Origin of the sequence: Pseudoalteromonas sp. AOP31-A2-14 (assembly GCF_052378035.1) — a bacterium.
Taxonomy (GTDB): Bacteria; Pseudomonadota; Gammaproteobacteria; order Enterobacterales; family Alteromonadaceae; genus Pseudoalteromonas.
The window spans coordinates 576,716-692,058 of record NZ_JBQSXI010000002.1 but is presented as its reverse complement, the minus strand read 5'-3'; the positions used below and the strand labels follow the sequence as shown (position 1 = coordinate 692,058).

General features: G+C 39.2%; 106 protein-coding genes, 9 pseudogenes and 1 other annotated feature (2 of these 116 running past the window's edge). Of the genes and pseudogenes, 67 read left to right on the top strand and 48 right to left on the bottom strand.

Going from position 1 to position 115,343, the window contains the following annotated elements:
* On the bottom strand, nt 1–530 hold the 5' portion of the coding sequence (locus ACT3S9_RS19030) for an anti-sigma factor (RefSeq protein WP_441834865.1). The gene continues 157 nt to the left of window position 1, outside the view; the window shows 530 of its 687 coding nt (coding positions 1–530); it begins with the start codon at nt 528–530; its stop codon lies beyond the left edge, outside the window.
* A complete protein-coding gene (locus ACT3S9_RS19025) occupies nt 527–1,066 on the bottom strand; it encodes a sigma-70 family RNA polymerase sigma factor (RefSeq protein ID WP_441834866.1) in 540 nt (179 codons plus the stop codon). Before ACT3S9_RS19025 ends, ACT3S9_RS19030 begins: the two co-directional genes overlap by 4 nt.
* Nucleotides 1,067–1,460: 394 nt before the next feature.
* Here ACT3S9_RS19025 and ACT3S9_RS19020 point away from each other — a divergent pair, with 394 nt between their 5' ends.
* The gene (locus ACT3S9_RS19020) at nt 1,461–3,083 is read left to right on the top strand and encodes a diacylglycerol kinase family protein (protein ID WP_441834867.1); all 1,623 of its coding nucleotides are present in this window, start codon (nt 1,461–1,463) and stop codon (nt 3,081–3,083) included.
* A 25-nt stretch (nt 3,084–3,108) separates the two neighbouring features.
* Here the strand turns inward: ACT3S9_RS19020 and ACT3S9_RS19015 are convergent, their stop codons facing one another.
* Both ACT3S9_RS19015 and ACT3S9_RS19010 read right to left on the bottom strand, forming a co-directional pair.
* Entirely contained in the window at nt 3,109–3,369 is a 261-nt protein-coding gene (locus tag ACT3S9_RS19015) for a VF530 family DNA-binding protein (protein ID WP_441834868.1), read from the bottom strand.
* Between the two features lie 60 nt (nt 3,370–3,429).
* Nucleotides 3,430–3,597 (bottom strand): annotated as a pseudogene (locus ACT3S9_RS19010) (DUF1496 domain-containing protein); the annotation flags it as partial.
* A gap of 312 nt (nt 3,598–3,909) precedes the next feature.
* Here ACT3S9_RS19010 and ACT3S9_RS19005 point away from each other — a divergent pair.
* Nucleotides 3,910–4,143 carry a TIGR02647 family protein gene (locus ACT3S9_RS19005; RefSeq protein ID WP_441834869.1) on the top strand — a complete coding sequence of 78 codons (234 nt, stop codon included), beginning with the start codon at nt 3,910–3,912 and terminating at the stop codon, nt 4,141–4,143.
* A gap of 4 nt (nt 4,144–4,147) precedes the next feature.
* On the opposite strand, the gene maiA is transcribed toward ACT3S9_RS19005, so the two are convergent.
* Both maiA and hmgA read right to left on the bottom strand, forming a co-directional pair.
* Entirely contained in the window at nt 4,148–4,777 is a 630-nt protein-coding gene (gene maiA, locus ACT3S9_RS19000; RefSeq protein WP_441834870.1) for a maleylacetoacetate isomerase, read from the bottom strand.
* Nucleotides 4,774–6,075 carry a homogentisate 1,2-dioxygenase gene (hmgA, locus tag ACT3S9_RS18995; RefSeq protein WP_441834871.1) on the bottom strand — a complete coding sequence of 434 codons (1,302 nt, stop codon included), beginning with the start codon at nt 6,073–6,075 and terminating at the stop codon, nt 4,774–4,776. Before hmgA ends, maiA begins: the two co-directional genes overlap by 4 nt.
* A 131-nt stretch (nt 6,076–6,206) precedes the next feature.
* On the opposite strand from hmgA, the gene ACT3S9_RS18990 reads away from it, so the two are divergent.
* Nucleotides 6,207–6,638: a MarR family winged helix-turn-helix transcriptional regulator gene (locus ACT3S9_RS18990; RefSeq protein WP_441834872.1), complete on the top strand. Its 432-nt coding sequence runs from the start codon at nt 6,207–6,209 to the stop codon at nt 6,636–6,638.
* A 65-nt stretch (nt 6,639–6,703) separates the two neighbouring features.
* Here the strand turns inward: ACT3S9_RS18990 and ACT3S9_RS18985 are convergent, their stop codons facing one another.
* Nucleotides 6,704–9,778, bottom strand: coding sequence for a TonB-dependent receptor (locus ACT3S9_RS18985; RefSeq protein ID WP_441834873.1), 3,075 nt, complete (start codon nt 9,776–9,778; stop codon nt 6,704–6,706).
* A gap of 274 nt (nt 9,779–10,052) precedes the next feature.
* Nucleotides 10,053–11,087 (bottom strand): annotated as a pseudogene (locus ACT3S9_RS18980) (TonB-dependent receptor); the annotation flags it as partial.
* 43 nt (nt 11,088–11,130) lie between these two features.
* On the opposite strand from ACT3S9_RS18980, the gene ACT3S9_RS18975 reads away from it, so the two are divergent.
* Nucleotides 11,131–12,350, top strand: a protein-coding gene (locus ACT3S9_RS18975; protein WP_223230517.1) for an IS3 family transposase whose coding sequence is annotated in 2 segments (ribosomal slippage) — nt 11,131–11,419 and nt 11,419–12,350 — 1,221 coding nt in all. Because the reading frame shifts where the segments join, the coding sequence is not laid out codon by codon here.
* Nucleotides 11,409–11,525, top strand: a sequence feature (AL1L pseudoknot). Its footprint overlaps the gene before it by 117 nt.
* 39 nt (nt 12,351–12,389) lie before the next feature.
* Here the strand turns inward: ACT3S9_RS18975 and ACT3S9_RS18970 are convergent.
* Nucleotides 12,390–13,775: pseudogene (locus ACT3S9_RS18970) on the bottom strand (carboxypeptidase regulatory-like domain-containing protein); the annotation flags it as partial.
* Between the two features lie 27 nt (nt 13,776–13,802).
* Nucleotides 13,803–14,684 carry a S1/P1 nuclease gene (locus ACT3S9_RS18965; RefSeq protein ID WP_441835938.1) on the bottom strand — a complete coding sequence of 294 codons (882 nt, stop codon included), beginning with the start codon at nt 14,682–14,684 and terminating at the stop codon, nt 13,803–13,805.
* Between the two features lie 274 nt (nt 14,685–14,958).
* Between ACT3S9_RS18965 and ACT3S9_RS18960 the strand changes: the two genes are divergently transcribed.
* Both ACT3S9_RS18960 and ACT3S9_RS18955 read left to right on the top strand, forming a co-directional pair.
* Nucleotides 14,959–15,831: a hypothetical protein gene (locus ACT3S9_RS18960; protein ID WP_444751151.1), complete on the top strand. Its 873-nt coding sequence runs from the start codon at nt 14,959–14,961 to the stop codon at nt 15,829–15,831.
* Entirely contained in the window at nt 15,824–16,771 is a 948-nt protein-coding gene (locus tag ACT3S9_RS18955; protein ID WP_441835940.1) for a hypothetical protein, read from the top strand. Before ACT3S9_RS18960 ends, ACT3S9_RS18955 begins: the two co-directional genes overlap by 8 nt.
* A 57-nt stretch (nt 16,772–16,828) precedes the next feature.
* Here ACT3S9_RS18955 and ushA read toward each other — a convergent pair whose 3' ends face one another.
* Both ushA and ACT3S9_RS18945 read right to left on the bottom strand, forming a co-directional pair.
* On the bottom strand, nt 16,829–18,463 hold the full coding sequence (gene ushA / locus ACT3S9_RS18950; protein ID WP_441835941.1) for a bifunctional UDP-sugar hydrolase/5'-nucleotidase UshA: 1,635 nt from the start codon (nt 18,461–18,463) through the stop codon (nt 16,829–16,831).
* A gap of 84 nt (nt 18,464–18,547) precedes the next feature.
* Nucleotides 18,548–18,745 (bottom strand): hypothetical protein, encoded by a 198-nt coding sequence (locus ACT3S9_RS18945; protein WP_441835942.1) that lies wholly within the window; start codon nt 18,743–18,745, stop codon nt 18,548–18,550.
* Nucleotides 18,746–19,023: 278 nt separating this feature from the next.
* Between ACT3S9_RS18945 and ACT3S9_RS18940 the strand changes: the two genes are divergently transcribed.
* A complete protein-coding gene (locus ACT3S9_RS18940; protein WP_441835943.1) occupies nt 19,024–19,776 on the top strand; it encodes a peptidylprolyl isomerase in 753 nt (250 codons plus the stop codon).
* A 33-nt stretch (nt 19,777–19,809) separates the two neighbouring features.
* Here the strand turns inward: ACT3S9_RS18940 and ACT3S9_RS18935 are convergent, their stop codons facing one another.
* A complete protein-coding gene (locus ACT3S9_RS18935; protein ID WP_441835944.1) occupies nt 19,810–20,229 on the bottom strand; it encodes an MAPEG family protein in 420 nt (139 codons plus the stop codon).
* 164 nt (nt 20,230–20,393) lie between these two features.
* Here ACT3S9_RS18935 and ACT3S9_RS18930 point away from each other — a divergent pair, with 164 nt between their 5' ends.
* The 7 genes from ACT3S9_RS18930 (at nt 20,394) to ACT3S9_RS18900 (ending at nt 26,075) form a co-directional block, all read left to right on the top strand.
* Nucleotides 20,394–23,270 carry an insulinase family protein gene (locus ACT3S9_RS18930; protein WP_441835945.1) on the top strand — a complete coding sequence of 959 codons (2,877 nt, stop codon included), beginning with the start codon at nt 20,394–20,396 and terminating at the stop codon, nt 23,268–23,270.
* Between the two features lie 88 nt (nt 23,271–23,358).
* Nucleotides 23,359–24,021, top strand: a complete 663-nt coding sequence (locus ACT3S9_RS18925; RefSeq protein ID WP_441835946.1) for an alpha/beta fold hydrolase — start codon at nt 23,359–23,361, stop codon at nt 24,019–24,021.
* Between the two features lie 53 nt (nt 24,022–24,074).
* Nucleotides 24,075–24,209: a hypothetical protein gene (locus ACT3S9_RS18920; protein ID WP_444751150.1), complete on the top strand. Its 135-nt coding sequence runs from the start codon at nt 24,075–24,077 to the stop codon at nt 24,207–24,209.
* Between the two features lie 12 nt (nt 24,210–24,221).
* Nucleotides 24,222–24,722, top strand: coding sequence for a hypothetical protein (locus tag ACT3S9_RS18915; RefSeq protein WP_192518622.1), 501 nt, complete (start codon nt 24,222–24,224; stop codon nt 24,720–24,722).
* Nucleotides 24,723–24,811: 89 nt separating this feature from the next.
* Complete coding sequence (locus tag ACT3S9_RS18910) at nt 24,812–25,012, top strand: hypothetical protein (protein WP_441835798.1); 201 nt, start codon at nt 24,812–24,814, stop codon at nt 25,010–25,012.
* A 50-nt stretch (nt 25,013–25,062) separates the two neighbouring features.
* Nucleotides 25,063–25,653: a DUF1287 domain-containing protein gene (locus tag ACT3S9_RS18905; protein ID WP_441835797.1), complete on the top strand. Its 591-nt coding sequence runs from the start codon at nt 25,063–25,065 to the stop codon at nt 25,651–25,653.
* Nucleotides 25,654–25,670: 17 nt separating this feature from the next.
* Nucleotides 25,671–26,075, top strand: a complete 405-nt coding sequence (locus ACT3S9_RS18900; RefSeq protein ID WP_441835796.1) for a DUF1801 domain-containing protein — start codon at nt 25,671–25,673, stop codon at nt 26,073–26,075.
* A gap of 34 nt (nt 26,076–26,109) precedes the next feature.
* On the opposite strand, the gene ACT3S9_RS18895 is transcribed toward ACT3S9_RS18900, so the two are convergent.
* Nucleotides 26,110–28,290, bottom strand: a complete 2,181-nt coding sequence (locus tag ACT3S9_RS18895) for an OsmC domain/YcaO domain-containing protein (RefSeq protein WP_441835795.1) — start codon at nt 28,288–28,290, stop codon at nt 26,110–26,112.
* Nucleotides 28,291–28,672: 382 nt separating this feature from the next.
* Here ACT3S9_RS18895 and ACT3S9_RS18890 point away from each other — a divergent pair, with 382 nt between their 5' ends.
* The 3 genes from ACT3S9_RS18890 to ACT3S9_RS18880 all read left to right on the top strand — a co-directional run bounded on the left by ACT3S9_RS18890 (nt 28,673) and on the right by ACT3S9_RS18880 (nt 31,531).
* The gene (locus tag ACT3S9_RS18890) at nt 28,673–29,107 is read left to right on the top strand and encodes an antitoxin Xre/MbcA/ParS toxin-binding domain-containing protein (RefSeq protein ID WP_182717572.1); all 435 of its coding nucleotides are present in this window, start codon (nt 28,673–28,675) and stop codon (nt 29,105–29,107) included.
* A complete protein-coding gene (locus tag ACT3S9_RS18885; RefSeq protein ID WP_441835794.1) occupies nt 29,107–29,580 on the top strand; it encodes an RES family NAD+ phosphorylase in 474 nt (157 codons plus the stop codon). The genes ACT3S9_RS18890 and ACT3S9_RS18885 overlap by 1 nt, the downstream gene beginning before the upstream one ends.
* A gap of 439 nt (nt 29,581–30,019) precedes the next feature.
* A complete protein-coding gene (locus ACT3S9_RS18880; protein ID WP_441835793.1) occupies nt 30,020–31,531 on the top strand; it encodes a Fic family protein in 1,512 nt (503 codons plus the stop codon).
* Nucleotides 31,532–31,660: 129 nt separating this feature from the next.
* Here the strand turns inward: ACT3S9_RS18880 and ACT3S9_RS18875 are convergent, their stop codons facing one another.
* On the bottom strand, nt 31,661–33,043 hold the full coding sequence (locus ACT3S9_RS18875) for a Na+/H+ antiporter NhaC family protein (protein ID WP_441835792.1): 1,383 nt from the start codon (nt 33,041–33,043) through the stop codon (nt 31,661–31,663).
* A gap of 309 nt (nt 33,044–33,352) precedes the next feature.
* Nucleotides 33,353–34,258 carry a helix-turn-helix domain-containing protein gene (locus tag ACT3S9_RS18870; protein WP_441835791.1) on the bottom strand — a complete coding sequence of 302 codons (906 nt, stop codon included), beginning with the start codon at nt 34,256–34,258 and terminating at the stop codon, nt 33,353–33,355.
* Nucleotides 34,259–34,435: 177 nt separating this feature from the next.
* Between ACT3S9_RS18870 and exaC the strand changes: the two genes are divergently transcribed.
* The 3 genes from exaC to ACT3S9_RS18855 all read left to right on the top strand — a co-directional run bounded on the left by exaC (nt 34,436) and on the right by ACT3S9_RS18855 (nt 36,995).
* Complete coding sequence (gene exaC, locus ACT3S9_RS18865) at nt 34,436–35,956, top strand: acetaldehyde dehydrogenase ExaC (RefSeq protein WP_441835790.1); 1,521 nt, start codon at nt 34,436–34,438, stop codon at nt 35,954–35,956.
* Nucleotides 35,957–36,263: 307 nt separating this feature from the next.
* The gene (locus ACT3S9_RS18860) at nt 36,264–36,587 is read left to right on the top strand and encodes a hypothetical protein (RefSeq protein WP_441835789.1); all 324 of its coding nucleotides are present in this window, start codon (nt 36,264–36,266) and stop codon (nt 36,585–36,587) included.
* A gap of 60 nt (nt 36,588–36,647) precedes the next feature.
* Nucleotides 36,648–36,995 (top strand): hypothetical protein, encoded by a 348-nt coding sequence (locus tag ACT3S9_RS18855; RefSeq protein WP_444751149.1) that lies wholly within the window; start codon nt 36,648–36,650, stop codon nt 36,993–36,995.
* 11 nt (nt 36,996–37,006) lie between these two features.
* Here the strand turns inward: ACT3S9_RS18855 and ACT3S9_RS18850 are convergent.
* The 4 genes from ACT3S9_RS18850 to ACT3S9_RS18835 all read right to left on the bottom strand — a co-directional run bounded on the left by ACT3S9_RS18850 (nt 37,007) and on the right by ACT3S9_RS18835 (nt 42,397).
* Nucleotides 37,007–38,157, bottom strand: a protein-coding gene (locus tag ACT3S9_RS18850) for an IS3 family transposase (protein ID WP_086957897.1) whose coding sequence is annotated in 2 segments (ribosomal slippage) — nt 37,007–37,902 and nt 37,902–38,157 — 1,152 coding nt in all. Because the reading frame shifts where the segments join, the coding sequence is not laid out codon by codon here.
* Between the two features lie 660 nt (nt 38,158–38,817).
* Entirely contained in the window at nt 38,818–40,044 is a 1,227-nt protein-coding gene (locus tag ACT3S9_RS18845) for a threonine/serine ThrE exporter family protein (protein ID WP_441835937.1), read from the bottom strand.
* A gap of 128 nt (nt 40,045–40,172) precedes the next feature.
* Nucleotides 40,173–41,393, bottom strand: coding sequence for a glycosyltransferase (locus ACT3S9_RS18840; RefSeq protein ID WP_441835936.1), 1,221 nt, complete (start codon nt 41,391–41,393; stop codon nt 40,173–40,175).
* Entirely contained in the window at nt 41,390–42,397 is a 1,008-nt protein-coding gene (locus ACT3S9_RS18835; RefSeq protein ID WP_441835935.1) for a LacI family DNA-binding transcriptional regulator, read from the bottom strand. The genes ACT3S9_RS18840 and ACT3S9_RS18835 overlap by 4 nt, the downstream gene beginning before the upstream one ends.
* Before the next feature lie 357 nt (nt 42,398–42,754).
* Between ACT3S9_RS18835 and ACT3S9_RS18830 the strand changes: the two genes are divergently transcribed.
* The 5 genes and pseudogenes from ACT3S9_RS18830 to ACT3S9_RS18810 all read left to right on the top strand — a co-directional run bounded on the left by ACT3S9_RS18830 (nt 42,755) and on the right by ACT3S9_RS18810 (nt 45,489).
* Nucleotides 42,755–43,777 (top strand): YHYH protein, encoded by a 1,023-nt coding sequence (locus ACT3S9_RS18830; RefSeq protein ID WP_441835934.1) that lies wholly within the window; start codon nt 42,755–42,757, stop codon nt 43,775–43,777.
* 9 nt (nt 43,778–43,786) lie between these two features.
* On the top strand, nt 43,787–44,098 hold the full coding sequence (locus tag ACT3S9_RS18825) for a hypothetical protein (RefSeq protein ID WP_441835933.1): 312 nt from the start codon (nt 43,787–43,789) through the stop codon (nt 44,096–44,098).
* Between the two features lie 42 nt (nt 44,099–44,140).
* Nucleotides 44,141–44,413: pseudogene (locus ACT3S9_RS18820) on the top strand (DDE-type integrase/transposase/recombinase); the annotation flags it as partial.
* A 60-nt stretch (nt 44,414–44,473) separates the two neighbouring features.
* Nucleotides 44,474–44,701: a hypothetical protein gene (locus tag ACT3S9_RS18815; RefSeq protein WP_441835932.1), complete on the top strand. Its 228-nt coding sequence runs from the start codon at nt 44,474–44,476 to the stop codon at nt 44,699–44,701.
* 170 nt (nt 44,702–44,871) lie between these two features.
* On the top strand, nt 44,872–45,489 hold the full coding sequence (locus ACT3S9_RS18810; protein WP_441835931.1) for a LysE family translocator: 618 nt from the start codon (nt 44,872–44,874) through the stop codon (nt 45,487–45,489).
* A 119-nt stretch (nt 45,490–45,608) separates the two neighbouring features.
* Here the strand turns inward: ACT3S9_RS18810 and ACT3S9_RS18805 are convergent, their stop codons facing one another.
* The 4 genes from ACT3S9_RS18805 to ACT3S9_RS18790 all read right to left on the bottom strand — a co-directional run bounded on the left by ACT3S9_RS18805 (nt 45,609) and on the right by ACT3S9_RS18790 (nt 49,603).
* Complete coding sequence (locus ACT3S9_RS18805; protein ID WP_441835930.1) at nt 45,609–46,475, bottom strand: EamA family transporter; 867 nt, start codon at nt 46,473–46,475, stop codon at nt 45,609–45,611.
* A 173-nt stretch (nt 46,476–46,648) separates the two neighbouring features.
* The gene (locus ACT3S9_RS18800) at nt 46,649–48,223 is read right to left on the bottom strand and encodes a PepSY-associated TM helix domain-containing protein (protein WP_441993065.1); all 1,575 of its coding nucleotides are present in this window, start codon (nt 48,221–48,223) and stop codon (nt 46,649–46,651) included.
* A gap of 68 nt (nt 48,224–48,291) precedes the next feature.
* Nucleotides 48,292–49,260, bottom strand: coding sequence for an IS30 family transposase (locus tag ACT3S9_RS18795; RefSeq protein ID WP_086959932.1), 969 nt, complete (start codon nt 49,258–49,260; stop codon nt 48,292–48,294).
* 73 nt (nt 49,261–49,333) lie between these two features.
* Complete coding sequence (locus ACT3S9_RS18790) at nt 49,334–49,603, bottom strand: hypothetical protein (RefSeq protein ID WP_444751148.1); 270 nt, start codon at nt 49,601–49,603, stop codon at nt 49,334–49,336.
* A gap of 381 nt (nt 49,604–49,984) precedes the next feature.
* On the opposite strand from ACT3S9_RS18790, the gene ACT3S9_RS18785 reads away from it, so the two are divergent.
* The 6 genes from ACT3S9_RS18785 to ACT3S9_RS18760 all read left to right on the top strand — a co-directional run bounded on the left by ACT3S9_RS18785 (nt 49,985) and on the right by ACT3S9_RS18760 (nt 55,912).
* Nucleotides 49,985–51,127, top strand: a complete 1,143-nt coding sequence (locus tag ACT3S9_RS18785; protein ID WP_441993066.1) for a TonB-dependent receptor plug domain-containing protein — start codon at nt 49,985–49,987, stop codon at nt 51,125–51,127.
* A gap of 76 nt (nt 51,128–51,203) precedes the next feature.
* The gene (gene tnpA, locus ACT3S9_RS18780) at nt 51,204–51,509 is read left to right on the top strand and encodes an IS66 family insertion sequence element accessory protein TnpA (RefSeq protein ID WP_013465796.1); all 306 of its coding nucleotides are present in this window, start codon (nt 51,204–51,206) and stop codon (nt 51,507–51,509) included.
* Nucleotides 51,506–51,859, top strand: a complete 354-nt coding sequence (gene tnpB, locus ACT3S9_RS18775) for an IS66 family insertion sequence element accessory protein TnpB (protein WP_024605589.1) — start codon at nt 51,506–51,508, stop codon at nt 51,857–51,859. The genes tnpA (ACT3S9_RS18780) and tnpB (ACT3S9_RS18775) overlap by 4 nt, the downstream gene beginning before the upstream one ends.
* Before the next feature lie 39 nt (nt 51,860–51,898).
* Nucleotides 51,899–53,443 carry an IS66 family transposase gene (gene tnpC, locus ACT3S9_RS18770; protein WP_443490041.1) on the top strand — a complete coding sequence of 515 codons (1,545 nt, stop codon included), beginning with the start codon at nt 51,899–51,901 and terminating at the stop codon, nt 53,441–53,443.
* 13 nt (nt 53,444–53,456) lie between these two features.
* Nucleotides 53,457–54,392 carry a TonB-dependent receptor gene (locus ACT3S9_RS18765; RefSeq protein WP_441993659.1) on the top strand — a complete coding sequence of 312 codons (936 nt, stop codon included), beginning with the start codon at nt 53,457–53,459 and terminating at the stop codon, nt 54,390–54,392.
* 332 nt (nt 54,393–54,724) lie between these two features.
* Nucleotides 54,725–55,912: an iron-containing alcohol dehydrogenase gene (locus ACT3S9_RS18760; RefSeq protein ID WP_441835754.1), complete on the top strand. Its 1,188-nt coding sequence runs from the start codon at nt 54,725–54,727 to the stop codon at nt 55,910–55,912.
* Nucleotides 55,913–56,101: 189 nt separating this feature from the next.
* Here the strand turns inward: ACT3S9_RS18760 and ACT3S9_RS18755 are convergent, their stop codons facing one another.
* The gene (locus tag ACT3S9_RS18755) at nt 56,102–56,842 is read right to left on the bottom strand and encodes a FadR/GntR family transcriptional regulator (RefSeq protein WP_441835753.1); all 741 of its coding nucleotides are present in this window, start codon (nt 56,840–56,842) and stop codon (nt 56,102–56,104) included.
* A gap of 447 nt (nt 56,843–57,289) precedes the next feature.
* On the opposite strand from ACT3S9_RS18755, the gene ACT3S9_RS18750 reads away from it, so the two are divergent.
* From ACT3S9_RS18750 to eda, 3 genes are all read left to right on the top strand, one after another.
* Complete coding sequence (locus tag ACT3S9_RS18750) at nt 57,290–59,545, top strand: polysaccharide lyase 6 family protein (RefSeq protein WP_441835757.1); 2,256 nt, start codon at nt 57,290–57,292, stop codon at nt 59,543–59,545.
* A gap of 74 nt (nt 59,546–59,619) precedes the next feature.
* The gene (locus ACT3S9_RS18745) at nt 59,620–61,779 is read left to right on the top strand and encodes a heparinase II/III domain-containing protein (RefSeq protein ID WP_441835756.1); all 2,160 of its coding nucleotides are present in this window, start codon (nt 59,620–59,622) and stop codon (nt 61,777–61,779) included.
* A gap of 73 nt (nt 61,780–61,852) precedes the next feature.
* A complete protein-coding gene (gene eda, locus ACT3S9_RS18740; protein WP_441835752.1) occupies nt 61,853–62,464 on the top strand; it encodes a bifunctional 4-hydroxy-2-oxoglutarate aldolase/2-dehydro-3-deoxy-phosphogluconate aldolase in 612 nt (203 codons plus the stop codon).
* 180 nt (nt 62,465–62,644) lie between these two features.
* Here eda and ACT3S9_RS18735 read toward each other — a convergent pair whose 3' ends face one another.
* Together ACT3S9_RS18735 and ACT3S9_RS18730 are read right to left on the bottom strand one after the other, a co-directional pair.
* Nucleotides 62,645–63,631 carry a Gfo/Idh/MocA family protein gene (locus tag ACT3S9_RS18735; protein WP_441835751.1) on the bottom strand — a complete coding sequence of 329 codons (987 nt, stop codon included), beginning with the start codon at nt 63,629–63,631 and terminating at the stop codon, nt 62,645–62,647.
* An 8-nt stretch (nt 63,632–63,639) separates the two neighbouring features.
* Nucleotides 63,640–64,008 (bottom strand): annotated as a pseudogene (locus tag ACT3S9_RS18730) (DUF2431 domain-containing protein); the annotation flags it as partial.
* 79 nt (nt 64,009–64,087) lie between these two features.
* Between ACT3S9_RS18730 and ACT3S9_RS18725 the strand changes: the two are divergent.
* The gene (locus ACT3S9_RS18725; RefSeq protein WP_086959932.1) at nt 64,088–65,056 is read left to right on the top strand and encodes an IS30 family transposase; all 969 of its coding nucleotides are present in this window, start codon (nt 64,088–64,090) and stop codon (nt 65,054–65,056) included.
* A 27-nt stretch (nt 65,057–65,083) separates the two neighbouring features.
* Here the strand turns inward: ACT3S9_RS18725 and ACT3S9_RS18720 are convergent.
* From ACT3S9_RS18720 to ACT3S9_RS18710, 3 genes and pseudogenes are all read right to left on the bottom strand, one after another.
* Nucleotides 65,084–65,524: pseudogene (locus ACT3S9_RS18720) on the bottom strand (Rossmann-like fold-containing protein); the annotation flags it as partial.
* A 5-nt stretch (nt 65,525–65,529) separates the two neighbouring features.
* A complete protein-coding gene (locus ACT3S9_RS18715; protein ID WP_441835749.1) occupies nt 65,530–65,901 on the bottom strand; it encodes a hypothetical protein in 372 nt (123 codons plus the stop codon).
* 57 nt (nt 65,902–65,958) lie between these two features.
* Nucleotides 65,959–66,378: a DUF3429 domain-containing protein gene (locus tag ACT3S9_RS18710; RefSeq protein ID WP_441835748.1), complete on the bottom strand. Its 420-nt coding sequence runs from the start codon at nt 66,376–66,378 to the stop codon at nt 65,959–65,961.
* 246 nt (nt 66,379–66,624) lie between these two features.
* Here ACT3S9_RS18710 and ahpC point away from each other — a divergent pair, with 246 nt between their 5' ends.
* The 3 genes from ahpC to ltrA (ACT3S9_RS18695) all read left to right on the top strand — a co-directional run bounded on the left by ahpC (nt 66,625) and on the right by ltrA (ACT3S9_RS18695) (nt 70,977).
* The gene (ahpC, locus tag ACT3S9_RS18705; RefSeq protein ID WP_441835747.1) at nt 66,625–67,194 is read left to right on the top strand and encodes an alkyl hydroperoxide reductase subunit C; all 570 of its coding nucleotides are present in this window, start codon (nt 66,625–66,627) and stop codon (nt 67,192–67,194) included.
* 122 nt (nt 67,195–67,316) lie between these two features.
* A complete protein-coding gene (gene ahpF / locus ACT3S9_RS18700) occupies nt 67,317–68,894 on the top strand; it encodes an alkyl hydroperoxide reductase subunit F (protein ID WP_441835746.1) in 1,578 nt (525 codons plus the stop codon).
* 808 nt (nt 68,895–69,702) lie between these two features.
* On the top strand, nt 69,703–70,977 hold the full coding sequence (gene ltrA / locus ACT3S9_RS18695; protein ID WP_086960535.1) for a group II intron reverse transcriptase/maturase: 1,275 nt from the start codon (nt 69,703–69,705) through the stop codon (nt 70,975–70,977).
* Between the two features lie 278 nt (nt 70,978–71,255).
* Here the strand turns inward: ltrA (ACT3S9_RS18695) and ACT3S9_RS18690 are convergent, their stop codons facing one another.
* Nucleotides 71,256–71,708 (bottom strand): NfeD family protein, encoded by a 453-nt coding sequence (locus ACT3S9_RS18690; RefSeq protein WP_441995372.1) that lies wholly within the window; start codon nt 71,706–71,708, stop codon nt 71,256–71,258.
* A gap of 15 nt (nt 71,709–71,723) precedes the next feature.
* Entirely contained in the window at nt 71,724–72,677 is a 954-nt protein-coding gene (locus tag ACT3S9_RS18685) for an SPFH domain-containing protein (protein WP_441995370.1), read from the bottom strand.
* A gap of 569 nt (nt 72,678–73,246) precedes the next feature.
* Here ACT3S9_RS18685 and ACT3S9_RS18680 point away from each other — a divergent pair.
* The 5 genes and pseudogenes from ACT3S9_RS18680 to ACT3S9_RS18660 form a co-directional block, all read left to right on the top strand.
* Nucleotides 73,247–73,861: pseudogene (locus ACT3S9_RS18680) on the top strand (IS5 family transposase); the annotation flags it as partial.
* 80 nt (nt 73,862–73,941) lie between these two features.
* A complete protein-coding gene (tnpA, locus tag ACT3S9_RS18675; protein WP_443489032.1) occupies nt 73,942–74,247 on the top strand; it encodes an IS66 family insertion sequence element accessory protein TnpA in 306 nt (101 codons plus the stop codon).
* Nucleotides 74,244–74,597, top strand: coding sequence for an IS66 family insertion sequence element accessory protein TnpB (gene tnpB / locus ACT3S9_RS18670; protein WP_024605589.1), 354 nt, complete (start codon nt 74,244–74,246; stop codon nt 74,595–74,597). Before tnpA (ACT3S9_RS18675) ends, tnpB (ACT3S9_RS18670) begins: the two co-directional genes overlap by 4 nt.
* Nucleotides 74,598–74,636: 39 nt before the next feature.
* Nucleotides 74,637–76,181 (top strand): IS66 family transposase, encoded by a 1,545-nt coding sequence (gene tnpC, locus ACT3S9_RS18665; RefSeq protein ID WP_443490041.1) that lies wholly within the window; start codon nt 74,637–74,639, stop codon nt 76,179–76,181.
* A gap of 27 nt (nt 76,182–76,208) precedes the next feature.
* Nucleotides 76,209–76,361 (top strand): annotated as a pseudogene (locus ACT3S9_RS18660) (transposase); the annotation flags it as partial.
* A gap of 94 nt (nt 76,362–76,455) precedes the next feature.
* Here ACT3S9_RS18660 and ACT3S9_RS18655 read toward each other — a convergent pair.
* Nucleotides 76,456–77,898: a diguanylate cyclase domain-containing protein gene (locus tag ACT3S9_RS18655; RefSeq protein WP_441993378.1), complete on the bottom strand. Its 1,443-nt coding sequence runs from the start codon at nt 77,896–77,898 to the stop codon at nt 76,456–76,458.
* Between the two features lie 257 nt (nt 77,899–78,155).
* Between ACT3S9_RS18655 and ACT3S9_RS18650 the strand changes: the two genes are divergently transcribed.
* The 5 genes from ACT3S9_RS18650 to ACT3S9_RS18630 all read left to right on the top strand — a co-directional run bounded on the left by ACT3S9_RS18650 (nt 78,156) and on the right by ACT3S9_RS18630 (nt 81,538).
* The gene (locus ACT3S9_RS18650; protein ID WP_441993377.1) at nt 78,156–79,040 is read left to right on the top strand and encodes a cation diffusion facilitator family transporter; all 885 of its coding nucleotides are present in this window, start codon (nt 78,156–78,158) and stop codon (nt 79,038–79,040) included.
* Between the two features lie 7 nt (nt 79,041–79,047).
* Entirely contained in the window at nt 79,048–79,098 is a 51-nt protein-coding gene (locus ACT3S9_RS18645; protein ID WP_441993379.1) for a histidine kinase dimerization/phospho-acceptor domain-containing protein, read from the top strand.
* A gap of 51 nt (nt 79,099–79,149) precedes the next feature.
* Nucleotides 79,150–79,341, top strand: a complete 192-nt coding sequence (locus ACT3S9_RS18640; protein WP_441993376.1) for a hypothetical protein — start codon at nt 79,150–79,152, stop codon at nt 79,339–79,341.
* Nucleotides 79,342–79,755: 414 nt separating this feature from the next.
* Nucleotides 79,756–80,313, top strand: coding sequence for a hydrolase (locus ACT3S9_RS18635; protein WP_441993375.1), 558 nt, complete (start codon nt 79,756–79,758; stop codon nt 80,311–80,313).
* Nucleotides 80,314–80,569: 256 nt separating this feature from the next.
* On the top strand, nt 80,570–81,538 hold the full coding sequence (locus tag ACT3S9_RS18630) for an IS30 family transposase (RefSeq protein ID WP_086959932.1): 969 nt from the start codon (nt 80,570–80,572) through the stop codon (nt 81,536–81,538).
* Here ACT3S9_RS18630 and ACT3S9_RS18625 read toward each other — a convergent pair.
* From ACT3S9_RS18625 to ACT3S9_RS18595, 7 genes are all read right to left on the bottom strand, one after another.
* Nucleotides 81,493–82,044, bottom strand: a complete 552-nt coding sequence (locus ACT3S9_RS18625; RefSeq protein ID WP_444751147.1) for a TMEM165/GDT1 family protein — start codon at nt 82,042–82,044, stop codon at nt 81,493–81,495. The genes ACT3S9_RS18630 and ACT3S9_RS18625 overlap by 46 nt on opposite strands.
* Nucleotides 82,045–82,307: 263 nt before the next feature.
* The gene (locus ACT3S9_RS18620; protein WP_441835773.1) at nt 82,308–82,637 is read right to left on the bottom strand and encodes a DUF6488 family protein; all 330 of its coding nucleotides are present in this window, start codon (nt 82,635–82,637) and stop codon (nt 82,308–82,310) included.
* Nucleotides 82,638–82,646: 9 nt separating this feature from the next.
* The gene (locus ACT3S9_RS18615) at nt 82,647–83,177 is read right to left on the bottom strand and encodes a hypothetical protein (protein WP_441835772.1); all 531 of its coding nucleotides are present in this window, start codon (nt 83,175–83,177) and stop codon (nt 82,647–82,649) included.
* Nucleotides 83,178–83,190: 13 nt separating this feature from the next.
* A complete protein-coding gene (locus ACT3S9_RS18610) occupies nt 83,191–83,850 on the bottom strand; it encodes a HupE/UreJ family protein (RefSeq protein WP_441835776.1) in 660 nt (219 codons plus the stop codon).
* Nucleotides 83,851–84,486: 636 nt separating this feature from the next.
* Nucleotides 84,487–84,948, bottom strand: coding sequence for a MerC family mercury resistance protein (locus tag ACT3S9_RS18605; protein WP_441835771.1), 462 nt, complete (start codon nt 84,946–84,948; stop codon nt 84,487–84,489).
* A gap of 102 nt (nt 84,949–85,050) precedes the next feature.
* Nucleotides 85,051–85,428, bottom strand: coding sequence for a MerR family transcriptional regulator (locus ACT3S9_RS18600; RefSeq protein WP_004588890.1), 378 nt, complete (start codon nt 85,426–85,428; stop codon nt 85,051–85,053).
* Nucleotides 85,429–85,470: 42 nt separating this feature from the next.
* Entirely contained in the window at nt 85,471–85,860 is a 390-nt protein-coding gene (locus ACT3S9_RS18595; protein WP_004588889.1) for a Cd(II)/Pb(II)-responsive transcriptional regulator, read from the bottom strand.
* 77 nt (nt 85,861–85,937) lie between these two features.
* Between ACT3S9_RS18595 and ACT3S9_RS18590 the strand changes: the two genes are divergently transcribed.
* The 8 genes from ACT3S9_RS18590 to ACT3S9_RS18555 all read left to right on the top strand — a co-directional run bounded on the left by ACT3S9_RS18590 (nt 85,938) and on the right by ACT3S9_RS18555 (nt 96,256).
* Nucleotides 85,938–86,552: a cation transporter gene (locus tag ACT3S9_RS18590; RefSeq protein WP_004588888.1), complete on the top strand. Its 615-nt coding sequence runs from the start codon at nt 85,938–85,940 to the stop codon at nt 86,550–86,552.
* A gap of 55 nt (nt 86,553–86,607) precedes the next feature.
* A complete protein-coding gene (locus ACT3S9_RS18585; RefSeq protein WP_004588887.1) occupies nt 86,608–87,339 on the top strand; it encodes a transglutaminase-like domain-containing protein in 732 nt (243 codons plus the stop codon).
* A complete protein-coding gene (locus ACT3S9_RS18580) occupies nt 87,326–88,228 on the top strand; it encodes a cation diffusion facilitator family transporter (protein WP_004588886.1) in 903 nt (300 codons plus the stop codon). The genes ACT3S9_RS18585 and ACT3S9_RS18580 overlap by 14 nt, the downstream gene beginning before the upstream one ends.
* 55 nt (nt 88,229–88,283) lie before the next feature.
* Complete coding sequence (locus tag ACT3S9_RS18575) at nt 88,284–88,634, top strand: hypothetical protein (RefSeq protein ID WP_004588885.1); 351 nt, start codon at nt 88,284–88,286, stop codon at nt 88,632–88,634.
* A gap of 83 nt (nt 88,635–88,717) precedes the next feature.
* Entirely contained in the window at nt 88,718–89,935 is a 1,218-nt protein-coding gene (locus tag ACT3S9_RS18570; RefSeq protein WP_008468875.1) for a TolC family protein, read from the top strand.
* Nucleotides 89,936–89,999: 64 nt separating this feature from the next.
* The gene (locus ACT3S9_RS18565) at nt 90,000–91,256 is read left to right on the top strand and encodes an efflux RND transporter periplasmic adaptor subunit (RefSeq protein WP_002962258.1); all 1,257 of its coding nucleotides are present in this window, start codon (nt 90,000–90,002) and stop codon (nt 91,254–91,256) included.
* 11 nt (nt 91,257–91,267) lie between these two features.
* Complete coding sequence (locus ACT3S9_RS18560) at nt 91,268–94,468, top strand: efflux RND transporter permease subunit (protein ID WP_004588883.1); 3,201 nt, start codon at nt 91,268–91,270, stop codon at nt 94,466–94,468.
* 345 nt (nt 94,469–94,813) lie between these two features.
* Entirely contained in the window at nt 94,814–96,256 is a 1,443-nt protein-coding gene (locus ACT3S9_RS18555; RefSeq protein WP_004589456.1) for an IS1182 family transposase, read from the top strand.
* 167 nt (nt 96,257–96,423) lie between these two features.
* Here ACT3S9_RS18555 and ACT3S9_RS18550 read toward each other — a convergent pair whose 3' ends face one another.
* The 4 genes from ACT3S9_RS18550 to ACT3S9_RS18535 form a co-directional block, all read right to left on the bottom strand.
* Complete coding sequence (locus ACT3S9_RS18550; RefSeq protein ID WP_004589486.1) at nt 96,424–97,047, bottom strand: tyrosine-type recombinase/integrase; 624 nt, start codon at nt 97,045–97,047, stop codon at nt 96,424–96,426.
* A 183-nt stretch (nt 97,048–97,230) separates the two neighbouring features.
* Complete coding sequence (locus tag ACT3S9_RS18545; RefSeq protein WP_441840876.1) at nt 97,231–97,509, bottom strand: hypothetical protein; 279 nt, start codon at nt 97,507–97,509, stop codon at nt 97,231–97,233.
* Between the two features lie 26 nt (nt 97,510–97,535).
* Nucleotides 97,536–98,186, bottom strand: a complete 651-nt coding sequence (locus tag ACT3S9_RS18540) for a hypothetical protein (protein ID WP_441840877.1) — start codon at nt 98,184–98,186, stop codon at nt 97,536–97,538.
* A 134-nt stretch (nt 98,187–98,320) separates the two neighbouring features.
* Nucleotides 98,321–98,560: a hypothetical protein gene (locus ACT3S9_RS18535; protein WP_441840878.1), complete on the bottom strand. Its 240-nt coding sequence runs from the start codon at nt 98,558–98,560 to the stop codon at nt 98,321–98,323.
* A gap of 388 nt (nt 98,561–98,948) precedes the next feature.
* Between ACT3S9_RS18535 and ACT3S9_RS18530 the strand changes: the two genes are divergently transcribed.
* Nucleotides 98,949–100,391, top strand: coding sequence for an IS1182 family transposase (locus tag ACT3S9_RS18530; RefSeq protein ID WP_444751146.1), 1,443 nt, complete (start codon nt 98,949–98,951; stop codon nt 100,389–100,391).
* A gap of 860 nt (nt 100,392–101,251) precedes the next feature.
* A complete protein-coding gene (gene ltrA, locus ACT3S9_RS18525) occupies nt 101,252–102,550 on the top strand; it encodes a group II intron reverse transcriptase/maturase (RefSeq protein WP_444751145.1) in 1,299 nt (432 codons plus the stop codon).
* A gap of 84 nt (nt 102,551–102,634) precedes the next feature.
* Here the strand turns inward: ltrA (ACT3S9_RS18525) and ACT3S9_RS18520 are convergent, their stop codons facing one another.
* On the bottom strand, nt 102,635–102,967 hold the full coding sequence (locus ACT3S9_RS18520; protein ID WP_441836339.1) for a hypothetical protein: 333 nt from the start codon (nt 102,965–102,967) through the stop codon (nt 102,635–102,637).
* A gap of 437 nt (nt 102,968–103,404) precedes the next feature.
* On the opposite strand from ACT3S9_RS18520, the gene ACT3S9_RS18515 reads away from it, so the two are divergent.
* From ACT3S9_RS18515 to ACT3S9_RS18505, 3 genes are all read left to right on the top strand, one after another.
* Nucleotides 103,405–104,325, top strand: a complete 921-nt coding sequence (locus ACT3S9_RS18515) for a trypsin-like peptidase domain-containing protein (protein ID WP_441993503.1) — start codon at nt 103,405–103,407, stop codon at nt 104,323–104,325.
* Between the two features lie 491 nt (nt 104,326–104,816).
* A complete protein-coding gene (locus ACT3S9_RS18510) occupies nt 104,817–105,011 on the top strand; it encodes a (2Fe-2S)-binding protein (RefSeq protein WP_441836338.1) in 195 nt (64 codons plus the stop codon).
* Between the two features lie 246 nt (nt 105,012–105,257).
* The gene (locus ACT3S9_RS18505; protein ID WP_441836337.1) at nt 105,258–106,661 is read left to right on the top strand and encodes a phospholipase D family protein; all 1,404 of its coding nucleotides are present in this window, start codon (nt 105,258–105,260) and stop codon (nt 106,659–106,661) included.
* 58 nt (nt 106,662–106,719) lie between these two features.
* Here the strand turns inward: ACT3S9_RS18505 and bfr (ACT3S9_RS18500) are convergent, their stop codons facing one another.
* Complete coding sequence (gene bfr, locus ACT3S9_RS18500; protein WP_441836336.1) at nt 106,720–107,184, bottom strand: bacterioferritin; 465 nt, start codon at nt 107,182–107,184, stop codon at nt 106,720–106,722.
* Nucleotides 107,185–107,193: 9 nt separating this feature from the next.
* On the bottom strand, nt 107,194–107,667 hold the full coding sequence (gene bfr, locus ACT3S9_RS18495; RefSeq protein ID WP_441836335.1) for a bacterioferritin: 474 nt from the start codon (nt 107,665–107,667) through the stop codon (nt 107,194–107,196).
* A 983-nt stretch (nt 107,668–108,650) separates the two neighbouring features.
* Between bfr (ACT3S9_RS18495) and ACT3S9_RS18490 the strand changes: the two genes are divergently transcribed.
* A complete protein-coding gene (locus ACT3S9_RS18490; RefSeq protein ID WP_441836334.1) occupies nt 108,651–109,178 on the top strand; it encodes a hypothetical protein in 528 nt (175 codons plus the stop codon).
* Nucleotides 109,179–109,204: 26 nt separating this feature from the next.
* Here the strand turns inward: ACT3S9_RS18490 and ACT3S9_RS18485 are convergent, their stop codons facing one another.
* Nucleotides 109,205–110,272, bottom strand: a complete 1,068-nt coding sequence (locus ACT3S9_RS18485) for a PepSY-associated TM helix domain-containing protein (protein ID WP_441836333.1) — start codon at nt 110,270–110,272, stop codon at nt 109,205–109,207.
* Between the two features lie 253 nt (nt 110,273–110,525).
* Between ACT3S9_RS18485 and ACT3S9_RS18480 the strand changes: the two genes are divergently transcribed.
* The 5 genes and pseudogenes from ACT3S9_RS18480 to ACT3S9_RS18460 form a co-directional block, all read left to right on the top strand.
* The gene (locus tag ACT3S9_RS18480) at nt 110,526–110,921 is read left to right on the top strand and encodes a hypothetical protein (RefSeq protein WP_441836332.1); all 396 of its coding nucleotides are present in this window, start codon (nt 110,526–110,528) and stop codon (nt 110,919–110,921) included.
* 57 nt (nt 110,922–110,978) lie between these two features.
* On the top strand, nt 110,979–112,115 hold the full coding sequence (locus ACT3S9_RS18475; protein ID WP_008466968.1) for an ISAs1 family transposase: 1,137 nt from the start codon (nt 110,979–110,981) through the stop codon (nt 112,113–112,115).
* 2 nt (nt 112,116–112,117) lie between these two features.
* Entirely contained in the window at nt 112,118–113,479 is a 1,362-nt protein-coding gene (locus ACT3S9_RS18470) for a PAS domain S-box protein (protein WP_444751144.1), read from the top strand.
* A 75-nt stretch (nt 113,480–113,554) separates the two neighbouring features.
* On the top strand, nt 113,555–114,772 hold the full coding sequence (locus tag ACT3S9_RS18465; protein ID WP_301562640.1) for an IS4 family transposase: 1,218 nt from the start codon (nt 113,555–113,557) through the stop codon (nt 114,770–114,772).
* Nucleotides 114,773–114,796: 24 nt separating this feature from the next.
* A pseudogene (locus ACT3S9_RS18460) lies at nt 114,797–115,343 on the top strand (response regulator) (its annotated part continues 2,522 nt past the right edge of the window); the annotation flags it as partial.

Genomic DNA, 115,343 nt, shown 5'->3' with positions numbered 1-115,343 from the left:
CCTAATGATATAGGCGTCTCTTGGCCCTTTAAAATCATCCAGAGCTGATAATCCTTATCGTTACGAGCAACTAGCTGTTGAGTAGCACGCACCGTTAGTTGCTTTTCATCAACATTAATAAACCATAAGGATTGTTCAGTTTCGTCTTTAAATAGGGCTATAGGACCACTGGCCTCTTGTATAGGGGCTTGTGGTTGCCAAATAATTAAGGCCAATATAATGCTGGCTGCTGTTGCAATTAATGACCACACTCGCCAAATACTTGCTTTAGGTGTAATAACATTCGGTTCATGTATTGCTTGATGGCTTATACGACGAGAAATAGTATCCCAAACGTGGTTGTCAGGTGGTACCGATTTAATCGAACGGGCAAGATTATTTAAATGCTGTTCCCATACCCAAGTTGCTTCGCGAACACGGGTAGATGAAAGCATTAAGCGCTGAAAACGTTTTCTAGCTGAGCCTTTAAGAGTCCCCAATACATACTCTGCGGCCAGCATATCGATAAGTTGTTGATTATCATAATTCATAATGCTAAGCACCTCTGCAACTGTTGAAGGCCTCGTCTGATCCAGCTTTTTACTGTGCCAAGCGGGGTTTCAATATGATCAACTAACTCATTATGGGTAAGTCCTTTATAATAAGCTAAGTGGATCGCTTGTTTTTGCTGTTCATCTAGTTGCTCTATGCAATCTACGAGTTTGCTTTTATCTTCGTAATCAATATCTAAAGGTGATTCGTGAGTATCTGAATACGCATGATCGTCGTCATCTAAAGACTGCTCTTTGCGTACTTTATGATAACGTAAGGAGTCTAAACTACGATAGCGAACAATACTGATCATCCATGAAATAACGGTGCCTTTATTAACTTGATACTCCGATGCGTTATGCCATATTTTAACAAATGCGTCCTGCAAAGCTTCTTCAGCGTGAGCTCTGTTGGTAAGCATTTTCAAACTAATGGCAAATAACTTACCGCTGGTTGTCTCATATAGCTTCGCAAAAGCGCGTTTGTCGCCTTGTGCTGTCGCGCTTAGCAAAGGCAATAATTCATCAGTGTCCATAGAGTTCCTTTTTTCTTCTTAGTTAATAAACGTGCGAGGGCTTAATTTGGATGCAAATAAAGTAAGTAAATTATGGAAAACCTTTGCATAAATAATTCTTTTCCGTGAAAAGATTAGCAGTTTTATACTACTTAGCAAGTGACTAATTTAGTTATTATAAAAAGTAATTAGTTGTAACTTTGATAAACTAGGTAAAATTGCTATATATAAGTGTAAATAACTCCCAACGACTTAAAATTTATTTCATAGAGGGTATTTTTATTTTAATTTTTATTAAAAAACAGTTTTTTAGTTGTTTTCTACGCTTATAATGATTGGTGTATTTATTGCAATAGCTATACTTAAAGCTAATAAAACTGTGTTTGAATCGAATAAATTATAACAAGGAGTGGCTATGTGGGCTGCGGTAAGCTATTTAAGCTTTGCTTTTTTACTTTTGATTGCGGGTTTACAGGTGCAATCAATTCATTTTTCCTTATTTTTTTATTGGACTGCTTTATCGTTAACTCTTGTGGGCGGTGCATACATTTTTGATATCGCGAAAATTTTTCGCAAACGTGAAAATGGAGTTATTCCTTTTTATATACGCTGGGCATTTGTGCCTTTTTTATTAGGGGCGCAACTTTATAATGCTTGGTCGCGTAAGCATGACAAAGTGCCGCCATTGCAACAAATTAACGAACATTTATTTTTAGCCTGTCGATTATTCCCATCAGATATAGAAACAATTAAAGAAGAAGGGATCACCGCTATTCTAGATGTAACCTGTGAGTTTGATGGACTTGAATGGACATCTACTCAAGAGAATATTAATTACTTGAATATTCCGGTATTAGATCACAGCGTACCTACTCGATCTCAGTTAAATCAAGCAATTAACTGGATTGATCATCATGTAAAAAAAGATCGCCGGGTTATTGTGCATTGTGCGCTTGGGCGAGGTCGCTCGGTGTTTGTAATGGCTGCTTATTTGTTAAGCAAAAATAAAGATGCAGATGCACACCAAGTATTAGCACAAATAAAAGAAACCCGTGAAACTGCAAACTTAAATAAGCGTCAATTAGGGCACTTATTAAGACGCCATAAAAAGGGCGAGTTATTGATTAAAAATAAGGCTTACTTAATTGTCAACCCAGTGTCTGGGACTAGAATGTGGGAACAAAAAGAACATTTAATTATCGCGCGCTTATCGGCTTATTATAATCTAAAAGTGATGCTCACAACGCCTGAGCGCAGTGGGATTGCGCTTGCTAAAGAAGCGATGAAAGAAAACCCTGATATGATCATTGCTTGTGGTGGTGACGGCACGGTTGCTGAGGTGGCAAGTGTAGTGGTAAACACCAACTGCAAATTGGGTATCATCCCATTTGGTACCGCCAATGCATTGGCACATGTTTTAATGGGTCTTAGCTCTAAAATTATTCCAGTTGAGCAAGCTTGTGAATTAATTATTGATGGACAATCTAATCGCATTGATACTGCGTATTGTAATGACGATTTGATGTTATTATTAGCGGGCATAGGCTTTGAGCAACAAATGATTGAAAAAGCTGATCGAGAGGCTAAAAATACTTCTGGTCAATTTGCTTATTTGCAAGGGTTTTGGCAGGCATTAGGTGAGAGAAAAGCGCGAAGTTTTATGGTCAAACTTGATGATGCTGAGCCTCAAGAAATTCATACAAATAGCCTGATCGTTGCTAATGCAGCCCCGTTTACCACCTTATTAGCGCAAGGCGGCGGACAGCCAGATCATAATGATGGTTTACTTGATGTAAATTGGTTAACGCCAGGGAAAGACGCCTCAACTAATCCATTAAGTATTGCTGAGCTTGTCTTTAGCAGCATGACGCAAACACATTTAGCGATAAACTCACATCACACCAACGCTAAAAAAGTCGAGATAACCGCCGAGGAGCCTATTAAATATGTACTTGATGGCGAGACAAGAGAAACTGAAAAGCTGATAATTGAAATCGTACCAGCATCGCTTAATGTAGTTAGTGCTGAAGTAATCTAAATTTTAGCAGGCAAACTGCAGCTAACTACTTTTTTATACTAGGCCAAACAAAGCCATTTGGTTCTGGGTCGGTATGAAACGTATTTAAGTAAAGCTGCTCTACTTTATCGCGAGCCCAGGGGGTTTTACGCAGAAACTTAAGGCTCGACTTTACGCTCGGGTCGTGAGTGAAACAGCGAATGTCGACTTCTTTTCCCATTGTTGTCCAGCCAAGCTTATGTTCAAGTTCAACTAAAATGGTTTCAAGTTTTACCCCATGTAACGGGTTGTTTGGTTGCTGGTTCATAATTCACTGTAACGTTATAAAAGACGTCGTTATTGTAGCCTAACTAGATATTGATACCAATCAGTTAACCCGAATAGTTTTGGCCGCCTTTGGGTAAATAATCTCACCTTGCTCGCTTAACATAGGCCAACTTAGCTCACTTTTATTATGATTAAGATTTTTTGCACTACAAATAATTTGTGCATCTGCCATTAAAATAATCGCGTCTTGACTGTAACGCTTATCTTCATACCAACAAACGTTCTAGTTAGTAAGCTTGTTACTGGCATCTGAATAGAGAGTGGATCTTTGATTATTGCTAAAACTATTAGATGAGTAAATTAAGCCTGAAAAACAAACGCCTAAAATTATTAAATTCCGCATGTTAAGCCTTTGCATTAAAAAATAACTACACTAAGCTTATACCCGAGTAACCAAAAAATACTAGGCTCAATTGCAATTAAATGTATTAAAATCAGTTGTTTTGGGCTTTAGACTGATTTGGTAAAAAATTAACAAAATAAATAATTTTTAAAGTTTTTCTAAAAGCAAGGTGAACACATGCAATTTAAGCAAACTATGATTGACGAATTTACACTGTTAGCTAAATTTCCTCGTAGCGGTAAAATGCAAGGTATTAAGTTGCACGCAGATGCTGATGAAAGTTTAAAAAATGCTGCACAGAGGTTATTCGATAAAGGCATTATAGATAGCCCAGATGGCGGCTATTTAACTGATCTGGGCTTAGATTTAATTGAACATATCAGTGTACTGCACAGCGCACTGGGTCGTTAATAAATTATGTCGCATCTGGCTGGTTTTGTGGTGCGGCATCACTAAATGCAGCTAATTTATTACAACGTTCATAGATGGCTGCTATTTTAGGGTAAGCTGTCATATCAACCTTAAAACGATAAGCGTTAAATACTTGTGGCGCTAAACAAACATCAGCAAGGGTTATTGTATCACCAAAACAATAAGTGTTCTTTGCATCAATTTGTTGTTCTAGCTTTTCGAACCCCAGTTCAACCCAATGGCGATACCACGTATTTTTAGCTTCATCACCAACAGCGAGCTCATTACTTAAATACTTTAGTACTCGCAGGTTATCAACCGGGTGGATATCACAAGCAATGGCATGACAAAAGCTACGAATGTGTGCCTTTTGCCATGCGCTTCCAACTAGTAATGGTGTATCTGGGTACGCCTCTTCAAGATATTCTAAGATAGCCATTGATTGGGCTAGCATACCTTGCTCTGTTTCGATAGTAGGCAATAAACCATGTAGATTCTTAGTTAAGTACTGCTCACTCTGATGCTCTGATTTTAATAAGTTTACTGTGATTAACTCATGCTCAATAGCTTTTAAATTAAGTGCGATACGAACGCGGTAAGCGGCTGATGAGCGAAAATAAGTATAAAGCTTCATGTTAAATCCTCAGTAAAATGTTTTTTAATAGTGCGCCAGCAATCGGTGTAGTTAGGTTGGCGCTCTTTGCCTTCTAGGGCGTATTTAGTTGGTGAAATAATATAACGAGACTCAAACATAAAGGCTAAGGTGTTGTCATACCGTTGTGGCTGAAGTTCTGCATTTGAGGCTTTTTCAAATACATCAGCCTCAGGTCCATGTGGGGACATACAATTATGCAAGCTCATACCGCCAGGTACAAAGCCGTGTTCTTTGGCGTCGTACACCCCTTTAATTAAGCCCATAAACTCACTCATAACATTGCGATGATAATAAGGTGGGCGGAAGGTGTTGTCAGCCACCATCCAGCGCGGTGGGAAAATAACAAAATCAATATTAGCGACACCTTCTGTACTCGACGGGGAAGTCAATACGGTAAAAATAGATGGATCAGGGTGATCAAAGCTTACGGTATTCATTACATTAAAGCGGGATAAGTTATACTTATAGGGCGCGCTATTGCCTGTCCAAGCGACTACATCAAGCGGGGAGTGGCTAATATCACAACGAAACATATTACCGTTAAATTTAGTAACTAGTTCAAACTTACCTTGTTTATCTTCAAAAGCAGCTACAGGGTATTGAAAGTCACGGTCGTTAGCGTAGCCGTTAGCACCGACAGGGCCGCGTTCAGGCAGTACAAAATTATGGCCATAGTTTTCACAAATATACCCTCTGGTGTTCTTGGTAAGCAATATCACCTGAAATTTAAGGCCGCGTGGGATCACCGCAATTTCACCCGCTTTAATCGTGAGATTGCCGCATTCGGTTTTAATTAATAACTCGCCTAGTTGTGGCACGAATAACATTTCGCCATCGGCGTTATAAAAATAACGCTCGCTCATTGATTTGTTAGCTACATATACGTGAATACCAATACCAGTTTGACCATTTGCATTACCATTGGCAGCTATCGTCACTAAACCATCAATAAAGTCTGTTGGTGCGGTAGGAATATCTACCGGGTTCCAACGAAGCATCGCTGGTGGCGTAGGTATTTCAGTGATTGGTGCGGTGCGAATTAAACCGTTATCAATAGGGCTATAATCTCCTTGTACAACGGACGGGCGAATACGATACATCCACGAGCGACGGTTATCTGACCGCGGCGCAGTAAAAGCAGTGGTACTAAATTGCTCTGTGTATAACTCGTATTTCACTTTTTGCGGACTGAATTGGCCGATAGGTAATGCACCAGGTAGTGCTTCGGTTTCAAACTCATTGCCAAACCCGGTCATGTATTTTAATTCACTGGTCATCACTCGACTCCTTTGTGTTTTACTGTAAGATACTCTCAAGTGAGAGTAAGTTCAAACATCCTACTTTTACTTACTGTACATATTTATGGACAAGTAAGGTTACGTTGTAAATTAAAAGGATAAACAATTAGATGGCACTCGATTTAGACACTTTTTTACCTTATAGGTTGGCAAAGTTAGCCAGCAAAATGAGTGAAGAGTTTGCACCTGTGTATCAACGGCAAAGTAATTTAACTATTCCACAGTGGCGAATTTTATTTAATTTAGCGCAATTTGGCCAAAGTAATGCTAAGGCACTGTGCGAACAAGCGGCGATGGATAAATCTACAGTATCACGAGCAATTAAAGCCCTTATTGAAAAGCACTATATAGTTAGTTTAGTTGACCCTAATGACAAGCGAGCAAGTCTATTAAAGTTAAGTGAACAAGGTATGAGTTTGTATCAGCAGTTAGCGCCTGCGGCTCTAGAATGGGAGAAACATATCCTAGCGGTTTTAAATCAAACTGAGTATCAGACACTGCTTAGTTGCTTAGATAAGTTAAATGGTAAATTAAACGAGTAAAACAAAAAGCCCATCAACATGATGGGCTTTAAAGTTATTTAAATTTGTTAAATTAGATTAGCAAATTAGAATGTGTATTTAACACCAACACGCATTTCCCAAAGTGATGGCTTAACATCTACGCTTGCGCCTACAGGGTCATTAAAGTTGGTATAAACATATTGACCATTAACAATTTCTGTCGTTACGGCACTTTGTAATGAACTACCGCTTTTAAGAACGCCCCAGTCGTCATTCAACATGTTACCGATGTTTTTGATAACAAAGTAAGCTGAGCCTTTTTGGCCATCGCCAAAGCCCATAAACTCCTGCTCAACTTTAAAGTCAAACGTAACCCACCAGTCACCATCAATACTGTTACGGCTGTTAATTTTACCGCGTGTTAGACCTTCACTTTCAACCCATTCATTAAAGGCTGCTTGATCAAAATCAGCACCATATACTACTTTTGAGTCATCTAATGTTGGTACATATAGTAGCTGTCGAGAAGCGTCATTATAACCCAGATCATAGGTGCTATTATCAAACCCGTAAGAATAAGGTGATGTTTGTTGTGCTTGGCCAAATAAATTGAACTTAGTTTCATAACCATCAAATAGTTCATGGCTATACCCTAGTGACATAGTGAAACGGTGTGGAATTTCGTAATTTGATGTAGCAACACCTGGGTTTTCTGAGTCAGATACTGCAACGTAATGATAGTTAGAAAATGCCACCGAGCTGGTCATTGGGCTAACATCTTTTGACACTGTGTATGCATATGACAGAGCTAAATCTATGCCGTTATCAAAAGATTTATTCATTGCTAGAGAAAGTACGTGCGAGTAAGCATCATCACCTTCAACATTGGTTAATAAGAAGTCCGATCCTCCATTATAAATAGGACGTCCATCCGGTGCAGTACCTGTTTGATCATATGAAATATTTTTAAATATCGCTGAATCTTGCTTATCAGTGTAAAGGTAATCAATATTAAACACATAATCTGTTTCGGTGATGTAAGTACCACCTAAAGAAAATTTCCATTCTGATGGAATTTCAAAGTCAGGATCAGTTACATTTACGTCGGCATCTGCACCACCTTGACCAACAGCATCAAATAAATCTTGTGGAATATCATATCCAGGCTGACCTGTGCCATTAAAGGCTACAGCATCAGGGCCAAGGATTTGCAGGTCACTTTGGTCTACTTGGATGTTACGTACACCATCATTTGAATAGCTGTTTGATATCCATACATTTGGGTTACCGCCTGAATATAAGCCGATACCACCGCGTAATTCTAGTTGATCGTTGTAAATCCAGTTAATGCCTAAACGTGGTTGTAGTAAATCTACACCATCAAGGTTTTGACTATTTGAATAAAGATAACGGTCTTCAAAATTTTGATTATAGGTAGGAGTATCATCACTTGTATACCAATCGTAACGAAGACCTGCGGTGATCGTAATATCGTAGTCGATTAACTCATATTTGTCTTGAGCATATAAGGTATTTAATGCATAAGAGAACTCGCCCGCAGCGTCATTAGGGTTTTGGCTGGCAGCATTACCATAGTAAACTTTGGCAATCCCGTTTTCAAAGTCTTCAATTGAGCTAAAGCGGTATTCACCTTCAGTATGTTGTACAAATAAATTGAAAACATCGAGTTCTTCACGTTCATATCCAAATGATATTTCGTGATCCTCTAGATAGTAAGTACCCGCTAGTTTTAGCGATAAATTATCATAATTAAGAACGTTTGCTTGGCGAGAGTCATCTGGACCCATATAAATATCAATGTCACCTGTGTCTACTCTGAACTCACCAAAACCTGATGCTGTATCAAGTGAGTTTTGGCGGTTATCTAATTTTGAATAACCTACTCGTACTTCAGTTGAAAAGTCATCTGTCCAATCTGAATAAACTGATGCCACATAAGATTGTAGTTCAGCGCCACGCTCATAAAAATGATTCGATAGTGCAATCTCATTTGAGTCGGCATCTGATTGAGATAGGCTAAAGCCATCATTATAATTATAAACAAAACTTGCACGGTGATCTTCATTGATGTTCCAATCTAATTTCACTAAGATTTTTTCATCTTCAACTGGCATGCTTGGCACCATAGTACCAGGGTCATAGTTGTAATTATTAATCGCAATTTGCGTCACTTGGTCAATAGTTGCTTGATCAATACGACCATTCGCAAAAGGGGTATAGTTAAATATCTCTGCGCCTTCAAGCTTTTCATATGAAGTGAATAAGAATAATTTATCTTCAATTAGCGGTAGGCCTACGTTAAAGCCATAGCGTTTTTCAGAGTAATTACCTAAGTCTTGTTTTGCGCCTTCAATTGAATCACCAGACATTGAGTCATTTGTATAGTCGTAGAAAAATCCACCGGTGATTTCATTTGTGCCAGATTTGGTTACAGCGTTAATGTTACAAGAAGTAAAGCCGCCGTATTGCACGTCAAATGGGGCAAGTTCAACCGCTACTTGCGCAATAGAATCGAAAGAGAATGGCATTCTTTCTGTTGGGTAACCGCTTGAATTCAAACCGAAGTTATCGTTCATACGCATACCGTCAACAGTTAAGCTGTTAAAGCGCGGGTTACCACCACCACAGTTAATTGCACCTGCATTGGTTTCATCAATATAAATACGTGGGTCGGCACGGATAATATCTTTAATATCACGATTTATAGCTGGCTTGCTTTCTAGATCTTCTAATGTGAAGTGAGAAGCAGGGCCTGTGCTACCTGATTGAGAACTTATTGGAGCCCCACTTACTACAATCTGCTCCATTTGCTGTGCGCTAAGTGCAACAGTTACAGGGTAGGTTTGACCAAGTGTTAGATAAACATCATTAAGTTGAGTATCTTCGTACTTGTCAGAGTCTACAATGATTTTATAAGGACCACCAACGCGTAAACCTTTTGAAGAAAAGTTACCTTGTTCATTTACTGTTGTTGTTTTCGTTGAACCTGATGGTAAGTGAATAATAGTAATTTCGGTGCCTGTAGCAGGGTTGCCACTAGGTCCTGTGATTTGACCTTTTACAGATGATGCAGTTTCATTTGCAAAAGCAGCACCACTAGCGCCAACACAAGCTGCAATAGCAAGTGAAAGGGTTGTTTTGCGCAATTGAATTTTCATTATGTTTTTCCCGTGTAAGGTATTATGTTTTTTTAGTATTAATTTGGATTATCCAAACAAGTTAATTATACCTGTCTTTTCATTACAAAAAAATTACAATGTATATAATTTTGTAATAAAAATAGTTTAGAACAAAATACTTATTTATCGAGTTTTAATTGAACTATGCGAAATTTTAATAATTAATTGTGACAATATAATGAAAAATGGAATTACAGCTATAAAAAAACCCGTTTAAAAACGGGTTTTTAGTATAGGTAGCATTATATTAGCTTTAGAATCTGTAGCTAACACCAATTTTAGCTTGCCAAGCAGATGCTGCAGTATCAATTTCGCTATAGTTACGAACGTCAGAGCCGTTGTACTTAGCTTCGATTAAATAACGACCTTCATCATCTAAGCCTGTGAAATCATAAAGGGCTTGCTCTGTATAGCCAAGACGCTTTTCAACACCCCAATCACTATTAAGTAAGTTAGCAAAGTTATCAATCATGAAATAAACTTCACCACTGTGACCTTTAGCAAACCCAGGAATTTCTTGTTTAACGCTAATATCCATGGTGGTAACCCAAGGCTGAGTCCCAGTATTACGATCGAGAATTTCACCGCGCTCAGAGATTCCTGCGCGGTTAAGTAATGTTTCAAGTTCAGCCCAAGACATATCTGATTCAGCCCAATTTACATTTGGATCATCAGCACCTGTAGGGATGTACGCTAAGTATGCAGAGCTTGAATGAAAGTCACGAGTATCACCTAGGTCACCATCGTTATGCATACCCATTGTATAGCTAAACGGACGGCCTGAACGACGCTCAAAATAAACATCAAATTTAGTGTTGTAGCCCGCAAAGAACTCAGTGTGGTAACTGACGTTTATTTTAAAGCTATGTTCAACTTCATAAGACCCACGTTGTGCTAAATCTTCATTACGATTTTTAGTCACGTTGTAAAGGTAGTTACTTTGTGCTTGTGAAGATGAACCTGATGAAGCTTCTGTGATGTCTTGGTGTGCATAGCTTGTAGATATATACAGACCGTTATCCCATTCTTTAGCAAGCGCAGTTGAGAAGATTACTGAACGACCATCTTCAGATGAGTTAGTCATTGCAATATCAAAGTTATCTTGCAAATCACCAGTGTAAATACTTTCGTTAATTACACGCTCACCATCAGCCGTTGTGCCAACTGGGGTAATGGCTGTATTGTGCCATACCGCTTCATTTTCTTTTTTATGGTAAGCAATCTCTGCTTGCCATTTAAAACCATTACCTAAAAGCTCTGAATCAAAATCATATTCGAAACTGAATCGCCCCGTGTTTGCCAGAGACTCAATAACTTGAGAAACTGGAACTATGAAAAAATCAAATCGCTATACATCAGAATTTCGTGAACGTGCAATTAGGCTTGTTACCACACAACAGCATGAATACCCTTCTCTTTGGGCTGCGCTAGTATCGATTTCAGATAAACTGGGATGTACCCCAGAAACACTTAGAGCATGGGTCAAGAAATCTCAAGCTCAACCGTCTAAACCCTCTTCTAATACGCAATCAACTGAAGAACGCCTTGCCGTCTTAGAGCGCGAGAATAAAGAGCTCAAGCGAACGAATGATATCCTGAGGCAAGCTGCCGCTTTTTTCGCCCAAGCGGAGCTCGACCGCAAACAGAAGTAATAGTGGATTTTATTGATGCTTGTAGAGAGCATTACGGTGTCGAGTCAATTTGCAAGGAATTGCCGATTGCACCATCAACGTATTATTCTCATAAACAGATACAAAGAGAGCCTGAGCGACTGTCTAACCGCAAAAAGCGTGATGCTGAGCTGATAATACTCATTCGCGAAGTGTGGGAGGATAATATGTCAGTTTATGGTGCAAGAAAAATATGGAAGCAGCTACAGCTTGACGACCATCAAGTCGCCCGCTGTACAGTCGAACGATTGATGCGAGTTATGGGAATTCAAGGTGTTCGTCGGGGTAAAGCACATAAGACAACGATACCTGACGAGCAACAAGATAAGCCACTTGATTTAGTTAATCGTCAATTTACTGCTGAGCAGCCAAATCAACTTTGGGTAGCTGACATCACCTATGTTGCCACATGGAGTGGGTTTGTTTATGTCGCTTTCGTGATAGATGTTTTTTCACGATACATTGTAGGTTGGCGTGTATCAACGACAATGCACACAGAGCTTATTCTTGATGCGTTAGAGCAAGCTATTTGGCATCGTGGCAACCCCGAAGGGTTAATTCACCACAGCGACAGAGGCAGCCAATATTTGTCTATACGATACACTGAGCGACTTGCTGAAGCTGGAATTCAAGCGTCTGTAGGCAGTGTGGGTGACTCTTATGACAATGCATTGGCTGAAACAATAAATGGATTATTTAAAACAGAGATTATTCGCAGAAATGGTCCGTGGAAGAATGTTGATGCTGTTGAATACGCAACGTTAGAGTGGGTCAATTGGTTTAATAATCAACGCTTATTATCTTCAATTGGGTATATTTCACCAGCTCAATATGAAACAGACTACTATGATAATTTAAACGAGTCAGGTAAAGTGGCCTGACTTAAACAAACTGGTCTCCGATGAACTCGGGGCGATTCAGCTACCAATAGAAGAGTTAGTTACACTGCTCGATGTAACGTCTTTATAGGCGATACCAATTTCACTTGAAAAGTTCTCATTCCAGTCTGAATATAACTTAGTAGAAAAGTTATTGAACTTAGTTGCGTAAGTGTAACGGTTAGAAGCCAGTAAAACTGTATCGCCGCCAGTGCCAAAGTTTTTCTCATCTTGGTCATCTTGCCATTGGTATGTAAAGTCTAAGCGGTGAGCGTCATTCACATTCCAGCTAAGTTTTACAAGTAATGTTTCATTGGTATCTTCAGGGTCGCCACCAAGCGAATCTTGCATACCATAAACTGAATCAAGTGTTGATAAAAATGCACTATATTGCGCTTGTGAAACATTGTATTCATTTGCAGCACCTGAGCCTTCAAAACCATAATCTAAATCAAGCTCACTTTTCCAGCTATTGTAATTAACAAAATAAAATAGCTTATCTTCTATTAGTGGACCGCCAACATTAAAGCCAAAACGCTCTTCAGATTGGATAGGTTCAACTTGCGAAACACTGTATGTTCTGTGTCCATCTTCATCAAGAACAGGGCTACCATCAGCGTAAACTTGTGAAATACTATCTACGTCGCCTGCCATATCAGGTGTTGAAATTTCATAAAAGCCTGAAAATTTAAAATCATTGGTACCAGACTTGGTTACTGCGTTAATTGTACCACCACCAAAGTTACCTTTAGATGCTGAGAAAGGTGAAACATCAACAGAGATTTGCTCTATTGCATCAAGTGCCACTGGCGGTTGAGCTGTTGGGTAACCACCATAGTTAAGACCAAAATCGTCATTTTGACCAATGCCATCAACCGTTAAGCTGTTTGTACGTGGGTTGTTACCAGCAAATGTCAATTCGCCGCTACCATTAATACTCGCCAATGGGTTTAAGCGAGCAATATCTTTAATATCACGATTAAAGCTAGGCATATTGCTGATAGTGTCTTCACCAAATACACTGCTAGAACCACCTGACTGTTGTACTATTTTATAACCAGAGACTTCAATTTTTTCCATCGCTAACGAGCCGAGTTGCTCTTGTAAACGATAAGTGTCACCCAGTTCTAGGTAAATATTCTCAACCATAGCATCATTATGAGTGTCAGAATCAATTAACACAGTATAAGGGCCACCAACACGTAAACCGTTAGCAATAAAAGTACCACTTTCATTCGTGGTTAATTCACTTACTGTGCCTGTAGGTTGGTGGATTACTTTAATTTTTACGTTGGCAGCGTTTGCACCGGAAGGTGTCGTAATTTTACCACGCATTGCAGACGAGGTATCAGCAGCCATTACGCTTGTTGAAACACCTAAGGCTAGAATAACTGCCCCAGTTAATTTCGAAAGACGAAGCTTATTCATTATATTGTTTCCCGTGTTTATGGTTGTTTAGTTTATTACTTTGTTGTTAGTTTGCATCTTTAGTGCACTGACTAACGGTTGTGCTGACTCATCAAATAACATATTTAATAAACCAGCGAGTCTAATTCCACCTTGTTGTAGGCGAGTTTTTATTATTGGTAAATTGGTATAGACATAATTGTAATCTATGTCTGTTACATTTTTTTTATAGATTGATTCAGCTATATGATGCGATTCGATCAGCCAGCCTTGTGGTGTGCTTTTAAGGTACTCTGCTATTAAGCTGGCGTTATCTGTATTTATAAAATCTGCAAATTCTGTATATGATAGGTTTTTACTTTCTATTATTTTAGTGTCCCACAGGCTATGCAGATTGGATTTTTCACCGAAGTAATTGATCTCAATTCTATTACCACCGCGGTCTTCGCCTCGTCCGGCATGAAATGGTTGATGACTATCACCGACTAAATGCACTAAAAATCGCAATGCGAAACGCTTTTCATCAGCACTGCTATCCGCTTTTTTTAGTGTTGCAATTGCGTATTGCATGCCTTGTAAAATATTACTTACGGTGTCTTTAGTGTGAGTATGTTGGTTATCTGAAGAATCAAGGAAGGTACTAGGTGAAGTGCCAGGCTCAAAGTTTATATAATGCCAACGGGATGATTTCTTTTGCCAAAAATTAGCAGGGTCAGATCGCATTTCATCAGGCCAAGTTGATATTTGTGGTAAAGATTCACTTTCAAGTAGGGGGATTAAGGCTTTTTTTGTTTTTAGTGTTAAGTGCTGCTCAGCAATTTTAGCAATGATGCGGTGACCATTCTGCCCCCATGCATAACTTTTATTGCTGGTGATACTTAATGTTAGCATCACCACAATGATTAGTGAGTACAGACGTCTTTGCAACATTTGGAATCATTCCTAATTTTATGCGTAGTATTGTTTAGTTGCTAATTGTCCTAATATTTTAGGTAAATAGGAAGGAGTCAATAAGATTCATAATTTCTTATTCATATTTGTTTAAAAACAATAGCTTGAATGTTATGGGTAAAATTACTAGTTGTAATAAGTAATAAAAATTGTTGAAATAGCTATTAGACTGGTTAAGCGGGTATTAATTTTGAATTTAAGTGTTTTTTTTAGAAACAAACTTTCAATTGTTACATTTTTGCTTCTATCTGTAATGGTGTTTACTTATTTAGGTGTAATGCTCAATATTGAGGCTCAACCCACTCCCCGTGCCTTTATTACTTCGTCGTACGAGTGTCGTACGGTATCAATTACAAATGAAAATCAGTTAGTGGTTTATGCTCCATCAAAAAATATAGCCAATGATGTCGTCAATACTTTGTGCAAAAATGACGTGGTTGCTAAGCAGTTTGGCAAGGTGGCTGCTTATTGGGGATATAAGACAACCGATACAGTTGATTTTTTAGGTAAAGGTATTGCTGATCTTATTTTAGCTAAAGAGAATTTGATTTCGGTTTTTATGGCTGAATCCACTTATAATTATCAAGCTGTTGTTGGTTACCCAACCTATACGGCTTTCTTTATCTCAGCTAAAGAAAAACCAAAACTGACCAAGTCTTACTTTTTAGATAAGCGCATTGGTTTACTGGATTACCCAACTAGCCGTTCTGGATATATCCTTCCTAAGCAGCTATTTAAAGACCTTGATATCAATGTTGGTAATTTAGCCGTTACTTACGCAAGCTCGCATAAAGAGTTACGCGAACTATTAAGTGCGGGAAGGGTCGATATTATCGCATCTTATTGGCAAGAGTCTGATCAACAACAATTTTCAAAAAATTATATTACAGCTATTAGTGATAATATAAGTGGAAGTCGTTGGTATTTAAAAATGCAGGACGAAAATACAGACCTACTGTGTGCAGTGCAGGGTGAGCTTAAAGCATTAGCTAAAAAGCAAAAGTCTCTTTATTTTAATGAGGTAGAGGCCTATTGGCAGTGTGGCTCTATGAAAGTAACAAGCTCTGCATCACCTTTGGTTACAGAGCCGCTGAATAAAACAGCTAAGAGCAGCAATAATGAATAAATACAATGCACTGAAGTCTATATTGTTATTTTTGTTTACTTTTATAGTACTTGTAGGGGCTTATTTTTCATCTGCTTATTATCAGTACCAGCAATCATCGGCGTTATTACTCGCTGATGTTAAAAACCGTATTGCATTAGATTTAAATTATCTAAACTTACCAGATTCTTTTTTTAGCCATGCGGGTAGTGAAGAGATGGTGGTCGATTACATCAATGATCTGAATAGCTTACTTGGTAAAGATTCGGCAATTAACTTATATGCTATTGAAAATATATCGGCTGGCTCAAAACCTTTACAGAGTTTTAAACAAATATTAGAGACCCCACAGCGCAGTGTAGAACTTATTTTTGTGAATAATAGTCGAAGCTTTCATAGGGCAGATGTTGGGGTGGTAATTGGCGCGATGTTGATCGCTTTTATAATTGTTATTTGGTGGCTTTATAGCGAACAACAAGCGAAAAAATTTGAAAATAAAGGAATTGGGGAAGTAATTAAGCCTGCTACTACGCCTATTTTGTTAATTGATTTGCAAAGTAAATCAATAGCTAATAGTGTCATACCTGAGAAAAAAGTTAAGTTAGCTAATAAGCCACTGTGTTTTTATTTAGCTTTAATTGAATTTTGTATTGAAAACCCTGAAGTGGTCTTGAATCAAAATAAAGACGTGCCAGAGCCGTTAATTGAGCTTGCGAATAAGTATTTTTATCGTTTAATTGAGCTCGGTCATACCATCCGTAAACGCCCTAATTTCACTAACAGTTTAGAAAAAACCTTAAGTGAGATTCGCGCCGCACTGGATGAAACGCTTATTGACTTCCCTGAGTTGAAAGAGTGTTATTATCCACCAAAAGCTCACGGTGAAGGTTCACGATCTCGGTTACACAGTTATGGGTTAGCGAAAATAACTTTAAACGATATTAAAGTGATAGGTAAATAGTGGGTGCCATTATACTCACACTATTTACCTAAATAGTGTGAGTATATTTGGAACTAGTTATTTAGGCGCGAAGTTTGCTGCTTTTATTGGGCTGTTGTTCTTAAAGAAGCGCTTCAGTGCTTGTGCATCTGTGTCATCGGTGCTGACAAACCCGTTTCGTTTGGTAAGTTGAGGGTAACCATCACCACCAGAGGCATTGTAGATATTAATACTCATGCGATATGTTTTATTTAAATCAAGCGCTTGGCCGTTTATTTTTACGTTTTCAAGTTTCCCGTTACCATAATCAAAGCTGAGCTTATGGTATTGTAAATAAGCGCCTGAATCGGTTGGGAAAGCGGATACCGTGGTTAGGTAATCATAAAGTGCTTTGCCGTTCCAATCGATATACGCGATACGATTTTTAAACGGGTGTACTTTTAGAATATCTTTGTAGCTGACTTCCCCAGCGTTAATGCTATCGCGAATACCACCACCACTAATTATGCCGAAATCTGCCCCGACCGAATCCATTTGTGCCTGAACGATTACGCGAGCAAGGTTTACTTGTTCAAAACGTGCTTTGCTTCTATCGCCTTCAAGTTTTTTATCAACAAAGCCAATCTTACCTTCTATTTGTTTTGCGCCTTTAGCTTGATAGTAGGCTAAAAAGGCTTTTAACTCAGTGTTCGGCTTTATGTATTCGTTAGCAAGAACAGGCTTTGTTGTACCATCGGTTTGTTTTTCATCGACATATAAATTAACTGGAAGTAATGAATAGTCAATCAAGGTTAGTTGACCCTCTTCTAATTTGAACTCAGCTTTACCTACGTATTTACCCCACTCGTGAGCTTGCATGATCCATGTACCATTTTGTTGATCTGGCTTACATGCCTTTCCCGGTGCAAAGCTATCATCTACTTTGTTATTGCTTGCCATACAAACGGGCTCTTGTGAGTGTCCGCCAATAATCATATCAAGGGTGTTTTTTGGTAATGAACGCGCAAGGGTGACATCTCCAGGAGCATTAATACCATAAGCCGCATCAACGTAATGGCCCATATGTGTTACTGCAATGGTTATATCTGGCTGGTATTGCTGTTTTATTTTTTGCGTTAAGGTTTTGGTAACTGCAACCGGCTCTTTAAATTCAAGTCCGCCAATGTATTGTGGGTTGCCAATTTTTGCTGTGTCTGTAGTGGTTAAACCGATAACAGCTATTTTTAGGCCATTTTTGTTAAATATCTTGTATTGTTCAAAAGCATTTTCACCTGTTTTTTTATCAAATATATTAGCTGATAATAGAGGAAAGGTAGCCCAGTCTTGTTGTTTAATAAGTACGGAAAGAGGATTATCAAATTCGTGGTTACCTAGTGCCATAGCATCATAACCAATTAATGACATACCTTTGAAATCAGGCTCCGCAAATTGTAAGTCAGACTCTGGAACCCCTGTATTAATATCACCACCAGAAAGCAGTAATACGGCATGGCCTTGCTGCTTCGCATTGTTGCGCAGTTCATCAATTAAGGTTTTACGTGCAGCCATACCGTATTCGCCTTTTTCATTATGCCAAAAGCGACCATGGTTATCGTTGGTATGTAAAATGGTTAAATACTGTGCTTTTTCAGTTGTAGTCGTTTGCGATAGGGTAGGGCTGTTGCTGCAGGCAGCAATGCCGATTAATAAAAGTAAGGTAATAAATACGCGCATAATGCACCCGTTATGTCAGTTTTGCTGTTCATTATACGCGTAGTTTAAACTAGTTTTATGATGAAATAACGAAAGTTAGAAAGATTATTCTGTTTCTAGTGAATTATTAGCATTTAACTGCTTTGTAGCCGCAAGTTGCCTTCGTTGTAATTCTTGTTCTGCTAATGCTGATTTTTCATGTTTATTGCCAACCATCCAATTTAAAAAACTAGCAGGTAGCTCTTTGTATGATTGCCCTTGGTGTAAACCAAAGTCACAAATATGTTCATCAGTATGTGCCATTGTTTTATCCTGTTGTGTGTTTTTGTTGCCAATCCGATACTAACAAATTGAAAAAGTTTGTTGAGACGATTTCGTTTTAAATGCAGTTTATTTATAACCCGAACGAATATGTAAATGGATGTATATATAATGTAATTAAACTGCTGGGGTTTGTGTCAAAGTGCTGTTTGCTATCGCTTTGCTGACAAGGTTTTATTATTATTTTATTAAATTTTATATAACAACAAAATTACATACTCAAACCACCTTGAGGTGATTGGATATAAAAGGAAATGAATATGAAAAACCAACTCATCGCTGGCTTAATTGTCGCAACTAGTTTTGCCAGCCACGCTAGCGTTGTCGAAATCCAAACTTCACAAGGTACTGTAAAAATTGACTTGTTTGACCAACAAACACCTAAAACAGTAGCTAATTTTTTAAGTTATATCGAGCAGGGCAGTTATAACCAAACGGTTATTCATCGCTCAATTGATGACTTTGTAATGCAAGGAGGTGGATTTACTTACACTGATGATTTTGAAGCAATAGAAACTCAAGAGCCAGTTATGAATGAGCCTATTCTTTCTAATGTTAAAGGCACGGTCGCCATGGCGAAAATTGGTAGCGATCCAGATAGTGCAACTAGCCAATGGTTTTTTAACTTAAAAGATAATAGCGCAAATTTAGACGTTCAAAACGGCGGCTTTACTGTCTTTGGTCAAGTAGATGATGAAAGTTTTGCTGTACTTGAAGATATCACATCACTTACGCATTGCGGTCAAATACCTGTGGTAAATATTACCAATGAGCAATGCTCTGACGTAGATACCGTGATTACCTCAGCAAATTTAGTCACTATTAATGGCGTAACCGTATTAGATGATGATCCAAACTCATCAGCTCTACTAACACCAGCAGAGAATACCTTAATAGATGAACCAGTATCACCTGACCCTGAAATTGAAACTGAAACTGACTCAAGTGGTAGTGTTAGTTGGTTGTTACCTTTATTGTTAGTAGGGCTTAGACGCCGCCGCACAAGTAATTAAAAAGTAAAAAAATGTAGCGCCTTTTTGTTTTACTTAAAGTGCGAAGGCGCGCATTAACAGCGATACCCACATGGTAATGACAATCAAGCAACCAATTAAAAAAGTGTAATAACGTATTTTTAGATTGTTAGCGCCAATATGTACTAAAGTGTGGATCACGCGTGATATGACAAAAGCAAATGCCAACCCAACAAATAAATAACCCGCACTATTAAATTGTAGCCCTGTTAAGCAGGCTATAAAGAACAGTACTGGAATTTCAAACTGATTAATAAAGTTACGATCGGCAATTTTGACATTATCTCCCGCGTTATTAAGCTCCATGGTGGCAAAGTCTTGCATTGATATTTGTTTATCGCGCGCAGCACTAAAACGACGACGTCCCATAACTACCATAACAGTGAATGTCAGCAATACTTGGCAGAACATGGCTAGTAGTATGTATTTTTCCATTTTATTATTGTCTCTAAAGTTATATTGATGATGATTAAGACTAGCAGTTTGTTTTTAGATTTCACAATGTGTTACAAAGTCGTTTAAAAAACGATTGCATGTGATGCGATGATTACACATGATAAGCACTAATAACGCATTAATAAATGGATCAAAAACCTGTTATGAAAAAAACTATCGGTTTTAGTGCAATTGCCCTAGTGGTTTTAAGTGCTTGTACTACCACGGCGCCAGTAAAAGAAAAAACAAATTTATTATCAGATACCCTCGTCGTTAGCCCAAATGATACTCGTCAATATAAAACCCTAAAGCTTAGTAATGAGATTGAAATGATTTTGGTCTCTGATCCAAGTGCTGAAAAATCAGCCGCAGCATTGAGCGTGGGTGTTGGCTTATTACATGATCCAATGGACCAGCAAGGTATAGCGCATTATTTAGAGCACATGCTATTTTTGGGGACTGAGCGTTACCCAGACACCAAAGGTTATTCAGATTTCATGACCAAAAATGGCGGCGCGCACAACGCGTACACGTGGCTTGATATCACTAATTACATGTTCAAAGTAAATAATGACGCTTACGATGAAGCACTTGACCGTTTTGCTGATTTTTTTAAATCTCCTAAGTTGTACCCTGAATATGCAGATAAAGAAAAAAACGCGGTAAACGCAGAGTGGTCAATGCGCCGCGAGGTTGACTTTTTTGGCCAATTTAAACTTGCACGCAAAATGTTGAGCGATCATCCTGCGAATCGCTTTTTAATTGGTAACCTTGAAACTTTAGGCGACAAAAAAGGCAGTTCGCTGCATAAAGAAACAGTTAATTTTTATAATAAATATTATTCTTCTAACATCATGAAAGTGGCAATGATTTCAAACCTATCACTTGCTGAAATGGAGGCTAAAGCGCAGAAATACTTTTCTGATATTGAAAATAAAAAGATTGAAAAGCCAACCGTCACTGACAAATTAGACTTTGATAATATTGGTGGGAAACGGGTACATTATGTGCCAAATGAGGATGTAAAAAAACTACAACTTGATTTTACTATTACCGATAATAGCGATGCATTTGCTGTTAAACCAAACCGTTTTGTGACTTATTTATTGAGTAATGAAATGCAGGGCAGCCCAGCGAAAATTCTACGTGATAAAGGTTGGGTATCGCAGCTTAGCGCTAGTTCGGCACCTAGCCATTATGGTAATTATGGGGCGCTTACGGTAGATATTGAGCTTACTGATGAAGGCATGAAAAACCGTGAAAAGATCACCGCAACGGTCATGAGATATATCGATTTAATTAAACAAAAAGGGGTCGATAGTAAATACTTCAGTGAAATTAAAACTTCACTTAATGACCAGTTTAAGTTTTTAGAAAAGGGTGATGAATTTAATTATGTTAGTGCGCTTACAGGTAGCATGCAAGAATACCCGCTAAATCATGCCATTAACGCGCCTTATTATTATGCAAAATTTGATGCAGGCGCAGTTAATCGAGTTCTTGAGCAGTTAAATCCAGATACATTACGTGTTTGGTATGTTTCACAACAAGAAGAAACCGACTCACAACTACACTTTTATGATGGCAAATACCGTATTGAAGATATTAGCGATGCTGAAATTGACTCTTGGAGCAAGCCCAGTGAATTTACACTCGCGTTGCCGACCGTTAATCAGCTATTGCCAGAAAGCTTTGCTATCAAAACCGGAGAATTTAATAAGCAACAGCATCCCACATTAGCCTATGATAAAAATGGTGTGAAAATTTGGCGTCAAGCAAGCCAGCGTTTTAGTGAACAACCTAAAGGCTTAATTGATGTATACATAAATACACCCGATGCGCTTGAAGATATTAAAGCTAAAGTATTGTATTCAGTGTGGGCTGATTTATACAATTTACAACTCAGTGAGCTAAGTACTGAAGCCGCTGTGGCGGGGATGAGCGTTAATTTACAAGCTAATAACGGCCTTATTTTATCAATGGGCGGCTTTACTGATAAACAAAACGTATTACTCGATCACGCACTTAAATCTATTGATGTACAAACGACAACGCAAGGTTTTACTCAAGCAATAGATCGTTATAAGCGCCGCTTATTAAATGAACAAAAGAAATTTCCGTTTTATCAGGCATTCGATGAATACTCAAAGCTAACCTTTACCGGCAGTTTTGATATAGACGCATTAATAAATGCTGCTGATAGCCTAACTATGGCTGATTTTACTGACCTTAAACAACACACATTTAGCAATAATGAATTGCGCGTATTTACGTTTGGTAACTATAATCAACAGGATATTGATGTCATAGCGAAAGAGTTAACTGATGTGCTCCCAAGCAACCATCAATCAACTGATTTTGCTCGTAGCAAAGCGTGGTTACCACAGCCGGGTGAAACCATCGTGCTACAAAAAGATATAGATGTAGCCGATGTAGCCATTATTGATATGACCGTTCATCCAGTTGCTGGGTATAAGCAAAAAGCGCAAGCACAGGTACTGCAAGATCACCTTAGAACTTTCGCTTTTGATAAAATGCGTACTGAAGAGCAGCTTGCCTATGCTGTGGGAGCGTTGGCGCGTCCTATTGAAAATTACTCCGCTATTGGTTTGTTCATTCAAACGCCGGTTAAAGGACCGAAAGAAATGCAAACGAGATTTGAAGACTTTAAACGTCAATACGCCGTTGAGCTTGATAATATGAGTGAAGAAACGTTTGCACAACTTAAAAATGCCAGCTTAGTTACACTTAAAGAACAGCCAAAAAATTTAGATGATGAAATGGCGCCATTAGTGGGTGATTGGTATCGTGAAAACTTTGATTTTGACTCAAAACAAAAGCTGATTGCAGAAGTTGAAAAAGTAACACTGGCTGATCTCAAAGACTATTACAAACAAACTATGTTAAATCCAAATGCAGCACGTTTAAACATTCAGCTGCGGGGTAGTAAATTTGTAGATAAACCGTTTTCCGATTTACCTAAACAAACATTAGTCAGCGATTTGGAAGCGCATTTTAACGACATTAAATTGCAAAAGTAGGTGAGATAATTTTGCGTTAAAGTGTATCGAACCCAAGCAATTGCTTGGGTTTTTTTAAATGACTTCATAGTGCAAAAGGAAAATTACCATGCAGTTTAAGTTTTTATGTCATACCTTTAAAAGCTGTCTCTTTTTAGCTTTGCCCTTATTGTTTACAGTAAATGCTTATGCTGCATTTGTGAAAGTGGGAGACTTTGCACTGGAGTATGAGATCGCCGGTACGGGTAAACAAATTGTGGTTCTTGAGGCTGGAGGGAGCGCGGGTTTAAATGACTGGGATCCAGTTTTTAACGCCGTAGCAGAGCATGCTAAGGTTGTACGTTACTCTCGTGTAGGTAATGGCAACTCAACTGTAATTAAGCAGCACTTTACTTCAATGGACTATGCAGATCATCTTAATGAGTTTTTGTTGGCGCTGAATATTTCAAAACCCATAATACTTGTTGCGCATTCTTATGGCGGGAGTGTTGCGCGAGATTTTGCTGCAAAATATCCACAACAATTAAATGCGCTACTCATGCTAGATCCTTCCTCCGAGCACGATGTAGATATACTGCGTGCCATAAATTTAGAGCAGGGGAATAAAGAAATCGCGCAAATAAAACTAAGTGATATGGCAAATGGAATGTCGAATCAATACTTGGATTTTTGGAGTAAACGACCGCTACCAGATTACCCGCAGATTAAAGATATGCCTGTCACACTTATTGCTTCTGTGCGTAAAGTTGCAAAGCCGAGCAATCTACTTTAAGAATAAATATTCCTGGACTTAATGCATGTATGAAATTAAAGGCTGTTCAAAAGATGCTACGTAGTCAACTTGTAAAAGGAGACATTCCATTAAATAACTCAGGCTATGACCCCAATACTTTCAGCACGGGTGATATTCAAAAAGCATTTACTGAAGCGATAAAAAGTTCAATACGAAATCAACAATAAGGATATTTAGTTATGAAAAAGTGGAACGACATACTTGAGTCAGCGCAAGAATTTGTCGATTTTTTAGAAAGAGATACATTCTTTGATAAGCCTTTTGTTAATACTATAAATGCATTAGTAATCAGTGATCCCCTGTTAGGTTTTAAATATGCTAATCAAGATGATGAAGTGCAAAGCTTTCCAGCTTGGGAGTCAATTAGCCGAGGAGAGTATTCATTTCCAGATTCTTTTGAGTTATATGGTTATGTAGGTCATCAACTTCTGAAGAATAACTTTTTCAACATTCAAAGCAAGAACTTTAGTGGATTTAATGAGCTTTGGGATAGTACTATGGCAGAGCTAATAACTGATGATATGTATTATATATTCCAATGTTACGCTAATAATTATTTTCCACCTTTATGGAAAGATATTCTTACTGCTTATTTAAACAATGGACTACCTTGTGGCTGGTCTGATTTTCCACCTAAAGGTAAGCTAGTCGTTTTTTCTAATGAGCTGTTAGAGCCATAGCTATTTATTTTGGTAAAAAAGAGGGTTAGCTGGGCATTTTGCTCAGCTTTTTTACACCTGAATAAAGACCACCTATCACTACGACAATTTTGGCAGACGCATTGCCAATTACAGACAAGGGCCGAATGATGTGGGGGGAGTTGTGGCAGAGTTGGGCAGCTGAATTTCCTCAAGGTCGCAGCGTATTAACAGAAGGAAGCGGCCATTTCATTCAAAATGATGAGCCTATGCTGGTGCTTCGAGAGTTAAAGCGTTTAATAAAGATACTGGATGAGAATAAGCAGTCATGATTATATAACTATTGAAGTTTATATAGCGTTAGAATTTACAAGGAATGACTATGAATTATGTACTTTGGTTTTTGCTGTTAATGTTTTCTGCTTTTAGTCATAGCAATTCATTTACTGAAGATTTGATGAATGCTGCTAATGAGCGAACACAACACAATGTACTATATGATGGCGCCTATCAGCGCATTGCTTACCCAAACGGTGACGTACCTGCCAATATTGGCGTTTGCACTGATGTAATTATTCGAAGCTACCGAGCCCTGGGTATTGATTTACAACAATTAGTACACGAAGACATGCGCGATAACTTCGCTTCTTATCCGTCAAAAAGAATATGGGGCTTAACTAACCCTGACAGTAATATTGATCATCGCAGAGTACCCAACTTACAAACTTTTTTTAAACGTTTCGGCACTGTGCTGCCTATAACAAATGATGCAGATGCTTACAAAGCGGGTGATATTGTCACTTGGATGTTACCAGGTAATTTACCGCATATAGGTATCGTGATGGGAGAACTTGCACCAGACAATACAACGCCACTGATTGTGCATAACATCGGCGCAGGGCCGCAGCGTGAAGACGTATTGTTTCGTTATAAAATTACGGGGCATTACAGGTATAAACCAGCTGAATTATAGAGGATATTTTTAAAAATATGGATGAAAGCGTACAGCAAAAATTTACTACTTATCCTGATAATATCGCTATTTTACTACATGATATACGATGTTTAATTTTTAAGGTTGCCAGCGAGGATGGCATCACCGAGCTTGAAGAAACACTCAAATGGGGTGAGCCGAGCTATATTTCAAAAATAGGCTCCGTAATTCGGTTTGATTATAAAGCAAAATCACCGCAGCAATTTTGTATATACTTTAATTGTAAAACCAAATTGATCGACACATTTAAAAAGGTGTATGGTGATACCTTCGGCTATCAAGGTAACCGTGCTTTAGTGTTTGAGCTTAATCAACCATTGCCGAGCAAGGAACTTGCTCATTGTATCTCGTTGGCTTTGCGCTATAAAAAAATAAAGCACCTGCCAATGCTAGGTGCTTAAATTTATTTTTGTGTTTCAAGCGCAGTTGAATTGTTTATTTAGCTCTTGCAGCGCGGGCAGCATGTAGCTTTTTATAGCTGTCGATTAAACGCTGATGTCGCTCTAGCCCTTCAAGTTGCATGTTGGTAGGTGTTAAACCGTAGAACACCACATCACCATTAATTGAGCCTACCACAGCATCCATTACTTCTTGTCCAAACATGCGAGTGAAGTTATAAATATAGTCTTCAATCTCTAAATCTTCACTTAAAGCAACTTCTAAAGAGGCGTGCATTGCTTGATAAAATAAGCCGCGTTCAACGGTGTTATCGTTAAACTGTAAGAAGGTTTCAACCAGCTCCATTGTCGCTTCTAAATCACCCAGGGCTAGATAAATCAGTAATTTAAGCTCAAGAATTGTTAGCTGACCCCATACTGTATTTTCGTCAAACTCAACGCCAATTAAGGTGATTATATCAATGTAGTTATCTAGTTGACTGTCTTCTAGGCGCTCAACTAAATCAGCAAGTTGATCTTCATCTAAGCTGTGCAGATTTAAAATGTCTTCACGGTATTTAAGGGCTTTATTGGTGTTATCCCAAATTAAGTCCTCGACTGGGTAAACTTCTGAATAGTCAGGTACTAAAATACGACACGCAGTGCCAATATCTGAAAATTCAGCTATATACGCTTCTTTGCCTAAGTCTTTTAATATACCGAAAAGGCTGGCTGTTTCTTCTTCGTTAGTGCCTGAGAAGTCCCATTCCACAAAGTTATAATCGTGCTTCGCGCTGAAAAAACGCCATGAAACTTTACCTGTTGAATCAATAAAGTGTTCAACGAAGTTTTCAGGCTCAGATACTGCCATGCTGTTAAAGGTCGGTTTTGGCACGTCATTTAACCCTTCAAAGCTACGGCCTTGTAATAACTCAGTTAAGCTACGTTCAAGGGCCACTTCAAAACTTGGGTGCGCGCCAAATGAAGCAAATACACCACCCGTTTTTGGGTTCATTAACGTCACGCACATTACCGGAAACTGCCCACCAAGAGAGGCGTCTTTAACCACCACCGGAAAGCCTTGCTCTTCTAGCCCTTTAATACCGGCAACGATGCCAGGGTATTTAGAAAGTATCGATTCAGGTACGTCGGGTAATATAATTTCTTGCTCGATGATTTGGCGCTTAACCGCGCGTTCAAAAATCTCTGATAAGCATTGTACTTTGGCTTCGGCAAAGTTATTTCCGGCGCTCATACCATTACTTAAAAATAAGTTTTCAATTAAATTTGATGGAAAATACACGGTTTTTCCGTTAGATTCGCGCACGTAAGGAATTGAACAAATACCGCGTTCAACGTTACCTGAGTTTGTATCAATGAGGTGTGTGCCGCATAGTTCATCTTCAGGGTTATAAATGCTTAGTGTGTAGTCGTCTAAAATCCCTTCAGGAAGCGTGTCATCGTCAGTGAGTGAAAACCATTTTTCATTTGGATAATGCACAAATTCGCTGTTGGCAATCTCTTCACCAAGAAACTGATCATTATAGAAAAAGTTACAGTTTAAACGCTCAATAAATTCGCCAAGGGCTGAGCATAATGCACTTTCTTTGCTTGCGCCTTTACCGTTGGTAAAACACATAGGAGAAGCTGCATCACGTACATGTAACGACCACACGTTTGGTACGATATTGCGCCATGATGAAATTTCAATCTTCATGCCTAAGTCAGCCAATATAGCAGTCATATCGGCAATGGTTTGTTCAAGCGGTAAGTCTTTACCTAAAATAAAGGTATTATCGCTGTCATCAGGTTTAGCCATCAGCATGGCTTGCGCGTCATTATCTAAGCTTTCTACAGCATCAATTTTAAACTCAGGATCAGTCTGAATAACACGTTTAACAGTACAGCGCTCAGCTGAGCGTAAAATACCCGTGCGGTCTTTTTCAGAAATACTGTCAGGTAGTTCAACCTGTATTTGGAATATTTGATTATAACGATCTTCGGGATCAACAATGTTGTTTTGTGCCACGCGAATTTCATCAGTCGAGATATCTCGGGCATTGCAATACACTTTAATAAAGTAAGCAGCGCATAAAGCTGAAGATGCTAAAAAGTAGTCAAATGGGCTTGGTGCAGAGCCATCGCCTTTGTAACGGATTGGTTGATCCGCAATAACAGAGAAATCGTCGAACTTAGCTTCTAATCTAAGGTTATCGAGAAAATTAACTTTAATTTCCATTGAATTGGTCCACCTTCGTGCGCACTAATAAGTAAGGCTACTAAGTATTTGCGCCAGACTTTGTCAGTGTATTTTTATTTAACCGCAATTATCCGCTTTTTAGGGCAGTACATACAAGTAATAGTCGAGGTTAATTGGAAAAACAGTAAAGTTCGCGAGGTTAAAGGTCAAAATTGTTAGTGTGTTTGAATATACTCAAAAAAGAGTACTTTACATTAGGCTGATACAGAATTAGAAAAAGCCTTTGTAGTATGAGATGCAAGAACCCCAGCGGCCACCACGTTCAGCTATCAGCTATCAGCTATCAGCGAATAGCGCTATGTTACCTTGCTAGTTTTGACACTTGGCACTATAATTAGCGACAATTGTCGTGGAGGTGTTTATGGAAACTTTAAAGTTTGATTTTATAAAAGTAGTGAGTGGTGGGTTAATCACTAATAACTCTAATGCACTAGAAGAAATTACTGTTGCTACTACAGGCTTGAAAGCTTCGTCCATTTTCCTTCTTAGTAAATCACTTGGATGGGAACAAAAACTAATAGCTAAGACTATTGGTACTACAACGAGGACATTAGAACGACATGTAAAAGAGCGCAAACGTTTAGGTATTAACTTAAGTCAAAATGCATTGGAAGTTGCACGTTTGTCATCTATAGGTATTTCATACTTCGGTGATGTAAAACGTTGGAATGAGTGGTTGAATACTGCTCATACACAGTTCGATGGCAAAGCGCCAAAAGAATTTTTACATACCATTCGCGGTCGTGAGTTAATTAAGCGAATTATTAATGGGCTAGAGTATGGATTCACTGCTTGATGATTTGTTACAGGATTGCTCCAACTGAACATAACAATGTAAATAACGCACTGTCAGGCATAGGTGGGCTTTATGCAGAAGGTAGATGGCATATGGTCGGTAAGCCTGTTGTTTATACAGCAAGTAGCCGTTCACTTGCAATGCTTGAGAGGTTAGTGAATGACTCTACAGATATACTTAACAAGCAACTATCAGTCACATCGATATTAATACCTGATAAACTGAAAATTAAACGCTTGGTTGTATCTGAACTACCAAGTGACTGGGATGATCACCCTTATATATTAAGAACCCAAATAGTGGGTAGCGACTGGTTAACGAGTATGGGGGAAGCGGTACTGCAAGTGCCTTCGTCTGTTTGTTCAGATGAATATAATTTTATAATAAATCCCGCGCATACTGATGCACATGAAATAAAATGCGTTGAATGCCAACCATTTAGTTACCCTAAAAGGTTAGCTTTAAAGCTTTAGTAATTTAGTAAGCGGCTGTTTCGGACTACTTACTATCAGCTTGAAAAGTCCACCAGATTAAATATTATGTTTCAAACATTACAGTGTCCAGTCAGTTTGCAAGGAATTGCCCACTGCATCTTCAACGTATTACACCCTCAAACATCGACAGCTTGAGCGACTATCAAACCGCAAAAAAGCGTGATGCTAAGCTGATGAAAAGAACTTAAGAAAACACCGAACCTAAGTTTAGTGGCACAGCTTTGTTTGCTCAATTAGAGTGGCTGTATAGTTAAATAGGTTTGTTTTTAACTTTCACCTCGCTAACTTTTTTCCTTGAACATTATTCTTCTACGCTATCACATATACATTAAAAGCTAGTTAATTGTTGCATTAAAAGCTAATGGAAAGTTACACTAAAAGCTAATTTTTAACTTCATCAAAAGCTAATGGTGTTAACATGAATCAAGTGTCAGAAAAGCTTGCTCATTCTCTAGAGCGATTAAAGCTATTGCAAGATAGTGGCATTATTGCTGTGCAATCGAAAATGCTTGAGCGCACCGATAGAGAGCGCTTGACTAAGCATGGCTTCATTAAAGAGGTCATGCGAGGTTGGTATATTCCTTCAAGCCCAGATGAACAACAAGGCGATAGTACCGCTTGGTATACGTCCTTTTGGGAATTTTGTGGGGCGTATTTGGATGAGCGTCTTGAGCAAAACTGGTGTTTATCACCAGAGCAATCAATACAAATTCATATTGGTGATAAAACAGTTCCACCTCAGTTATTAGTACGCTCGCCTAAAGGTCGAAATAAACCAACCGCTTTACTTCACGATACTTCTGTATTTGATATTCGCTCTGTGTTGCCAGATCAGGCGCATTTAACAATCGTTGATGGTTTGAGGGTATATAGCTTGGCAGCAAGCTTAGTGCATTGTGCTAAAGCTACCTTTGCACAAAAGCCCATTCAAATGAGAACGCTACTTTCAATGGTGACAGATGCTTCAGAAATATTAAGTATATTACTTGAAGGAGGTCATGTTGCTAGTGCTGGCCGATTGGCTGGGGCATTTCGTAACATTGGTAGAGACTTAATTGCTAATAACATCATTAAAGGCATGGATGCAGTAGATTTTAAAGTAAAAGAAACAGACCCATTTGAAGATGAAACACACATTACATTTGGCCGCCGTGAAGTTTCACCCTATGCCAATCGACTTCGTTTACTGTGGCATAGTATGCGAGCAGATGTGATTGCCCATTTTCCTGATGTGCCTGTCGCTAAAATAAATGTTCAGGACTACTTGGCTGAAGTAGAAGACAAGTTTGTTACCGATGCTTATCACTCACTATCAATTGAAGGCTACCGGGTTACACATGAATTGATTGAACATGTACGTTCAGGTAATTGGAACCCTGAACAATCTGATGGCAGTAAAAAGCATTTAGATGCAATGGCGGCAAAAGGTTATTGGGATGCCTTTCAACAAGTAAAGCTAGCTGTTGAACGTGTACTTAATGGTGAAAACGCGGGTGAAGTATTCGAAGCAACTCATGCTGACTGGTATTTAGCTTTATTCGGGCCGAGTGTTGCAGCTGGCATTATCAAGCAATCTGATTTAGCAGGTTATCGAACAGGGCCCGTTTATATTAGAAAATCCAAACATACCCCACCAACCAAAGCGGCAGTTAGGGATATGATGCCTGCACTTTTCGATTTGTTAATGGAAGAAGAAAACCCTGCCGTTCGAGTGGTATTAGGGCATTTTATTTTTGTTTATATTCACCCTTATTTTGATGGTAATGGCCGAATGGGGCGGTTCATCATGAACTTAATGATGGCGGCAGGTGGTTACTCATGGACTGTTGTGCCAGTTGAGCGAAGAAGTGATTATATGGAAGCCTTAGAAACGGCCAGTGTAGAGCAAAATATTGCTCCTTTTACTAAATATTTAGCTTCGTTATTATAATTCGGTTTTTTGATAAAAAATTAGCGCGGGCATGTATTTCCCGCGCGCGCTTGAAGAGGCTCAAATAGTAGTTAAATGGGTTTGCTTTTAAGCTTTAACCTTGCCAACTTTCCTCTTAAATCTTATTGCTTAAGCAATTACTAAAAACCCAGCAAATGCACAGGCAGCTGCAATGAGTGTATACGGCAATTGGGTAATTGCGTGGCTCATTAAGTTACAGCCTGAGCCTTGCGCTGCAAGTACGGTTGAGTCTGAGTAAAAACATGCTTGGCTGCCAAATGATGAGGCTGATAACAGCGCACCAATTACCAGCGGTATATTTGCATCAACCGCGACGGCAAGTGGCATTACAATTGGAATAGTTACCGCAAAAATCCCCCAGCTTGAACCAGTTGCAAAGGCTAAAATGGCCATTGCTAAAAACACCACAGCAGGTAAATAGCCAGCGGTCATAAATGGGCTCAGTGATTCAATCACAAACTGTGGTAATAGCAATTGGTCACAAACATCTTTAAAAATAAACGCGGTGATCACAGTACCAATCGCAGGTAACATGCTTTTAAAGCCATCGAGCATTTTTTCAATCATTTCGGCAAAGGGCATTAATTTTTGCAGCATATAAAATGGAATGATCACGGCAAACGTGGCCAATAAGCCTTTATATACATCGATTTCAAAGTACACTGTAAATGCAACGAGCAAAATGATTGGCAGTAAAAAGTTATACAGTTTGCCGTGACTATCTGCACTTTCAAAGCTTTCTTCAACGGCTTTTACTGCGTATTCATCAGCAGTTTGTACTTCGTTGTACTGCGTAGGGTCGACTTGCGGTTGCTGTTGCATCGCTTGTAATTGTGCTTTTTTCATCGGTCCAAATAAAGGGATCACACCAAACACCACTAATGGCACGATTAATACCGCAAACCAAGCGTATAACATATACGGTATAGCTTGAATGTACACAGCAATACCTTGGCCTTCACTGGCAATGTTATTATCAACCAATAATCCACCAAAGAACACGGCCCATGTTGAAAGAGGCACTAGTACACAGATTGGTGCGGCAGTAGAGTCGACCACGTAGGCGAGCATTTCGCGGCTGATTTTAAATTTATCGGTAATGCGCTTCATGGTTTCACCTACAGTGAGCGCATTAAGATAGTCGTCGATAAAAATCACGATGCCAAGTAAAAAGGTCATAATCAACGATGAACGTGGGCCTTTACAAAAGCGTAGTGCAAAACTGCCAAAAGCGGATGCACCTCCGGTGCGCACTAATAACGCGATTAACGCACCAAAGCCACCACATACCAGTATAAGCCAGCCGATGGTTTCATCGACCATCACTTTTAACGATGCCGCAGCAAAGTTACTCAGTATGGCTGCAGGGTCAAGCATCGCAAGGCCAACTAAGGCACCGATCAGCAAAGATAAAATAGGACGACGTAACAGGATCGCCAAAATAACCACCACAACGGGGGGCACAAGACTTAACGCAGAAGGTTCAAGCATTTAAGTATTCACAAAATAAAAAGTATTTGAGTGTTAGGGCCCAAATTACTTAAACAAAAACAAAGAATGTTAGCTGCATAGCTGATATTCCAAGTCACTGCTTTTGTACGCAATATTGACTGTTGGCTTTCGCGGTGGGGTTAGCACAAGTGCGACACAGTAAAGTGCGTTGGCTTGGCGCCAGACGGTGCAGGGGATGCATGCCGCTATTGTTTATGCCGATAAAAACATCAGCGGGAAAATAATCTGCAATTGCGTTTGAGTCAACAAAAATTTTCAGTTTAGTTAAAAATTCTTGTTGTCTGCATATTAATGCTTGTAGTGCTTAGGTGGTACGCCAAACGTTTGTTTAAATAAACGGCTAAAGTGACTCGGGTTAGTAAAACCTAGTTCATAACAGATTTGACTCACTTGCTGGCCTGATTGCAGCAGTTGTCGTGCTTTTTTCAATCGTAGTTGTTGTTGGTATGTAGCAGGGCTGAGCCCAAAGGCGAGTTTAAATTGTTGATAAAATTTACTGCGACTCATGCATGCTATTTTGCATAATTTATCAATATCGAGCGTTTGGTTTAGGTTTTCAGCCATGAAATTAAGAGCCTGATTAAGGCTGCAACTAATCAGTGGTTGCTGGCAGCTTGAGAGCATTAAATCGCGGCTTTGTTGCTGTAACAGCCGAGTGATTAATTCATTAACAGCCAACTCAATTAAATAATGACGATCTTGCTCGTTTTCACTGAATAAGCCAATCATCCGATCCAGCAGTTGCTGGGTTTGTTGATTATGCTCGGCATGGATAAGTTTAGGGATGTATTGAAAAAAATCATCACTGCTTATTTGTTGCTGCATATTCAGTGCATCAGCGACTTGGCTTATTTTCTCTCGGCTTATTTCAATCGCTAAACAGGTGGTTGGTTGCTTAATTGACGCTTCTGGAAAATCAATCAACACACCTTGCTCTGGCGCTAGTACAAATGATTGCTGTGGTAAGAACTCTTTGTGGTAGTCACTGTCGCCAACATGCATGATTTTTTTACCACAGATCATGCCACAAAATAGCAATTCGCTGGAATGCAGCGCCACTTTTTGGGCATCTTGGTAGGTGTCGTAAATACTCAGCTCAGCATTGTCTGAGGCAAAGGTTATTTTATTTTCGATAAGCACATCAACTGCTTGGCGCTTTTTAATGATTTTTTCAGTGGTTAATAATGCTGTCATATTATTCCCTATTTGATGTCTGGACACACAGACACGTTTTTTGGACAGGTAATCAAGTTTGTATGCCTGTTATGAGCTAATGTCAATAAATGGCGGATAAATAAACAACAATTTCCCGTCAAACTTAATCAATTCGATTAAATTAAAAAGCAACATTTTGAATAAAGGACACACACAATGATCTATGCAAATCCAGGTAGTGATGGCTCACTTATTAATTTTAAACCTCAGTATGGTAATTATATCGGTGGGCAATGGCTTGAGCCGGTTAATGGCCAATACTTTGAAAATATTAGCCCCGTCAATGGAAAGGTATTTTGTAAAATACCGCGCTCAGATAAAGCGGATATAGAACTTGCGCTTGATCAAGCTCATGAAGCAAAAGCAGCATGGGGCACAACCTCAGTGACTGAGCGGAGCAATATTTTATTAAAAATTGCTGATCGTATAGAACAAAACCTTGAACTACTTGCCGTGGCGGAAAGCTGGGATAACGGTAAAGCAATTCGTGAAACACTGGCTGCTGATATTCCGCTGGCAGCAGATCATTTTCGTTATTTTGCAGGCTGTATTCGCGCGCAAGAAGGGAGTATTGGCGAGATAGATGAAACCACCGTAGCTTATCATTTCCATGAGCCACTTGGTGTAGTCGGGCAAATAATTCCCTGGAACTTCCCAATATTAATGGCGGCATGGAAGCTAGCCCCAGCGCTTGCAGCAGGTAACTGCGTAATATTAAAGCCGGCTGAGCAAACACCTGCATCAATATTGGTGTTAATGGAAATCATCGGCGATTTACTTCCTGCAGGGGTTTTAAATGTGGTAAATGGCTTTGGTAAAGAAGCAGGGGAAGCGCTGGCAACCAGCACTCGCATTGCTAAAATTGCCTTTACTGGCTCAACTCCAGTTGGCTCGCATATTTTGAAATGCGCCGCAGATAACATTATTCCCTCCAGTGTAGAGCTTGGCGGTAAGTCACCCAATATATTCTTTAACGATGTCATGGATAAAGACGACTCATTTTTAAGTAAAGCCATTGAAGGTGCGGTACTTGCCTACTTCAACCAAGGTGAAGTATGTACGTGTCCGTCACGGTTATTCATCCAAGAAGATATATACGATCAGTTTATTGAGCGTATTTTAGCGCGCACTTTACAAATTAAGCGCGGCAATCCCCTTGATAGTGAAACCATGGTGGGCGCGCAAGCGTCAAAAGCACAGTTTGATAAGATTCTTAGTTATATAGAGATTGGTAAAAAAGAAGGCGCACAAGTGCTCACTGGCGGTAATGTTGAGCAACTCTCTGATGAGCTAAATGGCGGTTATTACATTCAGCCAACGCTGTTAAAAGGCACTAACGATATGCGAGTGTTCCAAGAAGAAATTTTTGGCCCGGTCATTTCAATGTCGACTTTTAAAGATGAAGCCGAAGCGCTGGAACTTGCTAATAGTTCTGAGTTTGGCTTAGGTGCAGGCGTATGGAGCCGTAATATGAACCGTGCTTACCACTTTGGCCGTAAAATAGAGGCAGGGCGCGTTTGGACCAACTGTTATCATATGTACCCAGCCCATGCTGCATTCGGCGGCTATAAAAAGTCAGGTATCGGTCGCGAAACCCATAAACTCGCCCTTGATCATTACCAGCAAACTAAAAACTTGCTGGTTAGTTACAGCGAAGACCCACTCGGCTTTTTTTAAATAGGACTTAAGCGACGCTGTAATTTAATTGAGTAATGTAAAGCGTGGCTACTGGCTGCGCTTTTTTACTTCTTTTAAGCGCTGTGCCTCATACCCTATTTGTGAATTATTAATTTAAATTTCTACAAAGAGTAGAGAGTGGACAACCAATAAGGGTTAACGTAGAAACAATATTAGCATACGTTATTTGATCTGAACTCGGAGTAACTGATTGAATGCAAATAGTAACTCAGTTATGGTTTGTTGATTAATAAAAATAAATTCAAACAAAAATTTAACATACTAGTATGCAGCGCAGGGAGTTCACATGAAAGTATGCATATTATTTTTTATTTCGCTCATTTCCTTTTTTGCACAATCGAATAACGATCTTGCAGTGAAAAATGAAGTTAATTTATTTCTGGTAGTCTCGGAGTGTTTAAGGAATATTCCTAGTAATAACATTAAAGATTCAAAGTACGATGAATTGTCTTTGCTCACTAGCGTAATTGAGAACATAACGGTTGAGTTAGGTACTAATAACAATGAACAAAAAGAGTTTAGAGACTTATATAAAATTGCTTATCAATCCTGTGAAAAAGAAATAAATAGCCTTAAAGCTGAGTATAAAAATAGGGCCAGCAATAAATAACAGCATTCCCATCTACTTAGATATCTGTAAGTTAGAATATAATAATTAAAAAGGATTTATATGACAAAGGTGATTAAATCGGCCCCTAAGATACTTGTGGTCGTTATGTCTTTAATGGCACAAAATGTTTTTGCACAAGATGATAAAAATAGCGCTTTGCAAAGCTTACCAAGCACAGCTGCCCAGTGGCAAGCAACAGCTAAGCAAGATATTGAAGCAGCGTATCAGCAATCAGTTGCCAATCACCCCGGTATGTATGACAGCTACAACCCAGACTTCCCTAAGCTACTAGAGAGTGCAAAGCACCAAGGTCTAGCACTTGCAAAACAGGTCATTAATGCGCAAGGTTACGCAGCTGCAATTGCGCGTTTTAATACCGTTTTGCAAGATGATCTGAACCATCATTAGTGGACACTTCGTTAAGCGACATTTAGTTGTTCAAATTTCTCGGGGCTTAAATAGCCTAACGCACTATGCCTTCTCTTTTTGTTGTAATCAATTTCTATATATTCAAATACATGCTGCCTCATGGTTTCTCGGTTCATAATAGGCTCATATTGGATGGCTTCGACCTTGAGTGAATGGAAGAAGCTTTCCACACACGCATTATCCCAGCAGTTGCCTTTACGACTCATACTTTGCATTAAATGATGTTCGCTTAATAAATCACGATAAGCATGGGAAGCATATTGGCTGCCTCTATCACTATGTACAATGACATCTTTAGGTCTACCTCGGCGCCAGATAGCCATTTGCAGGGCGTCACACACCAAAGATGATGTCATGCGTGTACTCATTGACCAACCAATCACTGAGCGCGAGTACAGGTCGATAATCACAGCGAGGTAAAGCCATCCTTCGCTGGTCATTAGATACGTGATATCACCTGCCCATTTTTGGTTGGGCTTATCGGCGGTAAAGTTCTGCTCAAGTAAATTAGGGGCCACAGGTAAATTGTGTTTACTGTCGGTGGTCGACTTGAATTTACGAGCTGCTTTAGCTACTAAACCCTGACGTCCCATGCTTCTGTTGATGGTTTTTACATCATGTTTATTCCCTTGCTCCGCCAGCTCGACTTGGATACGTCTCGCACCGTCTCGCTCTTTACTGTCAACAAATACGGCTTTGACCTGAGTATCTAACATTTGCTGTTGTTGTTTGCGCTTACACACGTGCTCACATGATTTTATCCATGCATAAAACCCACTTGGCGATACACAAAGTACCTTAGCCATTCTGATAACGCTGAATGTGCTTCGGTAGCTTTGCATAAATTCAAATCGTGTTATTTTTGATTTTTCGCGAAGTAGGTGGCGGCTTTTTTTAATATGTCTAGCTCCTCTGCTTGCACCGCTAGTTGGCGTTTCAAACGAGCATTCTCGGTAGCTAACGTACTTTCTCTATCTGATGTAGATGCCTTTTTCAGAGCAGCAGTTCGCCAATAGTAAAGCTGGGACTCTGCGACACTTAATTCTCTGGCAGCTTGAGCAAAACCTACTTTACTCGCCAGCTTTAGTGCTTCTTCTTTGAATTCTTCTGAATAGGATTTACGTTTGGTCTTAGTTGTCATGTTTCACCTCTATGAGTTAGTTTACTCACTTAATGAGGTGTCCAAAACTATTGGTTCAGATCAAAACGTTGAATGCTTAAAAATTGGTCTTATTAATTGAAAGTGAAAACTTATCACCAACTATGTTCAGTGAGTTGAGTATAAGCTAATAGTCCCTAAAGAAGTGCTATTTATTAGCGAACTTTGATGGTTGTTAGTTTGCCGAAATGGTCAATTTTAAACGTTGCGTGTATTTTTGACCGTTGATGAAGTCGCTAACCCCTAAGCTGTAATAGTATTGTGCGGTTGCAGCTTAGAGATTAATGCGACTTTATTTGGGGAATACACTAAACGTATACTTTTGACTTTTATGTATCAATAAAGCTTTATTGATTGAGAAGAATGAACACGTGGATAGTTTTTATCATGGAAGCGGATAAACAGGGTTTTATTGACCGTTAATGACTTTAACGCAAACCTAAATAAAGAACCTGAATTACAGAGTATCTATAACGATAATTAGTAGCCTGATTATTTTAAAAGTTCTTGGGACTCCCATCTTATAAGTTATTTATGACTTAATTAAGATTTAAACATCTAAAATTATTCGTTCAATAAACGAATCTCAATATTTAGCTTTAATCTGTGCTAAAAATGTTTTTGGAATTGTAACCAGTTGCTTCACAAGATTTTTTTAGGAGGTAGGGCTACGTTAGCAAATATTAAGCCTGCCACTAACGACATAAAAATTAGAAAAGTTTGCTGCCCTATATGATCAGCTGACACAAAATTCTGACCTTCAATAAAGGAGTTAAGTCCGATATAGGTTTTACTGCCAGGTACCAGCACAATTAGACCTTGCATAGCCACAATAGATGCAGGAGCGTTTGCAACTCGGTTAAATAAGTTACTAAATACTCCGACTGCAAAAGCACCCACAAACGTACCTAATGTATAGTCTAAGTACATAGCAGATCCAATGCTACTTCCGTACGCTATAAATCCAGAGGCAATAGACCAAAGGCTGTGCTTTAACTTTGTTCTAAATATTACAATCAAGCTGCTACATAACATTAATATAGCCAGCCAAGGAGTCCAAGGTGGGAGCGGTTCAGGCTGTATGAAATCTGTTTGGCCAAAAAGGGCAAAACCAATTGATATACCAATAAATGCACCAAAATACAATTTGAACAATTGCATAAATGAGTCCATAACCCGCGCTGTGCCAGAAACTAAATGCCGTGCGGCAAGTTCAGCTAAACCAAGCGCCAGCGCAAGCCCTGGAATAAATACAATAATGGCTGAGAGCACAACTAAGCGGATATTTATGTGGGCATCTAAATGAACACTTATCGCGCATGCTAACATAGCAGAAACAATTGCGACTAATGGCTCTAACATGTGAGCGACACGCTTAGAGCGTGATGACCAAAGTACAAATAAATAGACCACAGTCGTTAATAATGAAGACCAAAGTACATCATTCCAACTAGTCCCCATCAGCATTGCAAATGCACCGCCTGTAGTGGCAAACGCAAAGCCGGTCACCCACTTATTATAGGGGTTAGGTGCATCATAAATAATGTCTAATTGCACATCGACTTCTTGAACACTTAGTTCATCATTAAGCATACGGTTAACTAAGTCGTCAGTATCAGCTAATGAACCCAAGTTATGATCACCAGGATCAACACGCGCAACATGGGTATACTCGTCTTCATGCCCGTCGGTCCAGATCACAAAAGTAACAGAGGTAGGTGACATTACAAAAGACGACTTTAAGCCTAAGTAAGTCGCAACTTCCATTAAATGCGCTTCTAACCGATACGCAGGAGTCCCGTATTTGTGGAGCATTTTTCCAAGTTTAACGATAAATTTTCGTTTTTCAGTAAATGTTGCTGTTTTCAAATGTATATTGAGCCATAAATTAAATTATTCAGTTAAAAAATATAGGCGATATATCTAAATTCGCCTAGGTTTAATGGCGGCGATTTTATACACTAAATGACATCTGTCTAGCCTTTTTAAACTATTTTTTATTTATTTTTAGCTTCGATCCACTGTGCCATATATTGAGTGCTTCGCATTGTATGGTGCTTAAGCATTTGCCCTGTAAAATTAGCTTCTCTGTGGGTGCTCAAGGTATTGCTAATAGCATTAATTTTTTTTACTAAACCAGCTTCTAAAATGGTTTTATCGTATAAAGAGGTAAGTATCGCTTTCCCCTTAGTTTGTGCATTATTAAATTGCAATTCATTTTGATAAAGCGCAAGCGCAGCATCGGCAAATTGTTGTGCGTCGTTTTCAATACTGCCAGGCCAAGGTAAATCATGGTGCATACCCTCGCTGCCAATATTAGTGGTGACACTGGGGGTTTGCATTATCATCGCTTCGAGCAACTTACCTTTAATACCTGCGCCAAAGCGCAGTGGTGATAAGCACACTCGAGCACTTTGCATTACTGTAAAAGCATTCTCGGCCCAGCCTTTAATTAAAAAACCTGTTTTAGGATTATTAAGTGCGGTCGCTTTGGGCGGCGGATATGAGCCATAAATATGCAGTTCAGCAGTGGGTAATTGCTTACGTATAAGTGGCCAAATTTTTTGCAAATACAGCACTGCATCCCAGTTTGGAGCATGGCGGAAATTACCAATAGTCATAAAGTGTTGGCGTTGCTCAAATGACTTTGTGCTGCTTGGGAGGGATTTTAAATCGACCATAAAAGGTAGGTGATGTAATAAACGGCTATCAACCTTAAATACATCACTAAGTAATTGCATTTCATAACTTGAGATAATTAAACTTAAATCGCAGCGTAAAATGGCGGCAATTTCGCGTTTGGCTATATCAGAGTGTAAGTCGCTGTGGTTGAATTCTCTACCTGCTTTATGAGCTTCGTGGCGTGCGTTACGCAGGCATTGTAAATCTTCGGTATCGAGTATTTTAAGCGCTTGAGGGCAGTGTTTATCAACACGCCAACCAAATTGCTCTTCCATCATAAAGCGATCAAACATAACGATGTCTGGTGCATATTGGCTAACATATTCATCAAAGCTTGCACAATTTAGGGCAATAGTAGCGCTACTGATATCGTGTTCATCAAGGTTGACCATATGCTCAGTTTTTTGTGCAGGGCTGGCAAATTCTACGTTCCATCCTTGATGTTTAAAGCTGGTTAATAGCGACATCATATGTGTGCCCGCAGCAGATGAGTTAGGTTCTGGCCACACGTAGCCAATTACCAAGACTTTTTTCATTGACTGGAATCTCTAATTTGTAAGGTGACATCAACCAAAGTGCGTACAGCAGGGGTTGAATATGATAGCAGTTCATTGAGTGCTTGGCAGGTGCGTTTACCAATTTCATCAGCGCTGATATTGACAGAGCTCAGCGAAGGCAACATTAAACGCGAGTCTTCTAAGTCATCAAAGCCAACCACTTTTATATCTTTTCCGGGTGTTAAGCCATGTTGTCGAATAGCTTCAATGGCGCCATACGCAATAACATCATTAAAGCAAATAATAGCTTTAATGTTGGGTGCTTGAGAGTACAATTTGGTAAATGCCTCGCGACCGCCTTGGCGATTAGGAAAGGCACTTATTATCGGTTTTTCGTCCTTTATAGCAAACTGCGCAAGGGCTGACTTAAAGCCACTTAAGCGCTCATGATAGTCTGAAATGTCGCTATTCCCTCCTATAAATGCGATATCGGTAACGCCTTGTGCTAAAATATGACTTGCAGCAAGGTGAGTGCCTTTTTTGTTGTCGGGTAAAATAGTGGGGGCGCTGCAAAAGGGCACTTCGCGCATAATGTTAATGACGGGAAAGCCACTATTTATTAATTCATCAACCCATACCTGCTCGGTACCTGGAGCGGGGCACATAATAAACGCAGCTACGTTATATTCTTTCAGTGTTTTAACTACTTGGTTTTGCCTGTCAACACTTTCACCTGTATTAACTAGCATTGGTAGCATGCCGAGTGAATATATATGGTTTTCAAGGCCCACCGCTAATTGCGCCGAATAGGGATTGGTTAAATCGTTTATCACTAAAGCCACAAGGTTTGAACGCCGGCTTCTAAGTGCAGCTGCATCACGGTTATAGACATAACCGAGCTTATTTATAGCCAGCAGCACTTTTTGTTTGCTCTTATCACTAACTTTATCACTTTGGGTAAGCACCAGTGATACTGTTGATTTTGATACTTGTGCTTCTTTGGCAACATCAAAAATAGTGATCGTTTGCGCTTTATTTTTCATTATTTGCAGGCAGTTGAATAACATTGATAAATAGTTATTTAGTTTAACCTAAGTGGTGTGCTTATCAAACTATCGCAGACACTTTATGGATGTACCTAAAAATGTTTGACTTACCTGATAGGCTCAAGCCCTTTTGCAACACAAAACCCTTCACCTTAATTAAGCTTAGATAAAAAGTTCGTTTAGTTGATGCTGCCGTACGAAGCTCAAGTATTGGGCTCGTAAAATTTACTCTAATCAACTAGTATCGTCTATATGTACATGTTTGTTGTTTATTTGTTGCTATTTTGTTGTGCATTCTTGCTTTACTATGTGAGAGTAACGAGTGTATTACTAGGTTTTATTTAGGAGTGGTTAATGGATTTATTAAAAGTAAGACCGTCGATGGCTATTATAAGTTTATTTATAATTAGTGGGTGTAGCGAACAAGATAAAGCGCTTGATGTTGGGGCCTCAGTATCAAACGAAGGTATCGATATCTCTATGTTTGCTAAAAATGCGTTTACTAAAAAACCTAAAGTAGTGGAATGCGAGACTGCACAAGGAACTGTAACTACGTGTTATGAATTAGTTAGTTCTGGTGCACCAGGAGGGCGAGAGCCGGGCCCATTTTGCCCAAGAACAATAACAGATGGCGCGGATGAAGCGGGTGCTTGGTTTAATAAAGATGGCTCTGGAGAGCTCGTGGATCTTACCGGTAATTTTATTTTAAAGTTAAGTGAATATTACGGTGATGAGAAATGGGTATTGTATGACGCTAAAACCAATGAAGTTCGTTACACTGCAACATTAGAGTCTTGTTCTGGCGCTGCACGTCCTGATGTTGAAGAGCAATACAAACAAAACTGCATAGAATGCGAGCTGGCGTATCTTGATGACGACTTCTCTCTTACTTATTTGATCCCAACGACACCTATTCCAGCTGAAATAACAGGTAGGGTACGTACAGTCGGTATTGCGTTAGATGGCACTGAATTATCAGGTCCCGCTCCTGTCGATGCTATTTTAGGTAGTTACACAATTGCTGCTTTTGATGATTGCGGTGGGCATATTAATTTACATCAGGGTTATCATTACCACGCAACGACAGGTTGTACCGACGCTCCTATAGCCAAAGATGGCCATGCAGCATTAATAGGTTATGCCTCTGATGGCTATGGCATTTATGCAATGAAAGATGCGCAAGGAAAAGAAGAGTCTTTGGATGAATGCCGTGGTAATACTGACGAAACACGGGGTTATCATTACCATGCAGCAAGCCCAAGTGAAAATTTATTTATAGGGTGTATGCATGGTGAAACAGTTCAGCCAGTGGGAGGTCCGCCTCCTATGGAGCCTAATGGTCCAGCACCAGAGCACGCTAAACCAGTGGAGCATTAAGGTGTGGAGATGAAATTAAATATAAGTATTGCAATGGTTGCGTGTCTTGCTAGTACAGCATTATTTATGACAGGTTTTAGTTATGCACACTCAAACTCTTTGAACGAAGTTGCAGTAAAAGCATGTCATGAAAAAGTAAAGTCACAATCGTGTAGTTATGATGGTGGTCATAACGACTTATATATTGGTAGTTGCCAATATATGGCGGATGATTTGCTATGTGTAAGAAACCAACCTATTAAAAAAATTGATTCAACTAAAAAAACCGATCATCAACATATAGAAAAAATTAGCGTTGAGGAAAAATCAACTCAGTTATAATTTTTAAACTTATAAAACCCATTAAAGTCTTAGCTAACGAGCAGAGGTTGTCGTTTGTTTAATGTAATTGATGACTTTAATCACGAAGGCTGACAGTTGATGCAGATTTATCTCTAGTTGAGCGTATAATACGTGTCTTAAATCAAATAATAGAAGTGTGGTAAACCTAAATCCAACAGATGTGATAATAGACCTGAATATATTAGTTATAAACTAGCAGGTTGGATAGTCGAGAATGATATTGAATTACGGTTTATTCAACCTAGTAATCCACAGAAAAACGCGTATACAGAGTGCTTTAATCGATACGATTGGTGAATCATTGTATCTATTTTATATTAGGTAGTTACAAGAGAGTCACATATTAAAGAACCCATGGTTGAGCGCACTACAAATACTTATCAAGCTGCCTGCCATAGTGCAGCAAGTATGTTTAATTGTGCAATATCAACATTTAGAGTAAGTAAACACCGTTATTTTTGGCTGGACGATATTTTGGATTGTATTGAGCAAGCACAGTGCAATTATAAGGTAAACCGTGTACTTGAGCTATTGGCAATGAACTGTAAGCGGCAATCTATTGAAGAAAAATGTGAAAATTAATCGATTTAAGGTAGGAGTAAAGCGTTCACTAAACTATGAATAAGAAGTAGGTTCCCTTCAACAGTACAGATCGGTAAGTTTTTTATAGCCCAAAATCATTGAATGTAAAAAATTTATCTATAAGACTATCAATGTTATAAATATGCCACTATTTTAGATTGAGTTATTTTATGCCTGATTTAGCTATATTAGCTGTATTTATTCCGACCTTTTTCTTTGTTTCAATCACCCCTGGTATGTGTATGACACTTGCGATGACGTTGGGTATGACTGTAGGCGTTCGTCGAGCGCTGTGGATGATGGTCGGAGAGGTTATTGGTGTTGCACTAGTTGCCGTTGCTGCGGTTATTGGTGTCGCAAGCATCATGCTTAATTATCCAGGCTTATTTTCATTACTGAAGTGGTTAGGTGGCGCTTATTTAATTTATTTAGGAGTAACAATGTGGCGTGCAAAAGGGAATATAAACGCTAATGCGAGCCAACCACAAGATGTTAGCCGCAGCCATTTATTTAGCCAAGGATTTATTACTGCAATTGCAAATCCAAAAGGTTGGGCGTTCATGATTTCTTTACTCCCGCCTTTTATTGATGTGCAGTATAGCGTAGCTCCGCAATTGGCTATTTTAGTCATGATAATCATGCTCAGTGAATTTATTTGTATGATGATTTACGCCACTGGCGGTAAAAGCTTACGGGTATTTTTAGCTAAAAGTGATAATGTAAAATGGTTAAATCGAACTGCGGGTGTTTTGATGATGCTGGTGGGAGTATGGCTTGCATTTGGCTGAATTAATGAAGAAATCATGCTAAAACATTAGGTATGACTGATCGTCGACTTGGTTTAAGTAGCTCACTCCATTTAGTTGAGCTACTGTGACTTGATTTAAGCTTTAGTTGGTAGAGTACGTTATACCTTTTGCTTTCCCCTTGGGGACATTGAGCTGCCAACCGAGGCGACTATCACTAACAAAATGGCGAACCACTGCCAAATACTTAATAATTCACCTAATATAGCCAAACCTGCCAGCGCTGCGACGGCAGGCTCTAAGCTCATCATAATACTAAAGCTTTGTGCGGGCATATTACGCAGCGATACCATTTCTAATGTATAAGGTAGAGCGCTTGACATCGCGGCCACCAAAATACCTAGCGGTAATACCTCCCAGCTAAGCAGCGCCATCCCTTGATGAAAAGCACCATACGGAACCAAAACGAGGGCTGCAACACTCATACCTAGCGCCACAGTCATGCCCCCAGAGCCTTGATTACCGGTTTTTTTACCAAATAAAATATAACCCGCCCAGCAAGCACCCGCAGCTAGCGCGAGTATGACACCAATAGGATCTAAACTCTCTTCGCCAGACATATCAGGTAGTAATAAAATAATTCCGGCTATAGCACAGCCAACCCAAAATAAGTCACGTTTGCGTCGTGATGATAGTAACGCCACGGCTAAGGGCCCTGTAAATTCAAGGGCCACACCTACGCCTAACGGAATACGTTCAATGGCGTAATAAAAAAGGATATTCATGCCACCTAAGCTTAAGCCATATATGATTACTGGCAAACGCTGACCAAGACCTGGAAAGTCACGCCATGGTTTAAATACAAGGCATAAAATAACGGCAGAAAATCCAAGTCGCAAGGCTGTTGTGCCTTCAGGGCCGATAAGTGGAAACAATTGCTTTGCAATAGAGGCACCCGATTGTATGGTGACCATAGCCATGAGTACGCAGACTAGTGCAATAATAAAAGGCGGAATAACACGAGACATAGTTTTAAAAAGAATGAAAAAGATGACGATGGGCAGAGTGTACAGGCTAAAATAATAATTTAATATATTTGCGATAAGTGACACTGTAAAAGGTTGTACCTATAAGGCTCTGTTTTTAAACCGAGACCACCTCACCGTGATGCTTTCATTTTGAGGTGGCCTTAGTTTTAAGACTAATTGATTAACTCTAACTTTTTCGTATCAACAATCACTTTGTTTTTAGTGGACTTTTGCTTCAAATTCTTCGACATTAGGGCAAATATAACCGCAAATAGGGTCGCTGTAATATCAACCATATAGCCTTCATAATAAGGTAGTAGCGCAACGTTATTTATACCTTGAACAATGCTTGAGATAGGTAAACATGCCGTGATCAAGGCTAAGCCTGTAAGAATGCTATAACTCGCTCTATTTGTGCCTAGTTTAAAGGTGTAAGCAAGGGTGATAAAAAATACCAAATAATAGCAAAGCATATAATGGTTATTAATATTACCAGCTAATAAGTGTGACCATTTTGCTAATAATAACACTGCCGCAACGGCTAATATAGAACCTAAACACACTCCGATGGTCAACCTTGCCATCATCTGAGTACTGGTTTTACTCGCGTCCTTTTTCATACGTTTGTCTAGCCACAATAAATTACCGGAGTAAAAAAGGAATGCACCAAACAGGCCCATAATAAAGTAGCCCCAACGACCCCATTCACCTCCATATGTACCAAAATGCAACGAGAATAGGCTTGCTACAAAATTACCATAAAAGCTGTCTTCGCCTTGTGGGTATGTCGAGCCACTTATTTCTAGAGTATATGGATTCATAAACAAATAATCTGTGTCTGGTCCACGAACGACTGCAGAATCGTTACTCATTTTAAAGACTGCTGAAGGCGTTACTGTGTTTAGTCGACTGTAGCTAATATGAACGGGTTCATAGCCGGAGGCATAATTCTTAGCAGCAATGATTTGTGTATCAATACTTTTAATATCACTAATATTATAAGCGTGTGCAGCAGGCGGGGTGCGTTCAAACAGAGGTTTATCGCCATAGAACTGCGCTAATCCATCGCAAATTAAATCATGAAACGCAAATACCACAACGGTGAGTGCAATGATTAAATGAAAGGGCAAGCTGGCAATACCGACTAGGTTATGGCTGTCTAGCCAAAAACGGCTGGGCCCTTTTTCTTTACGTAATGCAAAAAAGGTTTTCGTTAAAGTCGGCAGTAAAATAATGACACCTGAAACAAGGGCTAAAAAATAGAGTCCTGCCGCTATACCTAAAATATAGACTCCTGACTGATCATGGCCAATTTCACCGATAAACCCTGCTGTGCGATGCAAGTAATCAATTAAATCGGCAAGTTTATGCTCTGCCTGGTCGGTAGTTATTAATTGGCCTTGCTGATCTAAATGAGCCGTTTGTATTTGGTTATCTAAATGCATGCCCCTTGCTTGGCCTTTTGTATACCAAGATAAAGGAGCGTCATGAGTGAGCAAATCCAGCTCAAATCCAGCATTCATCTGTTCGGGGTATTGTTCAACCGCTTTATCTATCAAGCTTTGGTAGTTTGCTGTGATAGGGGTTGTAACAGGTGCTTTGGTCGGCTCTGACCATTGCTGAATTTCATGCTTAAACATTGTTAGGCTGCCGGCATAAAACCCGATAAATAAAACCAAACCAGCAATAATACCTGTCCACGTATGCAGCCCTTGATAGGTACGTAAAATATCTGCTCTAACTTTCATAGCCCGCCCCGAAAAATATAAAACAAGCTATATAAAACAATCTTGAATTCAAGTATTAAGTGCAATCATTATGCAGCCACCAGAACTTCTGATTGCCCCGTAAATAATTCATGAGGGGTTTTATACCCTCTTGTTTTTCTTGGCCGATGGTTGAGCTTATCAACTGCCGCCTGTATCTCTGCTTCACTTAGCGCCATAAAGTCAGTTCCCTTGGGGAAGAAGCGTCTAAGTAAGCCGTTGGTATTCTCATTTATGCCCCGCTCCCATGATGAATAGGGATGAGCGAAATACACATCAGCTTCTAATTTTTGTGCAACATGCTCATGGTGAGCAAACTCTTTTCCATTATCTAACGTCACGGTAATAACCTTACCTTTATATGGTGTCATACACGTGATCAGCGCATCGGCTGTTATTTTCGCATGCTTGCTTTCAATTCTGTGAACGACTGTATATAACGTTTTACGTTCAACCATTGTGACAAGCGCATTTTTACGCCCTTTACCTATCACTGTATCGCCCTCCCAATCACCAATCCTAGACTTTGAATCCACAATACTTGGGCGTTCATCAATGCTGACTCGATTAACTATCTGTCCACGTTTATCATAGCTTCCATAGCGTTTTTTATACTTTTTACATGCACGAGTGAGTGTCTTATGTAGCTTGCCACCACGAGCCTTGTCTCTGTAAATATATTGATAAATTGTTTCATGATGTAAAACGACCTGTTTCTCTAAAGCTAAGCGGCCTGCCACTTGCTCAGGGGAAAGTCCGTCATGCAACAATTTATTAATCCAGTGAGTGACGTCCTCTGTTAACTTACTTGCTTTGAAAGATGACTTACGTCTTTGTTCAGCAAAGTTATTGGCTTGGTTAGGCCGATAGCCTTTAAGTCCTTTATTGCGTTTTAGCTCTCTAGAAATAGATGACGGTGAACGAGTTAGTTCTTCAGCTATCTGCTTTTGGTTATTTCCTGCTTTTATTAACGCGTAAATCTGGTATCTTTCTTCTTGTGTCAGCTGTTTATATTTCATTAAAGCAATTTCCTTTGGCGAGAAAATGGCCGAATTATAACAGCTGGCCATCTAATCTGAGAAATTGCACTTATTATCCGAATTTAGGAATGTTTAAGCTGCCTAATACGGCCCAAGCTTGCTTACTTGAATTAAATAAATAAGTAAAACTAAATATTGTTAACCACAAAAGTGGGATCATCCACATGTTAAATTGTACTTTATCTCTGGCATCTATCCCGCCTGCCCCATACCAAGCAAATAAAGCCATTAATATAAACGCCAAAGCTAAACCTAAAAAGCCACCGGCAAGTGATTTACCTAACCAGGTTGGTTGAATTTTTTTCCGTGTTTGAGCTGTCATTACCTTTCCTTATTTGACTTTATTAGGCTAGTAAACGGGATTATCATCAGCGCAAGCATTAGTATAAACCCACTGAAAAATATGGCTGCAGACGTAGTGAGCTCGTTAAATGACAAAATCACTGCCATTAATAAAAGAATAAAAGCAGGTTTCCTCCAACGCTTAGAAATAGGTGTCCTTAAAAGTTTTTGATGTCGATTACTACAATAAAGTAACGCACTTGCTAACAGTAGAGTGAGGATGACGGTAAGTAGAAACATAAGAGTAATTAGTTATGCTATTCTAAATGATAAGTAAACTCAATTGCAATAAGTGAATTCATGTGCTACTTTTTTCGCGCAATTTAACACTGTTTCAACTATATCAATAAAGGAAATAACATTGTCTGGCCTATTCAAACTCAAAAAACTTTCATTACTTATCTCGAGCTCTTTTTTATTGTTTCAGGGCCATGCCTTTGCGGATGACGACGAAACAAACCGTAAGTCAATGGATACCATAATCGTAACCGGTGAGAAAGTAGATAAAACACTTAAAGATACAATTACATCTGTTGCTGTTGTCGATCAATCTTTACTGGAAAATGGACAGTTATCATCTGTCACTGATGCGCTTGCAGATATGGCCAATGTGGTCGTGCTGACAGGATCTGTGCCTGATATGCGCGGTGTGTCGGGCAATGGTAGTGCAACAGGATTTAACTCGTTTAGCGGTGGGTCTAAAGCGAGAGTTTCAACGCTTATTGATGGTGTTAGCCAACCCTTTGTTGCTGATTTAACTGGGGATACAGGTTTATGGGATATGGAGCAAATTGCTGTGTATCGGGGCCCACAGGCAACCAGTAATGGACGTAATAGTATTGCCGGTGCGGTTTATATGACGACTAAAGCACCAACTCAAGACTTTGAAGGGGCGGTTCGTATCGGTTATCGCAACCAGGATAGTTACCTAGATACAGCAGCCGTTGTCTCAGGCGCACTTGTTGAGGACGTGTTAGCGTTTCGTTTATCAACTCAATATGTTGATGGTGAAACGTATAGTAACCCACCTGTATATGCAACAAACCCGACTGATCAAGATTTAAATAAATTAAACACTGCAAGTACACGAGTAAAACTACTTTATACGCCATTTGATGACTTATCAATTCAACTGAGCTACACAAACTACAGTGAAAAAGGGAACGCTGGACGACACTACTTTACAGGTGACAAACCTGAAGATTATATCCCGTTGTTTCAGCGTATTATGGATACTAGCTCTGATACAACACAAGTAGATTTTGAGTATAAAATTAATGATAACTACTCACTAGATTTACTCGTCGCATATATGGATTATGACTGGAGTTTTGATGGTTATGAACCACTTGAAACGGCAGAGTCTGATGTTGATATGAGGGAAAAGAATATCACTATAGACTCAAAGTTGAACTTTGGCTTAGCAAGTGATTTTTATTCAGGTTTTGTTGGTTTAGCGTATTTTGACCGTGATCAAGATTTTACCAGTGTAGGTGCAACGTAAGCGCGCAATTAAACCCACATACCAATATTAATGCTACCTATGCATAATTTACTCAGCATATTAACCTGAGGTAATTATGAATAAACAGCAAAAAATAAAACACTGGCAAGGCATTTTTGAGCAGCAAAAATCGAGTGGTTTAGCCATCATTCAATTTTGTCGTGATAACAACATTAACGCATCGACTTTCTATGTTTGGCGTAAACGCCTTTCTGACGAAACGATAAGGGTTAAAAAGCAACAGGTGATCCCGTTTGTTATTCATGAGCAAGCCTTTACACACCCTTCAATCATTAAACTCACCACACCAAACGGCTATCAAATAGACTTCGAGTCGACATTAGCTAACCAAACGCTAGCCAAATTATTGAGCGTACTGTGACACCTTGCACCCACCAAGTTTACTTGGTCACGGGATTCACCGACATGCGAAAATCAATCAATGGGTTAAGTATTATTGTCAGCGATACCCTATCTCTCGATCCTTTAAGCCAAGCGTGGTTCGTTTTTTGTAATAAACAACGCGATAAATTAAAAATTTTGTTTTGGGATACCAATGGTTTTTGGCTTTATTATCGTCGCTTAGAGCAAGGACGATTTCAATGGCCAAATCATGCTCAAGCACACGTAGCCATGGGGATTGAACAACGGCAGTTACAATGGTTATTATCTGGCTTACCGGTAAATAATAAAACCCGCCACTCAACTTTATCAGGGTTATCAGTGATGTAAATTAACCAGATCGTTTTTTTTACTTGAACGATCTTTCCCATGTGTCATGCTATTAAAATGCCAGACACTATTCTCATCACCGAACTACAAAATCAGCTTGCACTTATGCAGGCTAAGCTTGATGGCTTAGAAAAAGATAAAATTTCACTGCAAGAAGATAAGGTTGAAATGCAATCGCGGATTGACCACTTGCTTGCTGAGCTTAAGTTAAGTAAATCCCAAAAATACGGTAAAAAAAGTGAAAAAGCCCCACGGGGCACCTTCAATGAAGCGGAGCAGCATAAAACGACTGAGCCGCCTAAACACCATAAGAAAGGTAAACAAATACTGGCTGAGCACTTTGAACGAGAAGAGGTTGAGCACACCTTAACCGAGTTAACGTGTCAGTGTTGCGGTGAACAACTACATCAATGTGGTAGTGAAGACAGCGAGCAAGTGAAGATTATTCCGGCGAAAGTCAGTGTCATTAAGCACAAACAATTTAAATATGCTTGCAGACATTGCGAGCATGAACAATTGGCCAGTAAAATAATCACCGCGCCTAAACCCAAGCAGCCTATTCCTGGCAGCATTGCGAGTCCAGAAGCGTTATCGGCGGTTGTTACGGGCAAATACTGCGATGCCTTACCGCTTTATCGTTTCGTTGACATACTGGGCCGTGGCGGCCTTGAACTATCGCGCGGAACATTAGCTAATTGGTGTATTAAAGCGGGCCTGCTAATCAGCCCCTTAGTGGCAGCCATGCAACGTCACTTGCTTAGTGAGCACAGTTTATGTGCCGATGAAACCCGTACACAAGTCTTAGATGAAGGTGACAACCCTAGCAGCAATTCCTACATGTGGGTTTATCGCAGCAATGAGGTCAGCCGTGAGCCTGTCGTGATTTACGATTACCAAGCAGGTCGAAGTCGCGCTTGCGCAAAAGAATTTCTTGCCGGTTATCAAGGCTATTTACAGTGCGACGGTTACCGTGTTTATGACGGTATTGAAGGCATTACCCCTGTTGGTTGCTGGGCACACGCTAGACGCAAATATAACGATGCCTTAAAAGCAGAGTCGAAAAACAAAGGTCGAGCGCATAAAGCCATCAGCTTTATCAGCCAATTATATAAACTGGAAACCCACGCTAAAAACAAACAGTTATCTCCTCAAGCGCGGTATCAGTTACGACAAGAAAAAGCCTTACCCATATTAATGCACTTTAAAGCGTGGCTTGATGAAGCCGAAGGTAAAGTAACGGCGGGGAGTTATATTGGCAAAGCGATAAAATACACGCTTAATCAATGGCCGAAATTAATGCGGTATAGTGAAGATGGCGAACTAGGGATTGATAATAATATTACTGAGCGAGATATTCGGCCGTTTACCACTGGTAGAAAAAACTGGCTATTCTCAAAATCGGTTAATGGTGCTCAGGCCAGCGCGATACTTTATAGTATTGTGATGACGTGTCGTGCTAATGACATCAATCCGTATTACTACTTTGTGCATTTATTTAAAACGTTGCCGAATCGAGATGTGGGTGATGATGATTTTACCGACCTAATGCCGTGGAATGTGCAGCTAGACTTCGATTATAGCTAAGCGCACTGCTTAAATGCGCGCTTACGGTGCAACTGATTATTACGGCGATGACAGTAGTGATTCTTTAGCTGTTTATGGTGAAACTAGTTTCCACTTAAGTGAAAAGCTTATTTTAACTGGCGGTTTACGTATTGAGCGTGAAGAACAGTTGCGGGATTTCAATATGGCTTTCGCTGGTGACAGGTTTGTTGAGCAACTAGATAACGCAAATACCATCAAGCTACCGACGTTAGCTATTCAATATAAAGCTACCGATGAAACAACTTTATCTGCCAGTGCTCGGCGCGGGTATAATGCAGGCGGTGGCGCACTGGATTTTACTGCCCAAAACTATTACTACTATGATCAAGAGACGGTTAACACTTATGAAGTGGGCGCGCGTAGTGTATTAAATCATGGCGACACTAATATCAGTGCTAACGTGTTCTATAATAACTTTGATGGTTATCAAGCATTAAGTTCACAGCGTAAAATTACAAACATTGAAGATGCACACAGCTATGGTTTAGAGCTCGAAGCATACAGTATGCTGACAGAGCAATGGCAGTTACATGGGGCATTGGGCCTTTTAAAAACTAAAATAGATGCATCGCAAGATTATGCTGAAGCCGTAGGAAATGAACTTAACTCAGCGCCAGCATTTACAGCAAGTTTAGGCGTATCTCATTGGTTCACCGATAACTTTAAAGTGAATATTAGCGCAAACTATGTAGATGAATATTATGCAGACTTAACCAACACAGAGGAGCGTATTGCTGGTGATTACACCATCACGCGTGCAACTGTAAGTTATGACACCGAAAACTGGTTAATTAGTGCATATATTAATAACGCTTTTGACGAAAACGGCTATACAAGTGTTGAACCTGTAAGTGGAAGGTATCCGACAGGCTATGTTGCCGTCGTTAACCCACAAACGCTCGGTGCTTCAGTTACGTATCGTTTCTAATATAATAAACAGGTAAGAAGCTATCTTGCCTGTTTTTTTTGTTCAACGATTTTAATCCTTCCTATGACTTAATACTTAACCGGTAATCGTGCAAAAATAGTGTGAATACTTCAAAAAGCTAGCCCGCTTCATTTGTATATTTATAACATTGGTAATAGCGCTGTCAATTATTGGTTGACAATATTTAACTTAATTATTAACCTGTGTCTTACATCTTGGTTTACCAGTTGTCGTTAGCTGGTTTGTGACTGTTGCTCATTTTATAAATATAAAAAGTAGGTGCCAATGCTGAATCATTGCCTGTTGCAGCTAAAATTATCGAGAAAATTCAAATGAATCCATTTGAGTGGCACTTTCCTACCAAGCTAGTATATGGCCCCGGTCGTGTGAGTGAGGTAGGCCAGCGATCAGCGCAATATGGTCATAAAGCAATGATTGTTACTTACCTTCGTGGTAATGGCCTTGATAGCACGCTTGTTACAATAGAAAAGTCACTAAAGGATGCAGGGGTTGAATCTATTATATTCGCTCAAATTGAGTCTAACCCTCGTTCTAAAACCATTGATAAAGCCACTTCATTATTTGTCAGTAACCATTGCGATCTCGTTATCGCGTTGGGTGGTGGCAGTGTGATTGATGCTGCTAAATATATAGCTGCTACGGCTTTTTCAGGAGGAAAATGCTGGGACTATGTACTGAGTGCTAATAATACCTCGCAGCAGTACGGTGGTGCATATCCACTCATCGCGATACCCAGTATTGCAGCCGTTGGTTCAGAGGTTAATTGCAATAGCGTTGTGGTTAATTCTCATTCGCAAGAAAAAGGGGTTACGCGCTCAGATGTGTTTTTCCCAAAAGTGGCAATTATTGACCCTGCTATTCAGGCTTCAGTACCACTGCGTTTAACTCAAGACAGCTGTATAAGTATATTTTCGAGTTTATTAGAGCATTACTTAGCAAGCCCTAATGAATCTGAATTTGCTGACAGACTCACTGAAAGCATGATCTTGTGTTTGAAAGACAGCACCGAAAAAATTATATATGACATAGATAATAATGAAGTACGTGGCCAATTGGCGTTATGTTCCATTTTTGCATGGTCTGGCGTGCAAGCTTTAGGCAGGTTAAGTAAAGTGCCATTACAGTACCTTGAAATGCCGCTAAGCGCACGTTATGACCTGCCTTATGGTAGAGGTATGGTGGTGATCATCGTAGCTTATTTAGCGTTTTTTGCAGATGTTTTACCTCAGCGCTGGGCTAAATTAGCCAGACGTTGCTTTGGCGTAACAGAGCAAGATGACATTAAAGCCGCAGCCATGTTATCCGGTGAAGTTGCAAGGTGGTTTAAAAGTACACACTCTTATTTAACGCTAGGGGATGTGGGTATTCCAGATGAAAAATTTGAATTGATGGCTGAAGATGTCATGCGTTTACATGCAAACTCTGGTGAGCGTGCTGAATTAGGAACTCGCAGCATCACAAAACAAGATGTTATTGATATTTATAACTTATGTAAGTAGTTAACAAGATTCTTGCACATACTATAGATTGTTTTAAGGGTTCCTCTCACATTAAACCCTTTTCACAATACTGATAGTACGAGGAAACCAAACCCCCGCTAGGGGGTTTTTTCTTTCTATATCTTAGAGTGTTTTAAATGGTCGGGTTTAAATTATCTTTGAACGCGGTTAATAACACTCATTGTTAGATTAAAGGCTGGTTTTAACTAGACCATCGAGTGAATAAAGGCCACGTTTCTCACTGTTTTTACGTTTTATCTCTTCTAGTGCACGTGCTTCAACTGCGTCAAATAGTGCATTGATCAAACGGTTGAAGTGTTGGTGCATAGCTGAACGTGCAGCATTGGCATCATGATTAAGTAGCGCTTGGTATATAGCCGTATGTTCTGCCATCACACACTCATTATTATTATGACAGACACTGTTATAGTCAGCAATAATTAGCGGATTAGTTAAACGTAAATCCCATAAATTGGCTAAGGCAAATTCAAGCGCTTTATTGCGAGTCGAGCGAGCAATAATTTCGTGAAATTCCCGATCAGCCTGTTCAGCGTATTGCCCTTTAGTCATGGCTTGAAGGGTTTTTTCCATTTGAGCTAACTCATCATCAGTAATACTTTGCGCAGCAAGGGCTGCTATTTCACCCTCAATAAGTGCGCGCGCTTGAGTTAATTCAAATGCACTAATATCTTTTGATTTAATTGGTGGTTCTGGTGTTTCAATTACATAAACCCCTGAGCCTGTTTTAACCTCAACCTTGCCTCTAACTTCTAGTGCAATAATCGCTTCACGAATAGTGGGGCGGCTCACATCAAACATTTCTGCAAGTTCGCGTTCTGGTGGTAAGCGACTTCCTGGCGAAAACTCACCTTGATTTATCAACGATTCAACTTTATCAACAATACGCCAAAATAAACGACGGTTTCCCATTTTAGTACCTTTGTTGGCTAATTTAAGTAGACCAAATGTTAAGACCAAAGATTACAGTAAATGTAACCTCTGTGTCAAAAATGCATAAACATAATAGTATCAAAAAATAGTAGTGAAATTAATTATTTTCAATGTGTATGACCAATTTATTTTAAATTAAATTAATTGGTCATCTTGATTGGTAAGTTTGCTCGTGTTATTTTCATGTTTCTTCTTGTTATATTTTTATTCAGGAAGTGTTGCGCAATGTTGGTTGGGAAACCTGCCTAATTACGAATAAAGATAAAACACAGCATTAGGAACACACACATGATAATAAATACGATTGGTAAAATGCTAAAGCAACAAATACACCTGCATGGCAGTAAAAAAATGACACGCGAGGAAACTTCGCTACAAAATATGGTCATAGGAAACTGTCGTGCTCAAATTAAAGCTTTTGCTTTAATGGGCACTGCCTTAAAAGGTAGACGATTTATAAATACTTTTAAAGTGATTACATTGCTGTCATCACTATCGGTTAGCCAATGGGCTATTGCAGCAGATTACACTGTGTCTTCTGCTGAAGAGTATGAGCAGGTAGCTAAAAAGTTAGCGCCTGGTGATGTGGTGAATTTAAAAGATGGCGTGTGGCGTGATTTTGAAATTATATTCAGCGGCCAAGGCAGTAAAAATAAACCAATTACTTTAGAGGCTCAAACAAGTGGTAAGGTGATTTTATCTGGTTTATCTAATTTACGTTTAGCGGGAGAACACTTAGTTGTTAAAGGGTTGGTTTTTAAAGATGGTTATACACCGACTGGCGCCGTTATATCATTTAGAAGAAACAAAAAAGAATATGCCAACAACTCACGTGTGACCGAAGTAGTAATAGATAACTATAGCAACCCTGACAAACAAGAATCAGATTATTGGGTTGCTCTTTATGGAAAGAATAATCGATTTGACCATAGTTATTTAGCCGGTAAACGTAATAAAGGCGTAACCATGGCTGTGCGCTTAGATTCAGAGCAAAGTCAGCAAAACAATCATAGCATCGATCATAACTATTTTGGTCCACGCCCAGTGTTTGGCTCTAATGGTGGTGAAACATTACGTATTGGTACTAGCCATTACTCACTGACCGATTCATTAACTGTGGTTGAAAACAACTATTTTGAGCGTTGTGATGGTGAAGTCGAAATCATATCTGTGAAATCGGGTAAAAATAAGCTCAGAAACAACACTTTTTTTGAATCAAGAGGAACATTAACGTTACGCCATGGTAATGGCAATATTGTTGAAAATAATGTTTTCTTTGGTAATGGTGTTGATCACACTGGCGGTATTCGCGTAATTAATAAAGACCAAATTGTTCGCAATAACTACTTAGAAGGGTTAACAGGTTATCGTTTTGGTAGTGGTTTAACTGTGATGAATGGCGTTCCTAATTCAACTATTAACCGTTATCACCAAGTCGATAATGCAACGATAGAAAATAATACACTCGTCAATGTTAGTCATGTGCAATTAGCGGCAGGAAGTGATCAAGAGCGTTCAGCCGTACCCGTTAATAGTGTAATGCGTGATAACCTTATTTATAACGATAAGGCGACAGATGTCTTCACCGCGTTTGACGATATCAGCGGAATAAAGTTTAGTAATAACCTACTTAACAAGTCAGTAGAACCATTAACTGACTCTGGCTTCATTACAAAAAAAGTCACCATGCAACGGGCTGAAAATGGCTTAATGTACCCACAGAATGCTACAAAGAAACATGGTATATCGGCCGATTTAAAACCAACCGTTAAAGCACAAACTGGCCCTAGCTGGTACGAGAAAAAGCCAACATTTACTGAGTTTGATAGCGGTGAAAGTAAAGTAGTTAATAGTGCTGAAGGTGCATTGTTTTCAGCAATCAACGACGCTAAAGATGGTGATATTTTAGTCTTGCAGCCAGGTGAATATAACCTGATGAAAATCGCAAATATTGATAAAACCTTAACCCTGCGAGCGCAAAAAGTGGGGAGTGTAGAATTGTCATTTTCTCGTTCTACGTTATTTGAAATTAATAATGGCGGTTCATTAAAGTTAGTTGGCCTGAATATTACAGGTAAAAATAGCCCTGACTCAGCAGGAAATACTGCAATTCGCACAGCTAAGTGGGGTATGTATATCAATTACCGTTTAGAGTTAGATACGGTGAATGTTAAAAACCTTGATATTAACCATTCATTCCACTTTTTTGATTCTGGTAGTGGTGCATTCGCAGATGATATCAGCATCATCAATAGTCAATTTAGTAATATAACGGGTGATATTTTACGTCTTGATAAAGAGCGTGATGATTTAGGTATATATAATGCTGAATATATCAACGTATATCATAACCAATTTGAGAATGTTCAAGGAGCCATTGCAAATATTTATCGTGGTGGTACAGACGAGAGTACATTTGGGCCGCACTTTAACTTACAGGAAAATAACTTTAATAAAGTCAGCCTTGGAAAGCGTAATAAACACGGCACATTAGCATGGTTACATGGTGTGCAAGTGAGCAATATTAAAAACAATACCTTCAATGATACGGCAGCTATTCTTGTTGAACACACTGTTGGTGAGCCAAAAACGCAGATTAGCAATAATACATACGATGGTACGGCTAAGCCGAGCATTATAGAGCTTGTTGCGACAAAAAATGCTGAGAGTAAAAAGCCATGAAATACATCGACGTTATAATGAATCGTAAACAAAAATTAGTAAATAAATGGTTATTAACAGTAACTACCGCCGCTATGTTTTCAAGTGCGCAGGTAGCTGCAAATGAGCATCCTAATTTGGTACTTAGCCAAAGTGATGTAAAAGCAATGCGTGCAGCAACCACTGTACAGGGGAGTTTATTTAGTAACCGGTTTGATGAAGTTAAGCAACAAGTTGATGCTCAACTTGAACTGCCTATTATAGTACCTGTCCCTAAAGATGCAGGCGGTGGCTACACGCATGAGCGGCATAAAAAGAACTACCTAGAAATGCACCAAGCAGGTGTGATGTATCAATTAACTGGAAGCAAAAAGTACGCTCATTTTGTTAGAGATATGCTGTTTTCATATGCCGAACTTTATCCGAAAATTGGTTTACATCCTAAGCGTAAGAACCAAAATCCAGGTAAAATATTTTGGCAGATACTCAATGAAGCTGTATGGCTGGTTTACTCCATTCAAGCTTATGATGCTATTGCACCTGCGTTAAGTGCAAGTGAAAAAGCGCACATAGAAAATGACATACTGCGTCCTGTTGCTGCATTTTTATCAACTGAATCACCAGATACGTTCAATAAAGTACATAACCACGGCACCTGGGCTACCGCAGCCGTGGGTATGACAGGTTATGTATTAGATGATCAAGAAATGGTTGAACAAGCTTTATATGGCCTTGATAAATCAGGTAAAGGTGGTTTTTTAAAGCAGCTTGATGAACTGTTTTCTCCTGCAGGTTATTATACTGAAGGACCTTATTATCAACGTTATGCGTTATTGCCATTTATCACTTTTGCTAAAGCGATTGAAAATAATGAACCCAAACGCGATATTTTTGGTTACCGTGACGGGGTGATATTAAAAGCAATTCAGAGCACCATAGAGCTAAGCTATAATGGTTTATTCTTTGGGATAAACGATGCCATTAAAGATAAAGGTATTGATACCATTGAGCTAGTGCAAGGAGTTAGCATTGCTTATGGACTAAATCAAAACCCACAACTTCTCGATATAGCTAAACGTCAAGGTCGTACTTTACTTACCGGTGACGGTTTAGCAGTTGCTAACGCCATAGATGCAAATAAGGAACAGCCATATCAGTTTAATTCGAAGCTATTTGGTGACGGTAGTACAGGCGAAGATGGCGCTTTAGTTTTATTAAGAGCAGGTGAAGAAGACGACCAAGCCGTAGTATTTAAAGCTACTGCGCAGGGGTTAGGCCATGGCCACTTTGATAAGCTAAATTGGATCTTTTATGACCGTGGTAATGAGGTGGTTAGTGACTACGGCGCAGCACGTTTTTTAAATGTTGAAGCCAAGTTTGGTGGGCGTTACTTACCAGAAAATAATAGCTACGCTAAACAAACCGTCGCACACAACACGGTGGTAGTTGATGAAAAAAGTCATTTTAATGGCGAGGTTAAGGTAGCCAATAAATATGCACCAACCATTGATTACTTTATTAATGATGAAAAGCTCAAGTTAAGCTCTGCGACTATTGATACAGCATATCAAGGTGTCACGCTAACCAGAACGATGGGGCTGCTTGAAATTGATAAAAGCTTGCCCAGTATTGTTGTGGATATTTTTGATGTAAGCAGTGACAGCCCTCATCAATATGACTTACCAGTTCAATATAGTGGCCAGTTTATTCAAAGCAATTTTGATATTGAAAATAATACGACGCTACGCAAACCTTTGGGAACGAAAGCAGGTTATGAGCACCTTTGGTTAACGGCAAGTGCTAAGCCAGAAACTGATTTGGCTAAAGTAACGTGGTTAAATGACAATAATCATTTTTATACACAAACGAGTTTACTTAACCAACCTACATCGTTTTTATTTACGCAAACTGGAGCAAACGATCCAGACTTTAATCTGCGTCAGCAAAGTGCGTTTATTCAACGAGTGGATTCAGCTAAGAATCATCAGTTTATTAATGTGATTGAACCGCATGGAGAGTATAACCCAAGTCGTGAATATACATTACAAGCCACAAGTCGTGTTAAAGGATTAAGCAGTGAAAAAATAGGTGATATTCAAGTTCTTGAAATAACACTTATTGATGATCAAAAAATACTTCTTGCGATTAACCAAGGCAAGCTTGAAAAAGCTGAAAAGTCGTTTCAGTATAAAGATAAAACGTACTCATTAACGGGCCGTTATATGCTTATTTCACCAGCGAATAAAGTGAAATAATAGGGTTTAGTTCAATTTATATAAATGGTGGATGTATTCATTTCCACCATAATTATTAACCTGAGGAACAGTTATGTTGTTTTCTGATTATATGGATGGTCAAAAGTTATTACCGATCATTCAAACTGATTGCCCAAGGACGGGAATTTCAATAACCAAGGCAATGCAAGCCGGTGGTATAAATCTTGTTGAAGTGGTGCTACGTCATGACTCATCACTTGAGGTGTTAAGCAGTATTAAAGAAGCGTTTCCTAATCTGAAAGTGGGCGCTGGTACCGTTGTTGATAATAATATACTCGCTGATGCGCTTAGTGCCGGTGCTGATTATATCGTTACTCCTGCTGTAACACCGAAGTTACTTGATGCACTTTCACGTTGTGATGTACCTGTATTACCCGGTGTATCGAGTACCAGTGATATTACGCTAGCTCGCGAAGCAGGCTTTAAAGAGATGAAGTTATTCCCAGCGAACTTAGCTGGGGGAGTCGGCTTTTTAAACACGGTGAAAGCTGTCTTTAGAGATTGCCAATTCTGTCCTACCGGCGGAATTAATGACAAAAATGTACAGGAATTTTTAGCGCTTAATAATGTATTTGCTGCTGGAGGCACATGGGTGTCGGCTCAACAGTGGATTGATGATGGTAACTGGCAAGCCATTACAGATGCATGCCGAGCAATTAAATAACTTGTGAGAAGTTATGGGAGATCACCCTGTGGTCTCCCTTTTTAATTGTTTGCACAAATTTAGCCTCGTAAAACAAACACGCCTCTACTTTATGTTAAAAAACCTTTATAGCTATGCTCAGGCAACAGTTAACCTAACCATTAAGTTTTACACCTAATGGTTTTGGTGTTGTTAAAAAGGTTATTTATCGTTTGGATATATAACGCCTAATTGTTGCCTTGCGCTATCGAGTACAGTCATAACCTCGGTAGAAAGTTGATGAGTATTGACTGATGACTCAATTTGTCCGGCATTGGCGGCTTTTATAAAATGTTCAACTTCATGACGCATAAAGTGCTCGTTAAATGGCTGTGATAATTCTTCTACAGTGCCATTATTTCCAATAAACTGCATGCGCTTTAACTGTGATACGGCTTCAATACGAATGCGGCCTTTTTCACCTTGAATTTCGGTAAAGTTATCACCTTGTGATATTTTTGAGTAACTGATCACGGCTTGTTTGTCAGCATAATTAAGTAGTATATCGCCTGCACCATCAACGCCAGTTTCAAGTAATACGCCACTGGCTTGTATATTATTTGGCGCCCCCCACAATGCAATAAGCACATAAAGCGGGTATATGCCTAAATCAACCAACGCGCCATTGGCAAATTCGGGTAAAAAAGTATTGGGTCGCTCACCATTTTTATATTTATTGTAACGAGATGAGAACTGACTAAATTGACCAATAAATTTTCGCGGAGTGCCTATTTTTGCAAGCGCTTCTTTAAGAATAGCAAAGTTAGGTAAGTGCGTGGTCATCATCGCTTCCATATATAAACGCTGATGTTGTTTTGCTGCGCTTATAATATCGCCTAATTCGTGTGAATTAGCGGCTGCGGGCTTTTCACCCAGTACATGCTTTCCAGCTTTTAAGCAGCTTAGCGCATACGTTTTATGTAAGCTATTAGGTGATGCAATATACACAGCATCAACATTATCATCTTTACACACTTGCTCAATACTGGTGAATATTTTCGCGTTATTTAAATCATGTTTTTGCAAAAATGCATGACCAGTTTGTTCTTTACGAGAGCATACGCCGTACAAACTAAAACTGTCGACTGTTTGTGCTGCGCTAAGTAGTGTATCGCTAATAAAGTTTGTGCCTACGATTACAAAGTTCATGCTATCTCCTAGTTTGATTGGTTACTTAGCCATGTTTGCCAGTCTTGTTCGAACTGTTGCATTTGTTGATGCTTTTTACTGCGCAGATGTTTTTCTTTATCTTCTGTGGCCATATAAGGGCCGACGCGGCACAAAACGCAGTAATTTTCTGATAAGTAAGGGGGTTTAGTTAACGTATGTTGTAAATTATGCGTTGCTTTAGAGCTAAATACATAGCTTATACCGCTGGTGTCTTTTACATGTTTATCGCGATCTACGTTGCGCACTTTATAGCCAGGGAATTGGTTGATATCAAATGGCATCTGACCTAAATAGCTTACTGCTAACCCCTGATTCAAACTTCCTTCAATATTCCATTCTCTATATGGCCTAAATTCGGATAATAAGTGCAATTTCTCAGATTAGATGGCCAGCTGTTATAATTCGGCCATTTTCTCGCCAAAGGAAATTGCTTTAATGAAATATAAACAGCTGACACAAGAAGAAAGATACCAGATTTACGCGTTAATAAAAGCAGGAAATAACCAAAAGCAGATAGCTGAAGAACTAACTCGTTCACCGTCATCTATTTCTAGAGAGCTAAAACGCAATAAAGGACTTAAAGGCTATCGGCCTAACCAAGCCAATAACTTTGCTGAACAAAGACGTAAGTCATCTTTCAAAGCAAGTAAGTTAACAGAGGACGTCACTCACTGGATTAATAAATTGTTGCATGACGGACTTTCCCCTGAGCAAGTGGCAGGCCGCTTAGCTTTAGAGAAACAGGTCGTTTTACATCATGAAACAATTTATCAATATATTTACAGAGACAAGGCTCGTGGTGGCAAGCTACATAAGACACTCACTCGTGCATGTAAAAAGTATAAAAAACGCTATGGAAGCTATGATAAACGTGGACAGATAGTTAATCGAGTCAGCATTGATGAACGCCCAAGTATTGTGGATTCAAAGTCTAGGATTGGTGATTGGGAGGGCGATACAGTGATAGGTAAAGGGCGTAAAAATGCGCTTGTCACAATGGTTGAACGTAAAACGTTATATACAGTCGTTCACAGAATTGAAAGCAAGCATGCGAAAATAACAGCCGATGCGCTGATCACGTGTATGACACCATATAAAGGTAAGGTTATTACCGTGACGTTAGATAATGGAAAAGAGTTTGCTCACCATGAGCATGTTGCACAAAAATTAGAAGCTGATGTGTATTTCGCTCATCCCTATTCATCATGGGAGCGGGGCATAAATGAGAATACCAACGGCTTACTTAGACGCTTCTTCCCCAAGGGAACTGACTTTATGGCGCTAAGTGAAGCAGAGATACAGGCGGCAGTTGATAAGCTCAACCATCGGCCAAGAAAAACAAGAGGGTATAAAACCCCTCATGAATTATTTACGGGGCAATCAGAAGTTCTGGTGGCTGCATAATGATTGCACTTAATACTTGAATTCAAGTGGTTTTACATCTTTAGAGGTAATATAAATCAGCATTTCGCCGCGCTTGTCCAAAGCAAACTGATGAGCATGCTTCAAATATAAATGTAATAAGGCGCGGTTGAGTACATTCATTGAGGATCGCTGGGTGTTATTGCGAAACTCAGTTTCTCCTTTAAAGGCGGGAATAAGTGGAAACTGAAAAACAACCACGTCAAATTTTTGCTCATCAAGGCGCTGCCAACTTATAGGGTTAGTCACATCAAATTCAGTAAGTACAGTGATGCCTGTAGCTCTTAATTTTGCTAGTTGGTTATCAGTATATTTTTTATTAATGGTGGCTTCATCATCATAAGTTGAAGCAACCAATAACGCAGGTTTTAAATGGGTCATAATAGCATTTGAAAACGATAAATCGCCATCACCTACGGTTAAAACACGCCATGCGGGGTTCAAATACATAATAATTAATTAGTGTTTTCGACAGAGCTGGTCTCAATGGGCAATACACAAAGTGCTAAACGTGTTTTTAACCCTTCAATAGCAATTTGTTTAAAAAACAAATTAAAAGTAATTAGTACAGCAAAAACAATGTGGATAGGGCCATGAGTGAACCCCGCTTCTGGGTCATAAAGCGATAAACCAAACAATAAAAACATGACTGCTAAGATGACTTTAATTAGCTGGTTAGAATAAAAAGAAAGCTGACCGTCACTTTTGTGATCTTTTTTTAAGTGGATTGCACAAAAAAAAGGGATCACTTTAACTTTAAAGTGGCCGTGTTTCTCAACATAATTTTCACCTAAGTAGTCAAGTTTTTTGCGCAGTTGATCAATCATAATATGTCCTTAAAAAGCGAAGCAGGGATATTACATTAATACACTTAAAAGGGCGAGTTAGTCTGGATAAATACTGATACCGATAACAAAAACATGGCATACAAAAACAATAGAGGTTAGTACTAAGCGCATTTTTTTATAATCAGCGTGGTAGCCTTGCCATTGTGGTGTAGATTTTTCAAATAATAGTACTTGCCAAAAACTAACCGCTAACCAACCTAACAGCCAAGGTGTAGGCAAAAAAGTGATAAAACCTAGTGGCATAATAGGCAGCACAGCTTTAATTGCATCACGATGGCTTTGCGCACCAGCATGCCACAAGTTACCCGCCATAAAACCAAGGATCGCGATACTATAAAAAGTAAAAAACTCCATACTGAAGTTGTTATTTCCGGTGATCAATGGCCAGCCAAGAGACCCTAAAAAAGGTAATAAACCGATGTAACCCAATTGAATATGATTGACAAACTTTTCCATAATGACACCTCTATTACTTGCTATAGGGCAAGTATACCAGTTTGTAAATAAAAACGATGATATTCATCATAGGTTTAGACCGTTATTACTGTTTATAGATAATGATACGAATTTATATCATAAAAATCGATTGAAGTAATCTAAACGTTCTGTTTTTTAAAAGTGTTAAAAAGCCTTATTGTATTACTCAAGCCAACGCAGAGGTCTGCGTTGTTTATACTTTAAATACCATAAATGAGGAATATTATGAGCACTTCATTAATTAATACAAAATTACAACCTTTCAATGCAACAGCCTATCATAATGGTGATTTCGTTGAGCTTTCAGAACAAGACGTGCTGGGTAAGTGGTCTATCTTCTTTTTTTACCCAGCAGATTTCACCTTTGTATGTCCTACTGAATTAGGTGATGTTGCAGATTTTTACACGCAGCTACAAGAAATGGGTGTAGAAGTTTATTCAGTATCAACTGATACGCATTTTACACATAAAGCATGGCATGACACTTCAGACACCATTGGTAAAATCCAATTCCCAATGATTGGAGACCCAACAGGTCGTATTACACGTAACTTCGGTGTAATGATTGAAGACGACGGCCTTGCGCTTCGCGGTACATTTGTAATGAACCCAGAAGGTGAGATAAAAGTAATCGAAACTCATGATCTAGGTATCGGTCGTAGTGCTAAAGAACTTCTTCGTAAAGTGCAAGCGGCACAATATATTGCTGAACATGACGGTGAGGTTTGTCCTGCATCTTGGCAGCCAGGTGAAGCAACATTAGCACCTTCACTAGACCTAGTCGGTAAAATCTAAATTTACTAAAGCGTAACTGATTGCGCCTTGTCTAGTCGTTTACTGTTAGGCAGTAAGCCCACAAGCACATTAAATTAATTAGCTGATTGTGGGCTTTTATCTTTTTAAATAAGGGTTCAGCCATGTTAGATACAAACATAAAAAACCAATTAACAAACCACTTTGCGTCAATAACAAGTCCTGTTGAGCTACTTATCGCCTTGGATGACAGCAATAAATCAGCAGAAATAAAAAACTTAGCCAATGACTTAGCGTCATTGAGCAACAAATTTACGGTGCGAGAAAATCCAGATCACAACGCAAGGCGTCCATCTATGGTTGTTTCTTCACCTATTAATCAGACGCAAATAACGTTTGCTGGTGTGCCTATGGGGCACGAGTTCACAAGCTTAATTTTAGCGTTATTGCACACCGGCGGACACCCGAGTAAAGCTAGTGAAGTAGAGCTTGAACAAATTAAATCATTAAAATCGCCATTAAATTTCGAAGTGTATATTTCGTTAAGTTGCCAGACATGCCCACAAGTCGTACAAGCCCTTAATTTAATGGCTGCGCAGAATAATAATATTACAGCAACCATGATTGATGGCGCTTTATTTCAAGACGAAGTGAACGAACGTAATATTTTAGCGGTGCCTGCTGTTTACTTAAACGGTCAATTATTTAGCCAAGGTGCGATAAGCCTAACAGATATTTTAAATAAGGTAGATACAAAAGCCTCAGCACGACAGGCTGAAAGCTTAAACGATAAAGACGTATTTGATGTTCTTGTCGTCGGTGGCGGTCCAGCCGGTGCATCAGCGGCTATTTATGCGGCCCGTAAAGGCTTAAATACGGGAGTCGTTGCCGAACGGTTTGGTGGGCAAGTGGCTGATACTTTAGCCATAGAGAACTTTATTTCTGTGTCAGCGACACAGGGACCAAAGTTGGTCGCGCAACTAGAAGAGCACGTCAAAGAGTATGATGTTGATGTAATGCAAAACCAGCGAGCGGCTTCTTTATCGAAAAAAGATCACTATCAAATTACTTTAGACAACGGTGCAGTATTAAATGCAAAGTCGGTTGTACTTGCAACTGGTGCACGCTGGCGAGAAGTGAACGTGCCAGGTGAAAAGCAATATCGAGGTCATGGTGTTGCATATTGTCCGCATTGTGATGGCCCCTTATTTAAAGGCAAAGCGGTTGCTGTTGTCGGTGGGGGGAATTCAGGCATTGAAGCCGCAATTGATCTGGCCAATATTGTTGAACACGTCACGGTACTTGAGTTTGCTGACACACTACGTGCAGATGAAGTCCTTATTCGCAAAGTAAATAGCCTCTCTAATGTGACTATTATTAAAAATGCACAAACAACAGACGTTATTGGTGATGGCAAGCGAGTAACAGGCCTTACCTATATTGACCGTGTTTCTGGCGAAACCAAAGATATAGAATTGGCGGGAGTTTTTGTTCAAATAGGTTTAATTCCAAATACTGAATGGCTGAAAAATAGTGATGTCGAACTAACCCGTTTTGGTGAAATTGAAATCGACAACAAAGGCGCAACTTCATTACCAGGTATTTATGCTGCGGGGGATGCGACAACATCCGCATTTAAGCAAATTATTATTGCTATAGGCAGTGGAGCGACAGCAAGTTTAGGTGCTTTTGATTACTTAATTCGTAACAGCGACCCACAAAGTGACAGGGAAATTGCTTAAAGACTCTTGATTAAACAGTTGTACACCCATGACTGTTAATCCCCAAGCCACCTTTTTAAGGTGGCTTTTTTTGTTTGCCCAGCGAAGCTGGCAAACCCGATAGGCTGAAAGATGCCTTATCACCCTGACTAAGGGGAAGATAATCTGAATGGCAAGGGCGTCACTGGCCAACGGTGGGGTCTGAAGGAAGCCATAAGAAGTTAGAGGTACACAACTAACCGTAACCTGTTTCGGCAGTATTGGTGGGTCAGCGTGCAAAATAGCGCAACGCCCTATACTTAGTCAGACCAATACTGTGCTTGAGGGTGGGATTTCTAACAGGGAGCCAGTGCAGTAACTGGGGAAGCCTGGCATCTAAACTTAATGAGAGTAAGTGGCCTAAATTCAAGGTGAAAGCCAAGATTTAGTGTCGGTGTGAGGTGGCAGATGAACCCGTAGTAGTGAGTAAGGCTAGGCCGATGAAAGCCAGTAATGGTGTGGAGGGGAAAACCAAGCCGACCATCAACATTATGTTTGATGGGGTCAACTTTAGCCAAAAGCTTTAATTGATTGCGAAGGGGGGAAGTATTCTTTAAGCGTATGAAAGACGGGAACTTTTGTTTATCGGCTCACAAGTATTTCGACGGAAATAGCCAAAATATGACGGCCAAACAGGAATGTAGACGCTGAGAATTGAAGGGCGAGCAATGGAGTAATGACTGACCACTTAGGCAGATTGCCAAAAAAGGCTAGCACACCTAATGTCATCATGAAGAATCAGCGATAAGTAGAGTGACACGAGCAGACATACCGCAAGCAAAGGCAGAAAATGACAGTTTACTACAGCTTGTACGGACAATTATTAGACATTAATAACCTGTACAAGGGATTCAAAAAAGTGAAAGCAGCTAAAGGAGCGGCCGGAATAGATAGGCAGACCGTAGGCGCATTCGCCCTGAATTTAGAAGCAAACTTAAAACAACTGCAACTTGAGCTGCAAACCAAGCAATATAGGGCACAACCTGTCAAACGGGTGGAAATACCCAAAGATGATGGCGGTGTCAGAATGCTAGGTATCCCCGCAGTTCGAGACCGAATAGTGCAACAAACACTATTGAACATACTCCAACCGATATTCGACATCGACTTTCACCCATCGAGTTATGGGTATAGGCCGAAACGAAGCTGTCATGACGCTATCAGTAAAGCAAGTGTATTTATCCGTAAATACCATCGCGACTGGGTCGTAGACATGGATTTGTCGAAGTGTTTTGACCTGCTTGATCATGCTTTGATAATTAGGAGTGTTAGACGCAAAGTGACGGACGGTAGTATTTTAAAACTGATTAATCAGTTCTTAAAAAGCGGAGTAATGATAGGTGAACACTGGGAGGCTAGTACGATAGGAAGCCCACAAGGTGGCGTAATTAGCCCGTTATTGGCCAATATCTACCTAGATGCTTTCGATCAAGAAATGAAAAAGCGTAATCACCGAATAGTGAGGTATGCAGATGATATCTTGATTTTGTGCAGCACAGAAAAAGCAGCGCAAGAAGCACTTAAGGCATCCACCCAGATACTAGAGCGAGACTTGAAATTAACCGTGAACCAAAATAAAACCCATATTGCTCATAGCAGCAAAGGAGTGAAGTTTTTGGGAGTAGAGATAGGTAGCCAGTGGACACGGATACAAGCATCAAAACTCATCGGGTTTAAACAAAAAGTGAAGCAATTAACAAAACGTAACGGCGGCATAAATTTAGCAGAAGTAATAAAACGGCTAAATCCAGTTGTGCGCGGTTTTGTAAATTATTTTAGTATAGCCAATTGTAAACGAGAGCTAAAAGCCTTGGCAGGTTGGATCAGACGAAGACTAAGGGCAATACAGCTGAGGTTGTGGAAGAAGCCATCAAGGCTACATCGACGACTAAAGCAGTTAGGAAAAAAGCCACCGTTTAAGTTCATTAAGATGAACTCGTGGCGTAACTCACTAAGCCCTTTATCTTGTGTATCGATGCCAAACCAATGGTTTGAGGAGCTTGGTTTATATCCAATAGAAAAAGTGAATACGGGATGGCTTGCTTTATCGGCGTTTAGGAAATAAGTTGATAAAATGTGAAGGGTACAGGAGCCGTATACGAGGTCCGTACGTACGGTTCTGTGAGAGGGATGAGGCATAAGCCTCACCCTACTCGATGTTCCGCTAACAGCATAAGTTATTAACTACAGATAACAGTGTAATCTTTAACATTTTAAGAGGGTTAGTTCGGTTTAGGCTGGTATTTTCGGTGTTTAGCTACAAAAATACAGAGGATGGAAATATGTTTATTATAAAGTGATGAAAGCCAAATAGTGGGATATCCCACTACTTGGCTAAAATTTTTAAAGAGGAGCGACCCACATAACACCCACCTCCTTTTTTACTACGGTCACTTCAGTTCCCGCACTAATTGGTTGGTTGCTTTTGAGTTGCCAATTAATGCCTGAGTAACTGTGCGTTGTTAGCCCTTGCTCATCTACATCAGCACTCAAAACAAAGCTCAGCTGGGCAAAATCGGAGTGAACTTCTTTGGTGTCAGTATGTTCTTGCATGCGCTTTAGAGGTTGCCAAAGTAGCAATGTCAACGCCGTAGTGGCAACGATATTACTCCAAAGTGCCGTGGTTAATGATTCTTCCAATAAAGAGAAATTCATCATTAATCCGGTCGCAAATAATGACATACCTAAAAACAGCAAAATGAAGGTAGACATGCCAAGTACGGCGACCTCAATGATCAGCGCTAAAATACCTAAAATCATTAAGCTCTGGGCTAAGTTATCAATAATAAACTCCATAGCTTACTCCAAGTATTAACTTTTTTGCTTTTGATTCAATGAATTAATAATCGACATACCTTGAGCCACTAAAGAGCTGGCATCGGTGCCGTTATCTGGCAGTAAAACCACTGATGACTCACGGGCAATGGCTTCTTTAGCTGCAATTGCTTTAGTTGCTAAGTCGAGTTGAATCGCTTTTTGGCCTTGCCCTGTATCAGCAGCTTCACCTACTTTAAGCAGCGCGTCAGCTTGTGCTTCTGCTACGGCTATAATCGCTTTTGCTTCACCTTCAGCACGTAATATCTGCTCGGATTTATCTGCCTCAGCAGCTAGAACTTGGGCTTGTTTTTTACCTTCTGCAACATTGATATTAGCTTGTCTATCACCTTCTGACTCTAAAATCTGCGCGCGCTTAACACGTTCAGCTTTCATTTGCGCTTCCATCGCTTCCATTACAGAGTGTGGTGGAATAATATCTTTAATTTCATAACGCAGAACCTGAATACCCCACGGCTCAGCCGCTTGGTTAATCGCGCTTACAATATTATTATTTAGTACATCACGTTCTTCAAAAGTTTTATCAAGCTCCATTTTACCCAATTCTGAACGCATTGTGGTTTGTGAAAGTTGCGTTACTGCAAATACGTAGTCGTCTACACCATATGTTGCTTTGTATGGGTCAAGCACTCGAAAATACAGTACGCCATCAACAGTCAATGAAATATTGTCTTTTGTAATAGCTGATTGCGAAGGCACATCTTGCGCTTGCTCTTTTAAGCTTCTGTCTGCTGCTATACGGTCAACAAACGGCACAATAAAGTTTAAGCCCGCTTCTTTAGTTGATTGATATTTACCAAAGCGTTCAATCAGCCAAGCTCGGTTTTGTGGTACAAATTTAACACAGCTTTTCAGCAGCACTAAAACAAAAATAAGTAAAAATGCTTCAACAGTAAAAACCATGTTGAGAATTTGCGCGATTGGATCCATGTAGATTTTCCTTAATGTTCTTATCAAACTAGGTAAATTGTTTATTATGCGTTTAAAAGCGCTAAGATACGAGCTTTTATGAATAAAACACATATTTTTTGCTAACTATGAGGTGAAATCAACTAAAAAGCTCTCAATTGCAGCGCTAACTAGAATGGTAAAGTTATCGAATTGAAAGCACACCAAGCGTAACAAAAGCTTTTACACTAAAAAGCACGAGCTAATGCAACAAGTCGCGTCAGATAGCATGTTTGATTCAAATAAAGTGATAACAGTAGGAAAGGAGTTCTGCTTGTAATCAAATCTGTTTGTGATGGTTTTGCACTTTAAAAGCACAGCACGTACTGATAATTTAATTAGGAATTGGCGCATAAATATAACACTATTGAGTTTTAGGTAATTAGGAACAACTTAATAACCTTAAATTCAATCTCGTCGAATTCGGCGGTATTTTTTGCAAAAATATATTGCCTTTAGTTTAGGGCGTGTTGATCTTTGTGGTATGAAAAACAAACAGCATGAAGATAAGGTATAATTGAATTCGCCAGAAAACTTTACACCGAACCTACATGCCAAGATTAATGTTAACAGACGGGACATGGAATGTCTTATCAAAAGTAATGTACTTAAGTGGTCGAATTTATAATAAGCCCAACCATAGAAAAACGCTCGAAGGCATACTGTATAAGATGCGCACAGGTATTCCATGGCGAGATTTACCTTCTGATTTTGGCCGTTGGAGTGCTATCTACAGACGGTTTAATTTATGGTCCAAAAAAGGGATTTTGAATGAACTGTTTCGCGCATTATCTCGTGATGCGGACATGGATTGGGTCTTCATTGATGGCAGTATTGTCAGGGCTCATCAACATAGTTGCGGTGCAAGAACTGCTGACAATGAATCAATTGGAAAGAGCCGAGGTGGAAATTCTACGAAAATTCATCTTGCAGTCGATAGCGGAGGGTTGCCTGTTTATTATGAATTATCCTGTGGGAATACGCATGATATCGTCCATGCAGAGTCACTCGTAGCTAATTGCCCAACAAGTAATATGGTTGTCGCAGATAAAGGCTACGACAGTGAAAAACTGAGAGCGTTTGTTCGTGATAATAACGCTACACCCGTTATTCCACGTAAGGGCAACAGTTTAGTAGGCAATGAAGATATTGACTGGTGCATGTACGTAAGCGCGCAATTAAACCCACATACCAATATTAATGCTACCTATGCATAATTTACTCAGCATATTAACCTGAGGTAATTATGAATAAACAGCAAAAAATAAAACACTGGCAAGGCATTTTTGAGCAGCAAAAATCGAGTGGTTTAGCCATCATTCAATTTTGTCGTGATAACAACATTAACGCATCGACTTTCTATGTTTGGCGTAAACGCCTTTCTGACGAAACGATAAGGGTTAAAAAGCAACAGGTGATCCCGTTTGTTATTCATGAGCAAGCCTTTACGCAACCTTCAATCATTAAACTCACCACACCAAACGGCTATCAAATAGACTTCGAGTCGACATTAGCTAACCAAACGCTAGCCAAATTATTGAGCGTACTGTGACACCTTGCACCCACCAAGTTTACTTGGTCACGGGATTCACCGACATGCGAAAATCAATCAATGGGTTAAGTATTATTGTCAGCGATACCCTATCTCTCGATCCTTTAAGCCAAGCGTGGTTCGTTTTTTGTAATAAACAACGCGATAAATTAAAAATTTTGTTTTGGGATACCAATGGTTTTTGGCTTTATTATCGTCGCTTAGAGCAAGGACGATTTCAATGGCCAAATCATGCTCAAGCACACGTAGCCATGGGGATTGAACAACGGCAGTTACAATGGTTATTATCTGGCTTACCGGTAAATAATAAAACCCGCCACTCAACTTTATCAGGGTTATCAGTGATGTAAATTAACCAGATCGTTTTTTTTACTTGAACGATCTTTCCCATGTGTCATGCTATTAAAATGCCAGACACTATTCTCATCACCGAACTACAAAATCAGCTTGCACTTATGCAGGCTAAGCTTGATGGCTTAGAAAAAGATAAAATTTCACTGCAAGAAGATAAGGTTGAAATGCAATCGCGGATTGACCACTTGCTTGCTGAGCTTAAGTTAAGTAAATCCCAAAAATACGGTAAAAAAAGTGAAAAAGCCCCACGGGGCACCTTCAATGAAGCGGAGCAGCATAAAACGACTGAGCCGCCTAAACACCATAAGAAAGGTAAACAAATACTGGCTGAGCACTTTGAACGAGAAGAGGTTGAGCACACCTTAACCGAGTTAACGTGTCAGTGTTGCGGTGAACAACTACATCAATGTGGTAGTGAAGACAGCGAGCAAGTGAAGATTATTCCGGCGAAAGTCAGTGTCATTAAGCACAAACAATTTAAATATGCTTGCAGACATTGCGAGCATGAACAATTGGCCAGTAAAATAATCACCGCGCCTAAACCCAAGCAGCCTATTCCTGGCAGCATTGCGAGTCCAGAAGCGTTATCGGCGGTTGTTACGGGCAAATACTGCGATGCCTTACCGCTTTATCGTTTCGTTGACATACTGGGCCGTGGCGGCCTTGAACTATCGCGCGGAACATTAGCTAATTGGTGTATTAAAGCGGGCCTGCTAATCAGCCCCTTAGTGGCAGCCATGCAACGTCACTTGCTTAGTGAGCACAGTTTATGTGCCGATGAAACCCGTACACAAGTCTTAGATGAAGGTGACAACCCTAGCAGCAATTCCTACATGTGGGTTTATCGCAGCAATGAGGTCAGCCGTGAGCCTGTCGTGATTTACGATTACCAAGCAGGTCGAAGTCGCGCTTGCGCAAAAGAATTTCTTGCCGGTTATCAAGGCTATTTACAGTGCGACGGTTACCGTGTTTATGACGGTATTGAAGGCATTACCCCTGTTGGTTGCTGGGCACACGCTAGACGCAAATATAACGATGCCTTAAAAGCAGAGTCGAAAAACAAAGGTCGAGCGCATAAAGCCATCAGCTTTATCAGCCAATTATATAAACTGGAAACCCACGCTAAAAACAAACAGTTATCTCCTCAAGCGCGGTATCAGTTACGACAAGAAAAAGCCTTACCCATATTAATGCACTTTAAAGCGTGGCTTGATGAAGCCGAAGGTAAAGTAACGGCGGGGAGTTATATTGGCAAAGCGATAAAATACACGCTTAATCAATGGCCGAAATTAATGCGGTATAGTGAAGATGGCGAACTAGGGATTGATAATAATATTACTGAGCGAGATATTCGGCCGTTTACCACTGGTAGAAAAAACTGGCTATTCTCAAAATCGGTTAATGGTGCTCAGGCCAGCGCGATACTTTATAGTATTGTGATGACGTGTCGTGCTAATGACATCAATCCGTATTACTACTTTGTGCATTTATTTAAAACGTTGCCGAATCGAGATGTGGGTGATGATGATTTTACCGACCTAATGCCGTGGAATGTGCAGCTAGACTTCGATTATAGCTAAGCGCACTGCTTAAATGCGCGCTTACGCATGTACAAATATCGGCACTTGGTTGAGAATGCATTTGGCCGTATTAAGCAATATAGAGGGATAGCCACGCGGTATGAAAAGCTTGAACGAAATTATCATTCAATGCTCGCTTTAGCATTTACTATGATGTGGCTACCAATGTGGGCTGATTGATATATGTACTACAAAGATCAACAGCCCCTAGTACCAACAACGGTCAGCTAATTTTTATTTATACCCCATATGTTTACTAAGCTGAACCGGGGTACTAATCAAAGCGCATCACTTTATTTCGGCCTGCATTTTTGGCTTTGTATAATGCTTTGTCTGCGGCTTTTATGAGCTTGTCGGCTTGGTTTTTTTTGCTCGCGATAAAACAATGATAACCGATACTAAGAGTTAGTTTTTCAGACACTGTTGAATACGGGTGCGCAATAGCAAGTTCATTGATTGAAGATTTAATAAGGGTGGCAAAGTTGTGGCAGCTTGCTTTATCAGTAATAGGTAAAATAAATGCGAACTCCTCTCCACCGTAACGAGAAACCAAGCCTCCTTGGCGTTTAGTTAGAGCTTGTAGCGTGCTGGCTACTTGTTTGAGGATCTCGTCGCCTTGCTGATGGCCAAAGTTATCGTTGTATAACTTGAAAAAGTCTATATCACATATAATTAAACTGATTGGTTGTTGGCTTCTGGCGCTGCGTTGAATTTCGATTTTTAGGGTGCTGTCGAATTGGCGACGGTTAGCAATATTGGTCAGACTATCCAAGTTTGCTAGGTTTTGTAGCTCTTCGTTTGCGCTAAGTAATTGTTGCTGTATTTGCTCAATACGCAGCTTATAGGAAACGTTTTTTAACGAATTTGTGATGATGTCACCGACTAGCTTTATTCTGATCAGATCCGTTTCATTCCAATTACGAGTATTTTTAACGCAATCACAACCTATAAAACCGACTAATTTTTGCTCTGATTTTAGGCCAATACACAAAATTGATTTTATATCTTCAGCAGTGAATTCGGTTTTTTCTTTATGGGCTTCTTCAGGCAGTAACATCACATCCGGGATGTTAAACACATGTTGTTCACTCATCATTTTGAAAAAATAAGGTAGTGAATTTTGCGGTATATTTTGTAAGTGAGTTTTAAATGGCGTTATATTTTCATTAACCCACTCGTGCGTGTTGCTCATTATTTTATCGCTTTCACTAAATTGAAATACATAACTGCGGTCTGCATTGCAGAATGTGCCAATGGTTTGTAGGGCGCTTTCAATTTTAGCGTCTAGATTATCTAATTGAATATCAATGATCTGTGTTGATATTTTTGATATAACCTCATCAAAATCAGCATCGTATGAATTTTTTGATGGTGTTTTTTTGGTGCAAATAACAAGCGTTAAAGATGTACTAACGATACTGTAATTAAGCTCGATTACCGTCGATGACTGTGAACTTGTAATAAGTACTTCACGTACTGAAAGTTGTTTTTTGGGGATAAAAAAATCGTTATTACTTAGCGGTTGCTGGTTTGTTGTATCAAAGAGTTGTATATGGTTAAAAATATGAGTTATAGAGTCTTCTATATTTGTTAGCTTAAAAAGCTGCTGCGCCTGAGCATTCGCAAAGACATTACCCGTCTGTTTGTCGTAGGCAAATGCAGCTAACGGCAAAATAGATAGTGTAAATTGTATGTCTTTAATCGCGGATGTACTCACAAGCTTATAACCTAAACTTTAAAACATAGTTAGATTACATTTACTCACAAATAAATGATAGTAAATACATGTTTTTGTTACATCGAATAGTTTGAAGGAGTTTTTTAGTGCGTTTGGATTGCTGTCGTATTATAATTGCTACTGTATATCATTACCACTGTGTACCATTACTTTTAGAGTAGAGCCAGCGGCTAACGTATTCTTATCCTTTTCACAATTCAAATGCACTTTATGCTGACAGGTAATTTAACTTTTCCATGACGGATATTACAACTCATCAATCTTCAAGAAGACGTTTATTAATTGCTCTGGCCATTACATGCACGTTTATGATTATTCAGGTTATTGGCGCTTATTTTTCAAACTCGTTAGCTGTGCTAGCAGATGCGGGACATTTATTTGTTCATAATAGTTCGCTATTCATTGCCTTAATAGCCTCAAGTTTAGCTATTCATTTAGCTAAAACATACAATGATGGTTACCATAAAGCTGAGCTTGTAGGTGGTTTGATCAATGGCATATTATATTTAGCAATTAGCTTAATTATTATGTACGAAGGTGGTGAACGTTTTTTACATCACCACCAGGGACAAGGACAAGAGATAAATAGTTATTTAATGTCACTTGTAGCTTCAATTGGCTTCTTATTTCACGGTGCTGCCGCTTGGATTTTATATAAAGGTCGTAAGGCGAGCGTTAATATTTATGCCGTGTTTTTACATTCATTTTTTGATTTAATCTCAACAGTTTCTACCTTTATCGCGGGCGTGCTTATTTATTTAACGGGCTACACGGTGATTGATATTATCTCAAGTATGTTTATTTCTTTGTTCGTCCTATTTACAGGGATTAAGGTGATTAGTCGTTGTGTTAAGGGTCTTCGTGAAGACAGCGCGCGCTTGCCCGATGTTGGGTTAGTTGAAAAAGCTATTGCCCATATTGAGCATGTATATAATGTGCATAACGTAACGGTTGCCAAGCGAGATAAGCTGCTTGAAGTCGGCGCTCATGTGGTGCTAAAAGAGCATTGTACAATTGAAAAGCATGATGAACTATGCCGTTTAAAAGTAGAGAAAACCTTAGCCGAAAAATTTAATATACGTATTTGTGTACTGCAAATTGAAAGACATGAATGCCATTAAATAGCTCTTGAAATTTTTAGCCAATATGAGCCATGAAATACGCACGCCCTTAAATTAGATGTTCAGGTTATAAATATAGCGGAACATATTAAATAAATTAGTGAGGTTTTTGCTAATACCATTGGTACGTGATGCGGTGGTATTTAACTGCGTAATAGATAGTGGTATTGGTATTTCAAGCACACAGCAAGCTAATCATTTTAATGAGCTTATACAAGCTGATATCTCGACAACGCGTAAATACGGCGGAGCAGGTCTTGGGCTTACCATTATTAACCGTAAAGCATGTATTACTTGTTGAAGATAACCCAATCAATCAAGTTGTTATATCTAAAATAATGCTACAAACCGGTTGTACAATCGAGTTATCAAATGATGGCTAAAGCACTTGAATGTATTGTTAAAAGCGCCCTGATTTAGTGTTGATGGATTGCCAAATACCAAATACCAAATGCCGAATATGGATGGTTTTCAATGTACTCAAAAGATTCGCCATAACCTTAAAAAATTATAACTTCTTCTTTAGGGCATTGTTCGGCTATTGTGGGGTTGCAAAGTAATGCCCTTATTATTTTTAATAAAGATTTACTTATTCTGATCTAATTAGGTACTTCGCTTTAAGCTAAAATAAAATGGCAAAATTAAAAGTAGCATCACTGTTATTACGTTGAAATAAATATATACTCCATGAAAAAACATACTGTTAGGAGATAGCATGAAACGCCATATTTATAATGCAAAAAAATGTCAAAGTGTTTTGTTGATCATTGATGTGCAAGGTAAGTTAGCTCCGGCAATGACTCGTTTTGACGAAGTGGTTAATACCACATTACAGCTGTTAAACGCAGCACAGTTAATGGCTATTCCGACAGTTATTACACAGCAATATAAACAAGGTTTAGGTGCCACAGAGCCGCAAATTGTAGAGCAAGCAACAGATGCAATATATTTTGATAAAACTCACTTTAGTGCCTGCCAAGAACCTGGATTTATCAGTACGCTAAACAAGTACCAAAAACCGCAAATTATTATTGTTGGTATGGAAGCGCATGTGTGTGTACTTCAAACGGCGCTTGATTTACTCGCCTCTGATTATCAGGTATTTATTATAGCCGGCGGGGTAAGCTCAAGACGCGACAATAATAGAGATATTGCTATAGCGCAATTACGCCAAGCAGGAGCGGTGATCACCAGTGCTGAAAGTGTTATCTTTCAGTGGGCAGAAGTGGCAGCCACCCCCCAATTTAAAGATATATTGAAAATAGTAAAATAATCGAAAGGTACTGTTTTGTCGTATGAGCTTATAATACATTACTATTTTTTAGTTGTTCAAACATACACAGCAACTTAAAACTATCAATTAAGCACTATTAAGCCATAACAACCCAGCGCAACAAATAACGTTGCCGCGATTATTCTCACCTTGTTAAGAGCTATACGTCCTAAATTCGGATAATAAGTGCAATTTCTCAGATTAGATGGCCAGCTGTTATAATTCGGCCATTTTCTCGCCAAAGGAAATTGCTTTAATGAAATATAAACAGCTGACACAAGAAGAAAGATACCAGATTTACGCGTTAATAAAAGCAGGAAATAACCAAAAGCAGATAGCTGAAGAACTAACTCGTTCACCGTCATCTATTTCTAGAGAGCTAAAACGCAATAAAGGACTTAAAGGCTATCGGCCTAACCAAGCCAATAACTTTGCTGAACAAAGACGTAAGTCATCTTTCAAAGCAAGTAAGTTAACAGAGGACGTCACTCACTGGATTAATAAATTGTTGCATGACGGACTTTCCCCTGAGCAAGTGGCAGGCCGCTTAGCTTTAGAGAAACAGGTCGTTTTACATCATGAAACAATTTATCAATATATTTACAGAGACAAGGCTCGTGGTGGCAAGCTACATAAGACACTCACTCGTGCATGTAAAAAGTATAAAAAACGCTATGGAAGCTATGATAAACGTGGACAGATAGTTAATCGAGTCAGCATTGATGAACGCCCAAGTATTGTGGATTCAAAGTCTAGGATTGGTGATTGGGAGGGCGATACAGTGATAGGTAAAGGGCGTAAAAATGCGCTTGTCACAATGGTTGAACGTAAAACGTTATATACAGTCGTTCACAGAATTGAAAGCAAGCATGCGAAAATAACAGCCGATGCGCTGATCACGTGTATGACACCATATAAAGGTAAGGTTATTACCGTGACGTTAGATAATGGAAAAGAGTTTGCTCACCATGAGCATGTTGCACAAAAATTAGAAGCTGATGTGTATTTCGCTCATCCCTATTCATCATGGGAGCGGGGCATAAATGAGAATACCAACGGCTTACTTAGACGCTTCTTCCCCAAGGGAACTGACTTTATGGCGCTAAGTGAAGCAGAGATACAGGCGGCAGTTGATAAGCTCAACCATCGGCCAAGAAAAACAAGAGGGTATAAAACCCCTCATGAATTATTTACGGGGCAATCAGAAGTTCTGGTGGCTGCATAATGATTGCACTTAATACTTGAATTCAAGCGTTTTAAAAGAGCATTACCGGCATAAATAACAGGAACGTTTGCGATTAGCATACCAAGCGTGGTGCCGAGTGTAACCCACGTTACAGATTGATATTGTGCGCCAAGTAATACAGTGGCAATTTGTGTTTTGTCGCCAATTTCTGCAATAAAAAATAACCCCAAGGCTACTACAAAAGCCCCGTAATGGTCGTATTTATGGCTAACCTGCTCATTTTTATCAGGTATTAGTAACCATAGCCCAACAAAAATAAAACTAATATTTACAACATAGGGTAAGTAGGGGTTATTAAAGGTGTCTGCTAAATAGTCACCAAACCACGCAGATAACCCATGATTAATAATCGTTGCGACAAAAATACCTAGTATCAGTGCAGACTTTTTTGCAAAACGGGCGGCCAGTAATAGCGATAAAAGCTGTGTTTTATCGCCTATTTCTGCCAGGGTGACAGTGACGGTTGATGTGATAAATGTATCCATATTTACTACTACTAGGCGGGACTACTAAACCAAGGTAAACACCTATCTCCCGCCATGAGGATAGAGTTTACCCAGGTCTTGCCGATAATGCTTGCTACATTACAAACTTACCATGCACATAAGGTGCAATTATGTTGATAAGTTTACCTAGTGACGTTCTTAATACGACACTAAGCAGGCTACTCCCCCGAGAAGTACAGACTTTAGCATATTTATTTTTTATAGTAAAGGCGCAGGCCATTAAGCAATAGTGTAAATAGCCACTAAAAGCTATTATTTGAAACGTCTATCAGGTCTCCGCTTTGAGCTACTTTGAAATAAATGGTGCTTTTTAAAGATGCATTATTTGCACTGATAAAAAAATTGCCGTCTTCTTCACTGTTTATAGCAACATTAGCTTCAGTAAGCGTTTTCCAAGAGCTATCTAACTTACCTACTGCAAAGCCAAAATCTTTAAAGGTCATTTGTTTTGCTGACTTAATCGCTATTTTAATGGCTTGTTTGCCATTAATATGGTCGTGCCCAGCATGGGCAAAAGCATTAAAGCTAAAAAAAGTGGCTATTAATATAAGTGTTGTTAAAAGTGTTTTCATTGGTTTTTCCTATTTTTGTAATCCAATTATTTTATATTGGCCTTTCACTAAAAGCTGTATGGCCACCGGGTTATTTGAGTTGTTTTTCCAGTACCAGCCATGAGAGCCCGTAAATGGGGCGGTAAAACTGCCTTTCATTTCGTTTAACTCGGCAATCGCATAGCTTTCGAAATAACCGGTCGTATCGTCTGCAGGCTCCCCGTGCAAATCAAAATGCAAGGAAGCTCCATCGGTCATCCATTCATAGGTTATTTTTTCATATTGCTGCATTTCAAATTTATATTCAATACCATGGTTTGCTGGGATGGAAACTTCAATTATTTGAAAATCTGTACTGCCGTTTTTGAGCGAATCCGGCGCTTTAATTGATTCTTTCTCTGATGCTTGGGCTATCTTAGTGAGGCCTAATTGTTTTCCTATTCCGGTTGGGTCAATATTATATTCTGCCGGAAGAATAAATAGCACAAGGGCGACTATTGCGACTAATAAAGCGGTGATACCGGCTTTTGTTAGTGTTTTTGAACTGACTGTATGTTGCATATATTTCTCTAAATTAATTAATCATATAACCGGTTAATTGAAAGCCGACCAGCATTAAACCAGCGCTCATCAATGCACCGTTGGTGAATGTTGAAAAGCGTTGAAAAGACGGTCGTTTACGCCACGCATTAATGGCAATTAAAATAACCGCAAGTGCTAAAAATTGGCCAAGCTCCACGCCTATATTAAAGGCTATTAGGTTTGCAAGTAATCCATCTTGGGGTAATTGAAATTCTTGTAGCTTGGTTGCGAGACCAAAGCCATGGAACAAGCCAAAAATTAACACCGCCGATTGTGTATTCGGCTGATAATTAAAGCAGCGTTTAAAGCCACCTAAGTTATCAAATCCTTTGTAAATCACCGAAAAACCAATAATTGCATCAATCAAGTAAACATTTATTTGAATGTCGTTCAGTACCCCCAATAGCAAGGTTGTACTGTGTCCTATGGTAAACATAGTGACATAAAGCAACAAATCTTTACTGCGGTATAAGAAGAAGATCACACCGATTAAAAACAATATATGATCGTAGCCAGTGATCATGTGTTTTGCACCAATATAAATAAATGCTGCAAACTGTACGCCTTGGTTTTGCTCTAAAAAAGCACGCGTGCTGTCATCTACTCCGTGTGCAAGTGTTTGCAGGCTAGTTAAAGCCAAAACAAGCATCATAAACGCTACGGTAAAGCTTATTATTTTAGTTGGCATTGTGACGCTCCAACGTTTTAGTTTCAGTCAAAATAGACTCCTTTTCATTGTCCAAGACAATACCGTGCGGGGCTTACAAACAATATTAGTAAGGTCGATGAAGTAATAGCATCGATCACTAGGGTAGGTAAAAGCAGGCTGCTAAAAATAATTGCCTATTAGTCCTATTTTGAGCTTTATTATTTTCACAAATCAGCTATTTAGAACAGATACTATAGCTTAAAACCTAAACTAAATGTAACAGGAAATATTATCAATAAAATCAGAGTTATTAAGTTATTTATTTTAATGGTTTTTTACTGCTTGAGATACTTCTTAGCCTTTAATGAGTTGTACGGCGAAAATGCAGCGCTTCATAAATAACCTCTACGTGAATAATTATGATGTGTGAAGCCAAGATTTGACCCTTCACCCTTTCTATTCGTTGGTGCTGGAAAATGGAAAGTTTTGCATGGCGACTATATATGCCAGAAGGGCAGTATTCCAAAGTTTATACAGTGATAGAGCGGGCTCTTAAAAGCTGGGAAGTCCACATAGTGGTGTATGCAAGTCTGCACACTACGATACTCCGTGCCCTATCAGAGAAAGCTGTGGGGCATATCAGCGAGCTAAAATATAACAAGTGACTAAGGTTATGACCGTCCGTTTATGGCACTTTGATGAAGTTCGGCTTGGAGCGAAAAGCAGACATTGACCGTTAATCGTTTCAACGACGGCAATTAGCCATACGTTGCATGTTTGCTCCCTTACTGGTTTTACGATATCCAAAACCGACATAACGACCATTAAGCAAATACCAAAGTAAAATAGGTATGTGCTCCAATCATATAGCCAAAGAGGATAAAGCGTTAATAGCACTGCTACAGGCCCTAGAATGCTGAAGACAGCTCTGGTATGGTTTTTATTTTTGTGCCAGTTGTATAAGTTTACCAATAGTTCCAAAGATGCAAAAATAGGTAAAAGCGTATTTACAGCTATTCCTTCGAAGTGAGAGAAGAAGCCTAGTCCTAATGCCGATGCAAGTGACCTTAATGCAGGGAGGCAGGCCGTGCCGCTAGCCAAACGCCACTAGAGCCTACTCTGTCTAATATTTTATTTATCATTTGAAAGTCTATTGGTTGATATTACCATCATTCTAAACTCCGTATACAAGTACGGAGTCAATCATTTTAATGAGTCAATTATGGGGCAATGTGTTGGATCTTCGTTTTGCATACAGGTATTTGTCATACCCACAATTACTTTCTCTAAACGTTGAAGGTCATTAATTTTGTCTCGAATGATTGCTAACTTTTGTCGGTTTAATAGCTCAACTTGAGCGCAGTTGCTGTCCATAGACATTAGCGATTTTATTTCTCTTAACGTAAAGCCGAGCGCTTTGGCTTTTGTGATAAACCTAAGTTGTCCTGCTATTGATTCGTCATATTGTCTATAACCAGATATTGGTTTTTCAGGTTGTGTAATCAGTCCTTCTCGTTCATAAAAACGAATGGTTTCTACATTTAAATTTAATGATTGTGCTAATTTGCCAATGGTTTTCATTATTGCCTTTGTGAATACTACTAATCTAAAGTTATATTTAGTTCAACTATCTAATGACTTGATAATGCCACAGACTTCAATTGTACCGTCAGACCCGCAAGAGCTTGCCATTAGTTTTAACTCTTTTTTGAGTGCATTCAATTCCTTCATTCGTTGATTAACTAAAGTTAGTTGCCGATCAATTAATGCATTTACACTAGAGCAACTCTCCTCTGGCTTGTTTTTTAATTCAATGAGTCGCTTAATATCATTAAGCGGAATATCTAAACTTCGACAATGCTTTACGAACTCTAGCTCTTTAAATGCCTTATTAGAATACAACCTGAAATTCCCTTCAGTGCGATCAGGATCTGACAGCAAGCCCTCCTTTTCATAATATCGGATGGTTTGTACTGAATACCCCGATGTTTTCGATAACTCACCAATTTTCATAAAATTTCCAAATAAACTTGACCCTATAGTCACTATAGGATTTATAGTTAGAGCATACAAGTTAATCGGAGATGAAAATGAGCGATTGTGGGTGTGAAGTTGAGCTAAAAGATAACCAGCAAAAAACGGTGCTTTATTGGCTTCTGGCTATCAATGCCTCGATGTTTGTTTTTGAAATTGGCTTTGGTTGGTTATCAGAATCAACGGCTTTAATTGCAGATTCGTTAGACATGCTAGCGGATGCAATCGTCTATGCAATTGCACTATACGCGGTGGGAAAGTCAATCCAACATAAGGCTAATGCTGCTTTAGTGAGTGGCTATTTCCAACTGGGGTTAGGCGTGCTAATTCTAATGGATATTGCTAGAAGGCTGTATGGTGAAAGTGAGCCTCACTCTTGGTTTATGATTGGCGTAGGCATGGTTGCTTTAGTTGCAAATGTGATTTGTCTCATCCTTATTCGAAAGCACAACAACGATGAAGTACATATGAGAGCTAGCTGGATATTTTCAGCGAATGATGTAATTGCAAATCTTGGTGTCGTTATCGCAGGCATACTCGTTATGGTGCTGAAACAGCGTTGGCCTGATATCGTCATTGGTAGCATCATTTCAATGTTAATTCTTCGAGGCGCTTACCGAATACTAAGCGATGCTAAACAAGAATTAGCTGTTGCTGAGAAAACACGTTAAACACCAAATGAAGATAAACAATCAACCTTTGGTTGTTCAAAGTAAGGAAACATCAATGAATAGCAAATATCTAGAAAAAACCAAGATAGTAAATTTTGAACACTCTACAATTCAATCATTAATTTCTGAGCGTAATTGGCAAGAACTCGATGACTTCAACAAAATTGGTGCAGCCTACCAATTTGTTAAAGATGAAATATTATTTGGTTACAATGAGAGTGATGATATTTCAGCAAGCAGTGTTTTAGCCGATGGTTACGGACAATGCAATACCAAGGGTAACTTGCTGATGGCTTTGTTACGAGGATTAGGTATTCAATGTCGTTTTCACGGCTTTACTATTGAGCAGCGATTACAAAAAGGAGCTATTCCAACTTATGTATTTTGGTTAGCACCTAAATATATCATTCATAGTTGGATTGAAGTTTATTTCAAGGATCGTTGGATAAACTTAGAAGGCTTTATATTAGATGAACAATATTTAAGTTCACTACAGCACAAATTTAGTCAAATAAAAAACGAATTTTGTGGTTATGGTGTTGCAACAAAGTGTTTCTCTTCGCCAGATACAGATTGGCGTGGTCAAGATACCTATATACAAAAAGAAGGTATTCATGATGATTTTGGTGTTTATAATTCCCCTGATGAGTTTTATCTCGAAAAAGGAACTAACTTATCAGGAATCAAACGTTGGATGTATCAACGAGTGATCCGTCACTTTATCAATTTTAACGTAGTCAATGTAAGAAATTTAAAAGTTCTTGAGGTGGAAAATGCACAATCATAGCCATAGCCATTCGCATGGAAAAGACGACCGTATAGGTTGGACATTTTTCCTTAATGTTTCATTTACTATTATCGAATTTATTGGTGGTTGGCTAACCAACAGTACCGCTATTATGGCTGATGCTGTACATGACCTGGGTGACAGTTTATCTATAGGATTCGCTTGGATACTGAGTCGTTTCTCGGATAAAGAAGCATCCGATAGATTTAGCTATGGCTATCGTCGTCTTACCCTGTTTGGCGCATTAATTAACAGTATTGTATTAGTTATTGGTTCTGTCTGGGTGCTATTTGAAGCAATACCAAGATTATCTAATCCTGAAATGCCAATGGCTGAAGGAATGTTGGGTCTTGCATTACTTGGGGTTGCTGTTAATGGGTATGCAGTATTTAAACTAAAAGCGGGTAAAACGCTGAACGAAAAAGTACTTACGTGGCATTTGCTTGAAGACGTACTTGGCTGGGTTGCAGTCCTAATTGTTTCTATCGTGCTGCTTTTTGTAGATCTACCAATATTAGATCCTTTGCTTTCTATAGGCTTTACACTGTTTATATTGTTTAACGTTTTGAAAAACCTGAAAACAACATTGGCACTATTTCTTCAAGCTACACCTGATGAAGAAGTGCAGAATAATATTGAAAAAGCGATAAAGGCTATACCTGAAATTAATGGGATTCATCATATGCACTTTTGGTCATTAGACGGGGAAAGTCACGTATTAACTGCTCACCTAGAGTTAGCCCATAACTTTGAGGTTGATAAATTAATTAGGCTAAAACAACAAGTGGCTAAGGAACTTTCTTCTTATAATTTATCTCATACAACCATTGAGTTTGAGTTTCCTCAAGAAACTTGCCGTGACGAGCATGAAAAACATGCGCATGGCTAGTTTAGAAAACCTTTTTTTGATATTATAATTTTTCATATTTAAGTAGGTGTTTATTTTGAAATTCAATGTTGCGTTAAAAATACTATTAGTCGTTTCGATTGTTTTGCAATCGTTAACTGCTGTTGTATCCGCAACACCTGAGAATCACCAAATAGATATAGAGCACCTTCAAATTCAACATGATCATGCAGATGATCGAAATGTCTCAAATGATAATGTAGGTGATGAGCAGCATAATGAAAAAGATTGTCATCACTGCGGACATTGCAGTGGCAGCCACTTATCTTGGATTTTAGTCAGTAATTCAAATACCACGGGCAAACTAAACATTATCAATAAAACGCCTTATCAAATTGATCAAACAAGTACCTTTCTTGAAGCGATACTTCGTCCGCCTATTTCTTAATTAGATTAATTTTTAATGACCTATTTATCCTTTAATAATGGATAAAGGTTTCGTGTTTATTAATTTTAAAATTAAGAATTTTTATGTATATATATTTAAAAAATGCAGGTTTAGTCCTGTCTTTATGTATGGCTGTGAGTTTTTCAGTTGCCACTTATGCCAAACAGAAAAGTATTTCATGGCTAGATAGTCAAATAAATAAAGATCCCGAAGTTGTTGCGGCTAAAGAGTTACTTAATGCAAGTAATCATAGAGCCAAGAGCTTAACTAAAGCCGTATATAACCCAGAGCTTGAAGCAAGCTATGAAAAAGAGGGTGATTTTGATAATTATTCTATTGGTATCAGTCAAACGATTGATTTTTGGGATAAGCAATCAGCAAATAAAAGCATTGGTGAAATTGGTGTTTATGCAAACCAGCAACAATTGTTATCTCTACTCGATTCTAAAAAGGCTAACGCTTTAACTGCAATAGTTAATTGGCAAGCAGCAAAAAAGGTGGCTCAGTTACTTTCAGTAAGAGAAAATCAATTACAAACGCTCGTTGGAATTATTGAAGATAAGCGAAAAGCAGGACTTTTAGAGCCACTTGACGCTGAACTGGTTTATTTAAACTTGTCCCAAGTTTTCAGTGAAATATCTGAGTCGCAAATTGCTTTGAAAAATGCAGAGGTAAATGTTCAGGAGTTATTGCCTGATTGGACGCCTAATACTACCAATTTGTTTTCATTTACTTTTGGAGCAACAAACTATTCATTTAACTCTCAGTGGGTTGAGGAACATCCAAAAGTTAAACTCGCTAGAGCGCAATGGAAGATAAAACAATCTAAAGCTCAACTAACCACTATGGAATCTAAAGCCAATCCAACCATTGGAGTTAACGCAGGGAAAAGTGGAGATGAAGACTTGATTGGCGTGACTTTCTCAATGCCTTTAAATATCAGAAATAACTATTCAGATACTGTTAAAGCCGCTTATTCAGAAGCAATTGCAGCAGAGGCTAACTTTCGGTCGGTTTATCGAAAGCAGTCATTTGAAGCAAAAGCTAATTATGAATCGCTTATTGTCAGTAAAAAATATTATGAGCAATGGCAAAAACTGACAAAAGGCAGATTAGATAGCAGCGAAAACTTATTAAATAAGCGCTGGGAAGCTGGTGACATTAATACTTCTGACTACTTACTTGCATTAAATCAACGTGCGGAAGGGCTTCATGCAGGAATACGTTTGGAAAATCAATTCAAGCTTGCAGAAATATCCTTCATTTTAAGTATGGGTCAGTTATCCAAATTTGAGATTTGAGCGCTTTGTTTTTTCAGTAGCGAAAAACGAAATCTTAAATTTATTAAAAATATAGGTTACAAAAATGAATACAGTAATTAGTAAAAAATTTTTAGCCGTAGTAATTAGCTGCCTGTTAGTTGGGTTTACTACAAATCATGATGCTTTTGCACAGTCGTCAGATGGAACTGGTTCTGTCACAAACGTTTCGAAACAAGAAGAAAAAGAACATCAAGATGAGCATGAACACGAAAAGGGACATGAAGAAGATAAAGGTGACCATGACGAGCACGGCCATGAAGGTGGTAATAAAGAGGGAGAAGAAGGACATGAAGAAGGTATCACTATTGATCCAAAGAAGATGTCGCTTGCTAACATTAAAGTGGAAAGTGTTAAGCCTGAATATCAATTTAGCTCCGTATATGCACCTGGCGAAATAAAAGCTAATGGCTATAAAAGTTATGTGGTATCACCACGTACAGAGTCAGTCATTATCAGTCGCCATGCAGCGCTTGGCGAGTATGTAGAAATAGGTCAGAAGTTAGTTACATTATTTAGTGAAGCAATGGCACAAGCACAAGCTGACTATTTAATCGCTTCAACCGAATGGCAACGTGTAAAAAAGCTGGGTAATAAGACGGTGAGTGAAAGTCGATTATTACAAGCTGAAACAACATACAATGCGAGCTATGGCAAGCTCATTGCTTTAGGGTTAACTGAAAAAGCAATAAATGGTATTTCTAACAAAGACATTAAAGCATTTGGACAATATGCATTAACGGCGCACCGTGAAGGTGTCGTGCTTCAAGACGACTTTATCCAAGGGCAACGTGTTGATGCTGGGGATTCAGTCATGTTGTTAGCTGATGAAAAACAACTATGGGTTGAAGCAAAAGTTTCTCCAAATAAAAAGCTAAATTTATCAATTGATTCTCCTGCGGTACTTAAATTAGAAGGCCAGAGTTACAATGCCAAAGTTATCCAAGAAGCCCATACAATTGATCCCGTAACTCGTACAAGAATTATTAGATTGGGGGTACAGAATGCTGATGATAACCTTCATTCAGGTATGTTTGTAAAAGTTTACTTTCAGTTTGCCACAAAGCAGAAAGTGATGGCTGTGCCAGAAGAAGCATTGATCCGCAGCGCAGATGGTGATTGGACCGTATTTGTCGAAGACCACCCTGGAGAATTTAAAGCTGTAGAAGTAGAACTAGGCCGAGCCTTAGGTGATTTTAGGGAAATCATTGGCCTTGATAGTGGGACGCGAATTGTAACCAAAGGCGCATTTTTTGTTGCTTCTGAAATCGCTAAAGGCGGATTTGATCCGCATAACCACTAAGGAGCAAGACTATGTTTAATAAAATAATAGATTGGTCTGTTAATAATAGACTCCTGATTTTGATTGCGCTGTTTGCCACAATTGTCGGCGCAATTATGGTTATACCAAAACTAAATTTAGATGCCTTTCCTGATGTTACTAATGTTCAAGTTGCTGTAAATACTGAAGCGCCAGGACTAGCTGCTGAAGAAGTTGAACAACTCATTACGTACCCCATTGAAGCGGTCATGTATGCCTTACCTGATGTAGAACAAGTGCGCTCAATTTCTAAAACAGGCTTGTCTGGCGTCACGGTTGTTTTCAAAGAAGGCACCGACATTTACTTTGCAAGACAACTTGTATTTGAGCGTCTTCAAGCCGCAAAAGAACTGATACCAGAAGGTGTCGGCACACCCGAAATGGGGCCAAACACCTCAGGGCTAGGCCAAGTATTTCAGTACCTTCTTATTTCAGATAAAGATGCAGGCTATGATGCTATGGCACTCAGGAGTCTCAATGATTGGGTAGTAAAATTACTCGTTATGCCTGTCGATGGTGTTACTGATGTACTCTCCTTTGGAGGTATTGTTAGGCAGTACCAAGTAAATGTAGATCCATCTAAGCTTCTTTCTTATAACCTAACGCAAGAAGACGTTGTTGGTGCCCTAGATAACAACAATGCCAATGTTGGCGGATGGTATATGAACCGTGGGCAAGAGCAGCTTGTTATTAGAGGTGCAGGTTGGTTTGAAAGTGGTGACGCTGGTATTAGTAATATCAAACAAGTTCCCGTCAAAACAGTTGATGGGACAGTTGTGACGGTTTCGGATATTGCTAAAGTTGAAATGGGCAGTGAAATTCGTCAAGGTGCTGTCACAATGACGCGCAAAACCGAAGACGGTAAAGTCGAAAATTTAGGTGAAGTTGTCTCTGGCATTGTCTTAAAACGCATGGGGTCTAATACTAAAGCCACCATTGATGGTATCAATGCAAGAATCCCATTGATTAATCAAGCATTGCCTAAAGGTGTTCGCTTTGAACCATTTTATGATCAGGCTGATTTGATTGAAAAAGCCGTTGATACAGTAGTTGATGCACTATTACTAGCATTTATTTTCATCTGTATTGTATTAGCACTATTTTTAATGAATATACGTGCAACCTTCCTTGTCCTAATATCTATTCCAATTTCAATTGGTATCGCGTTAATGATCATGGCTTGGTGGGGCATTTCTGCAAACCTTATGTCATTGGGTGGCATTGCCGTAGCCATTGGTATGCTAGTTGATGGTTCAGTCGTGATGGTTGAAAACATGTTTAAGCATTTAAATAGACCAGACTCTACCCATTTAAAAACTGTAAAAGAAAGAGTGCCTAGTGCTGATACTGATCCACATGATGTAGAACAAGATGAGCATGGTATTAAGTTACGTCTTCAAAATGCGGGTAAAGAAGTGGCTCGTCCCGTATTTTTTGCAGCTTCTATTATTTTAGTCGTATTTACGCCTTTATTTAGCTTTGAAGGTGTTGAGGCAAAGTTATTTCAACCTATGGCAATAAGCATCATTTTAGCTGTTATATCTGCTATTGTGGTTGCGTTGTTTGTTGTACCCGCTTTAGCTACTTATTTATTTAAGTCAGGTGTAAAAGAGAGGGAAAGCTTTGTTCTTAGGCCATTAGACAAACTCTACAGAAAAGGGCTTACATTCGCACTAAAACGCACCAAATTAGTCATTTCAGCCGCACTTATATTAGTTTTCTCTGCCTTTGCATTAGTTCCATTAATTGGTACTGAATTTGTACCTGAGTTAGAAGAAGGGACGATAAACTTAAGAGCAACGCTTGCACCTTCTTCCAGTTTAGATACCGCGCTCACTGTGGCACCAATTCTAGAAGAAAAACTAATGGCTTTCCCTGAAGTAACCTATGCATTAAGCCGAATTGGTCGAGCAGAAATAGGTGGAGACCCAGAGCCTGTGAATAACATCGAAATTTACATAGGGTTGAAGCCTGTTTCTGAGTGGACCAGTGCATCTAATCGATATGAACTTCAAGGAAAAATGGAGAGATCTTTAGAAGAATTCCCTGGGTTGCTACTCAACTTTTCTCAACCTATTGCGACTCGTGTCGATGAGCTACTATCTGGTGTTAAGGCTCAGTTGGCGATAAAGTTGTTTGGGCCTGAACTTGAGGTACTGGCGGCTAAAGGTCAAGAAATAGAAACAGCAATTAAAAACATTGAAGGTGCAAGGGATGTTGCATTGGAGCAAATTGCTGGTGAAGCGCAATTGGTGATAAGTCCTAACAGGCAAGAACTATCACGCTTTGGATTGTCTGTGAGTGACATAATGGAGGTTGTGCGTGATGGTATTGGTGGTGTTGAAGCCGGACAAATAATCAATGGTAATGAACGTTATGATATTTACGTTCGCATAGAGGAAGAGTACCGAAGTAACAAAGAAGCTATTGCTGATATTCGGCTTCAATCACCTACTGGTGCTTGGGTGCGGCTGGGTGACGTAGCCTCAGTCTCATTTGAGTCAGGCCCACCACAAGTTAGACGCGATGATGTACAACGAAGAGTCGTTATCCAAGCAAATGTACAAAATCGAGATATGGGAAGCGTGGTTGCCGATATCAGAACGGTAATTGCTGAAAAGGTTGACTTACCTTCAGGTTATTCTGTTTCGATTGGCGGCCAGTTCGAAAGTCAAAAACGTGCTCAAAATAGGTTAGCTATAGTTGTACCTTTATCGTTAGCACTAATCGCACTACTACTTTACTTTGCCTTTGGTTCTGTTGGTCAAGCTATGCTGATATTGGTCAACGTGCCGCTTGCTGTAATTGGCGGAGTTTTCTCCTTATATTTATCTGGACAATACTTGTCTGTACCAAGCTCCGTTGGCTTTATTACCTTATTTGGTGTAGCGGTATTGAATGGGGTCGTTATGGTAGAAAGTATCAACCAACGTATTAAAGACGGTCTAGAAGCATCTAAAGCCGTTTTTGAAGGCGCTACTTCAAGATTAAGACCTGTACTTATGACTGCTATAACATCAGCTTTAGGTTTGATACCGATGTTAATGTCTAATGGTGTTGGTGCAGAAATACAGCGCCCATTAGCGAGTGTTATTGTTGGCGGCTTGGTAACTGCAACACTGTTAACATTATTTGTTTTACCTGTTTTATATCGCTGGTTTTCAGAGAAAAAAATAAAAGAGCTATCCAGATAAAATTACTGTGAACTCTAACCCCACGCTAAAGTCACGTTTAGCGTGGGGTTATTGAGTAGATGAACGAAAAGAAAGATTAGATTTAACAATAAACTAATAGTCATGACTGCTTTGTCGGAATATTTGTCGTTAAACAGGCCAAAGCTAACTTCCGCTTTCGTATCTTTGCAGTCTTAATCTCTATGTGTCTCAAGGTCGGATTATGGCACAGACTGTGTGAAAACTCTGATCACCTTTTGGTCTAAGTATGTTCTGCTTATGATCTATTAATCTATACATTTAGTTCACTTAATATACTGATATTTATATAATTAGACTATTGATTCAGTTGAGGGTTGAGGCAGTATGTCAAAGTTTATAAGCGGTGAAAGTCGTGACCAATCAACGTTATTTCCAGAATCGTTGGAAGACTACGTCAGTGAAGATAATACGGTCAGAGTGATTGATGTTTTCATTGAGGAACTAAATCTAGCTGAATTGGAGTTTAAAGGGTTAACTTTAAAGTCCACAGGCCGCCCTAAGTATCATCCAGCCACATTATTAAAACTGTATCTTTATGGTTACCTCAACCGTATTCAATCATCCCGCCGATTAGAAACCGAATGCCAACGCAATATTGAACTGATGTGGCTACTTGGTAAGTTGGCACCCGACTTTAAAACGATTGCTGATTTTAGAAAAGACAACGGAGATGGTATAAAAAATGTGTGCAAAACGTTTGTTGAAGTCTGCCGTCGTCTGAATATGTTTGAGAAACCAGTTGTTGCCATCGATGGTAGTAAGTTTAAAGCTAGCAACAACAAAGGCAATAATTTTACGCCAAGCAAAGTTAAATTCCACATCGACCGAGTCGAAAAGAATATTGAACGTTACCTTGAATTACTTGATGAAGCCGATAAAGAGCAAGCTAACGTCACAAAAATTAAAGCCACAAAAGATAGGCTAGCTGACTTTCGCAGCCAGTTAAAAAAACTACACGAGATTAAAGAACAAGTTGAAGCTCATCCTGACAAGCAAATATCCACTACTGATCCTGATTCACGTTTAATGAAAACTCAAGGTTTTACAAGAGTTGTGAGTTATAACGTGCAAAGTGCGGTTGATACCAAGCACCACCTTATAGTGGCGCATGAGGTGACCAACGTGCCAGATAGAGGCCAGCTTGCGTCAATGACAAAACTCGCACAAAAAGCATTGCGCAAGGAAGATATAAGGGTATTAGCAGATAAAGGTTACTTCAGTCAGCCCGATATAAAAGATACTATCGATTTGGGTGCAGAGCCAATCATGCCCAAGACGGATACATCGTCCTCTGAAAAGAAAGGGATATTTAACCGCTCACTCTTCAAATACGATGCAAATAAAGATATTTACTTATGCCCCGCTGGTAATGAACTTCAAAATCGAATGCAGGTATTTGAGCAAGGTAAATACCTTGATGTTTACTTCAATCACATTGCTTGTCGAGATTGTAAAATAAGAAGTCAGTGCACTAACTCTAAAAAAGACCCTAGGCGAATAAGGCGGTGGGTGCATGAGATTCTGACAGAAGAAATGCTTCAAAAGCTAAAGAATGAACCTGAATTGATGCTTCATCGCAAGCAAACTGTTGAGCACCCCTTTGGCACAATTAAACTCTGGATGGGAGCTACCCACTTACTAACACGAGGTTTAAAAAGCGTGGGGACAGAAATAAGTCTTCATGTCCTAGCTTACAACTTCAGAAGAATGATAACAATTATGGGAGTTAACGGCCTAAGTAAAGCAATTAGAGTAGCGTTGCCATAGCAGTTTCGCTCGCGCGGAGAAAATTGCGATACTGAGAAAAAATCGATCGCAACCATCTTAAATGGTTTCAAACTAAGAACATACCCAAGACAATTTATTAAAAATTAGTTTTCACACAGTCTGGGCACGTGCCAGACTCTAACTTCGAGTCTGGCTTAGGTTCAAATTTAAGCATCGATCTGTTCTGATACTTCTAACGCATCATCAACTTCTATTCCCAAGTACCTGACAGTGCTCTCTAGTTTTCTATGGCCAAGTAGAAGCTGACAGGCTCTTAAATTTTTAGTTTTTTTGTAAATTAGTGATGGTTTGGTACGTCTCATTGAATGAGTGCCATATTGAGTCTTATCTAACCCAATTGAGGTGACCCAAGAGTCAACTATACGTCCATATTGACGGGTTGAAAGGTGTTCAGAGGAATGAATTCGTGACTTAAACAAGTAATCATAAGAATTGAGAGTAAATTGCTCTATGAGCGCCACAATTGATTTCCTTGTATTTCCAGTAATTTCAAATTGAACAGGCATACCAGTCTTTTTTTGAACGACTATTGCCCGTGATTGGATTGCTTTACCATGTGCAATGTCATTAACTTTTAGTGAAACTAAATCACACCCTCTTAGTTTGCTATCTATGGCTAGGTTAAATAGTGCTAGATCTCTTATTTTATGAAAAAGTTCCAGTCGTATTCGGATAGCCCATATTTGCTGTAATTTTAGAGGTAACTTTTGTCCTACAAGCTTATTTTTATTCCAAGGCTCTTTAGGCTGATATATAGTTAACTGGTGCATTAGTTGTACTCCGGTGTTTATGGAGTTTTAAGCTTAGCTCGCTACAAAAGAATTCGGGTATGAGCGAGAAGCAGACGGTCGAGTAAACTCGTTTTTGGACAGAAATGAGTTAGAGCCTAAGGTCGGCTTTGTGCTGTGAGTACCGCTGGTAATCTGCTTTTCCAATTTTAAGCGGTGTTCCAATTACTCTGGTTGTGATTCGAATGGAATAAGAATCATATTCTCATTTAACTCATATGCTTTATTCTGTTCATCATTTTTGAATGCATCAAAAATAGCTATGTTGTTAGTCTCAAAATTATCACCTAACCCCGAGAAACCATCCCCGATTTGTATTGTTAATGTTTTCTGTTTAGCTGGATGTGAAAAATAGTACCTTCCGCTCTGCATTTGGCTAGTCCTAAAGGCAAGATCATTGTCATTTAATACTTTAATAAGCTTATCAACTTCCGACTTCATCATTACAACTTCTCCTAATTAAAAACTTTTTACTTTTCCAATGTTTTAACTATTTTTGTATTTTTTTGCTTGGGAGCATGGTCAGTTTTCACTTGACTTTGTTCAAATTTTAAAACTTGCTTTTCATACAAATCTAATCGTTGGTAGTTAAAAAATGTCGTCGTAGCGGTAAACACTAAGGCACTTATAGAAATTAAAAAAGCTGCAAGGTTAAGCTTAAACGAAGCTATATATTTGTTATTATTATCTTCGTGCTCAAGTAACTTTAAGGCAACATCTACACCCTTACCCGTTATAGTCCATCGTGCATATTCATTGCTATTGCCTTTTATGGTTTCAGATTCTAGATATCCAAATTTCTTCAATACATCAAAGGCACACTCCGTGAAATAGCTAATTACAATCAATCTATTTTTTTCATCCAAGGTGTTGTCAGTTCTTCTTGATTCTACCTCTATGAATTCATCAACCTGTTTTAAATAGCCAACTTTTTGAGTAAATTCAACTAGCCTATGTTTATCAATATCTTCACCTTCACCATCTGGGAATAGATTTATACCACGCGGTTGGTTAATAAATTCCTTTACAATTCCCCGCCATAACGATATTGCAATTTCATTTGCCTTTTTTTTGTTTTCATCGCTAACTTTGTCGTGAGTTTTCGACTGTTCAAATGCCATTTAATTGCTCCAGCGTAAGACACTGATTAATGAATATCATTCAGTGCATAGGTTAACTTTTATGTTGTGGCTTGATATAGAATAAGTTGTGATGAGAGCAGGCGATTCGCTAAATCGTGCTACAAATATGGCAATTACAATGTGCCGTAAGGGGGGTTATCTGAGTCATGGAGTTTTGCTTCACCTGATGAGGGGATGGAACTGGGGGCTACGTATATATCGATAACGCCATTTTTATCGAGATTGTGAACAATATCCTTTATCATATAAAAAGCACCTGCCGTAAAAATATACTCACCAGTCCGAGGAATAGTTATTAATTCGATATTTCGCTGTGTTGGCGTATTCTCAATGATTAGACTACATTGTGGCATGAATCACTTCCTTTTAGGTATTTGCTGTACTCCAAGACATCATAGCAACAAAAAGCACTAAATGAGAAGCAGCTTGTTAAATGTTGAGCCTCCCTAAGATGAAAGAATCGCTCTTTTCTTCATGGACGTCCTTTCTTCTCAAAACAAACTTTTATAGCATTTTTGTTAACTCATTTTGGGGCAAAGGTGAGTTATATTGATAAATCGTCGATGGACATAAATGAGTTAGAGCCGAAGGACGGCTCTGTGCCCAGACTGTGTGAAAACTCTGATCACCTTTTGGTCTAAGTATGTTCTGCTTATGATCTATTAATCTATACATTTAGTTCACTTAATATACTGATATTTATATAATTAGACTATTGATTCAGTTGAGGGTTGAGGCAGTATGTCAAAGTTTATAAGCGGTGAAAGTCGTGACCAATCAACGTTATTTCCAGAATCGTTGGAAGATTACGTCAGTGAAGATAATACGGTCAGAGTGATTGATGTTTTCATTGAGGAACTAAATCTAGCTGAATTGGGGTTTAAAGGATTAACTTTAAAGTCCACAGGTCGCCCTAAGTATCATCCAGCCACATTATTAAAACTGTATCTTTATGGTTACCTCAACCGTATTCAATCATCCCGCCGATTAGAAACCGAATGCCAACGCAATATTGAACTGATGTGGCTACTTGGTAAGTTGGCACCCGACTTTAAAACGATTGCTGATTTTAGAAAAGACAACGGAGATGGTATAAAAAATGTGTGCAAAACGTTTGTTGAAGTCTGCCGTCGTCTGAATATGTTTGAGAAACCAGTTGTTGCCATCGATGGTAGTAAGTTTAAAGCTAGCAACAACAAAGGCAATAATTTTACGCCAAGCAAAGTTAAATTCCACATCGACCGAGTCGAAAAGAACATTGGACGTTACCTTGAATTACTTGATGAAGCCGATAAAGAGCAAGCTAACGTCACAAAAATTAAAGCCACAAAAGATAGGCTAGCTGACTTTCGCAGCCAGTTAAAAAAACTACACGAGATTAAAGAACAAGTTGAAGCTCATCCTGACAAGCAAATATCCACTACTGATCCTGATTCACGTTTAATGAAAACTCAAGGTTTTACAAGAGTTGTGAGTTATAACGTGCAAAGTGCGGTTGATACCAAGCACCACCTTATAGTGGCGCATGAGGTGACCAACGTGCCAGATAGAGGCCAGCTTGCGTCAATGACAAAACTCGCACAAAAAGCATTGCGCAAGGAAGATATAAGGGTATTAGCAGATAAAGGTTACTTCAGTCAGCCCGATATAAAAGATACTATCGATTTGGGTGCAGAGCCAATCATGCCCAAGACGGATACATCGTCCTCTGAAAAGAAAGGGATATTTAACCGCTCACTCTTCAAATACGATGCAAATAAAGATATTTACTTATGCCCCGCTGGTAATGAACTTCAAAATCGAATGCAGGTATTTGAGCAAGGTAAATACCTTGATGTTTACTTCAATCACATTGCTTGTCGAGATTGTAAAATAAGAAGTCAGTGCACTAACTCTAAAAAAGACCCTAGGCGAATAAGGCGGTGGGTGCATGAGATTCTGACAGAAGAAATGCTTCAAAAGCTAAAGAATGAACCTGAATTGATGCTTCATCGCAAGCAAACTGTTGAGCACCCCTTTGGCACAATTAAACTCTGGATGGGAGCTACCCACTTACTAACACGAGGTTTAAAAAGCGTGAGTACAGAAATAAGTCTTCATGTTCTGGCTTACAACTTCAGAAGAATGCTCACAATTATGGGAGTTAATGGTCTAAGTAAAGCGATTAGAGTAGCGTTGCTATAGCAGTTTCGCTCGCGCGGAGAAAATTGTGATACTGAGAAAAAATCGATCGCAACCATCCTAGATGGTTTTAAACTAAGAACATACCCAAGACAATTTATTAAAAATTAGTTTTTACACAGTCTGTGCCAGAAGCAGACAGTCAGGAGTTATAATGTCTGAAGTCAAGATTTGACCCCTTTGGCTCCTGACCCCTTTGGCTTATGTATGAATCCATTCGATTAACGCCGCATTCAGCGGCTTGTCCGCTGCAATGCTTTGTGTACGCCCGACATGGGCATTGACTAATGAGGTGAAAGTCCTCTGTAGGAAGATCACCGTTTAAATAACATACTGTTATTAAACGATAACTACTAGCGAATGGCAAGGGCTAAATCGCGAGAGATAGTCTAGAGGAAGCCGCTAGCAAATCTGTGAGCTGATGAACAAAAACATCATATGAGGCGTAGGCTGGAGACGAGCTAGCACAAGATAGCGAAGTCATGTGATCTAACGGCCACCGTAAATGATGCAGTTGTGCAGAGAAAGTCGATGCACCTTATTCGGGGAGTTCTGATAAACACGCATCCGCGCTAACGCTTGGAGATTACCAGTTAGGGACTGGTTGTTCAACCCTTGGCGCTTTGGTTGCTGCGACCTACAGCGAGCGAAATAGCAGTAAACAAGCGTTAGTTTCGACGCGCTTTATCGAGTAATCGCTAGAGTGATTTATCAGAAGTCAGCAGACGGCATAGTAGCCAAACGCCCATCGTAATGGAGGGGACACGGTGAAGGCCTGAACATCTTAACCAGAGGAGATACTACAAATGAACTTGAATTCACATAGATCACCGTGTTGTGATAGTGATGAATAGCGTTCTACTGTGAATAATACCTCAAATGAATATAACCAAACAGATCATGATCTGATGGCAAGGGTACTAAGCAACCACAATATTGGTGCAGCATGGCAACATGTTAAGCGCAATAAAGGGGCTGCGGGTATAGATAATATGAGTATTGAGGAATTTAATCACTTCGCTAAGTTACATTGGCTGGGTATTAAACACCAATTACTTAACGGCACTTATCAACCCTTGCCAGTCAAACGTGTGATGATACCCAAACCTGATGGCGGTGAGCGAATGCTTGGGATCCCCGCTGTTATCGACAGAGTGATCCAACAAGCCATTGCTCAAGTGATTAGCCCTTATTTTGAGCCTCAATTTTCACCACATAGTTATGGTTATCGCCCTCATAAAAGAGCCAGTCAAGCAGTGAACTATGTTCAATCTTGTGTTAAACAAGGTTATAAAACAGCGGTTGATATCGACTTGTCCAAGTTCTTTGATGAAGTAAACCATGACATGCTGATGAATCGTGTTGGTCGTAAAATCAAAGACAAAGCACTCATGCGGCTACTTGGTAAATACTTACGAGCGGGGATCGCAGAGCGCGAAACAGGTCTGTGGTTTGAGTCTACCAAAGGAGTCCCTCAAGGTGGGCCATTATCCCCTTTACTTTCCAATATTTTACTCGATGAATTAGATAAGAAGCTAACCTACAAACACCTTAAGTTTGCACGTTACGCTGATGACATAATCATTTTAGTAAAAACCAAAAGCGAAGGATTAATAATCCAACAGGAAATTACTGCGTTCATCACTAAGCGATTAAAACTCAAAGTGAATGAATCGAAAAGTCGGGTCGGTCCCGTATCAGGCTCGAAATTTCTCGGGTTTACCTTCCGTTACGGTCAAGTGCAGATCCACGAACAGGCGCTAAAGAAATTTAAAGCAAATGTCAGGGAGCTCACTAACCGCAACTGGGGGATCTCAATGACCCTACAAATTCATAAACTCACACAGTATTTGCGCGGCTGGGGACACTACTACCTGATAGCCAACGCTTATCAGCTAACGGTGGATTTAGATCATTGGATCCGCCGTAGGATAAGAATGTGCTACTGGCGGCAATGGCGTAAACCTCGCACCAAAGTACGCAGTTTAATGAAATTGGGTGTTAGCGAACGACTCGCCATAGCCTGTGGTATCACCAGTAAAGGCCCTTGTAGAAGCTCAAAAACAAAAGGAATTAACATTGCGCTAGGCAATAACTACTTAGCTTCACAAGGTTTAGTGTCTTTGAGAGATATTTGGATCAATATTCATTACGGGAGATGAACCGCCCATTGCGGACCCGCATGATGGGTGGTGTGGGGGCTGGAGGTTAGAGACCTCCGGCTACCCGATTATGTGCTTGTACTATTAGTTGTTAAAACATTTGAAAACTGTGCCCATTGCTTGAGCATCTGGAGCTGACCATGCTCCAACATTCAGATCAGAGTGAGTTACCGTATCCGCTTCTGGATAACGCTCTGCTGCTGCATCGCGTAGTCGATTCTTTATTTCCATTGTTTGTTGGTTTCTATCCCACAACCCGCTAATGCTAGCGTCAACCTGGACCTGACCAAGCATCTTACAGTTTGCTAAGTGAGCAGAGTCTGAAGGCGTGATAAATACTCGCTCGCCTTTTGTTACGGCTGTTGCACAGCCACCAAGGAGAGAGACAAATACAAAAGTTAATATTATTTTATTCATGTAATTTCCTAATTTGAGTTAATAGTGATTGGCACATAACAATTTAATAGTGCGCTCATCGCGCATATTTCTGCCGTTATAACGCTCATTTACCTACTTTATGTAGTTTTAACAAATTCCCTAAGATATTACTATCACATAGTTTTTTATTATCTTAAAGCAAAGTTAAATGGAACAATATGCGCGCAGCGCTCATTTTCATGAATATATGCGCAAAGAGCAGTTTAACCAATCAATTAACGACGATATTTAGCCAATCTCAATGGCTGGTTTTCGCTCAAAGCCGACCTATAGGGTATTTGCGTTAACTCATAAAGGGGCAAAGGCGAGTTATATTTATAACCCGCCTTTGGACACTCTTTAGCTTTGCGCTAATATGAAAGCGGACTTAAAATCCAAACTTATGATGCAATACACAAAAATTAAAAGGAATAATAATGACTCAGGTTTCAGTCCCACAAAATGACGCAGTAGTTCTTTCTACAGTTCGCATTTTAGCTGGTAAAAAGGGAAGTCCACCAAGCTCAGTTGGTACAGGTTTTTTCTATCGAGCTGACAACGGTAATATTACTAATTCAAGAGTAGTTATAATGACCAATAAGCATGTTGTAGAGGGAAGTGATTATATCAACTTTACAATTACAAGCAGTAATAACTTGTACGAAATGGGCAAAGGAGGACAACCTGCTAACAGAAATGATTTAACTCACCATGTAGATATAATTCGTAATATTTCCCCAGAGATTGATAACTATTTTCCACATCCAAGCGACGAAATCGATTTATGTGCTATTGATATATCGAGTATTTTTATGTCTCGACTACAGAATAGTTCAAAGGTTAGAGCTCATCTAATTGACAGCAACGACTTAATGACAGAGGACGAAGAGGTTACGGTGGCGCATGTTGAACAAATAATGGTTTGCGGATATCCAACAGGTTTATGGGATAGCACCAACAACATGCCAATTAGCCGAGTTGGTCATACAGCAACTAATATGCTGACAGATTTTAACGGTAAGAGAGAGTTTTTGGTGGATATGCCAATTTTTGGCGGTTCTAGTGGTTCGCCAGTTTTTCGTTATGAAGTGCCAATGTATAAAACTTCCGCTTCCAACTTAAGTCTTGGTGGCCGTATAAAACTTGCAGGCATTATTTGGGGTACTTTAAACAAGACTCAATATGGGGAAATAAAAATAATTGAAGTTCCTACCGGTGAAAAACCAATGGCTGCATATCAAACTAACTTGTCGTTAGGTATTGCGCACCCTGCATCAACTATCAAAGAGCTAGCTTCTATAATTGGAAATCGTATTAACGAGGTACAATCATGTGAACCAAACTTAATCAAGAGATAATTTTGTAGAACTAAAAAACAAATATGAAAGCTGTGGTTGTTTCTTCCTCGCTCAAAATCGACCTATAGAGTATTTACGTTAACTAATAATGGGGCAGAAACGAGTTACGGCTGATAGTCGGCTTATGGCACAAACCGGAAGATTAAAATACTTCCAATAATATCAAACGTAGGACATTAATATTTTTCTGCCCTTGAAAGTTAATTTATCAACTCACCTGTAATTTACCTAAAGCCAACCTTACTTAAATTTAAGAACTCAATGAGATTAATAAATCTCGACTTGTATGGCATAGTTTAGGGTCTTAATAAGATAATTGAATCTCGATTTGTATGGCACAGTTTAAAGCCTTAATAAGATCAATAAATCTCATTTTAAGTGGCGCTCACCAAGAACAAAGAATAAGAAAAAAACCTGCAAATAACTATTGATAACTATTTTCGTTTAGATTAGTATGTAGTTATTAATCTAATTGAGAGTGGTTTGTATTCATGTATGTCTGTTTATGTCATAGTGTGACAGATAAAAAAATTGAACAAACAATCGACGAAGGCGCAACAACAATGCGTGAGCTAAGTAAAGAGCTTAAAGTCGGTAGTCAGTGCGGCAAATGCTGTGGCTGTACTAAAAAGATCCTCAATAGAAAGCTAATCCAAATTGCTGATATCACTGAGCAAGTAGCTTAACACTTGCTCGAAAGCTTATTTTATTTCTTCTTTTTTACCAATCCTACATTCATATATTAATCAGCTAGCGCTATAGTTACGTTCATTTAGTTAATAGAAAGCGCTATTTGTGTGAAGTAATATATGAAATCAATCTGCTTTTTATATCTGCTGGTATATAAACGGGTTGTGTCAGTTTACGACCTCAAGATATACTAGAAAAATTATGCTATTGATCCTGCTACATTGAGATTATTAGGAGATACTGTGGGATATGACCACCCAAAGTTGTCGGGGTTTTATCCACTTGCCGATGGTGTTGATGCCTTTGTTGCGCGTTTAGCGTTAATTGAAGCTGCGCAACATACAATAGATGTACAATATTATTTGTATCATCGTCAACAAACAACTTATTTACTTACTGCTTACCTATTAGCCGCAGCAGAGCGGGGCGTACGAGTACGTTTGTTGCTGGATGATATGTCTCAAGCAGACAGTGAGTTTGATTTAGGTGCACTCGCGTTTCATCCTAACTTTGAGGTGCGGTTGTTTAACCCGTTCCCAAACCGCACGTTTCGGGCTTTAGGCTTGATTACTAATTTTAATCAACTATCACGTCGAATGCACAATAAAAGTCTTATTGTTGATAACCAGACGTTTATTACTGGTGGACGGAACATTGGAAATGCTTACTTTGCGGCAGAAGATCGCTCTGCGTTCATTGATTTAGATGTATTAAGTGTTGGTAATGTGGTGCCTGAAGCGTCTAAAGCATTTGAGCTATATTGGAACCACCAACTAGCTTCCCCTATTGAAGCTTTACGCGGTGATAGCGATCAGCAATCGCTTGATAGTATTTCTAAAAAGTTAAAAGCCTATTTAGTGACTCACGAAGACAGTGATTATGTAAAACAGCTTGAATCGAGCGAATTTACACGCAAGCTTATCGCTGATGAAATTTACTTTGATTGGCAACAAGCAGAATTGTTTTATGATCACCCAGATAAACTCCTTAATCCTGTAGATGAAAAATCTGCAAATATGTCGCCAAGCTTATTTAAAGCGATGGGTGAGCCTGAGGAAAAGGCTGTGATCGTTTCACCTTATTTTATTCCAAAAGATGAAGGTGTTGATCTGCTTGCCAGCTGGATAAAAAAAGGAGTTAATGTAACGGTATTAACTAATTCTCTTGCTGCAACAGATGTAGCGTCTGTCTATGCGGGCTACGGACAATATCGTGCAAGTTTGTTGCGTGCGGGTATAAAGTTATGGGAGCTTAAACCCAGAGAGCAAACCACATTAAAAAATAAAAAAGAAAATAAAAGGCTAACGGGTTCTTCACAGTCAAGTTTACACGCAAAAACAATGGCTATGGATGATAAGCAAATTTTTGTTGGCAGCTTAAATTTAGATCCGCGTTCGTTTAATTTAAATACCGAGATGGGTGTGCTTATTCAAAGTGAAAAGTTAAGCAGTATGTTGAGTCATTGGGCTGCAATGAAAATGCCCGAATACGCTTGGCAACTTGAGCTAAAAGAATCTGAAAGTGACGAGATAATATGGCGAGATATGATCACCGGCGAGGTGTTTACCACCGAGCCTAAAGCATCAAGCTGGCGTCGTTTTCAGGCATGGTTTATGTCATTGTTTCCCATCGAAAATGTGTTATAAATAGAGATAAAAAAGCAGCCTTGGCTGCTTTTTTTATCTTATAAACATTACTTATACACTACATTTGTGATTGTAAGTAGTTTTCAAGTCCTGCATTTTTAATTAGTAACTGCTGAGTTTCGAGCCAATCAATTTGTTCTTCTTGGTCGTTTAAAATGTTACCGAGTGCTTCGCGGCTGATGTAATCTTTTTTGCTCTCAGCTAATTTTACTGCGTCTTTTAAATCGCTTAGTGTGTCTAACTCAAAGCTCATATTAGCGGCAATCATTTCTTCGCTGTTTTCACCAATACGTAAACGACCTAAGTCTTGTAGGTTAGGTAAGCCTTCTAAAAATAAGATACGCTCAATTAAACGATCGGCGTTTTTCATTTTTTGAATAGAGACTTTATAGTCTGCTTTATCAAGTACAGTAAAACCAAAGTCTTTAAACATACGAGCATGCAAAAAATATTGGTTGATACCAACAAGCTCATTGGCTAAAACTTTATTAAGTGCTGTAATGATGTCTTTATCACCTTTCATAATTAGCTCCTATTCGCCCATTTGTGCTTGATGGTAGTTTTGCGTACCTATTTTTTCAATTAAGCCAAGTTGCTGCTCTAACCAATAAACATGATCTTCTTCGGTATCAAATAGTAGCTTTTCAAGAATTTCGCGAGATTGATAATCTTTCTCTTGCTCGCAAATAGAAATAACTTCCTTTACGCACTCGACGACTTCAAGCTCGAGCGTTAAATCATTTTGCATCATGCTTTTTACGTCATGACCAATAATTAAGTCACGACGTTTGGTCATGTTTGGTACACCTTCTAAGAACAAGATACGCTTGATGAGCCAATCAGAGTGATCTTTTTCTTCTTCCATTTCATGGTTTAAGCGAACGTAGAGTTTATCTAATCCCCAATCGTCATACATGCGAGAGTGAATAAAGTATTGATCAATTGCTGCTAATTCATTAGCAAGTAACTTATTGAAACTGTCGATAACTTTCTGATTACCTTTCATAATGGTGCACCTCATAAACCTTAGTTGCGAACAGTGTAGTATAAAAATGCAGGAAATCAAGCGTTTTCCTTTTTAAATCATTGGTTTACTATTGATTTTGATTCTCGTTTAAGTTTGTATTGTTGGTTGCTTTATGAACATGTTGTTATTTGTATTTTTTACATATAAATAAGTGAGTAGAGCCGCAGAAACGTAATCTTAATTAAGTATGTTTTCACTACCCATAAATCCTTGCCAGTTTGCAACCAATTGATATAACGCACTGACGTTAAATATATTTTAGCTATTAACAGCGACCTGAACGGCGGTATATTTTTTGCTATCGTTTGCCCATATTACTGACCTGGCAGTATCCGAAGTAAGGTCCGCATTAAGAGTTACTTTTAAATGCGCTTAATTTGTTTATGGTTAACAGTGGTAATTGAAGTAGGCACTTCATCAATACTTTCAAAGATACGCCTTTTAGAAATAATGACATACTCGATTTTCGATTGGCTAAGATTTTTTTATTGGCTGTATCATCAGTAATGCAGGCGGCGGTTATTGTTGATGAAATTAAGCTCAGTGCTGCTTTAAATATGTGATCCTTGAAGTAACTCGGTTATGTATGGTGATAAGGGTGAACAATAAAGAATGACGAGTTAAACGCTAGGGTGGCGAAACTGGTTTGTGTTTGCATTCGCTGATTGGGCACAATGCAATATTTACTTACATGGCTATATTTTACTCATTAGATTTACTTTGAGTAATTAAGTGCACAGTAAATGAGTTGTTTATTTTATTCTTACTATGAGGTTATAAACTTTTTAAAATCAATGGTTAGATGTTTTTTATTCACGTTTTTAATTACTCATCCTGTTTTATAGGTACGCTAAATATATTGCAACTAGCATGGTATTAATTTTGCATTTAGTAAGTGTAATTAGTTATATAGTGCAAGTAGTTAACTTAAGATGTTACAGACTTTTGAAAAGGAGATGATCATGACATCAGCTATGAGTAGTGAAGACCGTGTCACTAAAATTGCAGGTATATTTAGTAATGAAGAAGCGGCCGAAAATGCATTTGATACGTTAAATCGCGATAGCCAATTTAAGCAAAGCAATTTAAAGCAAGTTCCTCCCCATGACCCACATTTTGATCAGAAAATTGAACCTGAAGATAAAAATATAGGTAAAACCTTGCTTAAAACGCATCTTATATTTGCTGTTGGCGGGGTTGTTGTTGGTATATTAATTAGCAGTTTATTGTTGTTTTTAGAGCTTAGTTTTATGCAGGTGTATGTATTTGAAACCTATATTGCAATTAGCGTGATTTGTTTATTTATAGCCATGCTAGCGGCGGGGTTCACGTCCATCAGGCCCGATCACGATCCCTTAATTAATGATGTTAGAAAAGCAACTAGAGCTGGTAAGTGGGTACTAATCGTGCACACCGACGATAGTGACAAAGCTAGCAAAGCAAAAGAGTTAATGCAGCCTTTTGCAGCGTCTACAACTAGCACTTTTTAACAACGCTTAACTCTATAAGCATTGTATTACCGATAATGTCTTTTATACCAAAAGTAAAAGCCACTTAGGGTAAAAAACACAGGCGTGAGCGCTATAAACAACCAGAGTATTTGCACCAGTGAGCCTGCAAAGTCTCCAATGTGGAGTTTATATTTAAAATCCCATGCTTTGCTTGTGAAATTAGCTTTAGATGCATCATAGCTTTGCAGCACGTCACCTGTGTATGGGTTTACCCATACCCAGCTATAAGCGTGGCTCTCACCTGGGTTTTTAATTCTCAGTGCGATTGGTTCAGTGGTTTTTTTGGCAAAATAAATACGATACAGTTCGCCATCAGGGAAAAAGGCAAGCGCATTGTTTAGTGCCAAAGTTAGCTGTTGTTGTGGGGCGCTGGGGAGTTCAACCACAGGTGCGCTGGGGCGGTTAGTAACTTTATCTTGGGTTACAAACTCAAGTACTGCCTTGGTTTCATCTTTCCAATGAAAGGCTATACCGGTAAAAGCAATGAGTATTAGCGGAATAAACAAGTACATACCAATAACTGTATGCAGTTGATACAGCAAAATACGTAATTTTGCTTTTGGCTTTATAACTAATCGTTTAAGTCTGTTTTTGGGCTTTATCCATAAATATACGCCTACAAGCAGGGTAATGATAAAAATAAGCGCACACGTTGATACCCAGTTTCGTAATGACTTTTCACCTTGTTCGTTTTCATAAAGCAGCCAGCGGTGTAGCGCCATTGTGAAACCGTAAACTGTCGAATAAAAATCATACTGGTGTAAAATATCACCCGTATAAGGATTTACACTCGCATACTGTGTGCTCGCTAGTTGTAACTGCCAAGCCAAATCACGTCGTTGTTCTGGCATGAGTCGTGTCACTTTTTCACCCGTTGTGGTTGCGACTGTGTTAACTAGTTTTTCGTAGCTAAGTGGCTGTTGTTGAGGCTCTACGAGCCATTGCTGGGGTTGGATAATGTATTGAATATCTTTAGCATAAATAAGTAACGCACCCGTTAAACTCAGACACACTATAAATAGCCCGCTTACTAATGCTAATACTAAATGGATCCGACGTAACCACAGCTTCAACAACACACGCACCTATAAATGGCTAATAGCAATAAAGATGTAATGTTACATGAGAACGCGAGCTGTTTGCAATTAAAATGCGATTAAATACAATAATTGTTTGCCTATAGGATTGGGTGGCGTTTTTAGCGTGCTAATTTTGGCAGCAAGACGCTAAACTAGTTAATAAACTCATAGGGCATAAACTTGCGTCTTGTGGTTTTTAATGCATTAATATAAGTAACCTATTTATTATAGTTATTTGATACTACTCATGGAAAACTCTGCTAGGCCAGGACTTTTTAATAGTGTCGGTCAATCAATTCGTAGTAAGTTAATCATCGCTTTTATTCTTATTGCGCTTGGACCTTTATGTCTTTTGTCTTGGTTCAGTTTTCAGTATGTTAATCGAAGCTTAGAGCAAAGTGCGCATGTTGAACTGCAAGAGTTAAGCAGCATTGCAAAGCAATTTGCTGACATCTGGTTTGATGATCATATTAAAGATCTAGCGCTGCTAAATGAGCAACTCAGTCACAGTATGTTAAACAGACAATTACTTACCGAGCACTTTGTTGCCAGCTATGAATTTGTTAAGCAAGTACATATTATCTCAGATCCACTTAATAAACCCATTCCATATAGTAACCACGGCAAGATCATTATAAATTGAACTTATAGAGCAAGTAGTGATCAGATCAAGGCATAATAATTACTTGGTCGCATAAATATGAGCACTACTTTTCTGAAACATTTTAATTCAATTACAGATCCTCGCATTGAACGTTGTAAAAAGCATGAACTTATCGATATTCTTCTCCTTGCTATTAGCGCTGTACTCTCTGGTGCAGAAGGATGGGAAGATATTGAAGACTTTGGGCACCTAAAGCTTGATTGGTTAAAAAAATACGGCACGTTCAACGCAGGAATTCCAAAACATGACACGATTGCTCGCGTCATGTGTCGGTTAAAAGCAAATGAAATAGAAAGGGCATTTCAATCTTGGATATCATCACTGATTGAAACTACAGGTGCAGATATCATCGCTATCGATGGCAAAACCGCACGGCGTTCATTTACCACAAAAGACAGAAAAAGTGCCTTACACACGGTCAGTGCATGGAGTTGCCAACACCAGTTAGTGCTTGGGCAGACGGCTGTTGATAATAAAACAAATGAAATCACCGCAATACCAGAATTACTCACCCTGCTCGATATTGAAAACAGTATCATTACGTTAGATGCGATGGGATGCCAACAAGAAATAGCAAAACAAATCATCCAACAAAAAGCAGATTATATTCTTGCACTTAAAGGTAATCATTCAGGCATGCAAAAGGAACTAGAAGCGTGGTGGCACAAGTGCGAGCGTGAAAGGTTAACTAAGCATAATTGTGATGAACATACCGAAATAAGCTCAGGACATGGGCGTGTTGAAACACGTACATGCCAGCAGTTACTTATAGATAAAAGCTGGCTAGGCAAGGATTATCGTTGGCCTGGCTTAACGAGTATTATTAAGGTCAGGGCTGAAGTTCATGATAAGTCGGCAGGGTCGGATACCACTGAAACACGCTGGTATATAAGTTCATTAGACTTAAATGCAGCGCAAGCACTCAATGCAGTACGCAGTCACTGGCAGGTTGAAAGCATGCATTGGATGCTTGATATGAACTTCAGAGAAGATGAATCGAGAATACGCAAACTTCAAGGGCCATTAATGTTTAATGTAATGCGAAAGATAGCCATGGCGCTTTTTAAACAAGATGCATCTAAGTCAGCAAGTATGGCGAGGAAAAAGAAAATGGCAGGGCTAGACGATGATTACCGCTCAACCCTGCTAGAGTCTGGGATTAAAATGCGCTAGCCGTGTATAGTAACCCGCAGTTTGGTAAAATTGGTAACGAGCAATTGATATCGATGTTAGCCAGCTTAGAGCAAGGTTCGTCTAGCGTGTTAAAATCCGTAAAGGTTCAACAGCAGTATCACCATGTGATGGCTTTGCCTATGCGGGATAAAAATGAGCACCTTACTGCGATTATATTAATGGAAATTAATTTGCAGGGGCTGTTAGAAAACCTAGCAACTATCCGCAATGCAAATAAAGAGCTGACTTTATATATTGTTAAAAATGGCTGGATAGAACACTCAGAAGTTAATTCAAAATCAACACATTTAGCTGACTTAAACATTATTTCCCCTGAAATAAACAAAGCATTTAGCTTTGATAAATCATCGGGTGAAACGCACTTCGGGATTTTAACTGATTTAAACTTTTCAGGCAGCGATGGCTGGCAATTATTAGTAGAAAAGCCTGCGAGCATCATGCTGCAAAGTGCAGCAAACTTTAAGCAATTAGCAGTATGGGCGAATGGACTGGCACTACTTGTAGTACTACTACTTTCTTGGTGGTTTGGCAGGCGCCTGTCACGGCCCTTAATTACACTCGCAAAGGCGGCTGAAGAAGTAACCCTCGGCACGCGAAATGACATTCCAACGCTCAATGATAGTAGTGAGTTACATCGTTTATCGCTTGATTTAGGAAATTTAGTCGCAGTTAAAACTCAACAACAAAACCACCTAACATCGCAAAGCGAAGCGTTAAAACACGCCCTTAAAGAACTAGCAGAACAAAAAAGTGCCCTTGATGAACACTCAATTGTGGCCATTACTGATATTAAAGGCACCATCACTTTTGTTAACAGTAAGTTTTGTGAAATAAGTGGCTACACTGAGCAAGAGTTAGTTGGGAATAACCATCGTTTACTTAATTCAGGAATGCATCCTAAAAGCTTTTTTAAAGATATGTATAAAACTTTAAAAGCGGGCAATGTATGGAATGCGCAAATATGCAATAAAGCAAAAAATGGAGCTTTCTATTGGGTTGATACAACGGTTGCCCCGTTTTTAGACGAGCAAGGCCGCCCACAAAGTTATATTGCCATTCGTACAGATATTACCACCTTAAAGCGACAAGAGCTTGAGTTAGCCCATCATAAAACGCAATTACAGCTCGTACTTGATAGCACGGCTGTGGGCGTATGGGATTGGTATGTTGATACCCAAAAAGTGCATTTTAATAACCGTTGGGCAGAAATTATTGGGTATACACTCGAGGAGCTAGAACCGACTGATTTAAACACTTGGCTTGATAATGCTCATCCTGATGATTTAGCTGAATCAACGCGCCTTTTAAATAAACATTTTGCCCTAAAGTATCCCCAAAATTAGCCTTTATATATCAATGAACTAATAGTGTTAAAAAATATGGGTAGTGAGGGAACATTCATGGTGTTTTGTGATCTTATGAATCGCTTAAAAACAACAGAACTAAACACCATGAATGCGTCTACTATTTTGCACAATATGCTCCGCGCTGTCACCCCTAACTCTATTCATAAAGCCAGATTTAATACTCTAGTCGCTGCCGTTAAATCTCTTTTGCACTGTCAGCAATGCACCTTGACATCTATTGGTCGCAATTTGGATTCAAAAACAACTGAAAAACATGATATTAAACGTATTGATCGACTACTCAATAACCACGAGCTTTTGCGTGAGTCGACATCGGTTTATGTTCGCTTAAGCCGTTTTGTGGTCACTGAAAAGCATCCCGTCATTTTGGTTGATTGGAGTCATGCAGATACACAAACCAAATACTGTATTCTGCGTGCCAGCATTGCCAGTGAAGGTCGTTCTTTGACCCTGTATCAGGAAAGTGCATTCAGTTTTCAGTATCATTGCCCAAAAGTTCAAAAACGGTTCTTAAAGATGCTCAAACTGATTTTGCCGGGTGACTGCCGGCCCGTCATTGTGACGGATGCGGGCTTTAAAGTTCCTTGGCTCAAAGCCGTGCGAAACAATGGCTGGCATTATATTAGCCGTGTTCGAGGTACGGCACATTTGAAAACGCAGGGCAGCGATGAGTTTGTTCCATGCCAGTCACTATTCAAGAGCAATCAACGTAAGAGCCAGTATCTTGGCGCGACCGAGTTGACCAAAAGTGCAAAATATCAAACTCATGCAGTGCTGGTTGGCAAGGGACATAAGTTATTAAAAAGAGATAAAAAACGTGGTTATAAGGAGCCTTGGCTACTCGTTTCTTCACTTCCAAAGAGGCACCACTTTCTCGAAAAAGTACTCAAATTATATGGTATGAGAATGCAGATAGAAGCAGGATTTCGAGATCAAAAAAGTGTTAGGTTCGGCTTAGGCTCAGATCTGCACAGGACAAACAAACTCTATCGATTAGACATACTGTTGCTGCTTGCCACACTGGCTCATTGGTTCTCAATGATGCTGGGGGCAGTGATAGACAAAGCAGGAAAGACAGGCGCTTTTCAAGCTAATTCAACCAAAAAAAGACGAGTAGTGTCATGGGCATTTGTTGGGCTGCGATACTTCAAAAAACAGTCCATTAAACTGCGACGGCGAGATTATTTGGCAGGACTAGCCTATTTCGTACAGGTGGTAGTGCAACTCGATTGGAAAAATATGGATGTGAGTGATGTAATTGAAACTTAATGATTATTTCTGGGGATCCCTTAGCATTTTGCCGGTGAAAGTGACTATTATGTCGGCGAAGCACGCATGAAGCACAAAAACGGCCACTGGGTTTGGGTACTTGATACCGGCCGAGTTGTGGAATGGAATAGTGATGGCTCGCCAAAACGGATGATTGGCACACATTTAGATATCACTGAGCGCAAAGAAATCGAGTCACAATTACAACAAAACCGTGATCGTTTTGCTTCTTTAGTGGGGAATATTCCCGGCATTGTATATCGCTGTCAACCGGATAAACAATGGACCATGCTTTACATGAGTGAACAAACAAAGTCCATAACAGGTTATCACCCTGAGGATTTAGTTAATAATCACAAACTAAGTTTTGCTGAAATTATTCACCCTGATGACGTACAACAAGTTGAAACCGCAATTTTTGAAAAGGTAAATCAACATTTGCCTTGGTCAATTGAGTATCGACTAATAGCGCATGATGAAAGTATTCATTGGGTGCACGAAAAAGGCCAAGCTGTGTATGATGCGCTAGGTGATATTAGTTATCTGGATGGTTTTATATTAGACATAACAG

Coding starts and splice junctions, on each gene's coding strand:
- ACT3S9_RS18520 (WP_441836339.1), bottom strand. CDS start 102,967: ATGAATAAAATAATATTAACTTTTGTATTTGTCTCTCTCCTTGGTGGC.
- ACT3S9_RS18920 (WP_444751150.1), top strand. CDS start 24,075: ATGCTACGTAGTCAACTTGTAAAAGGAGACATTCCATTAAATAACTCA.
- ACT3S9_RS18710 (WP_441835748.1), bottom strand. CDS start 66,378: ATGGAAAAGTTTGTCAATCATATTCAATTGGGTTACATCGGTTTATTA.
- tnpC (WP_443490041.1), top strand. CDS start 51,899: ATGTGTCATGCTATTAAAATGCCAGACACTATTCTCATCACCGAACTA.
- ACT3S9_RS18550 (WP_004589486.1), bottom strand. CDS start 97,047: ATGCACCAGTTAACTATATATCAGCCTAAAGAGCCTTGGAATAAAAAT.
- ACT3S9_RS18925 (WP_441835946.1), top strand. CDS start 23,359: ATGCAGTTTAAGTTTTTATGTCATACCTTTAAAAGCTGTCTCTTTTTA.
- hmgA (WP_441834871.1), bottom strand. CDS start 6,075: ATGACCAGTGAATTAAAATACATGACCGGGTTTGGCAATGAGTTTGAA.
- ACT3S9_RS18565 (WP_002962258.1), top strand. CDS start 90,000: ATGAATACAGTAATTAGTAAAAAATTTTTAGCCGTAGTAATTAGCTGC.
- ACT3S9_RS18515 (WP_441993503.1), top strand. CDS start 103,405: ATGACTCAGGTTTCAGTCCCACAAAATGACGCAGTAGTTCTTTCTACA.
- ACT3S9_RS18960 (WP_444751151.1), top strand. CDS start 14,959: ATGGTGTTTACTTATTTAGGTGTAATGCTCAATATTGAGGCTCAACCC.
- ACT3S9_RS18890 (WP_182717572.1), top strand. CDS start 28,673: ATGGAAACTTTAAAGTTTGATTTTATAAAAGTAGTGAGTGGTGGGTTA.
- ACT3S9_RS18585 (WP_004588887.1), top strand. CDS start 86,608: ATGAATAGCAAATATCTAGAAAAAACCAAGATAGTAAATTTTGAACAC.
- ACT3S9_RS18760 (WP_441835754.1), top strand. CDS start 54,725: ATGAATCCATTTGAGTGGCACTTTCCTACCAAGCTAGTATATGGCCCC.
- ACT3S9_RS18930 (WP_441835945.1), top strand. CDS start 20,394: ATGAAAAAAACTATCGGTTTTAGTGCAATTGCCCTAGTGGTTTTAAGT.
- maiA (WP_441834870.1), bottom strand. CDS start 4,777: ATGAAGCTTTATACTTATTTTCGCTCATCAGCCGCTTACCGCGTTCGT.
- ACT3S9_RS18905 (WP_441835797.1), top strand. CDS start 25,063: ATGAATTATGTACTTTGGTTTTTGCTGTTAATGTTTTCTGCTTTTAGT.
- ACT3S9_RS18560 (WP_004588883.1), top strand. CDS start 91,268: ATGTTTAATAAAATAATAGATTGGTCTGTTAATAATAGACTCCTGATT.
- ACT3S9_RS18900 (WP_441835796.1), top strand. CDS start 25,671: ATGGATGAAAGCGTACAGCAAAAATTTACTACTTATCCTGATAATATC.
- ACT3S9_RS18985 (WP_441834873.1), bottom strand. CDS start 9,778: ATGAAAATTCAATTGCGCAAAACAACCCTTTCACTTGCTATTGCAGCT.
- ACT3S9_RS18810 (WP_441835931.1), top strand. CDS start 44,872: ATGCCTGATTTAGCTATATTAGCTGTATTTATTCCGACCTTTTTCTTT.
- ACT3S9_RS18600 (WP_004588890.1), bottom strand. CDS start 85,428: ATGAAAACCATTGGCAAATTAGCACAATCATTAAATTTAAATGTAGAA.
- ACT3S9_RS18840 (WP_441835936.1), bottom strand. CDS start 41,393: ATGAAAAAAGTCTTGGTAATTGGCTACGTGTGGCCAGAACCTAACTCA.
- ACT3S9_RS18510 (WP_441836338.1), top strand. CDS start 104,817: ATGTATGTCTGTTTATGTCATAGTGTGACAGATAAAAAAATTGAACAA.
- ACT3S9_RS18620 (WP_441835773.1), bottom strand. CDS start 82,637: ATGAAAACACTTTTAACAACACTTATATTAATAGCCACTTTTTTTAGC.
- ACT3S9_RS18635 (WP_441993375.1), top strand. CDS start 79,756: ATGAAACGCCATATTTATAATGCAAAAAAATGTCAAAGTGTTTTGTTG.
- ACT3S9_RS18990 (WP_441834872.1), top strand. CDS start 6,207: ATGGCACTCGATTTAGACACTTTTTTACCTTATAGGTTGGCAAAGTTA.
- ACT3S9_RS18725 (WP_086959932.1), top strand. CDS start 64,088: ATGAAATATAAACAGCTGACACAAGAAGAAAGATACCAGATTTACGCG.
- tnpA (WP_013465796.1), top strand. CDS start 51,204: ATGAATAAACAGCAAAAAATAAAACACTGGCAAGGCATTTTTGAGCAG.
- ACT3S9_RS18800 (WP_441993065.1), bottom strand. CDS start 48,223: ATGAAAGTTAGAGCAGATATTTTACGTACCTATCAAGGGCTGCATACG.
- ACT3S9_RS18815 (WP_441835932.1), top strand. CDS start 44,474: ATGGTTGAGCGCACTACAAATACTTATCAAGCTGCCTGCCATAGTGCA.
- ACT3S9_RS18650 (WP_441993377.1), top strand. CDS start 78,156: ATGACGGATATTACAACTCATCAATCTTCAAGAAGACGTTTATTAATT.
- ACT3S9_RS18915 (WP_192518622.1), top strand. CDS start 24,222: ATGAAAAAGTGGAACGACATACTTGAGTCAGCGCAAGAATTTGTCGAT.
- ACT3S9_RS18690 (WP_441995372.1), bottom strand. CDS start 71,708: ATGGAGTTTATTATTGATAACTTAGCCCAGAGCTTAATGATTTTAGGT.
- ACT3S9_RS18595 (WP_004588889.1), bottom strand. CDS start 85,860: ATGAAAATTGGTGAGTTATCGAAAACATCGGGGTATTCAGTACAAACC.
- ACT3S9_RS18490 (WP_441836334.1), top strand. CDS start 108,651: ATGACATCAGCTATGAGTAGTGAAGACCGTGTCACTAAAATTGCAGGT.
- ACT3S9_RS18955 (WP_441835940.1), top strand. CDS start 15,824: ATGAATAAATACAATGCACTGAAGTCTATATTGTTATTTTTGTTTACT.
- ACT3S9_RS19020 (WP_441834867.1), top strand. CDS start 1,461: ATGTGGGCTGCGGTAAGCTATTTAAGCTTTGCTTTTTTACTTTTGATT.
- ACT3S9_RS18880 (WP_441835793.1), top strand. CDS start 30,020: ATGAATCAAGTGTCAGAAAAGCTTGCTCATTCTCTAGAGCGATTAAAG.
- ACT3S9_RS18535 (WP_441840878.1), bottom strand. CDS start 98,560: ATGCCACAATGTAGTCTAATCATTGAGAATACGCCAACACAGCGAAAT.
- ltrA (WP_086960535.1), top strand. CDS start 69,703: ATGACAGTTTACTACAGCTTGTACGGACAATTATTAGACATTAATAAC.
- ACT3S9_RS18615 (WP_441835772.1), bottom strand. CDS start 83,177: ATGCAACATACAGTCAGTTCAAAAACACTAACAAAAGCCGGTATCACC.
- ACT3S9_RS18885 (WP_441835794.1), top strand. CDS start 29,107: ATGATTTGTTACAGGATTGCTCCAACTGAACATAACAATGTAAATAAC.
- ACT3S9_RS18715 (WP_441835749.1), bottom strand. CDS start 65,901: ATGATTGATCAACTGCGCAAAAAACTTGACTACTTAGGTGAAAATTAT.
- ACT3S9_RS18825 (WP_441835933.1), top strand. CDS start 43,787: ATGAAATTAAATATAAGTATTGCAATGGTTGCGTGTCTTGCTAGTACA.
- ACT3S9_RS19015 (WP_441834868.1), bottom strand. CDS start 3,369: ATGAACCAGCAACCAAACAACCCGTTACATGGGGTAAAACTTGAAACC.
- ACT3S9_RS18895 (WP_441835795.1), bottom strand. CDS start 28,290: ATGGAAATTAAAGTTAATTTTCTCGATAACCTTAGATTAGAAGCTAAG.
- tnpA (WP_443489032.1), top strand. CDS start 73,942: ATGAATAAACAGCAAAAAATAAAACACTGGCAAGGCATTTTTGAGCAG.
- ACT3S9_RS18790 (WP_444751148.1), bottom strand. CDS start 49,603: ATGACAGCTCAAACACGGAAAAAAATTCAACCAACCTGGTTAGGTAAA.
- ACT3S9_RS19025 (WP_441834866.1), bottom strand. CDS start 1,066: ATGGACACTGATGAATTATTGCCTTTGCTAAGCGCGACAGCACAAGGC.
- ACT3S9_RS18945 (WP_441835942.1), bottom strand. CDS start 18,745: ATGGCACATACTGATGAACATATTTGTGACTTTGGTTTACACCAAGGG.
- ACT3S9_RS18735 (WP_441835751.1), bottom strand. CDS start 63,631: ATGAACTTTGTAATCGTAGGCACAAACTTTATTAGCGATACACTACTT.
- ACT3S9_RS18935 (WP_441835944.1), bottom strand. CDS start 20,229: ATGGAAAAATACATACTACTAGCCATGTTCTGCCAAGTATTGCTGACA.
- ACT3S9_RS18590 (WP_004588888.1), top strand. CDS start 85,938: ATGAGCGATTGTGGGTGTGAAGTTGAGCTAAAAGATAACCAGCAAAAA.
- ACT3S9_RS18570 (WP_008468875.1), top strand. CDS start 88,718: ATGTATATATATTTAAAAAATGCAGGTTTAGTCCTGTCTTTATGTATG.
- ACT3S9_RS18755 (WP_441835753.1), bottom strand. CDS start 56,842: ATGGGAAACCGTCGTTTATTTTGGCGTATTGTTGATAAAGTTGAATCG.
- ushA (WP_441835941.1), bottom strand. CDS start 18,463: ATGCGCGTATTTATTACCTTACTTTTATTAATCGGCATTGCTGCCTGC.
- ACT3S9_RS18480 (WP_441836332.1), top strand. CDS start 110,526: ATGGAAAACTCTGCTAGGCCAGGACTTTTTAATAGTGTCGGTCAATCA.
- ACT3S9_RS18745 (WP_441835756.1), top strand. CDS start 59,620: ATGTTTTCAAGTGCGCAGGTAGCTGCAAATGAGCATCCTAATTTGGTA.
- ACT3S9_RS18630 (WP_086959932.1), top strand. CDS start 80,570: ATGAAATATAAACAGCTGACACAAGAAGAAAGATACCAGATTTACGCG.
- ACT3S9_RS18805 (WP_441835930.1), bottom strand. CDS start 46,475: ATGTCTCGTGTTATTCCGCCTTTTATTATTGCACTAGTCTGCGTACTC.
- eda (WP_441835752.1), top strand. CDS start 61,853: ATGTTGTTTTCTGATTATATGGATGGTCAAAAGTTATTACCGATCATT.
- ahpC (WP_441835747.1), top strand. CDS start 66,625: ATGAGCACTTCATTAATTAATACAAAATTACAACCTTTCAATGCAACA.
- ACT3S9_RS18625 (WP_444751147.1), bottom strand. CDS start 82,044: ATGGATACATTTATCACATCAACCGTCACTGTCACCCTGGCAGAAATA.
- ACT3S9_RS19005 (WP_441834869.1), top strand. CDS start 3,910: ATGCAATTTAAGCAAACTATGATTGACGAATTTACACTGTTAGCTAAA.
- ACT3S9_RS18750 (WP_441835757.1), top strand. CDS start 57,290: ATGGGCACTGCCTTAAAAGGTAGACGATTTATAAATACTTTTAAAGTG.
- ACT3S9_RS18765 (WP_441993659.1), top strand. CDS start 53,457: ATGCGCGCTTACGGTGCAACTGATTATTACGGCGATGACAGTAGTGAT.
- ACT3S9_RS18795 (WP_086959932.1), bottom strand. CDS start 49,260: ATGAAATATAAACAGCTGACACAAGAAGAAAGATACCAGATTTACGCG.
- ACT3S9_RS18540 (WP_441840877.1), bottom strand. CDS start 98,186: ATGGCATTTGAACAGTCGAAAACTCACGACAAAGTTAGCGATGAAAAC.
- ACT3S9_RS18965 (WP_441835938.1), bottom strand. CDS start 14,684: ATGTTGCAAAGACGTCTGTACTCACTAATCATTGTGGTGATGCTAACA.
- ACT3S9_RS18855 (WP_444751149.1), top strand. CDS start 36,648: ATGACAAAGGTGATTAAATCGGCCCCTAAGATACTTGTGGTCGTTATG.
- ACT3S9_RS18555 (WP_004589456.1), top strand. CDS start 94,814: ATGTCAAAGTTTATAAGCGGTGAAAGTCGTGACCAATCAACGTTATTT.
- ahpF (WP_441835746.1), top strand. CDS start 67,317: ATGTTAGATACAAACATAAAAAACCAATTAACAAACCACTTTGCGTCA.
- ACT3S9_RS18530 (WP_444751146.1), top strand. CDS start 98,949: ATGTCAAAGTTTATAAGCGGTGAAAGTCGTGACCAATCAACGTTATTT.
- ACT3S9_RS18475 (WP_008466968.1), top strand. CDS start 110,979: ATGAGCACTACTTTTCTGAAACATTTTAATTCAATTACAGATCCTCGC.
- ACT3S9_RS18940 (WP_441835943.1), top strand. CDS start 19,024: ATGAAAAACCAACTCATCGCTGGCTTAATTGTCGCAACTAGTTTTGCC.
- ACT3S9_RS18875 (WP_441835792.1), bottom strand. CDS start 33,043: ATGCTTGAACCTTCTGCGTTAAGTCTTGTGCCCCCCGTTGTGGTGGTT.
- ACT3S9_RS18465 (WP_301562640.1), top strand. CDS start 113,555: ATGAATCGCTTAAAAACAACAGAACTAAACACCATGAATGCGTCTACT.
- ACT3S9_RS18545 (WP_441840876.1), bottom strand. CDS start 97,509: ATGATGAAGTCGGAAGTTGATAAGCTTATTAAAGTATTAAATGACAAT.
- ACT3S9_RS18610 (WP_441835776.1), bottom strand. CDS start 83,850: ATGATGCTTGTTTTGGCTTTAACTAGCCTGCAAACACTTGCACACGGA.
- bfr (WP_441836335.1), bottom strand. CDS start 107,667: ATGAAAGGTAATCAGAAAGTTATCGACAGTTTCAATAAGTTACTTGCT.
- bfr (WP_441836336.1), bottom strand. CDS start 107,184: ATGAAAGGTGATAAAGACATCATTACAGCACTTAATAAAGTTTTAGCC.
- ACT3S9_RS18835 (WP_441835935.1), bottom strand. CDS start 42,397: ATGAAAAATAAAGCGCAAACGATCACTATTTTTGATGTTGCCAAAGAA.
- ACT3S9_RS18830 (WP_441835934.1), top strand. CDS start 42,755: ATGGATTTATTAAAAGTAAGACCGTCGATGGCTATTATAAGTTTATTT.
- ACT3S9_RS18870 (WP_441835791.1), bottom strand. CDS start 34,258: ATGACAGCATTATTAACCACTGAAAAAATCATTAAAAAGCGCCAAGCA.
- exaC (WP_441835790.1), top strand. CDS start 34,436: ATGATCTATGCAAATCCAGGTAGTGATGGCTCACTTATTAATTTTAAA.
- ACT3S9_RS18685 (WP_441995370.1), bottom strand. CDS start 72,677: ATGGATCCAATCGCGCAAATTCTCAACATGGTTTTTACTGTTGAAGCA.
- tnpC (WP_443490041.1), top strand. CDS start 74,637: ATGTGTCATGCTATTAAAATGCCAGACACTATTCTCATCACCGAACTA.
- ACT3S9_RS18860 (WP_441835789.1), top strand. CDS start 36,264: ATGAAAGTATGCATATTATTTTTTATTTCGCTCATTTCCTTTTTTGCA.
- ACT3S9_RS18580 (WP_004588886.1), top strand. CDS start 87,326: ATGCACAATCATAGCCATAGCCATTCGCATGGAAAAGACGACCGTATA.